107 protein-coding genes, 1 tRNA gene and 2 pseudogenes are annotated in these 115,343 nt (G+C 48.5%); 20 read left to right on the top strand and 90 right to left on the bottom strand.

The annotated features are described in order from the left end of the window. Positions 1 to 27: 27 nt before the first annotated feature. Positions 28 to 441 (bottom strand): MAPEG family protein, encoded by a 414-nt coding sequence (locus V7P87_RS04595; RefSeq protein ID WP_333796375.1) that lies wholly within the window; start codon positions 439 to 441, stop codon positions 28 to 30. A 211-nt stretch (positions 442 to 652) separates the two neighbouring features. On the opposite strand from V7P87_RS04595, the gene V7P87_RS04590 reads away from it, so the two are divergent. Beyond that, the gene (locus V7P87_RS04590; protein ID WP_333796374.1) at positions 653 to 1,231 is read left to right on the top strand and encodes a thymidine kinase; all 579 of its coding nucleotides are present in this window, start codon (positions 653 to 655) and stop codon (positions 1,229 to 1,231) included. A gap of 17 nt (positions 1,232 to 1,248) precedes the next feature. Continuing rightward, complete coding sequence (locus V7P87_RS04585) at positions 1,249 to 2,370, top strand: MJ1255/VC2487 family glycosyltransferase (RefSeq protein ID WP_333796373.1); 1,122 nt, start codon at positions 1,249 to 1,251, stop codon at positions 2,368 to 2,370. Between the two features lie 3 nt (positions 2,371 to 2,373). Here the strand turns inward: V7P87_RS04585 and V7P87_RS04580 are convergent, their stop codons facing one another. The 14 genes from V7P87_RS04580 to gspG all read right to left on the bottom strand — a co-directional run bounded on the left by V7P87_RS04580 (position 2,374) and on the right by gspG (position 17,243). Next, positions 2,374 to 4,434, bottom strand: coding sequence for a polysaccharide biosynthesis protein (locus V7P87_RS04580; RefSeq protein WP_333796372.1), 2,061 nt, complete (start codon positions 4,432 to 4,434; stop codon positions 2,374 to 2,376). A gap of 103 nt (positions 4,435 to 4,537) precedes the next feature. Further along, positions 4,538 to 5,266 carry a thioredoxin domain-containing protein gene (locus tag V7P87_RS04575; RefSeq protein WP_333796371.1) on the bottom strand — a complete coding sequence of 243 codons (729 nt, stop codon included), beginning with the start codon at positions 5,264 to 5,266 and terminating at the stop codon, positions 4,538 to 4,540. Positions 5,267 to 5,369: 103 nt separating this feature from the next. Next, positions 5,370 to 7,124 (bottom strand): hypothetical protein, encoded by a 1,755-nt coding sequence (locus V7P87_RS04570; protein ID WP_333796370.1) that lies wholly within the window; start codon positions 7,122 to 7,124, stop codon positions 5,370 to 5,372. A gap of 278 nt (positions 7,125 to 7,402) precedes the next feature. Further along, complete coding sequence (locus V7P87_RS04565; RefSeq protein WP_333796369.1) at positions 7,403 to 9,292, bottom strand: secretin N-terminal domain-containing protein; 1,890 nt, start codon at positions 9,290 to 9,292, stop codon at positions 7,403 to 7,405. A 198-nt stretch (positions 9,293 to 9,490) separates the two neighbouring features. Continuing rightward, positions 9,491 to 9,982 (bottom strand): hypothetical protein, encoded by a 492-nt coding sequence (locus V7P87_RS04560; protein WP_333796368.1) that lies wholly within the window; start codon positions 9,980 to 9,982, stop codon positions 9,491 to 9,493. Next, entirely contained in the window at positions 9,966 to 10,517 is a 552-nt protein-coding gene (locus V7P87_RS04555) for a GspMb/PilO family protein (RefSeq protein WP_333796367.1), read from the bottom strand. Before V7P87_RS04555 ends, V7P87_RS04560 begins: the two co-directional genes overlap by 17 nt. After that, entirely contained in the window at positions 10,514 to 11,620 is a 1,107-nt protein-coding gene (locus tag V7P87_RS04550; RefSeq protein ID WP_333796366.1) for a PilN domain-containing protein, read from the bottom strand. The genes V7P87_RS04555 and V7P87_RS04550 overlap by 4 nt, the downstream gene beginning before the upstream one ends. Beyond that, complete coding sequence (locus V7P87_RS04545) at positions 11,617 to 12,531, bottom strand: general secretion pathway protein GspK (protein ID WP_333796365.1); 915 nt, start codon at positions 12,529 to 12,531, stop codon at positions 11,617 to 11,619. The genes V7P87_RS04550 and V7P87_RS04545 overlap by 4 nt, the downstream gene beginning before the upstream one ends. Before the next feature lies 1 nt (position 12,532). Continuing rightward, complete coding sequence (locus tag V7P87_RS04540; RefSeq protein WP_333796364.1) at positions 12,533 to 13,222, bottom strand: PulJ/GspJ family protein; 690 nt, start codon at positions 13,220 to 13,222, stop codon at positions 12,533 to 12,535. Beyond that, positions 13,201 to 13,605, bottom strand: a complete 405-nt coding sequence (locus V7P87_RS04535) for a PulJ/GspJ family protein (RefSeq protein ID WP_333796363.1) — start codon at positions 13,603 to 13,605, stop codon at positions 13,201 to 13,203. Before V7P87_RS04535 ends, V7P87_RS04540 begins: the two co-directional genes overlap by 22 nt. Next, on the bottom strand, positions 13,577 to 13,987 hold the full coding sequence (locus V7P87_RS04530; protein ID WP_333796362.1) for a type II secretion system protein: 411 nt from the start codon (positions 13,985 to 13,987) through the stop codon (positions 13,577 to 13,579). Before V7P87_RS04530 ends, V7P87_RS04535 begins: the two co-directional genes overlap by 29 nt. Continuing rightward, positions 13,974 to 15,164, bottom strand: a complete 1,191-nt coding sequence (locus V7P87_RS04525) for a type II secretion system F family protein (protein WP_333796361.1) — start codon at positions 15,162 to 15,164, stop codon at positions 13,974 to 13,976. Before V7P87_RS04525 ends, V7P87_RS04530 begins: the two co-directional genes overlap by 14 nt. Beyond that, on the bottom strand, positions 15,164 to 16,855 hold the full coding sequence (locus V7P87_RS04520) for a GspE/PulE family protein (RefSeq protein WP_333796360.1): 1,692 nt from the start codon (positions 16,853 to 16,855) through the stop codon (positions 15,164 to 15,166). The genes V7P87_RS04525 and V7P87_RS04520 overlap by 1 nt, the downstream gene beginning before the upstream one ends. Beyond that, positions 16,839 to 17,243 (bottom strand): type II secretion system major pseudopilin GspG, encoded by a 405-nt coding sequence (gene gspG / locus V7P87_RS04515; RefSeq protein ID WP_260657736.1) that lies wholly within the window; start codon positions 17,241 to 17,243, stop codon positions 16,839 to 16,841. Before gspG ends, V7P87_RS04520 begins: the two co-directional genes overlap by 17 nt. 143 nt (positions 17,244 to 17,386) lie before the next feature. On the opposite strand from gspG, the gene wcaK reads away from it, so the two are divergent. Genes wcaK through V7P87_RS04495 form a run of 4 tightly spaced genes read left to right on the top strand, consistent with a single transcriptional unit; the run spans position 17,387 to position 22,687 of the window. Further along, a complete protein-coding gene (gene wcaK / locus V7P87_RS04510) occupies positions 17,387 to 18,691 on the top strand; it encodes a colanic acid biosynthesis pyruvyl transferase WcaK (RefSeq protein WP_333796359.1) in 1,305 nt (434 codons plus the stop codon). Then, positions 18,688 to 19,929 carry a glycosyltransferase gene (locus V7P87_RS04505; protein WP_333796358.1) on the top strand — a complete coding sequence of 414 codons (1,242 nt, stop codon included), beginning with the start codon at positions 18,688 to 18,690 and terminating at the stop codon, positions 19,927 to 19,929. The genes wcaK and V7P87_RS04505 overlap by 4 nt, the downstream gene beginning before the upstream one ends. Beyond that, on the top strand, positions 19,916 to 21,223 hold the full coding sequence (locus tag V7P87_RS04500) for an oligosaccharide flippase family protein (protein ID WP_333796357.1): 1,308 nt from the start codon (positions 19,916 to 19,918) through the stop codon (positions 21,221 to 21,223). Before V7P87_RS04505 ends, V7P87_RS04500 begins: the two co-directional genes overlap by 14 nt. Positions 21,224 to 21,238: 15 nt before the next feature. Then, positions 21,239 to 22,687 carry a hypothetical protein gene (locus V7P87_RS04495; protein ID WP_333796356.1) on the top strand — a complete coding sequence of 483 codons (1,449 nt, stop codon included), beginning with the start codon at positions 21,239 to 21,241 and terminating at the stop codon, positions 22,685 to 22,687. A gap of 22 nt (positions 22,688 to 22,709) precedes the next feature. Here V7P87_RS04495 and V7P87_RS04490 read toward each other — a convergent pair whose 3' ends face one another. The 52 genes from V7P87_RS04490 to V7P87_RS04235 form a co-directional block, all read right to left on the bottom strand. Beyond that, the gene (locus tag V7P87_RS04490) at positions 22,710 to 23,570 is read right to left on the bottom strand and encodes a glycosyltransferase (RefSeq protein ID WP_296299351.1); all 861 of its coding nucleotides are present in this window, start codon (positions 23,568 to 23,570) and stop codon (positions 22,710 to 22,712) included. Beyond that, the gene (locus tag V7P87_RS04485; protein WP_333796355.1) at positions 23,560 to 24,495 is read right to left on the bottom strand and encodes a glycosyltransferase family 2 protein; all 936 of its coding nucleotides are present in this window, start codon (positions 24,493 to 24,495) and stop codon (positions 23,560 to 23,562) included. The genes V7P87_RS04490 and V7P87_RS04485 overlap by 11 nt, the downstream gene beginning before the upstream one ends. 40 nt (positions 24,496 to 24,535) lie before the next feature. Next, positions 24,536 to 25,711: a DegT/DnrJ/EryC1/StrS family aminotransferase gene (locus tag V7P87_RS04480; protein ID WP_333796354.1), complete on the bottom strand. Its 1,176-nt coding sequence runs from the start codon at positions 25,709 to 25,711 to the stop codon at positions 24,536 to 24,538. A gap of 9 nt (positions 25,712 to 25,720) precedes the next feature. Then, the gene (locus tag V7P87_RS04475; protein ID WP_333796353.1) at positions 25,721 to 26,344 is read right to left on the bottom strand and encodes an acetyltransferase; all 624 of its coding nucleotides are present in this window, start codon (positions 26,342 to 26,344) and stop codon (positions 25,721 to 25,723) included. After that, entirely contained in the window at positions 26,341 to 26,937 is a 597-nt protein-coding gene (locus tag V7P87_RS04470) for a sugar transferase (RefSeq protein ID WP_296299347.1), read from the bottom strand. Before V7P87_RS04470 ends, V7P87_RS04475 begins: the two co-directional genes overlap by 4 nt. Then, entirely contained in the window at positions 26,934 to 28,118 is a 1,185-nt protein-coding gene (locus V7P87_RS04465) for a glycosyltransferase family 4 protein (protein WP_333796352.1), read from the bottom strand. Before V7P87_RS04465 ends, V7P87_RS04470 begins: the two co-directional genes overlap by 4 nt. After that, positions 28,111 to 29,280 carry a glycosyltransferase gene (locus tag V7P87_RS04460; RefSeq protein ID WP_333796351.1) on the bottom strand — a complete coding sequence of 390 codons (1,170 nt, stop codon included), beginning with the start codon at positions 29,278 to 29,280 and terminating at the stop codon, positions 28,111 to 28,113. The genes V7P87_RS04465 and V7P87_RS04460 overlap by 8 nt, the downstream gene beginning before the upstream one ends. Positions 29,281 to 29,362: 82 nt before the next feature. Further along, entirely contained in the window at positions 29,363 to 31,291 is a 1,929-nt protein-coding gene (gene asnB, locus V7P87_RS04455) for an asparagine synthase (glutamine-hydrolyzing) (protein WP_333796350.1), read from the bottom strand. Positions 31,292 to 31,314: 23 nt separating this feature from the next. Next, complete coding sequence (locus V7P87_RS04450) at positions 31,315 to 32,439, bottom strand: glycosyltransferase family 4 protein (RefSeq protein WP_333796349.1); 1,125 nt, start codon at positions 32,437 to 32,439, stop codon at positions 31,315 to 31,317. Then, a complete protein-coding gene (locus tag V7P87_RS04445; protein ID WP_333796348.1) occupies positions 32,440 to 33,414 on the bottom strand; it encodes a hypothetical protein in 975 nt (324 codons plus the stop codon). A 21-nt stretch (positions 33,415 to 33,435) separates the two neighbouring features. Beyond that, the gene (locus V7P87_RS04440) at positions 33,436 to 34,938 is read right to left on the bottom strand and encodes a lipopolysaccharide biosynthesis protein (protein ID WP_333796347.1); all 1,503 of its coding nucleotides are present in this window, start codon (positions 34,936 to 34,938) and stop codon (positions 33,436 to 33,438) included. Between the two features lie 92 nt (positions 34,939 to 35,030). Beyond that, complete coding sequence (tviB, locus tag V7P87_RS04435; RefSeq protein ID WP_333796346.1) at positions 35,031 to 36,311, bottom strand: Vi polysaccharide biosynthesis UDP-N-acetylglucosamine C-6 dehydrogenase TviB; 1,281 nt, start codon at positions 36,309 to 36,311, stop codon at positions 35,031 to 35,033. A 114-nt stretch (positions 36,312 to 36,425) separates the two neighbouring features. Next, positions 36,426 to 37,676: a hypothetical protein gene (locus V7P87_RS04430; RefSeq protein ID WP_333796345.1), complete on the bottom strand. Its 1,251-nt coding sequence runs from the start codon at positions 37,674 to 37,676 to the stop codon at positions 36,426 to 36,428. Between the two features lie 3 nt (positions 37,677 to 37,679). Next, complete coding sequence (locus tag V7P87_RS04425) at positions 37,680 to 38,639, bottom strand: hypothetical protein (protein WP_333796344.1); 960 nt, start codon at positions 38,637 to 38,639, stop codon at positions 37,680 to 37,682. Positions 38,640 to 38,666: 27 nt separating this feature from the next. Next, complete coding sequence (locus V7P87_RS04420; RefSeq protein ID WP_333796343.1) at positions 38,667 to 41,474, bottom strand: SLBB domain-containing protein; 2,808 nt, start codon at positions 41,472 to 41,474, stop codon at positions 38,667 to 38,669. A 164-nt stretch (positions 41,475 to 41,638) separates the two neighbouring features. After that, positions 41,639 to 42,682: a dTDP-glucose 4,6-dehydratase gene (gene rfbB / locus V7P87_RS04415; RefSeq protein WP_333796342.1), complete on the bottom strand. Its 1,044-nt coding sequence runs from the start codon at positions 42,680 to 42,682 to the stop codon at positions 41,639 to 41,641. A 60-nt stretch (positions 42,683 to 42,742) separates the two neighbouring features. Next, complete coding sequence (locus V7P87_RS04410) at positions 42,743 to 44,083, bottom strand: UDP-glucose dehydrogenase family protein (RefSeq protein WP_333796341.1); 1,341 nt, start codon at positions 44,081 to 44,083, stop codon at positions 42,743 to 42,745. Between the two features lie 43 nt (positions 44,084 to 44,126). Then, a complete protein-coding gene (locus tag V7P87_RS04405; protein ID WP_333796340.1) occupies positions 44,127 to 45,149 on the bottom strand; it encodes an SDR family oxidoreductase in 1,023 nt (340 codons plus the stop codon). Between the two features lie 114 nt (positions 45,150 to 45,263). Next, a complete protein-coding gene (gene wecB / locus V7P87_RS04400) occupies positions 45,264 to 46,394 on the bottom strand; it encodes a non-hydrolyzing UDP-N-acetylglucosamine 2-epimerase (protein ID WP_333796339.1) in 1,131 nt (376 codons plus the stop codon). A gap of 290 nt (positions 46,395 to 46,684) precedes the next feature. After that, entirely contained in the window at positions 46,685 to 47,137 is a 453-nt protein-coding gene (locus tag V7P87_RS04395; RefSeq protein ID WP_333796338.1) for a DUF2802 domain-containing protein, read from the bottom strand. Between the two features lie 13 nt (positions 47,138 to 47,150). Further along, complete coding sequence (locus V7P87_RS04390) at positions 47,151 to 47,645, bottom strand: chemotaxis protein CheW (protein WP_296299332.1); 495 nt, start codon at positions 47,643 to 47,645, stop codon at positions 47,151 to 47,153. A 27-nt stretch (positions 47,646 to 47,672) separates the two neighbouring features. Continuing rightward, the gene (locus tag V7P87_RS04385) at positions 47,673 to 48,467 is read right to left on the bottom strand and encodes a chemotaxis protein CheW (RefSeq protein WP_333796337.1); all 795 of its coding nucleotides are present in this window, start codon (positions 48,465 to 48,467) and stop codon (positions 47,673 to 47,675) included. Beyond that, positions 48,460 to 49,248, bottom strand: coding sequence for a ParA family protein (locus V7P87_RS04380; protein WP_333796336.1), 789 nt, complete (start codon positions 49,246 to 49,248; stop codon positions 48,460 to 48,462). The genes V7P87_RS04385 and V7P87_RS04380 overlap by 8 nt, the downstream gene beginning before the upstream one ends. Beyond that, on the bottom strand, positions 49,249 to 50,241 hold the full coding sequence (locus V7P87_RS04375; RefSeq protein WP_333796335.1) for an OmpA family protein: 993 nt from the start codon (positions 50,239 to 50,241) through the stop codon (positions 49,249 to 49,251). Between the two features lie 4 nt (positions 50,242 to 50,245). Beyond that, a complete protein-coding gene (locus V7P87_RS04370; RefSeq protein WP_333796334.1) occupies positions 50,246 to 50,989 on the bottom strand; it encodes a flagellar motor protein in 744 nt (247 codons plus the stop codon). Continuing rightward, entirely contained in the window at positions 50,982 to 52,127 is a 1,146-nt protein-coding gene (locus tag V7P87_RS04365; RefSeq protein ID WP_333796333.1) for a protein-glutamate methylesterase/protein-glutamine glutaminase, read from the bottom strand. Before V7P87_RS04365 ends, V7P87_RS04370 begins: the two co-directional genes overlap by 8 nt. Before the next feature lie 11 nt (positions 52,128 to 52,138). After that, positions 52,139 to 54,388 carry a chemotaxis protein CheA gene (locus V7P87_RS04360; RefSeq protein ID WP_333796332.1) on the bottom strand — a complete coding sequence of 750 codons (2,250 nt, stop codon included), beginning with the start codon at positions 54,386 to 54,388 and terminating at the stop codon, positions 52,139 to 52,141. A 15-nt stretch (positions 54,389 to 54,403) separates the two neighbouring features. Further along, on the bottom strand, positions 54,404 to 55,162 hold the full coding sequence (locus tag V7P87_RS04355) for a protein phosphatase CheZ (protein WP_333796331.1): 759 nt from the start codon (positions 55,160 to 55,162) through the stop codon (positions 54,404 to 54,406). Positions 55,163 to 55,187: 25 nt separating this feature from the next. After that, the gene (gene cheY / locus V7P87_RS04350) at positions 55,188 to 55,559 is read right to left on the bottom strand and encodes a chemotaxis response regulator CheY (RefSeq protein ID WP_442967929.1); all 372 of its coding nucleotides are present in this window, start codon (positions 55,557 to 55,559) and stop codon (positions 55,188 to 55,190) included. 53 nt (positions 55,560 to 55,612) lie between these two features. Then, positions 55,613 to 56,332, bottom strand: coding sequence for an RNA polymerase sigma factor FliA (locus V7P87_RS04345; protein ID WP_260657703.1), 720 nt, complete (start codon positions 56,330 to 56,332; stop codon positions 55,613 to 55,615). Continuing rightward, positions 56,329 to 57,210: a MinD/ParA family protein gene (locus tag V7P87_RS04340; RefSeq protein ID WP_442967928.1), complete on the bottom strand. Its 882-nt coding sequence runs from the start codon at positions 57,208 to 57,210 to the stop codon at positions 56,329 to 56,331. The genes V7P87_RS04345 and V7P87_RS04340 overlap by 4 nt, the downstream gene beginning before the upstream one ends. Beyond that, positions 57,203 to 58,630, bottom strand: coding sequence for a flagellar biosynthesis protein FlhF (gene flhF, locus V7P87_RS04335; RefSeq protein WP_333796330.1), 1,428 nt, complete (start codon positions 58,628 to 58,630; stop codon positions 57,203 to 57,205). Before flhF ends, V7P87_RS04340 begins: the two co-directional genes overlap by 8 nt. Before the next feature lie 10 nt (positions 58,631 to 58,640). Continuing rightward, a complete protein-coding gene (gene flhA / locus V7P87_RS04330; RefSeq protein ID WP_333796329.1) occupies positions 58,641 to 60,752 on the bottom strand; it encodes a flagellar biosynthesis protein FlhA in 2,112 nt (703 codons plus the stop codon). Between the two features lie 216 nt (positions 60,753 to 60,968). Beyond that, complete coding sequence (gene flhB / locus V7P87_RS04325) at positions 60,969 to 62,099, bottom strand: flagellar biosynthesis protein FlhB (RefSeq protein WP_333796328.1); 1,131 nt, start codon at positions 62,097 to 62,099, stop codon at positions 60,969 to 60,971. Between the two features lie 8 nt (positions 62,100 to 62,107). Then, positions 62,108 to 62,881, bottom strand: a complete 774-nt coding sequence (gene fliR / locus V7P87_RS04320) for a flagellar biosynthetic protein FliR (protein ID WP_333796327.1) — start codon at positions 62,879 to 62,881, stop codon at positions 62,108 to 62,110. A gap of 1 nt (position 62,882) precedes the next feature. Further along, positions 62,883 to 63,152 (bottom strand): flagellar biosynthesis protein FliQ, encoded by a 270-nt coding sequence (gene fliQ / locus V7P87_RS04315; RefSeq protein WP_260657698.1) that lies wholly within the window; start codon positions 63,150 to 63,152, stop codon positions 62,883 to 62,885. Position 63,153: 1 nt separating this feature from the next. Continuing rightward, positions 63,154 to 63,897, bottom strand: a complete 744-nt coding sequence (gene fliP, locus V7P87_RS04310) for a flagellar type III secretion system pore protein FliP (protein WP_333796326.1) — start codon at positions 63,895 to 63,897, stop codon at positions 63,154 to 63,156. A 9-nt stretch (positions 63,898 to 63,906) separates the two neighbouring features. Further along, entirely contained in the window at positions 63,907 to 64,338 is a 432-nt protein-coding gene (gene fliO, locus V7P87_RS04305) for a flagellar biosynthetic protein FliO (RefSeq protein ID WP_333796325.1), read from the bottom strand. Beyond that, positions 64,338 to 64,730, bottom strand: coding sequence for a flagellar motor switch protein FliN (fliN, locus tag V7P87_RS04300; protein WP_333796324.1), 393 nt, complete (start codon positions 64,728 to 64,730; stop codon positions 64,338 to 64,340). Before fliN ends, fliO begins: the two co-directional genes overlap by 1 nt. Next, positions 64,730 to 65,824: a flagellar motor switch protein FliM gene (fliM, locus tag V7P87_RS04295; protein ID WP_260657694.1), complete on the bottom strand. Its 1,095-nt coding sequence runs from the start codon at positions 65,822 to 65,824 to the stop codon at positions 64,730 to 64,732. Before fliM ends, fliN begins: the two co-directional genes overlap by 1 nt. Positions 65,825 to 65,854: 30 nt before the next feature. Continuing rightward, a complete protein-coding gene (gene fliL / locus V7P87_RS04290; RefSeq protein WP_333796323.1) occupies positions 65,855 to 66,388 on the bottom strand; it encodes a flagellar basal body-associated protein FliL in 534 nt (177 codons plus the stop codon). Positions 66,389 to 66,483: 95 nt separating this feature from the next. Beyond that, the gene (locus V7P87_RS04285) at positions 66,484 to 68,502 is read right to left on the bottom strand and encodes a flagellar hook-length control protein FliK (protein WP_333796322.1); all 2,019 of its coding nucleotides are present in this window, start codon (positions 68,500 to 68,502) and stop codon (positions 66,484 to 66,486) included. Positions 68,503 to 68,722: 220 nt separating this feature from the next. Then, positions 68,723 to 69,178, bottom strand: coding sequence for a flagellar export protein FliJ (gene fliJ / locus V7P87_RS04280; protein WP_333796321.1), 456 nt, complete (start codon positions 69,176 to 69,178; stop codon positions 68,723 to 68,725). Between the two features lie 2 nt (positions 69,179 to 69,180). Beyond that, entirely contained in the window at positions 69,181 to 70,518 is a 1,338-nt protein-coding gene (fliI, locus tag V7P87_RS04275) for a flagellar protein export ATPase FliI (RefSeq protein WP_333796320.1), read from the bottom strand. A 27-nt stretch (positions 70,519 to 70,545) separates the two neighbouring features. Next, complete coding sequence (gene fliH, locus V7P87_RS04270) at positions 70,546 to 71,439, bottom strand: flagellar assembly protein FliH (protein WP_333796319.1); 894 nt, start codon at positions 71,437 to 71,439, stop codon at positions 70,546 to 70,548. A 73-nt stretch (positions 71,440 to 71,512) separates the two neighbouring features. Continuing rightward, positions 71,513 to 72,544: a flagellar motor switch protein FliG gene (gene fliG, locus V7P87_RS04265; protein ID WP_260657688.1), complete on the bottom strand. Its 1,032-nt coding sequence runs from the start codon at positions 72,542 to 72,544 to the stop codon at positions 71,513 to 71,515. After that, positions 72,537 to 74,255 (bottom strand): flagellar basal-body MS-ring/collar protein FliF, encoded by a 1,719-nt coding sequence (gene fliF / locus V7P87_RS04260; RefSeq protein WP_333796318.1) that lies wholly within the window; start codon positions 74,253 to 74,255, stop codon positions 72,537 to 72,539. Before fliF ends, fliG begins: the two co-directional genes overlap by 8 nt. 9 nt (positions 74,256 to 74,264) lie before the next feature. Then, a complete protein-coding gene (gene fliE / locus V7P87_RS04255; RefSeq protein ID WP_333796317.1) occupies positions 74,265 to 74,600 on the bottom strand; it encodes a flagellar hook-basal body complex protein FliE in 336 nt (111 codons plus the stop codon). A gap of 340 nt (positions 74,601 to 74,940) precedes the next feature. After that, the gene (locus tag V7P87_RS04250) at positions 74,941 to 76,302 is read right to left on the bottom strand and encodes a sigma-54-dependent transcriptional regulator (protein ID WP_333796316.1); all 1,362 of its coding nucleotides are present in this window, start codon (positions 76,300 to 76,302) and stop codon (positions 74,941 to 74,943) included. Position 76,303: 1 nt separating this feature from the next. Further along, positions 76,304 to 77,644: a sensor histidine kinase gene (locus tag V7P87_RS04245; protein ID WP_333796315.1), complete on the bottom strand. Its 1,341-nt coding sequence runs from the start codon at positions 77,642 to 77,644 to the stop codon at positions 76,304 to 76,306. 118 nt (positions 77,645 to 77,762) lie between these two features. After that, positions 77,763 to 79,217: a sigma-54 dependent transcriptional regulator gene (locus V7P87_RS04240; RefSeq protein ID WP_333796314.1), complete on the bottom strand. Its 1,455-nt coding sequence runs from the start codon at positions 79,215 to 79,217 to the stop codon at positions 77,763 to 77,765. Between the two features lie 132 nt (positions 79,218 to 79,349). After that, entirely contained in the window at positions 79,350 to 80,144 is a 795-nt protein-coding gene (locus tag V7P87_RS04235) for a flagellin (RefSeq protein WP_333796313.1), read from the bottom strand. Between the two features lie 204 nt (positions 80,145 to 80,348). On the opposite strand from V7P87_RS04235, the gene V7P87_RS04230 reads away from it, so the two are divergent. The 9 genes from V7P87_RS04230 to V7P87_RS04190 are packed head-to-tail and all read left to right on the top strand — an operon-like array spanning position 80,349 to position 89,093. Beyond that, positions 80,349 to 81,536, top strand: coding sequence for a UDP-N-acetylglucosamine 4,6-dehydratase (locus tag V7P87_RS04230; RefSeq protein WP_333796312.1), 1,188 nt, complete (start codon positions 80,349 to 80,351; stop codon positions 81,534 to 81,536). Further along, positions 81,536 to 82,696 carry a LegC family aminotransferase gene (locus V7P87_RS04225; RefSeq protein ID WP_333796311.1) on the top strand — a complete coding sequence of 387 codons (1,161 nt, stop codon included), beginning with the start codon at positions 81,536 to 81,538 and terminating at the stop codon, positions 82,694 to 82,696. Before V7P87_RS04230 ends, V7P87_RS04225 begins: the two co-directional genes overlap by 1 nt. After that, on the top strand, positions 82,693 to 83,832 hold the full coding sequence (gene neuC / locus V7P87_RS04220; RefSeq protein ID WP_333796310.1) for a UDP-N-acetylglucosamine 2-epimerase: 1,140 nt from the start codon (positions 82,693 to 82,695) through the stop codon (positions 83,830 to 83,832). Before V7P87_RS04225 ends, neuC begins: the two co-directional genes overlap by 4 nt. Positions 83,833 to 83,840: 8 nt before the next feature. Next, positions 83,841 to 84,926, top strand: a complete 1,086-nt coding sequence (gene neuB, locus V7P87_RS04215) for an N-acetylneuraminate synthase (protein WP_333796309.1) — start codon at positions 83,841 to 83,843, stop codon at positions 84,924 to 84,926. Then, positions 84,904 to 85,554, top strand: coding sequence for an acetyltransferase (locus V7P87_RS04210; protein WP_333796308.1), 651 nt, complete (start codon positions 84,904 to 84,906; stop codon positions 85,552 to 85,554). The genes neuB and V7P87_RS04210 overlap by 23 nt, the downstream gene beginning before the upstream one ends. 10 nt (positions 85,555 to 85,564) lie before the next feature. Further along, positions 85,565 to 86,623 (top strand): nucleotidyltransferase family protein, encoded by a 1,059-nt coding sequence (locus V7P87_RS04205; protein WP_333796307.1) that lies wholly within the window; start codon positions 85,565 to 85,567, stop codon positions 86,621 to 86,623. Then, the gene (locus V7P87_RS04200; protein WP_333796306.1) at positions 86,620 to 87,630 is read left to right on the top strand and encodes a Gfo/Idh/MocA family protein; all 1,011 of its coding nucleotides are present in this window, start codon (positions 86,620 to 86,622) and stop codon (positions 87,628 to 87,630) included. Before V7P87_RS04205 ends, V7P87_RS04200 begins: the two co-directional genes overlap by 4 nt. A 13-nt stretch (positions 87,631 to 87,643) precedes the next feature. Further along, entirely contained in the window at positions 87,644 to 88,345 is a 702-nt protein-coding gene (locus V7P87_RS04195) for an acylneuraminate cytidylyltransferase family protein (RefSeq protein ID WP_333796305.1), read from the top strand. Then, positions 88,338 to 89,093: an oxidoreductase gene (locus V7P87_RS04190; RefSeq protein WP_333796304.1), complete on the top strand. Its 756-nt coding sequence runs from the start codon at positions 88,338 to 88,340 to the stop codon at positions 89,091 to 89,093. Before V7P87_RS04195 ends, V7P87_RS04190 begins: the two co-directional genes overlap by 8 nt. Before the next feature lie 77 nt (positions 89,094 to 89,170). Here the strand turns inward: V7P87_RS04190 and V7P87_RS04185 are convergent, their stop codons facing one another. The 22 genes and pseudogenes from V7P87_RS04185 to V7P87_RS04085 form a co-directional block, all read right to left on the bottom strand. Next, positions 89,171 to 91,252 (bottom strand): motility associated factor glycosyltransferase family protein, encoded by a 2,082-nt coding sequence (locus V7P87_RS04185; RefSeq protein WP_333796303.1) that lies wholly within the window; start codon positions 91,250 to 91,252, stop codon positions 89,171 to 89,173. Beyond that, positions 91,252 to 91,551, bottom strand: a complete 300-nt coding sequence (locus V7P87_RS04180; RefSeq protein WP_333796302.1) for a hypothetical protein — start codon at positions 91,549 to 91,551, stop codon at positions 91,252 to 91,254. Before V7P87_RS04180 ends, V7P87_RS04185 begins: the two co-directional genes overlap by 1 nt. Next, on the bottom strand, positions 91,541 to 91,960 hold the full coding sequence (gene fliS, locus V7P87_RS04175; protein WP_333796301.1) for a flagellar export chaperone FliS: 420 nt from the start codon (positions 91,958 to 91,960) through the stop codon (positions 91,541 to 91,543). The genes V7P87_RS04180 and fliS overlap by 11 nt, the downstream gene beginning before the upstream one ends. Before the next feature lie 19 nt (positions 91,961 to 91,979). Then, a complete protein-coding gene (gene fliD, locus V7P87_RS04170) occupies positions 91,980 to 93,380 on the bottom strand; it encodes a flagellar filament capping protein FliD (protein WP_333796300.1) in 1,401 nt (466 codons plus the stop codon). A 19-nt stretch (positions 93,381 to 93,399) separates the two neighbouring features. Next, entirely contained in the window at positions 93,400 to 93,828 is a 429-nt protein-coding gene (locus V7P87_RS04165; protein ID WP_333796299.1) for a flagellar protein FlaG, read from the bottom strand. A gap of 93 nt (positions 93,829 to 93,921) precedes the next feature. Continuing rightward, positions 93,922 to 94,200, bottom strand: a pseudogene (locus V7P87_RS16705) (flagellin); the annotation flags it as partial. A 300-nt stretch (positions 94,201 to 94,500) separates the two neighbouring features. Further along, positions 94,501 to 94,914: pseudogene (locus tag V7P87_RS16700) on the bottom strand (flagellin N-terminal helical domain-containing protein); the annotation flags it as partial. A gap of 90 nt (positions 94,915 to 95,004) precedes the next feature. Further along, positions 95,005 to 96,216 (bottom strand): hypothetical protein, encoded by a 1,212-nt coding sequence (locus V7P87_RS04155; RefSeq protein WP_333796297.1) that lies wholly within the window; start codon positions 96,214 to 96,216, stop codon positions 95,005 to 95,007. A gap of 149 nt (positions 96,217 to 96,365) precedes the next feature. Next, entirely contained in the window at positions 96,366 to 97,361 is a 996-nt protein-coding gene (locus V7P87_RS04150; protein WP_333796296.1) for a flagellin N-terminal helical domain-containing protein, read from the bottom strand. Positions 97,362 to 97,951: 590 nt separating this feature from the next. Beyond that, complete coding sequence (flgL, locus tag V7P87_RS04145; protein ID WP_333796295.1) at positions 97,952 to 99,181, bottom strand: flagellar hook-associated protein FlgL; 1,230 nt, start codon at positions 99,179 to 99,181, stop codon at positions 97,952 to 97,954. Positions 99,182 to 99,183: 2 nt separating this feature from the next. After that, positions 99,184 to 101,169, bottom strand: coding sequence for a flagellar hook-associated protein FlgK (gene flgK, locus V7P87_RS04140; RefSeq protein ID WP_333796294.1), 1,986 nt, complete (start codon positions 101,167 to 101,169; stop codon positions 99,184 to 99,186). A 79-nt stretch (positions 101,170 to 101,248) separates the two neighbouring features. Then, positions 101,249 to 102,505 (bottom strand): flagellar assembly peptidoglycan hydrolase FlgJ, encoded by a 1,257-nt coding sequence (flgJ, locus tag V7P87_RS04135; RefSeq protein ID WP_333796293.1) that lies wholly within the window; start codon positions 102,503 to 102,505, stop codon positions 101,249 to 101,251. A gap of 1 nt (position 102,506) precedes the next feature. After that, positions 102,507 to 103,598 (bottom strand): flagellar basal body P-ring protein FlgI, encoded by a 1,092-nt coding sequence (locus V7P87_RS04130; protein WP_333796292.1) that lies wholly within the window; start codon positions 103,596 to 103,598, stop codon positions 102,507 to 102,509. Between the two features lie 19 nt (positions 103,599 to 103,617). Continuing rightward, complete coding sequence (gene flgH, locus V7P87_RS04125; RefSeq protein ID WP_333796291.1) at positions 103,618 to 104,295, bottom strand: flagellar basal body L-ring protein FlgH; 678 nt, start codon at positions 104,293 to 104,295, stop codon at positions 103,618 to 103,620. A gap of 13 nt (positions 104,296 to 104,308) precedes the next feature. Next, the gene (gene flgG, locus V7P87_RS04120) at positions 104,309 to 105,097 is read right to left on the bottom strand and encodes a flagellar basal-body rod protein FlgG (RefSeq protein WP_333796290.1); all 789 of its coding nucleotides are present in this window, start codon (positions 105,095 to 105,097) and stop codon (positions 104,309 to 104,311) included. A gap of 23 nt (positions 105,098 to 105,120) precedes the next feature. Continuing rightward, positions 105,121 to 105,867, bottom strand: a complete 747-nt coding sequence (gene flgF, locus V7P87_RS04115) for a flagellar basal-body rod protein FlgF (RefSeq protein ID WP_333796289.1) — start codon at positions 105,865 to 105,867, stop codon at positions 105,121 to 105,123. A gap of 293 nt (positions 105,868 to 106,160) precedes the next feature. After that, on the bottom strand, positions 106,161 to 107,477 hold the full coding sequence (gene flgE / locus V7P87_RS04110) for a flagellar hook protein FlgE (RefSeq protein ID WP_333796288.1): 1,317 nt from the start codon (positions 107,475 to 107,477) through the stop codon (positions 106,161 to 106,163). 20 nt (positions 107,478 to 107,497) lie between these two features. Further along, entirely contained in the window at positions 107,498 to 108,196 is a 699-nt protein-coding gene (locus V7P87_RS04105; RefSeq protein WP_333796287.1) for a flagellar hook assembly protein FlgD, read from the bottom strand. A 10-nt stretch (positions 108,197 to 108,206) separates the two neighbouring features. Further along, entirely contained in the window at positions 108,207 to 108,620 is a 414-nt protein-coding gene (gene flgC / locus V7P87_RS04100) for a flagellar basal body rod protein FlgC (RefSeq protein ID WP_333796286.1), read from the bottom strand. After that, entirely contained in the window at positions 108,620 to 109,021 is a 402-nt protein-coding gene (gene flgB / locus V7P87_RS04095; protein ID WP_260657656.1) for a flagellar basal body rod protein FlgB, read from the bottom strand. Before flgB ends, flgC begins: the two co-directional genes overlap by 1 nt. Positions 109,022 to 109,164: 143 nt before the next feature. Continuing rightward, positions 109,165 to 109,998 (bottom strand): CheR family methyltransferase, encoded by an 834-nt coding sequence (locus V7P87_RS04090; RefSeq protein WP_260657655.1) that lies wholly within the window; start codon positions 109,996 to 109,998, stop codon positions 109,165 to 109,167. Positions 109,999 to 110,012: 14 nt separating this feature from the next. Then, on the bottom strand, positions 110,013 to 110,942 hold the full coding sequence (locus V7P87_RS04085) for a chemotaxis protein CheV (RefSeq protein ID WP_333796285.1): 930 nt from the start codon (positions 110,940 to 110,942) through the stop codon (positions 110,013 to 110,015). Positions 110,943 to 111,072: 130 nt separating this feature from the next. On the opposite strand from V7P87_RS04085, the gene flgA reads away from it, so the two are divergent. The 3 genes from flgA (at position 111,073) to V7P87_RS04070 (ending at position 112,612) form a co-directional block, all read left to right on the top strand. Beyond that, positions 111,073 to 111,783 carry a flagellar basal body P-ring formation chaperone FlgA gene (gene flgA, locus V7P87_RS04080; RefSeq protein WP_333796284.1) on the top strand — a complete coding sequence of 237 codons (711 nt, stop codon included), beginning with the start codon at positions 111,073 to 111,075 and terminating at the stop codon, positions 111,781 to 111,783. Positions 111,784 to 111,860: 77 nt separating this feature from the next. Further along, entirely contained in the window at positions 111,861 to 112,184 is a 324-nt protein-coding gene (flgM, locus tag V7P87_RS04075; protein ID WP_333796283.1) for a flagellar biosynthesis anti-sigma factor FlgM, read from the top strand. Next, the gene (locus V7P87_RS04070; RefSeq protein ID WP_333796282.1) at positions 112,181 to 112,612 is read left to right on the top strand and encodes a flagella synthesis protein FlgN; all 432 of its coding nucleotides are present in this window, start codon (positions 112,181 to 112,183) and stop codon (positions 112,610 to 112,612) included. The genes flgM and V7P87_RS04070 overlap by 4 nt, the downstream gene beginning before the upstream one ends. Positions 112,613 to 112,804: 192 nt before the next feature. Here the strand turns inward: V7P87_RS04070 and V7P87_RS04065 are convergent, their stop codons facing one another. Next, a complete protein-coding gene (locus V7P87_RS04065) occupies positions 112,805 to 113,260 on the bottom strand; it encodes an LPP20 family lipoprotein (RefSeq protein ID WP_260657650.1) in 456 nt (151 codons plus the stop codon). A gap of 172 nt (positions 113,261 to 113,432) precedes the next feature. Between V7P87_RS04065 and V7P87_RS04060 the strand changes: the two genes are divergently transcribed. Beyond that, positions 113,433 to 114,614 (top strand): flagella assembly protein FlgT, encoded by a 1,182-nt coding sequence (locus tag V7P87_RS04060; protein WP_333796281.1) that lies wholly within the window; start codon positions 113,433 to 113,435, stop codon positions 114,612 to 114,614. Positions 114,615 to 114,896: 282 nt separating this feature from the next. After that, positions 114,897 to 114,971: transfer RNA gene (locus V7P87_RS04055), tRNA-Arg, on the top strand. Positions 114,972 to 115,343 lie beyond the last annotated feature (372 nt).

The following is a 115,343-nucleotide window of genomic DNA, read 5'->3' as shown; positions in this document are numbered from 1 at the left end:
CTACATCATCCGCAAATACAGCATCAGTTACCAAAGTTTGAGCACCAAACGGATCCAGAAACACCAGAGCACCACACAACTGAGTAAAAACAGGTTAAACCGCATCCGTACATGGTTTGAGGTGATATGCACCACTGTGTGCAATAACCGAAGCGCCACAAAAAGCGCCGCCAATAACACAAACACCAGATCAGCCAGGCCAAAATGCAGCGTAAATAACACAGCAAAAATAAATAACATCGGCATCTGGAACTGATTATCAAAGTTGCGACTGGCAGTGATCACACTTTCATTGGCACCGGCTAAATCCATAGTGCGAAAGGCAGAATGATGAATTTCTTTATTGCGCGCTGCGGCAAAACGACGCCGGCCCATAATCACCATCACAACACTGATAAGCAGCACTTGCGCTGCTACTGTTAACACCAAAAATTTGTCCATATTCAGCTCCTTGCTGCAATAAAACCAAAGTTGCAGAGTAAAACATTCAAGGACCTGACTCCACCGCCATTTCACGCAAGCGGCAAAATTTATCGGGAACTGTCATGCATTTGTCACGGCACTCACATGCTTTTGCCATCTTTGCCATGCAGCATTTGGTTATCTGCTGCAGCTTGTTATACTGCGCCGTCATTTTGCGCAGGAACTACTGATGGCTCAGCTTTATTTTTATTATTCGGCAATGAACGCCGGCAAATCCACGTCTTTGTTACAAAGTGCCTACAACTATCAGGAAAGAGGCATGACAGCGGCCATTTACACAGCCGCGCTCGACGACAGATATGGCGTTGGCAAAGTCAGCTCGCGTATTGGTTTGTCGATGGACGCGCTGGTGTTTGATAATCAGCTGGACTTTTTCCAAAGTTGCAGCGCATTGCGCCAACAAGGCCCCCTGGACTGTGTGCTGATTGATGAAGCGCAATTTTTAACCAAAAACCAGGTCAAACAGCTGACCGAAGTGGTGGACAAGCTGCATGTGCCGGTGTTGGCTTTTGGCCTTCGCACCGATTTTCTCGGTGAAACCTTTGCCGGCAGTCAGGCGCTACTGGCCTGGGCCGACAAGCTGATTGAGCTCAAAACTGTTTGTCATTGTGGCCGCAAAGCCAATTTTGTGGTGCGCCTGGACGAACAAGGCCGGGCCGCCACAGCGGGTTCACAAGTACAAATAGGCGGCAATGACCGTTATGTCTCGATGTGCAGGGCTCATTTTAAGGAGCTGGTCTGGAAATAACCCCATAAGGAGAAAGGATGAGACTGTTATACGGCGTGCAGGCAACGGGTAACGGTCACATCAGCAGAGCCAGAGCCATGGCCACGCAGCTAAAGCGCCATGGCGTCAAGGTAGATTTTGTATTCAGCGGCCGCGCCCGCGATGCGCTCTTTGATATGGACTGTTTTGGCAATTTTGCCTGGTGCCGTGGTTTAACTTTTGTCTCCCATGCCGGAAAAATCAATTATTGGCAAAGTGCCTTCAGCAATAGCTTGCGTCAGCTGTGGCAAGACCAGCAACAGCTAAAAACCCAACATTATGACTTAGTGTTGACCGACTTTGAGCCCGTCACTGCCTGGGCGGCACGCCGCCAGGGCACACCCTGCATCGCACTTGGCCACCAATACGCTTTTTTACATGCTATTCCAAAACAGCATGACAGCCTGCTGAGCCGTCAGATCTTCCGTTTTTTTGCACCGGCTGAGCAACAACTGGGGTTGCACTGGCATCATTTTGGCGCCCGTGGCGCTATAGCACCACCCATTCTGGACTTACCGGCATCCGCTTATAACACCGAGGTTGTCGCCAACAAAGTGCTGGTTTATTTGCCGTTTGAAGATCCAAAACAGGTCCATCAGCTGTTAAAGCCGCTGACAGGGTATCAGTTTGTGATTTTTGCGCCGGGTTTAAGCCGCGAGGATGATGGACATTTACACTTTTACCCACCTTGTCATCAGGGGTTTAAACAAGCACTGGCCAGCGCCGATGCAGTGCTGAGCAATGCCGGTTTTGAACTTATCAGTGAAGCGCTGCAACTGAAGAAAAAAATTCTGGTAAAACCACTACAAGGCCAAATGGAACAGGCATCCAACGCCTTAGCGCTGGAGCAATTACAGCTGGCGCATCATGGTCAAACTTTAACTACTGAACTGATTGGTGATTGGCTGGCAGGGCCTCGCGCATTACAGCAGGTGTGGTATCCGGATGTGGCTGAGGTGTTATGTCAGCAGCTTGTGGCTATCGCTGGCCGGGCTGATAATCTTGGCCAGACCGGTCCGGTCGGCCAGAATGGCCATCAAGCTGAAAAACACTTTGATTTAACAGCCCTTTGGCAACAAAGCCGGTTTTTACGACCGGACTTGTTGCCAAAAGGACAGTGACTGTTAGCTGGCGCGCACTGCAGCGCTGATATCACTGACTGGCTGCAGCAGAGGTTTGGCGGTTTTATCTGCCGGCGCTTTTGCACCGAGTGGCATTTCTGTTTGGTTTGGTGTCTGGGGTTGCGCACGGGCTGCCAGTTCCACTAAATCGCTAACCGGACTGCTGTGGTTAAAACCTGTGGGGGCAGCTGTCACTAAATCCACAATCTGATGCACCGCAAAGTTGTCACAATGTTGCTCCAGACGGCGTAATAACTCAGACATTTCCTGCCAGCTTAACGACACTTCATCTGCCGCCATAATACGCGGATGGGCAGTTTGCCGCACATTTTCACCAATCAGCAGCTCTTCATAGAGTTTTTCACCCGGACGCAGGCCAGAAAAACAGATTTCAATATCACCATCCGGATGCGCCTGATCTTTAACCTCCAGCCCCATCAGATGCACCATACGACGGGCCAAATCTGCAATACGCACCGGCTCGCCCATATCCAGCACAAAAACGTCACCGCCCTTGCCCATGGCGCCAGCCTGGATCACCAGCTGAGCCGCTTCCGGTATCGTCATAAAATAGCGGATAATTTCCGGGTGAGTCACAGTTAAGGGGCCACCATTACGGATTTGTTCCCGAAACAAAGGCACCACAGAGCCGGATGACCCCAACACATTGCCAAAACGCACCATACAAAAGCGGGTTTTTTGCTGACGGGTTGACAGTGCCTGCAGTACCAGTTCGGCCAAACGTTTGGACGCGCCCATCACGTTGGTTGGCCGCACCGCTTTGTCGGTAGAAATCAGAACAAAAGTTTCCACCCCTGAAGCAATAGCCGCTTCAGCCGCATGCCAGGTGCCAAACACATTGTTGCTCACCCCTTCAACCACATTAAACTCAACCAGCGGCACATGTTTGTAGGCGGCAGCGTGGTAAACCGTCTGTACTTTAAAACTTTGCATCACCGACTGAATGCGGCTTTGCTTTTGCACATTACCCAAAATAGGTTTGATTTGTACATCAACGCCAAGCTCCTGCACATAAGCGCTAAGCTCCTGCTCAATGGCATACAACGCATATTCGGAAGCTTCAAACAGCACCAGCACTGTGGGTTCATACTGCACAATTTGCCGGCACAGCTCAGAGCCGATAGAACCGCCGGCCCCTGTCACCATCACCACTTTATCTTTGATATTGGCGTGCATCAGTTTGAGCTTAGGCGCCACCGGGTCGCGGCCTAATAAATCTTCAATTTTGACATCCTGCAGCTCGTCAATGCGCATCGAGCCGTCGACAATGTCGCTCATGCCAGGCACTGTTTGCACCGGAATAGGCAGATTATCCAACGACTCCAGCACTTCCCTTCTGCGGGCACGGCTAGCCGATGGCATGGCCAGCAAAATACGACTGACATTCTTGGATTTTACAATAGCGGCAATTTGCGCCGGGCTGCCCACATGAATGCCAAGAATGGTAGAGCGCTGCAACGTGGCATCGTCGTCGACAAAAGCCACCGGATGAAACTGTTCACCGTTAAACAAAGCCTGCGCCAACTGGCGGCCGGAAGAGCCAGCCCCATAAATCAGCACCCGCTGTTTGTGACCGTTATGACGCTGGAATAAAAACATCCGCGCCACCAGGCGTAAACCACCACTGGTCACCAGCGCTAAAATGGCATACACAAACACCAGATTGCCTTTGTCAGTAATACCCACCAGCTGGAACAACATCACGAGGATCATGGCATTACTTAAAATGCCGGCCAGCACAGCACCCAGCGCATGCTGACCTATATAACGTACTACAGCACGGTATAAACCAAGCTTAGTGAAGGCCAGAATAGTGATAGGCACAGACAATAAAAAGATTGGGAAAGTTTGTAATAACGCAGTGTAGGCATTTTCCTGAGTAACAAAAATCGCCACCAGCATTGAACAGGTTAAAAATACAATATCTGCCAACACTGAAATTGCCCTTTTTGCATAGCGGGGCAGCGATAAAAGCCATTCAAGCATCCAATTTACTCCAACAATCGACACTAAATCCATCAAAGGCGCCATAGTATAATCCATTACCATGACCTGTAGAACGAAAAAAGCCATGGCTTGCTGATTAACGAAGTATTTCAGCTTGCCATGGCCCGATTAACGGCCAATGAACCGGACTAATGCTGTGTTATTGTTTTGCCAGTAACGCATCCAATACTGCGGCAAACTCAGCATAAGACTTGGCACCAACTAATTCCTGATAATCTGTTACACCATTACCAGCGTTAAAGCCGATAAAAAATGTGGGTGTAGAGCTTAAACCCAGTTTGCCAGCATAGAGTGTAGATTCGCGAACACCTTCCTGTAACGCTTTATTCTTCATACATTCGGTATGTTTAGCAACGTCAGCTTTCAGCCGGGTTAATTCTGCATCTATCTCTGTTTGTTTCAGCGTGCCCTGATTGGCAAACAGATATTCTTTCATTTGTGCGTAGACATTCTGCGTTGCTGCGCAGCGTAAGGTTAATGCAGCAAAAGGTGCTTGTGGATGAGACTGGAACAACGGGAATTCGCGTCCAACAAACAACACTTTACCTGTGTCTACATAATTTTTCTTAAGCTCAGGCCAGATTTCCTGGTTAAACTTGGCGCAAAACGGACACTGTAAGTCGGTGAATTCAAGAATGGCAACTTTTGCTGTTTTTTCACCTACCTGATGACCATCGGCAAAAGCCAGCTGCTCTGGCCGCACCAGCGCGCCCATACCAGCACGTTGGGCAATTTCAGTTTGCAGTGTGCTGAGTTTTTCTACTTTCTCTTCCAGTGCAGCTACTTTGGCAGCTAAATCACTATTATTGCCGTTTTGGCAAGCGGTTAAAAACAAAGCTGCCAATGCAACCAAGGTTATTCTTTTCATCAAAAAATTCCTGTTATCACGCTACAGACCAAACATAAGTAGCTTTCATCCAATAAAAAACCCCGCCGAAGCGGGGTTTTCTTAATTAACCTGAAAAATCAGATTATTGTTGCCAATCGTTCAGATCCAGAACTGGCATTACACGGTCTTGACCGGTAGACAGTTTCTGTACAGATACACCGTGCACTGTGTTCTTCGGAGAAGTAACAGTGAAAGTCATAGTGTGACGCAGGTTAGCACCGTTAGCAGTTACACCATCTGAACCAGCATAGTTTTTCTGGTCAACACCAGCTTGTACTACGTCTGGAACATAATAAACAACTGAAGACTTAGCTGGAACGTTAGCCAGTTTAACAGCTGTTACAGCGCGGTTGCCAGTTGTGCCGTCAGCTGATTCGCTGAACAGGTCAACTGTTACTTCAGCAGCTACAGTGTGCTCGTTAGTGATACGTACGAAGTTGCCAGTACCAGCTACAGTGTAAGGAACTTTCAGAACTGCGCCGTTAACACCAACGTTGTGAGTGTTCTTGGTAACATCACAGTGGTCTAACTGGTTAGCATCACTCAGGTTCAACTTAGCATGCGTGTTGATGTCGTAGTTGAAGTTCATGATCTTAGTCAGATCTGTTTGAGACACAGTGATAAACAGTTCGTTATAGTCTTCGCCAGACACGTAAGACGCAGGAATGGTTTCAGCACCAGTTGCTACAGGGCTGAACACTTGAGTAGCGTCTAAAGTGATTTGAGCAGTAGCTGGTTTAGCACTTACGAAATCCAGAGCAGTACCGGTTGCAGCACCATTCAGGTCGAAAGCGGCAGTTAAAGCACCTACAGCAGAACGGCTGTTGTAAACTTCAGCTTTAACAGAAGCGCCTGCATCAGCAGTTTCAACAAACGACAGTTCAAACTTATCACCAACAGCACGAGTGATTCTGTAATCCAGAGCAGCGAAACGGTCGATAAAACCAGCTTTATGGATCAGGTTTGCTTTTTGCAGAATCAAACCTTGGTTGCTCGCTGTGTCATACACGAACTCTGTACGAGCAGTGATTGCTGCATCATCAAAGTTTTTGCTTTCAGCATTTACTTGACCGTTTACAGTTGAAGAACCAACGAAAGTCACGAACTGAGCTGATGTATCAACAACTTCTTGAGCAGCAGATGCGCCGCCTGCGATTGTGTAGCCCGTACCACCGTCAGTCTTGGCTTCAGTAGCTTGGATCGTTACTTTAGAAGCTGAAGAACTATCAGTACAAGCAGTGTTTTCGATCTTCACACCAATTGGGTCAATACCAGCAGCGTAAGTACCAGAAGACAAGCGAGACAACACTAAACGAGTACCCGCGCCGATTGTGATACCAGCTTTAGTGATGAAAGTGATAGTGCTTTGACCATCGACTGCACCATCAGAAGAAGCAACAGCAGATACGTTAGTAGCGTCACCAGCATCTTTTAATAAGTGGATCTGGTTTGAGTTACCAGCAAAAGTAGCACCAGCTAATTTCATGGTGATTTTAGTACCACCAGGAATGTCAGTAGTAGGGATATAAACGATGTGCAGATCGTCTGTACCTGGAGCAACCTGAGTTGCAGCATCGAAATCCAAAGTTAGAGACTTTGTCAGTTCGTAAGCTACTTTTACAGAATCAGTTGCTTGCAACTGTGCAGCTGCAGCACCAGTACGAGATGCTTCTGCGATACAAGAGGCTGGAGTGTACAGTGTATCAAACGCTGTTGGCGCTAAACCATCAGCAACCGAATACACTTCAAAACATGCTTCAGTACCAGCAAACGCGTTACCTGCTGATAAGCCCGCTAAAATAGCAGTAGAAAGAAGCGCTTTCTTTAAATTTTTCATTCCGTTTTTCTCCGTAATATATTTATAAGCAACTTAAGCTGCTCATTGGAACACGTGTCCCTGGGTTAACATGAGTCTGGGACCCTGGCCGTTAACCGAAGGTGCTAAACACCACTGCGACTTTAGTACAGCAGCCGGCGCTTGCATGCGTTCACCACCTGCAAAAGTCACCGTAGAGCATTTAACGAAGGGAATCATATATACCCTTCCCACCTAACGTCAACTACCTTTTTTATAATATTGCTGAAATTGCTGAATTTTTTACCAAAGATCGACAATTACTTCTGTTCTACCGGAAAACTGTACAATTCGCCTAGTTTTTGGCCAAATTCATCCATTTCCGAGGTGCTGCGCACTATTCTTGGCGTAATAATAATCAGCAATTCGGTACGGGATATGTCATTGCCTTTATATTGAAAAAGCTTACCTAACAAGGGCAAATCACCAAAAAACGGTACTTTAGAGTCACTGTCTTTTAAATCTTCTTTAATCAGGCCCCCCAGCACCACAGTTTGCCCTGACCCCACCATCACACTGGTGGTCAGGCTGCGGTTACGAATGGTTGGCGTAGGCACCGCTGCATCTTTACTAAGCGGAACAGCAGCCGAGGTGTCAGAGGTGACTTCGAGGCTGACTAAACCATCGGCATTAATTGTTGGCGTCACCGAAAATGATATACCCGTTGAACGATATTGCACCTGGTTACGAATAATACCTGGCGTTTCGTCATTGTTGCTTTGTCCGGTAATAATAGGCACCTGGTCGCCGGCATTAATACTGGCGCTTTCTCCATCTCTTACAATAAGGTAAGGACGGGATAATACTTTGGTATCGGATTGTTTATTAATCAGATTAAAAGTGGTATTCCAGTCGCCATTAAAAATACCAAAACTAAATTTACCATTCACCCCATCAAAACTGACATTGGAACTGTTCGCTTTATCATCGGCACTATTGTAAGAAAAACCACTAAAACCGGCCTCTTGTTGATCGGTAATGTCTTTTTCTACAATCATCACCTGCATCGCGACCTGACCCGGCAAGCGATCCATTTGTTGCAATAAAGCATAAACTTCCTGATAGCGGCTTGGCGTGGCGTTTACCAAAATTGCATTTTGTGCTTTGTCTACGGTTAGTCTTAAACCTGCTCCTAAATTGGCAGATGCCGGAGCACCAGAAGCAGAACCGGCAGAACCCGACGTTTGACGCTGTGCTGAGTTGGCGCCACTGTTGTTTTGTGAGTCAGGCGCACGATTTGCTGAGGATGGAGCACCGAGCAACAGGCCCTGCACCGCCTGCACCATCTCATCTGCTTTGGCATACTGCGGGCGATACACATAAAAACGCATCACCTCACCACCTGAGGCCACATCGAGCTTTTGTGCCCACATAGACACCCGTTCTGCCAGCACTGTGCTTGCGGCATATACAACCACCGAATTCAGCCGGTTTAGCGCTACCAGCTGTAAATCTTCACCCAGTTGCAAACCTTCAGCCTGCAATAACTCACCGACTTGTTTGATCATTTCTTCCGGTGATAAATACACCAAAGACAGCAATCGCACATCACGGCCACGGGCATGCGGCACATCCAGCATTTTGACAATTTGCAAAGTACGCTCAACGTCAGCCCTGCTGCCTTCGACCACTAATAAACGGTTGGTGGTGTCCGGGTACACCTGGGCACCGGTTAATTTAGAGGTGATATTGCTGATGCCCCGCACTGAGTTAAAAGTGTATGGCACCAACTGCACTATCTGATCGCCCCCTTCAGGCAAATCACTTAACTTGGCGCCGATACCAACAGAACGATTACCAGCGGTATTGGTACTTTGTGACAAATAAACAATATTGTCTTTGGTGTACACACTGACATTCTGCTGCGCCAACACCTGGCGGGTAATTTCAAACAACTCTTTGGGAGCAATATTTTTTGATAAATTTAACGCCACTTTTTGTGTCATGGACTCAACTTCAGGGGACACCACGTAACTTAAATTCAGTAATTCACCAAAAACATAATGCGCCAGCTGAGGCAACGCCATTTCATTCAGCGACAGGCTGATAGGTTCATCATTTTCAAATTCAGGCAACTGGATCAGTAAAGAAGAGCCTGGCCTGATTGAACCCAGCGTTGAAATCTGAGTTTCGCTATAAGTGGGCTGCACCTTTTTTACTTCAGCTGGCTTTTCAGATTGATTTTTGTTGGTGCTGTCTGTTTGTAAAAAAGAAGATGGCACTGAAAAGTTATCTTCTTTTTTTTCAGGTGTGGAAGTGCAACCAAACAACAGCAACATCGTGGTTGTTGTTACGAGCAATTGTGGGCATTTTAATTTTTGCGTATTCATTAACTCTGTCTCTGTTACTTATTTGGTTTTGGTGCTGTCGTCACGCTTAAACATATGCATGGTAAAAGACGATGCACCCTTGGAAAATTCGGCGTCATTTAAGGTAAGTTTGGTTAACTTATAACCAAGCAACTCATCACCAGGCCGCATCGTTACAATACGATTGCTGTTTTGTTCGCTGATGGCTATTTTCGCAATAAATTGCCCGGCGCTTTCACTAACCGCCAACAGCGTTGGTTTTACCTGCAGCAAATCTTGCTCAGCTTCATTATTGGCATCACCAGCAACTGCAAGACTGGGTTGAATACCGAATAGTTCACTGAGGGCGCTTAATTGCGCCAGAGCAAGCTCTGTGGTGCTGAGGTCAAAAGTTGCAATGTTTTCAGCTGCCTGTTGCTGCTTTTTTTGATAATTACCTGACTGCGCAAAAAAAGTCACTGCCAAATGTATCAGCAGTAACAACAAAAGAGCTGCAACTATGCCTTTTTCCCGGCTATTTTCCAGTTTCATCTGGTACTCCCGGCTCTGCTAATACCATCACTTCGAGGTTCATCACCAATGTGTTGTCTAATTTGTTGTTTTTGTTGAGGGTCAGCCGATGCACTATCATCGCAGGGCTGCCGGTTTCGAGTTTGTGCACAAACTTTAACAGGGCTTCCGGTGCCCCCTGGACAAACATCCGCGCCGGAATTGTGGTTGTCTCTGCAACTACAGCCTCACGGGCGCTACGATTACTTAACTCAACACCTTGTTCTTTGGCGGCAGCTTCAATGTAACGCAACACAGCCACAGAGTTTTGTGCTGCATTACCGCTGGCCCAAATTTTTTGCAACCGGGCAAAACTTTGTTCAATTTGCTGCTGCTTGGTTACTAAAGCGGCATGGCGCTCACTGACATTTTCAAACCGCTGCTTACTGGTGGCAAGCTGGGCAATGACCTCTGTTTTTTCCGATACCCATTCAAACCAGGGCACCACAACAAACTTCAGCAACACCAGCACCAGAATAAAGGCGATTCCCAATTGATTACGCTGCATCACACTCATGGTTTCACCTCTGACGCCACAGTATCTGCTTTTTGCGTGATGTTATTTTGCGGTTGATAAATTGCAGTGATGGTAAACATGTCGCCGTCAGTGCCGCGTTGCACCGGTTGGGTAAAACGGCTTTCCTGCCAAATGCCTGATTCAGCAAGTTTTGCCAGCACGTCTGTTGCCGACTGACTGCTGCCGCGGATGGTGAGCAGATTATCTGTCACAGTTACATTTTCAATCACAGCTACATCTTTAATCTGGGTTGCCAGCTCTGCCAGCATCAGGCTGTAATCCGTTCTGTTGTTCAGCAATTTGTCGTAATGGCTAATCAGCAGCAGCTGTTCATCTAACCTGCTCTGCTGCTCCACCAAAGACGAAGCCGACTTTTTAAGCTCAGCGACATCCTGTTCCAGCCATGACTGCCTAAGTACCAAAGCGGCCGACAATAACAGGCCATAACTGAGTGCGACCACAGCAAGCACCTTTGCCACATTTTTATACTTTTGCGCCTGAAAGGGTTCGGCCGAACGTTCCGGTAAGCAAAAAAGCCCTGCTAATTGCCACCAATGCAGCGTTAATTCGTTTTTTTCAAAAAAATCAGGCAGCTCAAGGCTACGCCGTTCAACCGATGTTTCTGACAGACCCAGGGCTTCGAGGAAATAACTGGCATGTTGCATCAGGCCTTGCTGAGCAGTAACGTGCAAGGTGCCCGAAGCAGACAAAAACGCCCAATAGTTTTGTGCAGAATGCACCTGATACAGCACATTGGCACTGAGATTACGGTAAAACAACCAGGTTTCAGGAACCACCAACTGCAGCTGTGACGGTACACCGGCTAACAAAGTACGTGCAATAACCGCAAATAACACTTCATAGCTGTCGGTGCTTTTTGGTAACACCATCCAAACCACCACATAACCCGGGCGGGACAGCATTTTGCACTCGTTCTGCACCACACGGTACAGATCGGGTAAAGACACTTTATAACTGCGCTTGTGTTCCTGATACTGACTGCGCGATATCACCAAAGTGGCCAGTTGGCGGCGTTTAAATGCCTTCTCGACGGGCTGGCCCAGCCAATTCAGGTTGCGGAACAATTTTTGTATTATTTTCACTCGTGATTTGCCCCTGACTCCACAACAGGCCATTCAAGCCCGGGCTGTTTTTTTGTTATATGGCTGATACGGTCAGCACCAGCTTCTCTGATTAATACAAAACTCTCTGAATACTCAGCTTCCCCGACTCTGGCTCTTAACTGCACTTCGAGTCTTTTACTGGGGAAAAAAGTTTCTTCTTCGGTGCGCAGCGCGCTGGCCAGTTCGTTCGAGAACAACCGCTCAGTACGTTCTTTTATCAGCATTTCTGCCGTTAAAGGCCCAATCATCAATGGCAACATATTGTCAGGCATAAAATACGGATTGGGCAACTCATAGCCCACCATTGTGAGGGAAGGCCTCAGGTTTTGCCAGAGTTCATCTGACATTCCAAGCACAAAACGAAACTCGTCTTCAAACTGTGGCTGCTGATTTCTCGGAAATTCCGGCAATTCATAATCACCAGACTCGGCGCCATACAAGTGGGTTAAATCGTCTTCATCAATCCAGTCTTTGATAGCATCAATCACCGGATCAGCAGATTTCAGGCCATGGCCTTCCAGCAATTTACGCCAGGTTGCTTCGTTAAATGGAATTAACGCAACTTTACCTGCTGTATCTGTCAGCCGGAAATCAACATCATTCCAGACAAAGGCAGTACCTGAGATATTAAACTCAGGCGGCAGTTCGTGCGTTTCAAGCTCCAAAGGCGCAGCACCTGTTAACCAAACCGGCGTGGTGGTCAGCACATAAATCAGCTCTTCACGGGCCGATTCAACTTTTGCTCTGGCCTGGCTAAACTGCTGCGCCTGCAATGCCAGATTAAGCGCTGATCTGCTTTTATATTGCATGACGATGACCACCACAGAAATGACTGCAGTCAGCATCAGCACCAGAATTAACGCAATACCTCGTTGTGAGCGCGAAATCATATCATAGATCCTTAGCACCCATAAAAATCCTGATTTTATCCGGGTCACTCTCAACAACCTGCACCCAATAGCTATTACTGCCACTGTCGGTGGTTACATCCAGCTTGATATAGGTGGGTAATAATTCTTTCACTGCGGCATCGTATTCATCATGCCACTCGGGCTTAAACGGGTTGATCACCTGTGCACCTTCGCCCATACCTGCGTATTTTTCGGCGGTACTTTTCCAGCCAAAGTAGCTAAAACGGAGTTGACTGACCGAAGCAATCTCCTGGCGAAACTTTTCACAAATCTGTGCTGAGGTTGGGATTTGGGTTGTGACAAACAGCTGGCGCAGTGTTGCTTCACAATACAGCCAAACGCCATTTTCTACCCCCATCCAGGCAATAGCGGGTAAATCAGCCTGTTGTACACTACGATGACTCATCCAGGTGACTTCATGCAGTTGTCCGACAAACAGCAGCTGATTCAGCTCCGGCTTTTTGACAAAATACAGGGCAGCGGCCGACAACTGCTGTTGCCAGGCGGTATGCGCTTTGAGCTGGGTTAATTGGGTTTGTAACTGTTTTTGCTGCTGATTAAGACCCAGCACGTAATAGCGGTAAGCAGAGCTTGCCAGCATCATCACGGCAGACATGATACTGAGCGCAACCAGCATTTCCAGTAATGTTAAACCTCGCTGTTTAACCATATTGCCTGTCTGAATTCAAAACCAGTCCCGCCGTTTTGTGAAGTGACTGTGACATTAAACAACACCAGCATGCCAATATTGCCAAGATAGTCCTGCCCGTTTTCATCCACTGAACTGAGCTCTTTTGCCCTTTTTAGTTCAGTGGCCTGCCATTGATAACGTTGGGCATTGAGCTCAATTGAACCTTCGGTTTTCTGCTGTTCCAGTTCAAAGCGGATTTGACTGACCAAAGATGGGAATTGCTCCGCCGCAGCAAGGTGTTTAATCGCCCTTTGCTGCATGCCCAGACTTTGCTGAAATACAGTTGCAACCAGCCCCAGTGTCATAAATAAAATCACTGAAGCGATTAAAACTTCAATCAGGGTTAAACCAGTTTGCTTCATCTTTATCAAGCTCGAGAACCCATATCCGACCGTCGATGGCCACTTCAACACGCTGGGCAGGTATCACACCTGGTACTGTGACTGTGATCTCGGCCTCACGAAAACTGAGCTGTTCAAACCGGATTTCGCGCCGCCTTTCTGCTTCACCATAACTCAGCACTTTACCCAGAAATTTCAGTTTGATGGTCTGGCTGCCAAAAAAAGCCTGTTGCACCGCATTTTTATAAAACAGCACCACCAGTTGCCGCTCGCTGCGTTGTTTCGCTTTATCAACCTGGTCAACAGTTAAAGGCAGCACCAAAGACAAACTGATTGACATGATAAACATGACAATCAGCAGTTCAATTAAAGTAAAACCACGTGCAGGATCAGAGCGGGACATCAGTAGTCGCAACAATACTGAGCAGCATAGTCACCACCACAGAACCAACCAAACCACCCATAATAATAATGAGTAAAGGCTCCAGCATGCTGGTTAACCGCAGCGCCCATTGCTCAAAGCGCCAGCGCGTCCGGGTGGTAATTTCACCAAAAATACTGTCAAGCCGTCCGCTTTCTTCACCCACTTTGATCAGAGACAGCATCACAGGTTCCAGAATATCAGTTAACGCCAGTGATTCAGACAACATCCGGCCCTGAGTGACTTCATCCCTGACCCGGCGGATTTGCCCCTGCAACCTGCTATCGGTCAGCACACCAACGGCAAAGCCAAGGGCCTGCGCCAAAGGTAAACCACTTTGCAACATCAGATGCATCGCAGAGACATAACGGATACGCTCGCTCAGTAACAACCCTGTTTTCATTACCGGCAGCTTACGCAATATAGAAAACACCATGGCTTTAAAAGCCGGTTTGCGCCAGCTGAATACCACCAGCAGCAACAGCAGCACAACAAAGCCGACCAGCAAACTCTGATATTTTTGCATCCAGTTACTGGTGTCGATCAGAAAAGCTGTATAGGCGGGTATGTCTTTCATATTACTGAACAAACCCGACATACTCGGCACGATAAAATTAAAAATGGCAAAAAGCGCCACAATACAAACCACCAGAATAAAAGCCGGGTAAATCATCGCCTGATTTACTTTGCCTTTGAGTTCATTCTGGAATTTTTGACTGGCGGCGACCCGCTCCAGCGTTTCCGCCAGTTTGCCGGTTTCTTCACCAATGCGCACCATTTCACAAAACAGCGAGTCAAAATAACGCGGGAAACGGGCAAAAGCACCATACAAACTACCGCCGCCGCGCACTTCCTCGGTCATATTGGTTAATAATGCCGCCAGCGCCTGATTGGGGTTCACCGCAGACATCATTTCCAGAGCACGGTCCAGCTGTACGCCATTACGCAGCAATAACGCAAGTTCGGTGGTCATCTGTTCTATTTCGCCGGCAGAGATACGGCTGAATAGATCAGACTCCAGTTTGACAACCCGGACTTTTAACGGAGACAGGTTACGTTGCTGGACCTGCAACAACGCCGCTTGTTCAGAATCAGCTCTTACCCTGCCTTTAACTTTGGCACCTGCAGGGTCAACAGCTTCGAACTCCCAGTTGTTCATTAACCTGCAACCCGCATGACTTCATCAAGTGTGGTGACACCTTTCAGCACTTTTAACAGACCATCCTGCTGCAAAGTTCTGAATCCTCTTCTGTTGCGGTAATCCCGGACCTTTGCCAGAAAATCCTGATCTTTGGCAAAAGACTGAATTTCATGATCGTTTGGCAGATATTCCAAAATCGCCACCCGACCGAGAAAACCGGTACCGCCGCAGCGATCACAACCTGTACCCACAGAAAAAGCAGGTGTTACATTCAGACGTTCTGCCAATGCCATCATCTCTTTATGCTGATGTAATAAAGCCGAATTTTCATCACAGGTTTTGCAGTATGGGCAGATGGTTCTGACTAAACGCTGTGCCATCACCGATATCAAGGAAGCATTTAATAAAAACTCTTCCACGCCCAAATCTATAAGACGGGTAAAGGTGGTTGGCGCATCATTGGTGTGCACAGTACTGAACACAAGGTGACCGGTCAGCGAAGATTGCATGGCAATACGGGCGGTTTCATGGTCACGGATTTCACCCACCATGATAATGTCCGGATCCTGACGCACAATACTGCGCAGGCCACGGGCAAAGTCCAGACCGATTTCGGTATGGATCTGCACCTGGTTAACACCGTCTAAACGGTATTCTATCGGGTCTTCCAGCGTAATAATTTTGACCGAAGGTTCATTCAGCCTGGCTAAAAAAGAATACAAACTGGTGGTTTTACCCGAGCCAGTCGGGCCTGTCATCAACACAACCCCTGTTGTTCTTTGCAGGTCCTTTTCAATCAGATCTATCAGGTCCTGCTCATAGCCAATGGTTTCCAGACCAAAATTCACCGACTCTTTGAGCAGGAAACGCATCACCATACTTTCGCCCTCACCCAGCGGCAGGGACGACACCCGGATATCAAGCTCTTTGCCGGCAACTGAGGTTTCTATTTTGCCATCCTGCGGCTTGCGGCGTTCGGCAATGTCCATGCCGGCGAGAATTTTAATGCGCGAAATGACACCCAATTGCAAATCAAGCGGAATGGTTTCGGCCTGATGCAAAATGCCATCCACCCGGTAACGCACGCGGTAACGGCCATTTAATGGTTCAATGTGCATATCCGATGCACGCAGTTTAATACCACGGACGATCAGATTGTTTACCAGGTTAACAGTAGGCGCACCAAAGGCCAGTTCACGCAGGCGCTCAAGCTCTGAGCCACCATCGTGCGATTGATGTTTTTCAGAGGTTTGGGCAACGGTTAACTGCACACGAAGTGCATCAAAGTGGGTTTGTTTGCAAACGTGCAGTACCACCTCGTAGCCTTCGGCTTTCCACAGGTCGTAAAGATCAAGTTTAAAAGGATCCAGCACCGCCAGATGCAGCTGTTGTTGCTCCAGCCTGAAAGGCAAAGCACCGGCAGTGACAGCCTGATTGATATCAAGCTGTTCCAGCACAGACAACGGCAGGGAGTTTTCTTCGGTGATGGCTTCAAACTTGGGTAACTGCAAATAACCGGCGTAAACCTCAACTAAATCATCATGTTGAATAACACCAAGGTTGACCAGTATTTGCTCAATGCGGCCACCCAGCTGGCGTTTGTAGTCGAGAGCACGTTCTAGCTGGCCCTGATTAACCAGACCCAGCTGAAAAATATAACCGGCTATGCCCTGAAAACCGGCACCCACAGTATTATCGGTAAGAGACATCGGCGTTATCTTCTTCACCGCCATCTACACCGTCAGCACCTAAACTTAATAAGTCATAAGCGTGGCTTTGGCCCGGAAACCGGTAAACATATGGATTGCCCCATGGGTCCATCGGCACATCTTTTGGCAGATAAGGACCATCCCAACCTTTGCGGTCAGAATTTAATAACTCATTCAGATTGTCCGGATATTTACCAACATCAAGGCGAAATGCGTCGAGCGAAGTCGCTAACATTTCCATCTGCGCCGTTGCGGTATTTCGTTTTGATGATTCAACTTTGGAAAACATGGTTGGCGCCACCAATGAAGCCAGCAACCCCAGAATAACCATCACAATTAATAATTCAATCAGCGTAAAACCTGAGCGACGTGTCGAATAGCAACGCACAACATCTTCCTTTTCCAAAACGAGGACTTGCATTATCCACTAAAAGATTTGTCAAAAGCAACTAAGCTGCCGCTTGCTCTTGTTCCCTTGCGCCATAAGCTCTACACTCGCAAACTGTTTTAAATCATGGTGGTTTTTTTCGCGTGAAAATACTGTTGATGGGTAACCATGCCTGTGCCAACCGGGGCGACTGTGCCATTTCCAGAGGACTATATCAAAGCCTGCAACAGCTTTTCCCTTCAGCGCACTTTAGCTGGATAAGCCGTTTCCCCGTCAGTTCTGCTTATTTATCAGGACAACCCTACCAGCAGGACAGGTTAACCGGCTTATACCAGCAGCCCAAAGCAGGTCTGAGCGGGCGCCTGAAAGCTTTTCTTAAAGCACGTTACCTGAGCCGCTATCTGGCATTTCATGTTGAACACCCTGCACTGGCGCTCTGGTTAAGATTGCCGTTGCCAGAACTTGTGCATCAGGAAATTGCTTTTGTCCGGCAATTTGATCTGGTTATTCAGGTCGGCGGCTCAAACTTTGTGGACCTGTACGGCGCCAGCCAGTTTGATTATGCACTTTGCACTTTGCTCGCCAAACGGCCTTTATATTTGTTAGGCCACAGTGTCGGCCCCTTTAACAACACCACCTTTCGCCATATTGCCGCTGTTGTTTTTGCAAGAGCAGAAGCTCTGATGCTGCGTGAGCCCATCAGCGCGGATTTATTAGCTCAAGCCACAATACCGGTGAAACAGCTATTGATGGGCGCTGATACCGCCTGGCTGGTTGAGCCATCGGCATGGCTTGTGCCAGCTAACTGGCAATTGCCCGCCGGCGGGCGGCGTATAGCGCTGACTATCCGTACCCTTTATCCTTTTGATAAAAAGCTCAACTGCAGCCAGGCGCAGTTTGAACAAGCCATGCTCAAACTGATGGAGCAGCTGATCGACGCCGGTTATCAGCTGTTGTTATTGTCTACCTGCACCGGTATTGATGGTTATAAAAATGATGATCGGATGCTGGCGTTAAAACTCAAACAGCAACTGAGCCAGCCAGAAGCTGCGCAAGTGGAAATGCGCGAGTTAAATGACATTGAACTGGGTTGGTTATTTTCGCAGTGCCAGCTCACCATAGGCACCCGCTTACATAGCGCTATTATCTCGATGAACTTTGGTACGCCGGCATTTGCCATTAACTATGAACACAAATCAGCGGGTATTTTTACCCAAATGCAGTTACCGCAGCAGGCGCTTAGTTTGCAGCAACTGTGCAACGGTGAAGCAGCACAACAGATTTTTGCCGCCCTTGATGACCTGCCGGCGTTAAAAGTCCGCTCGGATGCCGCAGTGCAACAGGAAAAACAACGTGCCGCCGCGGCGATCCGGCTTGCCTGTGGCACAGCCAGTGCCAATAGTGTGGATAGTGCGGATCTTGTGAACAGCGCGGAGACGGTACAGTGAAACCCTCGCTGATTTATTTTTTAGATAAATTTCCATGTTATTCAGAAACTTTTGTCCTTGATCAGCTCACTGGTCTTATCGACCGTGGTTTTGATGTGAAAATTATTGCGCTCAGCCACGATCCCCGCCCGCTGCCGGCAGAAACAGAAAAACGTTATCAACTCAGTCAAAGATGTAGTTACCTGCTGCCACAAACCCCGGCGACCAAAACCGGCAGATTGCTGCAAAGAGCAAGGCTTATTGCTACCGGACTTGGCAAAAAGTCAGTGTGGCGTGTGTTAGTTACGCCATCCGGCAGCGCAACGCCACGCAGTTATCTGGCCGCCATCATCGCAGCGCACCGGCAAATCTATGCAGCGGACTATCTGATTTGCCATTTTGGCACCACAGCCAGCCTGGCGTTGCAGCTACAGCAGGCGGGTCTGCTGGCGGGCAAGATTGTACCGGTTTTTCATGGTTTTGATCTGTCAGAACAAAAAGTGCTCAGCAAATATCAGTCTTGTTATCAGCAGCTGTTCTTCAGTTGTCCTGCGGTTTTTGCTATCAGCAAGCTATGGTGTCAGCGTTTAGCAGAACTCGGCTGCCCGGCAGACAAAATCAAACTGCTGCGCACCGGCGTTGCCACACAAAAATTTTTGTTTCCATCGCCAGACAGAGCATTACAACAGCCTTTACAGTTGTTGTCGGTTGCCCGCTTTACCGAAAAAAAAGGCCTGGCCTACGCCATCTCTGCTATTGCGTTATTAAAGAGTGCAGGTGTGGCTGTGCAATACCGCATGATCGGTGATGGCCCGCTGCGTCCGGCTCTGACTGCACAAATTCACAACCTTGGGCTTGAGCAGGACATTCAACTCTGTGGTGTTCAGCCGCCTGCAAAGGTTGCCGAGGCCTTAGTGCAAAGCGACGTATTTTTATTACCAAGCGTCACGGCCGGCAATGGTGATATGGAAGGTATTCCGGTGTCCCTGATGGAAGCGATGGCCAGTGGCGTGATTTGTTTATCCACTTATCACAGCGGTATTCCGGAACTGATTTGCCATGGCCAATCCGGTTTATTGGTACCTGAGCGTGATGCAACGGCCATCGCCAGAGAGCTGCAACTGTTGACCCAGGGTCATTACGCGCTGGGCGCGCTTAGAAAAAATGCCAGAGCAACCATAGAACAGGAATTTGACCAGCTGCAGATTTATGATGCTTTGGCCGCTTATTTAACGGATGCTCAACATGGCGTCAATTAAACAGGATGCCCTCTGGAGTTTTGCCGCCAGCCTGGTTGGTACCCTGAGTCAGATTTTGTTGATGGTGCTATTGGCCAGGCACTTGGATCAGGCCAGTCTCGGCATCTTTGCGCTGTTAAGCATCATGTTGTTATTGCTTGGTTATTTGCAGGACCTGGGGCTTTCCACCTTTGCAGTGCAATACCAGAACCTGCAGCCCAATGACCGAACCAACCTGCATTTGCTCAGCATCACGCTGGGGGCAGTTGCCACTGCGCTCTGTTTACTCAGCGCCCCGCTGGCTGGCTGGCTCTATCAAAGTGCTGTACTGACGTCACTGCTGACATTACTGGCACCACAGCTGTTATTGCTCGGCGCATCCACTCAGTACCATGCTGAGATGCTGCGCGAAGGCAAACTGGCAAAACTGGCACAAATAGACATCCTGAGCAAAATTGTGGCCTTTGCGCTGACGCTGTATTTGTTGCTGACCTTTCCACCTGCGCTGGATGCACTGGTTTATGGTCAGTTAACAGGCGCTTTTTTACGGCTGTTATTGTTGTGGCTGGCCACCAAAACCCCTATTCACTGGCGATGCACGCTGGATTTTCCGCTCTGGCGTGCGGCACTTCGTTTTGGCTTGTTTCAGTCAGGCGCTCAGGTTATCGGATTCCTCCGTAACAGAGTGGATCAACTGATTATCGGCAAACTACTTGGCCTTGAAGCTCTTGGCTTATATTCACTGGCCAAAGATATTATTCAGCAGCCTCCAAGACTGCTCAATCCGGTGATCCAGCGTGTGCTGCTGCCAAGATTTTCCCGCAGAACAGACGCCACTGAATTGTTTCAACAGTCGCTGCGCCTGAATCTTCAGCTCAACACTGTGGTCTATGCCGGCCTTGCCCTGATAAGTTCACCGCTGGTGCTGTGGCTGTTTGGCGGATCCTACCAACAAGCTGCTGTATTACTCTGTATTTTTGCCCTGTATGGCATGATCAAACCCAGCGGCATGGTACTGAGTACTTATTGTCAGAGTATGGGCCGCTCAGACGTGGAGTTTTACTGGAATCTGTGGGCGTCGCTGGTGATGGTCAGTCTGGTGAGCCTCAGCGCCGCGCTGTCCAACCTTTATTGGGTGGCGCTGGTGTTGTCTGCGGTGCAGTTTGTGCTGTCTTGTTATGCCCAGCACTATTTTAGTCAGCGTGGTGCAGCGCCGAAAAGCGGTAATCTGTGCCGCCAGGCAGCGCCCTATGTGCTGCTGACTCTGGCGGCATCCAGCACTGGTATCATGCTCAATCCTGCGGTTCTTTTTTAACATGGGTCTTTGGTAATGCAAGTGCTGTCACACCAGTTTATGTTGGCGAAAAATCCTGCTTACCTGCCTGCAGGTTACCAGGTGTCGGTTTTTGCTGAATATTATCTGGCGAGCGCCGATGATCTGCCGGTGATCCCGCTGTTATCGCCTCAGGGCGAATCACTTGGCTTTTTACTGGGCTGGCCTGTGACTTTACAAGGCGAAATGCTCACTCCGTCACAACCACAGCAGCTGAGCCCCGACACCACAGCCGCCTTTGAAGCCTGGTTATACCGGCTGGGTGGCCGTTGGCTGTGCCTGAGTTTGCTCGAAGGTGGCCAGTTTTACACCGATGCCATGGCCTCCCAGCCTTGTATTTATTGCCCGCAAGCACAGCTGATAATGTCATCTGCAGCTTTATTGCCCTCTCCATGGCAAGAGCAGGTTGATACGAGTCTAATGGCCGCCATGGATGTGAGGCACAGTGAACACTTTTATCTATTTGCCCTGTTACCGCAAAAACACTGTTTGCGTCTGTTAGCTAACCATAAACTGCTGTTGTCTGATTTTTCGGTAAAACGCCATTGGCCACAAGCCTTTACTGCAGGCTCGGCAGAGCCGGACGATCTGCAGCAAAAAGCCAAAACAATCTGTGCAGTAATACAAGCACATATCAGCGCCTGCGCCGGCAATGCCCCCACTAAAATTGGTCTGAGTGCCGGCTACGAAACCCGGTTGATGCTGGCCTGTGCCAAACCATGGCTCAGCGAGTTACGATTCTGGACACGCAAAGAACACAAAACCCGCGCCGGCCTGGATCAAAAGGTTGCCAGCCATTTGGCCGGCACTTTGGGCTTACAACATCAGTTTGTGCTGCCACCAGCTGCAGCAGACAGTGGCCAAAGCGAAGATGAGTGGCTTGCCAGAACCGGACATTGTATTGGTGGCAGCGCTCTGCGTTACCGCGCTTTGATAGATATTGAGCAAGGCCGTCATTTTGCCCTGACCGGTATTGGCGGTGAATTATGCAGGGCTTTTTATTGGCCGGAACAAGGTTTGACAGGCCCAATTACTGCCGCTTTGTTACACCGGCTGTCCGGTGTACCCGAGCACCCCGCTTTTGCAAAGGCTGCCCGGGACTATCTTCAGCAGTTACCGGACTTACCGCTGTGGCAACAACTGGGGCTGTTTTATTTGGAAAACCGGGTGGGTGCTTACGCCTCAGTGCATAAATATGGCAATAAAAATGGCATTATTTTTATGTATCCGCTGAATCACCGCCATGCAGTTGACGCCATGCTGACACTGCCACTGTCCGAACAACAAAAAAACAAGCTGCACCGCGCTGTCATTTGCCATGCCTGGCCAGAGCTGGATCAGCTGCCCTACAACGAACCACTTGGTTTTTTCAGCCGCAGTTTGCACAGGCTGCAACAACAGCTGAAAAAACAACTGCGGGCACTGCGCAGCGCTTTACAGGGCTGAGCAATAAGCCGCAGCCGACGCGCTACCGGCTTGAAAAACGTTTTTTCTGATACCACTGCACTAAAGCTACTTTGAGCAGCACCTTCAGGTTGCGCCAAAGCGCCAGCGGCACTAAAGCAAAACTCAGCGGCTGCCCGCTTTGTAACTGACGATAAAACTGCTGGCTGCGAAGCTGCGCTGCTGTCCATAACAAACGATGTTTATCAATCAGTTGCTGATGGCCGGTTAATCTACGCTCCGGGTTGGAAATACGCTCCAGCTCGTGCTCCTGATGCACTATATAACTGAAATTGGCCAGACGCCGGCCTGCGCCAAAACTTTGGGTCAGCCGGATCCAGACATCGTAATCCTGGCAGGCGACCAGTTGTGGATCAAAACCACCGATATGCCGTAAATAGCTGGTTTTAGTAAAGACTTGATTACCAACCAGATTCACCATCAGTAAGTCGTCCGCTGTGATGGTCATGGCTTTTCTGGCACTACGCAGCATCTGAGCTGGCCCGGTATAAAACTGATAACCCGTGCTTAAAAAACTGTCGGCACCGGTCCAGTTCGCAACAAATTCCTGCAGCCGTTCAGCAGTAAACTCATCATCATCATCAAGGCCGGTAATAAACTCGCCTTCTGCAATGGCAATCGCCTGATTACGTGCCGCACCAGCGCCAACAGAAACGGCATTGACCAACAACTTCATTTTTGGCGTTTGCTGTGCAAACTGCTGCAACTGCAACTGCACCTCAGGTGTTGAACCATCATCCACCACGATGATTTCAAAGGACTGATAACTCTGGGCAAGACAACTCTGCACTGCACGTTGTAACAAGGTAAAACGATTTTTTGTCGGAATATAAATGCTGATAAAAGGCGTGGATTTATCGGACATCAATCGATCTTATTGTGATGAAATTACGTATTTTTTTGCCAAGCAAAAACACTGTTGCCGGCAACAGCCGAAGGCAGGTGATCAGCAACGCCAGCCACTTTCGCTTTGGATAAATCAACCGGACAAATTCCTCGGCCACATTTTTGTTATTCACCATTAAGGCACCACAAACGTTGATCAGGCCATTGTGATAAATAAAATTAAGCACCTGATCAACCACAGCTTTATCCTGACCCTTTTGCCAGCTGTCGTGCATCAGAAAATAGCGGGTATGAAATGGGATCATCCGAAGACCGGAACTAATGGTCCGGTTTTCGGCATTGCGGTACACAGTGGACAGGATCTTACCACTGAACATCACAGGCCCCAGTAACGCCAGCCTTAACCATAAATAGATGTCTTCTCCTATCCGCTCGCCATCAGGAAAACCACCCACCTGATTAATAAGCTCACGACGGGCACAGATATTAGAAGAACAGATTAACGAGCGGCTGCGCTGGTAATGCGAAAAAAAGTCGTCCACCTGGCCGCAGAAATCGTCCGGCAGATCACAACGGCCCAAAAATGGCTGACCACATTCATCAACCTCTTTGTAGCGACAGGCAAATAAGGCCGCAGAAGGGTTCAACAAAATCAGCTTGCGGATTTGCAGCAGAAAATCCGCTGCATATTCATCGTCTGCGTCGAGAAAACACACATAATCGCCGGTTGCAGCCTTCACACCTCTGTTACGCGCCGAAGCCACACCTTCGTTCTGTTGGGTCAGCAGCTGCAGCCTTGGATCGGAAAAACCACGAGCCACCTGCAAACTGTCATCAGTCGAACCGTCGTCAACCACAATCAACTCAAAATTCTGATCAGTCTGCATTAACACAGAGCTGATAGCCCGAGCTGCCGAGTTTTGCTTATTGTAAAGTGGTATCACGACGGATATCAAAAAGGCCAATTTAGATTCTCAATCAATGTTACACGGTAGCAAGCAACGCAACTTCACGTAATACTTTGCAGCTTTTTTCAATTTCGGCGCTGGTTAAAGTTGGATGTACCAACATCATCAGGCTGGTTTCACCCAGTTGCCGGGCATTTGGCAAAGGTTCGGCCGGACGCCAGCCGGTATTGTCAAAAGCCTTTTCCAGATACACTTCACTACAACTGCCCTGATAACATGGCACGCCACGCTGGGTAATTTCTTCGATGATACGATCCCTGCTCCAACCCGGCGCTAAAAATTCAGGTCTGACAAAGAAATAATGTTTATATTCAGCATGTTCGCAATCTGCCGGCACCTGAACACGGCGTAACAATTGAATATCGGCCACAGCTTCATCTAATAAAGCGGCATTGGCACGGCGTTTTGCCGTCCAGTCCGCCATTCTTTTTAACTGAATACGGCCAATCACGGCTTGTACTTCCAGCATGCGCCAGTTGGTACCAAAGGAGTCGTGCACCCAACGGAATCCCGGTGGATGTTGTTTTTCATACACAGAGCTGAAACTTTTACCGTGATCTTTAAAAGACCACATTGTTGCCCAGAGTTTTTTGTCATTGGTAGTCACCATGCCACCTTCACCGCCAGTGGTCATGATTTTGTCCTGACAGAAAGACCAGGCACCGATATGACCAATAGAGCCGACAGAGCGGCCTTTATATTTGGCACCGTGGGCCTGGGCACAATCTTCAATGACAAAAAAACCACGCTCGGTGGCAAGCGCCATAATAGGGTCCATATCGGCTGGCATGCCTGCCAGATGCACCACGATCACCGCTTTGGTTTTGGGCGTTAGCACCGCTTTAATACTTTCTGCCGTGATGTTCTGACTGTTTAAATCAACATCGGCAAACACCGGCACTGCACCGGCATTCACCACACAGGACACCGAAGCTAAAAAAGTTCTGGGTGTGACTACAACTTCATCACCCTGACCTACCCCCAGCGCTTTGAGGGCAACATCCAGTGCCACAGTGCCATTATGTAAACTGACGGCATATTCAGTACCACACCAATCGGCAAACTCACGCTCAAATTCACGACATTCCTGGCCTGTCCAGTAATTCACTTTATTAGACAAAATCACTCTGGACACAGCATCTGCTTCTTCCTGAGTAAAAGACGGCCAAGCCGAAAAAGCTGTATTTAACATATCACACCATTATTCGTTCATTTTGAGCAATTGTGCCGGCACACCAGCGACAACCTGACGTGCCAGCACAGGTTTAACAACAGCTGAGCCGGCACCAACAATAGAAAATTCGCCCAGTGTCATTAAATGACGTACTGCTGCCCCAATACCAATCCAGACACCTGTTTCAATTTTACATCCACCACCCAGGCAAGCACCAGGACTTAAATGTACCGCGTCCGCTAACTGGCAGTCGTGTTCCACCACAGCCCTGCTATTTACAATACAGGCTTCACCCAGCACTGCGCCCGGGTTAATTACAGCGCCGGCCAGCACCACGGTGCCGTCGGCAATACTGACATCTGACGCCACCACAGCAGCGGGATGACAAACAGTTGCCAGCAAAACACCCTGTTGTTTCAGCCACAGATGCTTTTCTAACCTGCGTCTGTTGTCACCAATGGCCACAACTGCAGCATGACCCGATGTTAATAGATCAGCGGAATTGCCAACGACCGCAAAACGACCATTTGTTTGTAAACCCGGGTAAGCGTCATCATAAAAACACACTTGCTGCCATTGCCCACTTTGCAGCGCAGCATCCGCGACGACACGGCCATGGCCACTGGCCCCTAAAATTGCCAGCGTCTTCATTGTTTGGCGCTTCCGGTAAATTTCTCAGTGGTGACTACACCTTCACTGCTGATGCCGTCACGTTTAAAAACTTTCAGTACAGTCAGCAGCAGTATTTTGCAGTCGAGCCAAAAACTTTGATGTTCCACATACCAAACATCCAACTCAAATTTTTGCTCCCAACTAATGGCATTACGGCCATTGATTTGCGCCCAACCGGTAATACCGGGCCGCACCAGATGACGTTTAGCCTGCTCTGGCGTATACAGACTCAGATATTCAGGTAACAAAGGCCTTGGCCCAACCAGACTCATATCCCCTTTAAGCACGTTCCATAATTCTGGTAATTCGTCCAGGCTGGTTGAACGTAGCAAAGCACCAAAAGGTGTTAAACGTTCGGCATCACTTAAAGCAACCCCCTGACTATCCACAGCATTGGTCATGGTGCGAAATTTAATCATGTTAAAAATGTTGCCATTTAAGCCGGGTCTTGCCTGGCGAAATAACACCGGCGCACCTAATTTCAGCCGCACTAATACAAACAACAGCAAAAATAATGGCGATAACAGCAGCAAAGCCGTCAGCGCAACAACAATATCAAATAGCCTTTTCAACTGAGAATATCCTGATAAAACGCCAATAACTGACGCTGATAAAAACTCCGCTCAAAACGGGCATGAACCAAAGCGAGGGCCTGACGCCCTACCTCAGCAAGCTCGCTCTGTGTCATACCGCCGATCATCTGCATTTGTGCCGACAGCGCCTGACTGTCGCGCACAGGAACTATCCAGCCATTGAGCCCATGCTGCACAATTTCGTTGGAACCATGCACATCGGTGACCAAAGCCGGTTTCGCCATAGCGCCGGCCTGTAACACCACATTGGGAAAACCTTCGCGGTAGCTTGGCAGCACAAATACATCGGCCGCCAATAACGCTACCCGCACATCCGGCTGAAACCCCAGCAGGCAAATTGCCGGAGACGATTGCAATTTTTGCAGGGTTTGCGCATCCACCGGATTTTCGTCGTCCAGTCCACCGACTATTAACAACGCATTTTTCTGCGGATCTAATGTCAGAAAGGCATCGCAAAGTTCTTTAATACCTTTGTCTTTATTAAGCCGGCCGACAAAACAAAACACGGTTTTTCCGCAAAGCCCAAGCTCTGATTTTAACGCGGCCGCCTTGGCCACAACCTCTGGCTCTGAGGGGTTAAAGTGCATTAAATTAACACCGGCAATATTGCCATAACCAATCACTTTCAACGGCTTATAACACAAAGGTGCCAGGGTTTGTTTTACACCTTCGCCTTCCGGCACTATATGCGTATTCAAACAGCAGATCACCCGGTCAATCTGCTTAAGAATGAACTTTTTCACGCCACTGCAGTATGGAAAAATCAAACCGGTAAAGGTGTGCACACGCACCGGTACACGGGCAAAAAAGCCGGCGATGGCGCTCACCATGCCCGCCTTGGGTGTATAAGAATGCACCAGATCCGGCTGGTGTTTTCTCAGTACCTTGTACATCTGAAAAATGGAATTTATGTCTTCAAGTGGTGAAATGCCGCGGTTCATTGGCACCACTTCAAAATCGACACCTTCTTTTTGCGCAAAGGCCGCAAGCCTTTGCTGCGCCGAACTCACCACAACCACCTGATAACACTCGTTCAGAAATTGTGGTTGCGACTCCAGAATCAGCTCCAGTGTGTCTGGCACTGTGGTGACAATCACTAATTTTTTTCCGGGAGACGTGCCGCTATAAGCTCCCTTTTCGGCACCGGACAATTTATTCAAGCTTTGACTGCTCTGAAAATTGCGGATTTAACTGCCGGTACAATTGCCGGTAACGCTTTGACACACTGTCAATTGAAAACAGCTCAATCACCCGCTGCCGGGCTTTTACACCAAGCTGATGACGCTCTGCTGCAGGCTTGTCTGCCATCTCAAGGATGGCTTGCGCCAGAACAGCCGCATCGCCCTGCGGGATCAGCGGGAATATGTCGCCGGTCAGCCAACGGCAATCACCCACATCAGTGGCAACACAGGGAAGAGCCGCCAGCATGGCTTCCCCCAGGGCTACTGGAAAAGCTTCACTGCGCGATGGCAGACAAAACATATCAAATTCAGTCAGTAACTGCGGTACATCGTCGCGTTCGCCCAGCAGAATGACCTGTTTCTGCAATCCTTTGGCCACAATCTGCTGCTGCAGCGCCGGATTATTGTTGTCACATTGGCGTCCAGCTAAAACAAACACAATATCCGGCCTTTTTTCGACAACCAAAGCTGCCGCATTTAATAAAATGTCCTGACCTTTATCCGGATGAAAGCGCCCCACAGCGCCCACCACCAAAGGTGCAGGTGATTGTGGAAATTGCAGCAGGGCTTGATGGCCCAAAGGGCGCTCAAGCAAAGGGTTAATGGCAAAACCATTGGGGATGACCGACATCAGCGCAGACTTATAACCGTAGTTAATATGCATTTGCCGGGCTGCATCAGCCACACACACGATATGGGATGGGATTTTATACGACAATAATGCACAGGCTTTCATCACAGCCCAGGTCAGTGGCCGGCCTATCGGTAATTTTGTGCAGTGAATGCCCCAGACGATGGTTTTAATACCGGCGAAATATGCCGCAAGGCCGCCGAGTAAATCGGCATGATACATCCAGGTTTGCACCAAAAGCGGCTGTAATTGACGTAACAAACGGGTTAAGCGCAGCAATGCCAGCGGGAAAGCCAGCTTGCCTTTCATATTCAGCGCATACACAGTAAAACCGGCCTGCATCAGTTGCTGTCCGATCTTGCCATGATCCATCAGCGAAATTACAACAACCCGTTCTTTATACTCAGGTTCCTGCTCCAGCAAACGTTTGAGCATAAACTCGGCACCACCGACATCAAGGTCGGTGATAATGTGACAAAGCTCAATTTTCTTCTTCAGATCAATAGCCAATTTATTTTGCAGTCATCTCAGGAACAAATTTCAAAAACCGGGCAATTGTACACAAGTCACCAAGCCCAGTCACCCGCGGCTCTTACGAATAAGTGGTATCTTGTGATGCCAGCCAGTCCTGAAACATCAGGATGTTCCATAACTGAAAGTGCCAGTCAGCGGTGCCGTCCAGATGCTCACGCCACATCCGGCTGACCATGGCCACATTCAGGTAACCCTGCTGTTGGAGCATTTTTGCATCCAGTAATGTATCTGCCCAGTCGCGCAGTTCATGCCGCAGCCAGCGTGCCAGAGGCACCCCAAAACCCTTTTTCGGACGTTCGATCAAGCTGCGTGGCACGTACTGATCCAAAATCTGCCGCAGACAAATTTTACCTGTACCCTGCTGATATTTCTGCGACAGCGGCATCCGAAACGCGTATTCAATCACATCAACATCCAGCATCGGCACCCTGCTTTCCAGCGACGCCGCCATCGAAGCACGGTCAACCTTCACCAGAATATCGTCCGTCATATAACCTGCGGTATCCAGATACATCATCTGAGTGATGGGGTTCTCAGCTGAGTCCCCTGTGTTTGTGCTGTTAACAACATCCTCTGCCGCAAGCACCAGTTGCTGGCTTTGTTGCTGCGTCAGATGAGTCAGAAATAACTGATAATAATCAGCGAAGTTTTCAGCAGCCAAACCCGCCAGGCCTTTGGAGACTTTCATCAGCGTATTGTTACCTGCGCCCTGCAAGCCAAGGCGGGAAGACAGCAGGTTCAGCTGCTGCGGCAACAGTGTTTGCCCCAAAGCCGCCAGACTATGCCGAAGTGCAGCTGGCAATTTTTGCTGTTGCTGCCATTTGGCATCAACATGAGGATACCGGCTGTAGCCGGCAAAGAGTTCGTCACCGCCATCGCCGGACAGCGTCACTGTTACATGTTGACGGGCCAGTGCCGACACCAGATAGGTCGGGATTTGTGATGAATCGGCAAAGGGTTCGTCGTACATCTGACTGAGCCTTGGCACCACCGCCAGACTGTCAGCACCGCTTACCATCATTTCATGATGTTCAGTGCCTAAATGACGCGCAACATCAGCTGCGTATCCGGCTTCATTAAATTCCTGCACGTCAAAACCAATGGTAAAGGTTTTCACCGGCTGGCTGCTCATAGATTGCATCAGTCCGACAATCAGGGAGGAATCAACCCCACCGGACAAAAATGCCCCCAGCGGCACATCTGAAATCATTTGTGATTGCACCGCTTCGCGTAATTTTTGGTGTAAACCCTCAACACTGGTTTCTTGTTGTGGCTCAGCCGCAACAGCAGCCGGCAATGACCAATATTGGGTTTTATCAATAGAACCGGGGCGGTTTAATGACACCGACGCAATATAACCTGGCGGTAATTTTTCAATAGCTGCGTAAATGGAGCGTGGTGTTGGCACGTAGCTGTAGCGCATGTACTGCGCAAGGGCATGGCGGTCAATGCGGCTGTCAAAAGCCGGATGCGCGCGTAACGCTTTGAGTTCTGAGCCAAATAACAGATAGTCACCGCACCAGCCCAGATACAAGGGTTTTTCGCCCAATCGGTCGCGGGCAAACAATAATTGCTGCTCCTGCTCGTCCCAGACAGCTATTGCAAACATGCCTTTGAGTTTGGCAATAGTGGCCGCAAAACCGTATCTGTCCATACAGGCCAGCAGAGTTTCAGTGTCTGAATGGCCGGCCCACAATCTGGCGCCCTGTGTTTCTACCTCTTGCCTTAAACTCAGGTGGTTATAAATCTCGCCATTAAAAATAATGGTATAACGACCCGTCGCCGAGAGCATGGGTTGATGACCTGCCGCCGATAGATCCAGAATTGACAGCCGTCTATGGCTGAACCCCAGATGCAAATGCGGATGCTGCCATATCCCGGCATCATCAGGGCCGCGATGCCGGATGGCATTGCCCATCGCAGTGAGCACCTCAGAACAATTAAAATCACCTTGAACCCGGGCGAAAAATCCGGCAAAACCACACATAACAATCAATCCTTTTTTTAAAACTACAGCCCGGCCTGAGGTAATTTATTTCTATGCTGCTGTGCTTGTGCAATCAGCTCAAACCAGAGTTCTGTGACAACAGGCAAGGCATAACGCGCCATCACAGAGGCACGGGCTTGCCTGCCAAGTTGAAGCCGCATTTCTTCATCGAGCGCAAGCGCTCTGAGCGCCGCAGTGAACTGCGCTTTCTGATTCAGCGGTACCAGCTTTGCAACAGCACCCTGCTCTGTCATATCAGCAGGTCCACTCGGACAATCGTAAACCACAGTCGGACGGCCAAGCGCCAGCGCTTCGAGCAAGGCATTTGGAAACCCCTCAAAAGCCGACGCCATGGCAAAAACATCACATCGGGCAATTTGCGGATAAGGGTTTTCCACACTGCCAAAGAATCTCACTTTCTGACTCAGCTCCAAACGACTCACCAACTGACGCAGTACCGCCATGTGCGGACCATCACCCACTATATGCAGCTCCCAGTCAGGCAGCTCTGGCTGCAATGAAGCAAAAGCCTCAATAATGTGTTCAAACTGTTTACCCGGCATCAGCCGGCCCACACATAAAATGTGTTTAGGTTCAGAAGATACGCCAAGGGGCTGCGCTGCCAAAGAAGCAGGAATTGGGTTTGGCACTACACGGACCAAATCAGGCAGGTGGAATAAAAGGCCCACTTTATCGGCAACGGATTGGGTTTGCACCGTCAGCATATCGGCATAACGATACGTGTATTTACACATCATTTTCCAAAAACCTGACATTGGAAAATGCTCAGGATCACTTCGCTCACAGATGATCAACGGCAGCCCGATGCCGGCATTGGCAATCACCGCCATCACATTCACATTGGGTAAAAAGCTTATCACAACATTGGGTTTTTCTGTTTTAAACAGGTGATGCAACTTCAGCAGCCTGGCAAAAGAGCCAGAACTTTTTCCTTTAAAACAAGGATATTCGCGGGCCAGGTAATGTAATTTAATAGATGAAGCCAGTTCAAAAACACAGGGTTCCAGGCCACCATAAGTGGCAACCAGCGACACCTGATGCTGTTTTGAAAACTCATTACATAATACGGTGGCAACTCTCTCAGCCCCACCAAACTGTAGTGAGCTTACTAAAAACATAATATTCATCTATCGGATCCAATAAACCCACTGCACTATTGTGTAGGCAGCGAAGATTAAAACAACAAAAGCACGTTCAAAAGAACCAAAACGGCACAATGCTACTACAAAAAATGGTAATGAAGCTGCTAAAAATCGTAATCCATACACTGAAAACAATGTACAAAATGTGTACACCGACAAAAATACCAATGCGATAGCATTCACATGGTTACGGAAAAAAGCACTCAACTGCAAAGCTGCTGCGGCCAGAATAGCCACCCACACCGAAGCGTAAGTCCAGGTTGTAGCGGGCGCATCATATACGATTCTTCTGTCACCCAACTGTTCGAGTATGAAGGTACGTAATGGACCTACCACCAGCGCAATACAAAAACCTGTGAACACCAACAAAAAATAACAATTAAACCGGTTTAACCGGTATTTTTCTGCCAATGAGACTGAGACAAATACACAAAGTGCCATGATGACAAATAAAAAAGATGCGGTATGAATAAAGCAACCAATCAGTAGAAAAGGTAATCTGTATAACCAGCGATTACAATTAAATGCAATTAACAGAAATACCATCGCCAGCGACATTCTTAATTGCGAAAAAGCTAAATCAACTAACAGAGGGTTGATGAGCAATAATATGGCTAATGGTCCAACCCGCGACGATACAAAATAGGCATAACTAAACACTAATAAAAAACTAATCACACCAAAAACTGTTGTCAGCGACAAACCAATATTTTCATGTAAACCACGAATCAACTGGCTCCATAGTTGCTCATTGACGATAAATGCGACAAGTTGGAAAAAACTAAATGAAATCTCAACATCAGGCGCATTTCTGAAAATAGAAAAATACACTTCCCTATCAACAAAAAAGCTGCCATGAACCCATTCCCAGTCCACCATAGAAAAAAACACAGCAAACAAAAATGATGCAATGACGGCAATGGCGCGATGTGGTTTTGATGCGGTATCAATGTTAAACATGATGTGGTCTGACAAAAAACGTCATTTTCTAAGCAACTGTCGCAGCTGCGGCAACAATAACGATCTTGCTCTGGACAGCAGCACAGCCACAACCAGGGACAGTAAGCCAATCAGCGTTAAAACTGCGAATATTTCCAGTCGGTTAAAGGGGCGGAGATCAACAATAAAGACCAGCAACAGCACCGACATCGCCGCCATCACAGGTACGCAGACATCTTGCACCATCGAGGTTTTATACAAGCTGTGATCCAGCTGGCGGTAAAGGAAGAGCTGTGGGACGACAAAAAATAACAAGTTGACAATCAACCAGCCGTACACCAAACCTTGTTCACCAAACAGCCATAACAAGACTGCAAGGGCTGGCAGGTAGAGCAACAGACTGATGATTGAATACTTTAATCTGAGTTGAAAATTGCCTATTGCGTAATTAATAGCGTAAGACAAATTCCCTAAAGCAAAAAATAACGTTGCCAGCATGTATAAAGGTAAAAATTCGGCAGCCTTTTGCGATAACGGCACATTACCCGTCCAGGCAATTAACAAAGACTCACTCCAGCCAATCACCACAACAGATGCAGAACCGAGCATCAGGGACACCGCCAGCGAAATATTCCGGAAAACAGCCACAGCTTCTGACTTTTCATCCTGAGCCAGCAACCGCGCCATGGCAGGCCCTATTGCATAAATACAAGTACCGGAAAGTAACAACAAAATCGAAGAGATGCTAATCACCAGACTATAGGCCGTGTAGTCGGCAATGGGCAGTATGCCCGATGCGAGAAATTTATCGGCCTGTGTAATAACCGCCCACAATAATGAGGTGAGGCCAACAACCAACGAACTGGCTATTGCATCAGACAAGGCACTTTTATTGATTTTTCCAAAACGTTCACCTTGCCGGAATCCCGCTATTTTGTTTGTGCGGAAAAACAGCAACATCAGTTCGATGAAATTGACGACGATTTGATAAAGAAAAAAGTCCAGCACATCACCCGAGACCAAATACAAATAAGGTAATACACCAAAGATCCGTACTGAAGATACCAGAATATTAAACCAGCCGAGCCACACCAGCTGCTCAGCACCAAGCACTATGGCCCGGTAATAGGTTTGCATCCAGCGCAGTGCAATAACCACAAAAATGAGCTGTATCGTCTCCCTTGCAACAACAACGGAAAAATCCCCGAGATTCAGCCATGACTGTGCCAGTAAAGGCGAAGAAAAAACACCGGCAAGGATACAGAGCGCAACAACCACAAAAGAAAATTCAATACTGCGCAGCATGGCAAAATAGTCGTTTCGGGCTAATTTACCTGCACCAAATAATGCGGTGTTGCGTGAAACTGTGGCTGAGATCCCAATGTCAAGTAAGCCAATCATCGTTTGTAGCTGCATAAAAAACGCAACCAAACCATAGGCCTGACTGCCCAACATATCGATATAAAACGGCAAAGTGGCGACTGATAACAGCGCCATATAAATTTGACTGACCGTATTTAAAATAATGTTGGATCTGACAGACAAGTTAGTTACCGATCATGAGCGCTACAAATAAAAGAGCAGCCCTGATTTCAAGGCTGCACAAGATTGTGTGGTAAAGGCCAAACGGGATAAAACTATAACCTTAAATCACTACCTTCTTTGGGCAGCAAATACTTCAGGTCATAAACAAGATGCTCAGCCTTGCCGAAACTTCTGATGCCTTCTGCTCCCAATTGCTTAAACTGTCCATGCGCCACAGCAACAATCACGGCATCATAACTATGGTGTGCCGGTTGTTTTACCAGCTCTAATCCGTATTCAGCTTTTGCTTCTTGTGCATCTACCCATGGGTCAAACACGTCGGGCACCATGCCGTACTCTTTCAGTTCAGCAATAATGTCGACAACTTTGGTATTGCGGATATCCGGACAATTCTCTTTAAAGGTCAGACCCAACACCAGCACGCGGGACGCCGACACCTGAATGTTACGGCGGATCATCGCTTTTACCAGCTGAGACACCACATATTTAGCCATGCCATCGTTAATGCGTCTGCCAGCCAGAATCACTTCCGGATGGTAACCAACAGCCTGAGCTTTATGCGTCAGATAGTAGGGATCAACACCGATACAGTGCCCGCCCACTAAACCCGGACGAAATGGCAGGAAGTTCCATTTTGTGCCGGCAGCCAGCAACACTTCTTCGGTATCAATACCAAGGCGGTTAAAAATAACCGCCAGTTCGTTAATTAACGCAATATTTAAGTCACGTTGGGTATTTTCGATAACCTTGGCAGCTTCTGCCACTTTGATACTGCTGGCCAGATAAGTACCTGCAGTAATAATTCGGCCATACACCTGATTCACAAACTGAGCAACTTCGGGCGTTGAGCCAGAAGTTACTTTTTTAATAGTGGTAACTCTGTGCTCTTTATCACCCGGGTTAATGCGCTCAGGGCTATATCCGGCAAAAAAGTCCTGATTAAATTTCAGACCTGAAATACGCTCAATCACAGGAACACAAACTTCTTCAGTCGCGCCCGGGTACACAGTGGATTCAAAAACGACGATGTCATTCTTTTTAACCACCCGCCCCAATGTTTCAGAGGCTTTGATCAATGGTGTCAGATCAGGTTGCCGGTGTTCATCAATTGGCGTGGGCACTGTCACAATATAAAAATTTGCACTTTTGATCTGTTCAATATCAGACTCAAAAGTAAGCAGTGAAGCCTGAGATAACTCTTCTGGCGAGACTTCCAGCGTATGATCGTTACCTGAACGCAATTCGGCAATACGATGGGCATTAATATCAAAGCCAACCGTTGGTAAAACTTTGCCAAACTCTACAGCAAGAGGTAAACCAACATACCCAAGGCCAATAACGGCAATTTTATCAACTGAAAAACTCGTATTCATATCATCCCTTATGCATTGTCATGTAATCACGCTAACCTATCGAGCTCTTATGCCAGAACGCTAACCATAAAGAAAGAAGGTTAGCGAGGATAATTCTCGCACCCTGCAAGCCACTTATTTAAAAATAAAATTGAATCTTCTCAAAACGAAAGCTAACAGTATGACCAGGAGGAAACTGATAACAATCCTTTTTTCTATGTTTAAAATATACGCCATATCGTTACGATAAATATAAAAGGCCCAATATACGCCACATAACAACAGAAGAGGTTTGTAACCTGCTTTCACTGACTGAATAGCCAGATTAAGTACCATTAACACCAGGCTGTACACGGCACTTACCGCAAAAACACCAAAAATCCCCGAAACTGCATAAAACTCAGCTAAGAAATTTGATGCCATACCGTAGTTGATTTTTGGAAACAACGCGGGTTGAAAATAGTCATTGAAGCTACGGATCTGTCCAAACACAACATCACCGAGCAACACAAACTGCAACGGAATTAGCTTTAAATGCTCTGCATCGGTACGAAAATCCAAAGAAACTACGGTGTTAAGAATAGACTGAGTTACAAAAGGTTCGCTTGTACTGAGCAACTTTTCATAGGTTTGGGAGTTTGACAATATTGCCAGTAAAATATCTATATCGCCTTTTTTTAACCCAAACATCATTAATTTTAACATTAAAATAGAAAATACAGCAAAAACGCCGAGCAGTAAATATGGCCATAGGCCTATCAATCTTTTGTCTTTCTTATTAAAAGAGACAAAAAACAACATTAAAATTGCGATAACAAAGGATGTTCGAAAGCCGAGGTATACGTCAAAACAAAGAAAGAACAACAAACATATATATGCAGTTCTAAACTTCGCCACTGTTAACACATAAGCTATCGCTAACAGCAGGATTGACTCGTACAACAAGTACCAACGACCTATGTTGGCCATAACCTGATTTTTATCAAGTTGATGAAGTGCCCCACCGCCAAATATATTCAGTAAAAAGAAGGAAATTAACAACAAGATAAATGCGGAGTACATCTCATATTTATACTTGTCATCCGCTTTAATTTGACTGTAATTGAAGTTGCCTGAGGTTTTAATAAACAGGTCATGGCTAAGGGTTGTTAGAAATAGTATTGATAAAAATATAAAATAAACGGCATAGGTTTTATCTGCCAATGGAGAATACACCCAATCCGTCAGATCAACCAAAAAACCGGCGTAACCAAAAAAAGTTGGCGAAAAATAAATAAAAGACGAAAAGTAAGAAATGCCGAATAAATCAAACCCGTTTCTTCTTAAAAGATAGAAAAGAAGAAGACTCAGATTAAATAAAATAAACGGCAGTTGTACCTCACTCATTTTCTATGCACTTTTCATTTGCATACGAACGAGTTTAATCATGCAAATCGCCATATAGCCTATAAAAGCGATGACCAAAGAGAATAAAACAATCAGCGCGCGGAAAGGTCCGGACTTACGCTCTGGTAATGTAGGAGAATCAATCGTTGTCAGCGAGTAATTCGGCGTAATGCTTGCAACAATAATCTCTTTGCGCTTTTCTCCGGCTAAATCGAACAAAAGCGCGCGCACATCTGCATTCTGATTTTCAGCCAGAGATTTCTCTATAGATTGCAAAGCCTGGTTGTGATCATTTAATGCTCTTGCTCGCATTACGTCATTAATTTCAGCAATCAAAAGGCTTAACCAGGCTTTGGATAGTTCTGGCGCAAGTGTCTCTATGCTGACTTTAATAAAGTCTGTTGTTTTGTCTTTGTTGACCACAAGAATAGCCCTGAACTCTCTGACTAACTCTTCATCAGAGGGTTCAACACCCCGATCTGCGGTCGGGGACCGAAGCCATTTTTCGGTTTTGGCATCGTATAGTTCAGGATCATAGACCAGAGTCTGCCTGGCACTGTCCCATGACTTGGCGGCAATAATGGCGGCTTCAATTTTGTGTTTGCGGATAAAGCGACTGATGAACTCAGTCGACTTTAACACTTCTACCACTAAATCAGCTTTATCAACCCCCATGCCACCGATATTAAAACCGGCGGCTGAGGCTAAGCCACTTAATGAGCCCAGAGATCCCAAACTTTTTTTGTCCTGAACCGGTGCCAATACCGCTTCCGAGCGATACAGATTCGGTAACCCCAACGAATAATACACACTGGAAACGCATGCAATGATCACCAGAATGATCAGAACCAGATACGAATCAAATACAATTTGCAGCAACGTCTTTTGACTGGTGGTTTTGTGTCCAACCTTTTCTGATTCGTCTTGAGGCTCTGCAACTAACAGTACGTCATTGTTATTCATATTTACCTAACCCAACACTATCAACTTTTAAAAGGAATTAATTGCGGCTAAAGCAACTGCACTTTGATAGAAAATTTGGGTGAGCTGAGCCCATAAACTAATATTGTCTTTAAATTCAGTATCAAGTGGCACCACAATGGTATCGCCTGGCTGAATTTCCTCGCTGCTTAAGGCAAACCAGCTTTGTTTCTGCGGCACCAGTACTGAACCATCGGCACGGATAATATAAACACGGTCTTCATCAGCCCGTTTTCTCGAACCGCCCGCCAAACGCATATAATCGTCCAGTGTCAGGCCGGCTCTGTATCTATGGCTGGAAGGATGTTGTACTTCACCCACAATGGACACTGTGGTTTTGCGGGTTGGGATCATCAGGTAATCGCCGTTTTCCAGAACAAAATCATCATCCTGACTGCCTTCAGCTACAGCTTTCACGTCAACAACCAGTCGACCCACCGGCTTTACCTTTTCAATTTCACTGAGCATAGACAATGCATCCTGAGTACTCAGGGTTGCCGACTCGGCGGACAAAGTGCGGGCTGCGATGTCGCGGCGCAATTGTTGCGTCAGTTTGGTAATTTGCTCAACTTCCTGAGCTTTTACCTGTTCCCTGATCATCACAGCGCCCTGTGGAAAGGCGTTTTGCGTCAGGCCGCCGGCGCGTTTTAACACATCAGCCAGGGTTTCACCGCTGCGCACTGAATATTCGCCCGGGAACCGGACCTGGCCAGCAATAGTGACCCTCTGTTCCTGATCCCAGTCAGTCAGGCGGAACACATTTAACCTGTCGCGGCTTTGTAACAGCGTTTGCGTCTTTTGCGACAATTCATCAAATAGCTTGATATCCATATGTTCAACCTGAACAGCACCACTTTCGTTAATAGTGGCTCTGGTTAACTCTGCCCGTTCAAGGAAGGCACCAGGCAACAAACCGCCCGCTGCAGCAATTAAGTCTTCGACTGAGCCCTGCTCTGGTTTCGGATATTGACCCGGATATTTCACTTCGCCAGACACATACACAACGGCATGATTTGATACGCCAGAACTGCGGGTTTTTAATTCATTAAGCAGGTTAAATAACAACTCTTCGCGTGTCAGACCTGCAGAGAGCTGCCGTATCTCAGGCTTTTTATGCACCTCATCAAGAAACTCGCGCATCAGCCTGGCCACAAGCTTGTGGTGACTTTCGGGCAAACGCTGCATTAATTCACGCTGACGCTTAGTGTCTTCGGTTTCAACCAGCTGACGCTTTTCAGAGAGTGCAGTCTCTTCTTCATTCAGTACCAGGCTAAAAGCCAAGCTGGCAAAACCGGCTTTGGAAATCAGGGAACGGACTTGTTCCTCAGACTTCTCACTGGTTTCAGGCCTTAATTCTTTATTTAACACCGTCATCTCGCCGGATAAAGTTAACGCTTCCTGATAACGTTCAAACAATAATGCATCTACTTCATCGCGAAGTTTTGGCGCGTTATAACTGAAAACATAAATAGAGTCCTGGCCCTGTAACAACAGATCATCACTACTTTTCGGGAACTCGATTGCCTTGCCCAGATTAAATTGTTGAATCGATATCTTATTGTTGCTACCGGAACGACTGACAACCAACGCATAATCTAAATCGGTGTCAATGGTTAAATCAGCCCAGATGGATGACAAGATATCGCTGACACGCATAGATTCGCGGTGGGCGTAAATACCAGGCCGCGCCACAGCACCGATAATTTCGATTTTGTTCTGGATATTTGAAGACACCTTGCCAAAACGAACCACATCACCATTATGGATTGGTTGTTGTAAATCTCTGGCCGATGAAAGGTCGAGATTGATCATGGTGCGCACCGCATTTTTTTCAATGCGCTCAAGAGTGACACCATTTAAAAAAGCCTGCGCCTTGCCACCGCCTGCCATGCGTACCAGATCTGCCACAGTTTCATTGGAGCCAATCTCATACAGGGCAGGACGTAATACTTCGCCTGCAGCTTCTGCTAGAGCGGTATAAGGGGCAATAAAGACCACGTCGCCATTTTGCAAGGCCTGATCAACATTAGAATCGCCACCAAGCAATAAACGATATAAATCTATGGCTATTTTTGTGCCATCTTTACGCTGCAGCTGAATGCCACGCAGTGCACCAATATCACTGATACCGCCGGCCTGCACTAATACATCAACCACTGAAGATAAAGCAGGAACAGTGTAAGAACCTGGTCGTTTTGCTTCGCCGGCAACAATAACGCTGATGGTGCGTAGCTGTCCCATACTGACGTTCACTTCAGCCCCTACGTTAGCAGCGAGGATACGCTGAGTAATTAATTGTTTTGCTTCGGCAAAAGTGAATCCTGCTACCGAAACTACACCTATCTCACTGATAGATACAGTGCCGTCTCTGGCCACCTGAAGTTCTTCATCCATTGGTTTAGCACCAAAAACCTGAACTCTGAGCTCGTCATCCGGACCAATACGGTAGTTACTCGGTACCGGAGTACCGGTCTTTGTATCAAGTTCTGTATTAATATTTTCGAAAAAACTTAGTCCAAAGCGCTCGGGCTCCTTGCTTTTACTTTCTGCAAGATTTTCTTCTTTTACTGAGCTTTTATTTTTCTCGGTAAAGGCGTCAGCTTCGTTCTTTTCTTCGGTATCTGATGAGCTTTCGGTTTTTGATTTTTTCAGATCACTTACTTTAAGACCGTATTGTTTTGCAATCCTGGCCTGCTCCGATTTTGGCAATTTATTAAACTGAGCCATCATCGCAGGAGACGGGGTAGCCGCTTGCAGGGCAAATGAAAGACATCCAGCAGCTAAAAAGGCGGTAAGCTTTCTAAAAAAATTTGTCACTATGTTACTCCATCTTTCTTATAAAATTCGCGCAAAACCAATACAAAACATAAAGTTACATATCAAGGCTCATAAAGGCACTAAAACGCAAGCCGGATATTCTACTATGTCTGATTGCTCAACAGCGAGGTTTTTCCATGTAATCGACTGTTACTAAACACAATTCAAACGTCACATTTCCCGTTTTTACCCATCCTCCCCCCTGATAGGCTGGCAAGATGCCACAAAACGGTTTCACGCAGACGTTGTTTAAAATCCGCAGCTGGGGACCAGCTCAGTTCATGCCGAATCTTTGACGCATCCAGTGCGTAACGAATGTCGTGGCCAGGTCTGTCCTGAACAAACTGAATCAAATCACGGTAACTTTGCAGTGTACCTTTTTTATCAAAAGCCAACTCATCCAGCAGCTCTGCTAGCATCAGCACTAAGTCTATATTTTTTAATTGGTTATCTCCGGCTATATTGTACCTGCTGCCAACCTGCCCCTGCTGGATCACCAATAGCAGTGCATGGACGTGGTCGTACACATAAAGCCAGTCCCTGATTTGCTGACCATCGCCGTACAAAGGTAACGGCTCCAGCCTGAGTGCATTTGAGATCATCCTTGGGATCAGTTTTTCAGGATATTGACCTGGTCCAAAATTATTGGAGCTGTGGGTAATAATGACCGGCAAGCCATAAGTCCGATGCCAGGCCATCACCAGGTGATCTGCAGCAGCTTTTGACGCAGAATAGGGGCTGCTTGGAGCGTATGGATTCAACTCAGTGGCAGCAGGTTCATTTGCAGCAATGTCGCCATACACTTCATCGGTCGACACGTGCAACAATCTGAAAGCGTGTTTTTTGACATCAGATAAACCCAGCCAATACTGTTTTGCTGCTTCAAGCAGTTGATAAGTACCGAAAATATTGGACCGAATAAAATCGGCAGGCCCTGAAATAGACCTGTCAACATGAGTTTCGGCCGCAAGATGAAATATAGCGTCAGGTGCAAAAGTGTTGATAAACGCCGACAAAGGTTCAGCACAACATATATCCAACTGAGCAAAGCTGCATCGTCCATCAGGACTAAGCTCAGACAAGTCCGGCGCTATGGCGGCATAGGTCAATTTATCCAGGATCAGCACTTGCCAGTCAGTCTGATGCAAAATGGTTTTAACCAATGCCGAGCCGATAAAACCCGCGCCTCCCGTCACAATAACCTTCATTAACCCTCGCTTGATATGAACATTTTTACATTGATAACCTGTTTATTCATGCAGCCTGCATTAGTACTTACGCACACTGTCGCCCCGCCCTATTGCGTAATAAGTAAAACCAAGCTGCTGCATTTTGGCCGGGTCAAACAGATTGCGGCCATCAACAATCACTGGCTGGCGCAAGCTTTGTTTTAGCAGGTCAAAATCCGGTGATCTGAAGGTTTTCCACTCAGTACAAATCACCAACACGTCAGCCTGATGCAAAGCAGCTTCTTTCGTGCCCACCAGCTGTAAATCTGCTCTAATGCCATAAATTCGTTGAGTCTCTTCCATGGCTTCAGGGTCAAAAGCCTGCACCTTTGCACCCGCGGCCCATAAAGCTTCCATCAGCGCCCGGCTTGGTGCTTCCCGCATATCGTCAGTATTTGGTTTAAAACTCAACCCCCAGATGGCAATAGTTTTACCAGTCAGGTTGCCATCAAAATGCTGCGCCAACTTGGCAAATAACTTGTGTTTTTGCGCGTGATTGACTGCTTCCACCGACTTGAGCAAACTGGTGTTGTAACCGGTTTGTTCCGCAGTGCGGATCAGTGCCTGCACGTCTTTGGGAAAACAAGAACCGCCATAACCACAACCCGGGTAAATGAAGTGGTAACCGATCCGCGGATCAGAGCCGATACCATGACGCACCTGCTCAATATCTGCGCCCAAAAGCTCAGCTAGATTGGCCATTTCATTCATAAAACTGATTTTAGTAGCCAGCATGCAGTTCGCTGCGTATTTGGTGAGCTCTGCACTTCTGACATCCATCACAATAATTTTGTCGTGATTGCGGTTAAAAGGTGCATATAACTCTCTTAACTGCTGTTCTGCCCAAAGATTGTCGGTGCCCAGAATAATCCGATCCGGCCGCTGGCAGTCCGCAACAGCAGCCCCTTCTTTTAAAAACTCAGGGTTAGACACTACGGCAAAATCAATATCGGCCTGACGCTGCTCCAGAGTTTGGGCTATTACAGCTTTGACTTTATCGCCGGTACCAACTGGCACTGTGGACTTATTAATCACAACTTTAGGGCTAGTCATGTGCTGCGCAACACTGGTGGCCACTTTTAACACATACTGCAAATCAGCCGAACCATCTTCATCAGGCGGGGTGCCCACCGCAATAAATTGCAATTCACCAAAATGCACGCCGGTGGCAGCGTCTGTGGTGAATTCCAGTTGTCCCTGTGCCACGCCCTGCTGCACCAGGGCTGACAAGCCAGGTTCAAAAATAGGAATAATACCGGCTTGTAAATCTGCCACCCGTTTAGGGTTCACATCCACACAACAAACTTTATGTCCGGCTTCAGCCAATACAGCAGCCTGCACTAACCCGACATAACCAATGCCAAAAACTGTGACTTTCATTCGATATCCCTTTTTGTATGCTGTACAGAACCGAAGCGGCGCATCATTGACTGTTATGGCGGATATACCAGGGCATGGCGACTGCCAGGCCTTCGCTCAGCGTATGGCTGGGTACATAACCGAGTAAACGTTCGGCTTTGCTGACATCGGCTTGCGAATGGCGTACATCACCGGCGCGAAAATCGCGGTATAGCGGTTCTTTTTGATAGTGGGCACCATTGGCGCTGAGCCTTTGCTGAATGGCGTGAAATAAATCATTTAACGTGGTTCTGTCACCTACCGCCACATTAAAGACTTCACTTTTGCCAAGCGCGGTGGTGGCCGCCAGAATATTTGCCTGCACTGCATTGGCGACAAAACAAAAATCACGGCTGGTTTCACCGTCGCCATTAATCACAACATCATCGCCCGCCAGCATTGCAGCTGTCCATTTTGGGATCACAGCGGCATAAGCCCCATTGGGGTCTTGTCTTGGGCCAAACACATTAAAATAGCGAAGACCTGTGCTATGAAAACCATAACAGCGGGAAAACACGTCGGCATAGAGTTCATTCACATATTTGGTGACTGCATAAGGCGACAATGGATTACCAATATTGGCTTCCACTTTAGGTAAAGCCGGATGGTCACCATAAGTCGAGCTTGACGCCGCATAGACAAAACCCTGCACACCGGCCTCTTTGGCGGCTTGCAGCATATTTAAAAAGCCGCTGATATTGGTGTTATTAGTGGCGATAGGGTCATTAATGGACCGCGGCACAGAGCCCAAAGCAGCTTGGTGCAATACATAATCCACCCCGGTAACCGCAGTCTGGCAGTCACTGAGCTCACGGATATCCCCTTCAATAAAACGAAACGCCTGCCACTGCTCATCCGTCACGAGCTGCTGCACCTGCTGCAGGTTATGCCTGTGGCCGGTGGCAAAATTATCAAGCCCCACCACTTTCTGGTTCAGTTTTAATAAGGTTTCTAATAAGTTAGAGCCAATAAAACCGGCGCAGCCTGTCACCAGCCAGGTTTTTGGTGCTGCCAGCAATTCCTGCTGACGTTGTTCGAATCTATTCATCATTTTCTCTGCTGTCCTTGTTGTTGTGCGCCTGGCTTGTTGTTCTTACCGGCTCCACAACGTCAAAAGCCACAAAGTGCTGCAGCTATTGTGGCCCATTCCGCTTTTTATCTGTTATTTACCAAAATAAGCTTTAATGGCATCCACAATACGGCTACATGCCTGGCCATCACCATAAGGGTTATGGGCAAAACTCATGGTCTGATAATAATGGCTATCGGTCATCAATTTACTGACTTCACTGACAATTTTATCTTTGTCTGTACCTACCAGCTTGACAGTACCGGCAGCCACAGCTTCAGGCCGCTCTGTGGTATCACGCATCACCAGCACAGGTTTACCCAAAGACGGCGCTTCTTCCTGAATACCGCCCGAGTCGGTCAGTACCAGATAACTGCGGCTCATCAGGTACACAAAAGGCAAATAATCCTGTGGCTCAATTAAATGCACGTTAGAGGCATTGCTGAGTAAACGGAACACTGGTTCACGTACATTGGGGTTTAAATGCACCGGATACACAATGTCGGCATCAGGGAACTGTTCAGCAATGGCTTTGAGTGCCGCACAAATGTTTTCAAAACCGGCACCAAAACTTTCGCGGCGATGACCTGTGACCAAAATCAGCTTGCGACCGTCCTGACCATAAGGGAATTTGCTGGCAAAATCAGCGGATAATTGCTGGTCGGCGTCAATCTTGGCAACCACCTGATGCAGCGCGTCTATGACTGTGTTGCCGGTGACAAACACTTTGACCGGATCAACATTTTCGGATAACAAATTCTGCTGAGAGGTCGCAGTAGGCGCAAAGTGTAAAGTGGTGATAGCGCCGGTTAAACGGCGGTTGGCTTCTTCCGGCCATGGGCTGTAAATATTACCGGTTCTAAGCCCAGCTTCAACATGACCAACGGCAGTTTTTTCATAATAACAGGCCAGCGCTGCAGCAAAAGTAGTGCTGGTATCCCCATGCACCAGAACTATATCAGGCTGGAAATCACGAAGTACGGGTTTGATATTTAACAGAATACTGGTCGAAACGTCATATAAATCCTGCCCTGCTTTCATTATGGCCAGGTCATACTCAGGTACGATATGAAACAATTTCAGCACCTGATCCAACATTTCGCGGTGTTGGCCCGTAACACATACACGGCTGTCGATGGCCGGATCCTGTTTTAATAAATTGACCAGCGGCGCCATTTTAATAGCTTCCGGCCGGGTTCCAAACACACTGAGTACCTTTAACATAAGCAGATCCCGTAGCTTAGCCGTAAATAGCACGCAGCTTATCAAACCTCAGTTGAAAGTAACAGCATTGCAGGGTGCAATAAAGGCGCACAACCACACTGTTTTCAGGCGGTTGCGACCGATTAAGGAACAAAAACAAAGAAGGGTTTTACAGTGGCGGCAATACAGGAGGAGAAAACAGCCAAAGCCAGTAAATAAGCGAGGGCAGATTAGGCTCACAGCAAAAACTTTAGATTAATCTTTAAAACAGAGTTTAACAGCAGGTTATTGCCCGCTGCAGTACCGTCCAGTTAACCTTTTTGCTGGCGATGCAGATTTAGCAATAACTCAGCTTCGGCGCGGGGTAATTCACATTCCTGCATAATTTCATCAAGGCCGGCACCAAGCTGAACCATTTTCATCGCCCTGCTGTATAGTTTTGATTCGGGATCGGCAAGCTGAATTTTTTGCTGGTGTTCTGACAACTGCTCCAGCTCAGCGGCCTGGCTTTGCTGCGATAACTGCAGTTGTTGTAACAAACGTTCTGCCGACAAAATACGCTGGCCAACACCAATCACACCGTTTCGTAACTCTTCTACTTCAGCACGGCTAATATTAAAGGCTTGCTGCAACTCTTCCATCCGCTCAGTTTGCAGCAACAATTGCCGCTGCGTTATTTTGTGTTGCCACACCACAACAAAAACCAGCAGTATTGCTACTGCCGGTACTATGGCGAGGGTTAACCATTCAATTGGAAAAGGCACAGGCAGGAACCGCTTAAATACTAGTAATTTCGTCCCACTCTTCATCAGTGAGCAGTTTGTTCAGGTCAACCAGGATCAACAACTCACCATCACGGTTTGATACACCCTGAATAAACTTAGCGCTTTCATCAGTGCCGACGTTTGGCGCTGTGTCAATTTCTGAACCGCGTAAATAAACTACTTCAGCCACGCTGTCGACCAGAATACCAATCACCTGTTTATCCGCTTCAATAATTACAATACGGCTGTTTTCGGTGACATCAGAAGGCGGCAACCCAAAACGTGAACGGGTATCTATCACAGTAACCACATTACCCCGCAGGTTGATAATACCAAGCACATAAGAAGGCGCACCAGGCACAGGCGCAATGTCGGTATAACGCAACACTTCCTGCACCTGCATCACGTTAATGCCGTAGGTTTCTTCCTGCAGCTTAAAGGTCACCCATTGCAGTACTACATCATTTTGTTCTTTGCTATTACCTGCTTGCGCCAATAAATTGCTCATGAATCGCTCCTCTACCTTGGTCCGTGCTTAGTCTGAACTGCCTGCGCCCTGCGCGAGCAACGCAATCAAGGCATCCACATCTAACAAAGCACACATATGTTGTTTAATCAATCCGGCTAACCATGGGCGTTTGCCCTGGGCCTCACGCCATTTTACGTCTTCTTGTTCTAAGGCTACTGTGTTGATCAAGGATTCACAGGCAATACCCCATGAACTTTTGCCCAGCATAATAACATATTGATAGTTTAGACTTTCTGCCAGTTGTTGATCGTACTTTTCTGGCATCACCCAGCGGGCTGTATCCACCACATTAATTTTTTGCTCGCGGTATAACATCACCCCTTTATACCAGAGCGGCTTGCCGGGTAAAGTGTTGATCGCAGTGATTTTGTGAATGCCGCCTAAATCTTTAAGCGGTAATGCCACTTTTAAACCTGCCACCTCAAAAAACAGCGCCTGGAAACGGCCCTGGCGGTAGGTTTTCTCAACAACTGGCACAGCAGGCGCTGCCGGCGGCGCTGTATTGGTCAGAGCCTCTTGCACCACAACTTTGTTGGCTGTCACTACCGGGGCTGGTTTGACTATTTCCGGCTGAACTTTTGCTTCAATCTTAGGCTGTGGTGCAGCGACAACAGGCGCAGCTTTCGCCACTGTGACTGCTGCAGCCTTAGGCTTGTCAGGCTGAACTGTCGCCAATAACTGATTCAGCTGCTGTTTTTTCACTTCAGCAACTTTCGTCTGAACCTCCGGCTCCTGCTCTTCGGTCAGCAGTGCAGCCAAATAGTTGCGCATTACCTTATGACTGGCAACCAGATCACTCATGCACAGGCTCCGGGCTTAACTGCAGCAAATAAGTTAACAGGGTATTGTAAGCAAAAACACCACGGGATTTAGGCGCATACACAGGCGGCGGCGTTTGTGCCAGACTGGCATCACGCATTTTTGTGTCGATTGGGATCACCGCAGACCAAACCAAATCGCCATATTTTGCTTTGAGCTCTTTATAAGCTTCCAGTGAAGCTTTAGTGCGTTTGTCGTACATGGTTGGCACTATGGTGAACTGATAGCCTGGCTGATTACTGCTTTGCATCAGCTGCATAGTGGCCAGCATCCGATCCAGGCCTTTAAGCGCCAAAAACTCGGTCTGCACCGGGATCAGGATACGGTCGCAGGCGGCCATAGCATTCACCATCAACACCCCAATTACAGGCGGGCAATCGATCAGCACATAATCATATTCGTCGGCAATTTTGGCCAGGGCTTTTTTCAGAATTAAGCCCATACCACCTTTATCGCCCAAAGATCTGTCCAGTGTCGCAAGTGCCATAGACGAGGGCAGAATATCCAGATTATTCATGCCACTTGGGCATAACGACTGCATGATCTCTTCTTTGCTGATGGATTTACCGCGGATAAAAATGTCGTAAACGCTGTTTTCCAGCTCCTCTGCATCAATACCAAAATAATAGGTTAATGAAGCATGAGGATCGGTATCAATCAATAAAACTCTGTGGCCACGCTCTGCCAACAGCGCACCTAATGTCACAGTAGAGGTGGTTTTGCCTACACCACCCTTTTGATTTGCAATAGTCCAAACGACCAATTAATTATTCCCGTTTTTTTGTTCTTGGTTATCTGCCGGTGTCGGCGGTGCAGAAGTAATTCTGATCCCCCCGTGCGGTAAGCGGATAACATGAATGGTGCCATCTTCAGCTGGCAAAGTTGCGGCCTGTCGTAACACCTGCTTCAACTCTGCTGGTGTTGCTTCAGATGGCAACTGTGATTGTGTGTTGAGCGGCCGCGCTGCAAATTTAGAAATGGCAATAACCACCTTGCGGTTTTCAGCCCGGCCCCGCTCTGTACTGTTATCGGCAAAAGGCGCAAACTCACCATAACCCTCAGCAGCCAACCGCTCGGGCTTGACACCCAGACTTTGTAATTCACGTAAAATTGCGGTGGCTCTTGCCATCGACAGTTCCCAGTTGGATGGAAAAATTTCATTGCTCATCGGCTGATTATCAGTGTAACCACGCACCCGCACTATATTGCTGGTCTGGTTCAAAATATCGACAATTTCTTTAAGCAGTACCCGTGCTGACGAGGTTTGTACCGCACTACCGCTTGGAAACAACAAACCACTGTTGAGCTGAATTGTCAGCCAGTCTTCGTCATTTTCTACCTTGGCTACACCTTGTTCAATCAGGTTGGCCAGCGACTGAGTCAGTTGCTCCTGTAAAGATACCAGCGGGTTGCCAAACTGTGGATCTTTTTGCACGTTTTGTTCTTTCGCGTCCGCCACCAGTTCCGGCCCGGTAGCGGTTTCCAAAGAAGACCCAAACTTCTGATAATCACTGCGGGGTTTGTTATCGGTTAATACGTCCGGCCCTTTTACCCCAGTCTGTGGCACCGGCGCTTTTTCAAAAACCTGCGCCAAAGTGGTTGAAATGGTTTTGAATTTTTCTTCTTTGGCGATCGCCAACGAATACAAAACCACAAAAAGCGCAAACATCAGCGTGACATAATCCGCATAAGACACCAGCCAGCGGTCGAGTGGCTCCTGGTCCATCTGCTGATGACGTTCACGATACCGATACATAAAATTATCCGACCCGGTAAGCTGCAAGTTTACGCTCTATAACCCTTGGATTTTCACCGTTGGCAATAGACACCACACCTTCCACTATCAACTCGTGATACAAAGTACGCTGCACCACCACACTTTTCAGTTTGTTGGCAATAGGAATAAACACCAGGTTGGCAAAACCAACCCCATACACTGTTGCAACAAAAGCTGTTGCAATGCCACTGCCCAATAATTCAGGTTTATCAATGTTTTGCATCGCCTGAATCAGGCCAAGCACAGCACCGATAATGCCAATTGTCGGGCTGTAACCACCCATGGCTTCATAAATACGGGCCGAGCGCATTAAACGTTCACGCTCCAGTGTTAGTTCAGCATCCAGCGCGTCCTGCAAAATGGCAGGTTCTACCCCATCCACCAGCAAATTCAGCGCGTTATGCAAAAAAGGATCACTCTCCTGCAGCGCTTCTGCTTCCAGTGATAAAAAACCATTGGCTCTGGCAGCTGTTCCCCAGTTAATCAAACGCTCGACTGTGGCGTTCAGCGGCACATACTGGGCGCGGAACACCCAGGCCAACATTTTGATGCCCACGGTAAACTGTGGTAAAGGAGTCTGGAACAGCACTGCCCCCAGAGTTCCACCCAGTACTATCACCAGCGCTGGTATATCAAATAAGGTTGCTAAATCACCACCATGCAGGGTGTAACCGCTGGCTATGGCCGCAAGCCCTAGAATCAAACCAGCGACTGACAGTTTATCCATGACCGACTTCCGCAATTATTTTGCCAGCGACTTCCGGCAAACTGACTTCAACGTCGGTTAAGCCGGCACTGGTGACGGCCTGTGGCATACCATATACCACACAGCTGGCTTCATCCTGCGCCCAGATGCGGGAACCAAATTGTTTCAGCAAACGACAACCATCACGCCCATCCGACCCCATGCCGGTCAGCACTATGGCCAGCACTTTGTCGCTGAACACTTTAGCGGCAGTACCAAAGGTAATATCCACACTGGGTTTAAAAGTAATACGGGGTGAATCGTCTTCTTTAATACGAAGCTTGGCCTGATTCTCTGAACCTTCTACCAGCATTTGTTTACCACCTGGCGCCAGATAGGCCACGCCAGGTTTTAACAGGTCTCCGTCAACAGCTTCACGTACTTCAATTTTCGCCAGTGAATTTAACCTGGCCGCAAAAGCACCGGTAAAAGCAGCAGGCATATGCTGTACCAGTACTATCGGCAATGGGAAATTGGCAGGAAGTGCAGTGATAATAGTTTGCAGCGCAACAGGGCCACCTGTTGAAGTGCCAATGGCCAACAATTTGTAACTTTTACCCGACGCCTTAAAAGAACGTTCCGGCTGAGTTTCAGTGTTTTCAGCACGCTCCGGGCTTTTTAATAATTCAGCTCTAGCCAGGGGTGTACGTGCAAGCGGTGCAGTCGCAGGCCTCGCTGCAGGAGCAGGCGCTGCGGCTGTTGCTGATGGTCGCACAAACAAACGCCGGCGGGCGACCGCTTTGACCCGCTGGCGCAGCACTTCGATAGCTTCACCTTTATCACGGGCAATATCTTCAAATTTTTTCGGCAGGAAATCGACGGCTCCGGCATCCAGAGCGTCCAGTGTGGCTTTGGCGCCGGCATGGGTCAACGAAGAAAACATCAGGATTGGCACCCTCTGTTGCTTCAGGATTTCCCGCACCGCGGCAATACCGTCCATCACCGGCATTTCCACATCCATAGTGATCACATCCGGCTTTAACTCCAGCGCTTTCTCAACTGCTTCCCTGCCGTTGTTGGCAGTGCCTATCACAGTTAATTCCATATCGCCTGCCAGAATTTCGGTCAGGCGACGACGGAAAAAGCTCGAATCATCTACCACTAATACCTTGATCGACATAGATGACTCGCTTATGAAGTTAAATTGTTAAACCGGTCAAACTTGATCTTGGACTTTTTCGCGTAATGTTTGAGCAGGTTTGGTACATCCAGAATTAACGCTATACCACCGTCTGACGTGATAGTGGCACCAGCCATACCAGGCGTGCCCTGCAACAAGGCATCCAGCGGCTTAATCACCACTTCTTCCTGACCCACCAGCGAGTCCACCACAAAACCAACCTGCTGGGTGCCTAACTGCACAATCACCACATGACCCTGTTCACGGCGCAGTTTCTGATTTGAACCACGCACCAGCCAATGCTCCAGATAAAACAGCGGAATTGCTTTGTTACGCACCACTATGGTCAACTGGCCATCAACAATATTGGTTTTTGATAAATCCAGATGGAAAATTTCATTCACTGTGGCAAGTGGCAATGCAAATGGCTGTTTGCCAACCACCACCATCAGCGTTGGTAATATGGCTAAAGTCAGCGGAACCTTAATTTCCAGTAAGGTGCCTTGCCCTAACTTCGAATGAATATGCACAGTACCGTTGAGCTGGTTGATTTTGGTTTTCACCACATCCATACCCACACCACGGCCGGAGATATCCGAAATCTGCTCTTTAGTCGAGAAACCAGGGGCAAAAATCAGGTTAAAAGCTTCGGTATCCGACATCCGCGCTGCAGCATCCGGATCGAGCACACCGCGCTTGATAGCGATGGATTTCAGCTTCTCGGGATCCATACCGGCACCATCATCCTGAATAGTTAACAGAATATGGTCGCCGGCCTGCTGGGCGGCAAGTTTAACCAGACCTGTCCGTGGTTTGCCATTTTTGGCCCGAACATCCGGCATTTCAATACCATGGTCGACCGAGTTGCGGACCAAGTGCACCAGCGGATCGGCCAGCGCTTCCACCAGGTTTTTATCTAAATCCGTGTCTTCACCCTCAAGCTCGAGGTTAATTTCTTTTTGTAACGATCTTGCTAAATCTCGTACCACGCGCGGGAAACGGCCAAATACTTTTTTGATCGGCTGCATCCGGGTTTTCATCACAGCACCCTGCAAGTCAGCCGTCACTACATCCAGATTCGAAATCGCTTTGCTCATTTCTTCATTCTGGGCTGCAGCAGACAGACTCACCAGGCGGTTACGCACTAACACCAGTTCACCCACCATATTCATGATCTGGTCGAGGCGTTTGGTGTCAACCCGCACAGTAGTATCAGCGGCTGCACCTTTGCTGTCATCCGCATCTTTATCTTTTGCTGCTGCAACAGGGGCTGGCGCTTTGACTACTTCCGGTGTTTTGGCCGGTTCTGCTTTAGCTACAGGCGCCGCTGCTTTTGCCACCGGAGCCGCAGCTGCTGGTTTTGCGGCAGGCGCTGCTGCTTTTGCAGGTTCAGCCGCCCCCACAGGTGCTTTACCTTTGCCGTGTAACTCGTCTAATAAGGATTCAAACTCTTCGTCGCTGATGTCATCCGGAGATTTTTCAGCTGAAGCAGGGGCTGCGGGCGCTGCGGCTTTTACCACAGGCGCAGATTCATGGCTGGCAGGAACAAAAGAGCCCTTGCCATGCAATTGATCCAAAATGGCTTCAAATTCATCATCAGTGATATCGTCGGAACCTGAGTCCAACACAGCCGCCGCTGTTGTTTTGGCAACTACCGGCTCTGACCGGCCTGGCGCTGCGCTGCCATGTAGTTCATCCAGCAAACGCTCAAATTCATCTTCAGTGATATCATCCACTGAACCTGAGCTGGCTTCAGCACCACCTTCAACTTCCAGCGACACCGCCGCATCAAAGGTATCCAGACTCATTTCAGGTTCATCAACGGCAACCGGAGCCTCAACAGCAGGTGCGGCATGCACTTCGTCTTCTGACTCGGGCTCGCTCAGACGATGTAATGCATCTAATAATTCTGGAGAGGCAGGTTCAAGCGGTTGCCGGTTCTGTACATTGGCAAACATTTCATTGATGGCGTCCAATGCCTGCAGGATCACGTCCATCAACTCAGACGTTACCCTTCTTTTGCCGGTGCGTAGAATATCAAAAACGTTTTCTGCACCATGGCAGGCGTCCACCAGTTCTGTCAGCGACAGAAAACCGGCGCCACCTTTTACCGTATGAAAACCACGAAATATTGCATTTAATAAGCTGGCATCGTCGGGATTATTTTCTAGTTCGACCAACTGCTCCTGCAACAGCTCGAGGATCTCGCCGGCTTCGACTAGGAAATCCTGTAAAATGTCCTCATCTAAATCAAAGCCCATGCTACCGCACCTCTCTTAAAAACCTAAACTCGATAATAAATCATCAACGTCGTCCTGGCCGTGCACCACATCATCACGCAACTGCGCATCAATAATCGGGCCTTCAGCTTCATGGCCTGCTTTAGGTTTTTTCGCAACCACGGGCGCAGGTTTGTCCAGTACAGGTAAGTTTTGATGACCAAATGCTGTTAATAGCCCAATCAGACTGTCTTCCACTTCACGTACCAGCTCGATCACACGACGCAAAATTTGTCCGGTCAGATCCTGATAATCCTGCGCCATCAACACTTCGGTCAACGATGATTGCAAAGCAGTGGCATCGTTCGAAGCATGGCTTAGGAAACCGTTCAGACTATGGCATAACTCTTTGAATTCACCAACTTTCATATTCCGACTCATCAACTTTTGCCATGCAGGCAAGATATGAGAAATGTCGGAATTTAATTTATCAGCGATAGGAAGACAGGATTCAACGGCGTCCATCGTTTTGTTGGCCGCCTGCTCTGTCATGTCAATAACATGATTCAACCGACGTTTGGCGTCCGGAATATCTTCGGTGAGCAAACTATCGATGGCTGGGTCAACCTGAAAGTTTTTCAGGGAATCGTGTAACTGACGGGTAAGTTTGCCTACTTCGGCGAACAACTCGGAGGAGCCGGGCACTGCAAGCCCCTGCACAAGTTCATTTGCAGCTTCCTGCTGCTCCATTTCCAACAACTGCACAAGCTCACGAGCCTGTTCCAAGGTGATCATAGGTGCCGTAATTGCAGACATGGCGCCACTCCTTTGTCAGATACGGTTAACCTAAGCGTTCAAAAACTTTAGACAACTTCTCTTGTAAGGTGGCTGCAGTAAAAGGTTTAACGATATAACCGTTCACACCGGCCTGTGCTGCGGCAATAATTTGTTCTTTTTTGGCTTCCGCAGTCACCATCAATACCGGAATGTGTTTCAGTCGGGCATCAGCACGAATAGCGCGAAGTAAATCAATACCTTGCATACCCGGCATATTCCAATCTGTTACGACAAAATCAAAATCGCCGTTTTGCAGCATTGGAAGTGCAGTACTGCCGTCATCTGCTTCCGACACGTTGGTAAAGCCAAGATCGCGCAACAGGTTTTTGATGATGCGTCTCATAGTAGAAAAGTCGTCTACCACAAGAATTTTCATATTCTTATCCAAAATCCCCTCCGACGAGATACCTCAATGGTTATTCTCAAGTATTACAACCAGTCCTGCATCCGGGCTCTTAACCGCACCAGTGCCTGACTATGGATTTGACTGACACGAGATTCGCTGACGCTTAAGACTTCGCCAATCTCTTTCAGATTTAGTTCGTCATTATAATATAGCGACAATACTATTGCTTCCCGCTCAGGTAAGCTACTGATATTTTTTATTAAAGCCTGTTGAAACGAATCGTTAGCCTGCTCTTCATATAAATGATCATTTTCACGATCATCTGCAGTAACCAAGGCATCGTCGGTGACACCTAAATCTTCGATGCCTATGATGCGTCCACTACTGACATCACTCAGCATATGGTGGTATTCATCTAAAGTTATATCAAGTTTTTCAGCAACTTCAACATCTTTTACGTCTCGTCCGAGTTCTGCTTCGAGTTCGGCTATTGTTTCAGCAATCAGGCGGGCATTACGGTGTACTGAGCGGGGGGTCCAGTCACCGCGGCGGATTTCATCGAGCATGGAACCACGAATACGAATACCGGCGAAGGTTTCGAAGCTGGCACCTTTGGTGCCATCAAAATTTTTTGCCGCCTCAATCAAACCTATCATACCGGCCTGAATTAAATCATCAACCTGCACACTGGCTGGCAATCGGGCCAGCAGGTGGTAGGCAATACGTTTCACCAGCGGCGCATGTTTCTCCACCAGTAATTGCATCTGATTAGCAGCACCGTAGGCTGCGAGGCGATTATTCACGCCATACCCCGTGGTTCATGCTGTGGTTGCACAAGTTGCTCCAGAAAAAACTCGAGATGACCGGATGCACTGGGCGGCACCGGCCATTGTACGGCACGGGTCGCCAGAGTTTTAACCGCCAGCGAAGCCGGCGTTTTAGGGAAGGCTTCGATAAAGGCTTTTTGTTTGCGGGCTGCTTTTCGCACATTTTCGTCAAAAGGAATAGTGGCAACCAGCTCCAGAGTCACATCCAAAAATCTGTCAGTTACCCTGCTTAATTTGGCAAAAAGCTCCTGGCCTTCTTTTAAACTGCGCACCATATTGGCGACAATTTTAAATTTTTGCACTGCATGTTCACGGCTTAGAATTTTCATTAAGGCATAAGCGTCAGTGATCGATGAAGGTTCATCACAAACCACTACCAACACATCCTGTGAGGCACGCGAGAAACTTAGTACCATATCTGAGATACCGGCGGCAGTGTCGACCAATAGCACATCAAAAGAGGTTTTTAATTCACTAAAAGCACGGATAAGACCAGCGTGTTCTGCCGGACTCAGCTCAGTCATTGATTGGGTGCCCGATGTGGCTGGCACAATTTTGATACCAAAAGGGCCGGTAACCAGAATGTCGTCAAGTTCAGCTTCGCCGGATAACACATGAGACAGGTTACGTTCGACCCTCAGGCCCAACATCACGTCACAATTGGCCAAGCCAAGGTCGGCATCCAGTACCAGCACCTTTTTGCCCATTTGTGCCATGGCCATGGCCAGGTTCAGTGTGACGTTGGTTTTACCCACCCCACCTTTACCACCTGTGACCGCTATTACTTTGACCATACGCTGTTTCATTCTTCTCAGGCCACTGGCTTGATCGTAAGTTAATTCATGATTATGCATAGGTTGCTTCCGTCCGGGTCAAACCATCCTGATACCACTGATGCCCCGAACTGGTGTGGGCCATGCGTAATTGTTCTGCCTGCGTCACCATCGCCGTTGCTTCAGCAATTTCGATATCTTCCGGAACCCGTTGACCGTTGGTCAAATAACTGACAGGTAACGCATTTTGAACAGCGACATTGATAATTTCACCCAGACTTAAGCATTCATCAAGTTTGGTGAAAATACAACCTGCCAGTGAAATTCGTTTAAAGTGGTCCACAGTTTCCTGCATGACCCTTGCTTGGGATGTTGCTGACAATACCAGATAACTCTTTATTTTGACACGCGAATTATGCATCAAAGCCGACAGATTTTCAGCCAGGCGCACGTCTCTTTGACTCATGCCGGCGGTGTCGATCAAAATTAACTTACGTTGTTGTAACTGGGTTAACAATAATGTCAGTTCTTCGTGATCTTTGGCCTGTTTCACCGGACAACCAATAATACGGCCAAAAGTGGCTAGTTGTTCAAAAGCACCAATACGGAAAGTGTCAGTGGTAATCAATGCGACCTGATCTGCACCATGGCGTTTGGCAAACTGCGCTGCCAATTTAGCAACAGTGGTTGTTTTGCCAACACCGGTCGGCCCCACCAGCGCAATCACGCCGCCACGGCGCATAATGTCGTCGTTGGTCGTGGTCAGCTGGCCGGCTAATAATTCCAGTGCACAACTCCAGGCATCACGGTCGCTGATATCTTCCGGCATAAAGCAGGCAAGCTGATCGGCCATGGCTTCGGACAGGCCAAGCTGGATCAGCTGCTCAATCACCAGGGCACGCACCGGCTCGCGTCTGGCGAGGTCTTGCCACATTAACCCCGATACCTGATGCTGCAGTAGTTGTTTCATCGACTGCATTTCCTGGCGCATCACGTCAAACTGTTGCTGCATCAGACTGGCTTGTTGTTTCTGCAGTGCCGACAGCTCCTGCAGATTTGGCCCTGAAGTGACAGAATTCTGACGCTCCTGTGGCTCTGTTCTGGCTTTTAATGGACTTTGACGTGGACTCTGTATCGCACTTTGCAGATTTTGCGTCAGCGGATTGACGGCAGCAGCGGCCTGAAGATCAGGTGCCGCTTTTTGCTGTTTAATCATCTGACGCGCCAATAAAGCGCGCAGCGAATCTGCAGGTTCGGCTTCTTCTTCGTCATCGCCCACCCGGATATCCAGACGGGGTTTGCTGGTTGGCTTGGTTGCCGCTGTTGCTTCTGCTGCTGCCTGAGCCTTAGCCGGCGCGGCTTCCGGGTCAACGGCTGCGACGATTTCCACACCACCGGCCACTTTTTTGTTTGATAAAATAATGGCATCCGGGCCGAGAAACTCTTTAACTTCGGTTAAAGCTGTCCGCATGTCTTTGGCTACAAAACGTTTAATTTTCATCTTTTAACTCCTAACCCGCCTGTCCTACCACACTGACGATCCGGACCTGTTTGTCATCCGGAATTTCCTGATAGGACAATACCCGCAGTCCTGGAATAGTGTATTTCACGAATCGTGCCATCACTGAGCGCAGTATGCCGGAAGTTAACAACACTGCAGGTTCCCCACTGAGTTCCTGCTGCTGGCTGGCTTCTCTGAGCGAGTTCTGGATACGTTCAGCCAGGCCAGGTTCTATGCCGGAACCGTCATTGCCGGCGGCCTGCATCGATTGATGCAACATCTGCTCAAGCTCAGGGGCAAACGTCATCACAGCAATTTCATCGGCTGAACCCGCCACTTCCTGCACTATTAACCGGCGCAGTGCGATGCGGCAGGCAGCAGTTAACACGTCAATATCCTGACTACGCGCGCCATAATCCACCAGCGTTTGTACTATGGTGCGCATATCACGGATAGGCACCCCTTCGTGCAGCAGGTTTTGCAGCACTTTTACCACAGCCGTCAGCGCCATGGTGTCAGGCACCAAAGCTTCCACCAGTTTGGGCGAGGTTTTGGCCAGCATATCCAGAAGGTTCTGCACTTCCTCGTGGCCAAGCAGGCTGGCTGCATTGTTACTTAAGATCTGGCTTAAATGAGTCGCCACCACTGTTGCGGCATCCACCACTGTATAACCCAGAGTTTGCGCATGTTCCCGCTGATTTTTCGGGATCCACACAGCTTCCAGACCAAAGGCCGGATCACGGGTGGCAATCCCCTTCACTGTGCCAAACACCTGGCCTGGGTTAATGGCCAGCTCATTGTCATGGCGAAGCTCTGAGCTGCCGCTGGTTACCCCCATCAGGGTGACTCGGTAAGTGTTGGGTTCCAGATCCAGGTTGTCGCGGATATGTACTGCCGGCACCAGAAAACCCAGCTCCTGTGACAGTTTTTTCCGTACCCCTTTGATCCGGGTCAGCAATTCGCCGCCCTGAGATTTATCCACCAGCGGAATTAACCGATAACCCACTTCCAGACCGATAATGTCGACTGGCTGTACATCGTCCCAGCTGATTTCTTTTTGTGGCTGGATATTGTCGGAGGTACCAGGCACCAGCTCAGCTTTACCACGGCCGACCAGCTCACTGGCAGGGTTTTTCTTCTGATGTTGCAGGAAATAAGCAGCACCACCAACAGCAGCTGCCAGTGATAAAAAGGCAAAATGTGGCATGCCAGGCACTATGCCCATAATAAACAATAACGTGGCGGCGACGGTCAGCACCTTGATATTGCCAAGCTGGCCAGACATCTGCTCGCCCATATTGGTGTCTTTGTTTTGCCGCGTCACAATTATGGCGGTACCAATAGACAACAATAAACCCGGGATTTGCGCCACCAGACCATCACCTATGGTCAGCAGGGTATAAATTTCTAAAGATTCACTAAATGTCAAATTGTGTTGGATCATGCCGATAAACAAACCGCCAATCAGGTTGATACCCACAATGACTAAACCGGCGATGGCATCCCCTTTGACAAACTTGGTGGCACCGTCCATCGAACCATAAAAGTCAGCTTCGGCTGTGACTTCATCGCGGCGTTTACGTGCCTGATCCTGATCGATAAAACCTGAGTTTAAATCGGCATCAATGGCCATTTGTTTACCCGGCATCGCATCCAGCGTAAAACGGGCTGTGACTTCCGCAATACGGCCGGCACCTTTGGTCACCACCACAAAGTTAATGATGATCAGGATCAAAAACACCACAATACCAACAGCAAAGTTGCCACCTATCACCACGTGACCAAAAGATTCGATCACAGCACCGGCCGCACCAGGACCGTTATGACCTTCCAGCAGCACCACCCTGGTACTGGCCACGTTTAATGCCAGCCGCAAAATAGTGGCCACCAGCAACACAGAAGGGAAAATGGCAAATTCCAGCGGTTTTCTGACATAAATGGTGACCAGTAACACCACCAGCGCCAGCGCAATGTTAAAGGAGAACAACACGTCAAGCAGAATAGGTGGCATAGGTAAGACCACCATGGCGAGTGCCGCCATGATTAACAGGGGTGTAGCCACCCCTTTGGCATGTTGCAGCTGACTGCGGTCAAATTTGCCCAATACTGAAGGAAGTTGCATAAAAAGCCTGATAAAAAATTGACGCTTTAAAGGCTTAGGCAAAAACTGTTCCAGTTAGTAGCATCTTGGGATATAGATAAACATCAGACGCAATAGAATGCGACAAATCAGGTATTGCTTTATGCTTAATCAGCACCTTCGCTCGCAAGTCACAGATGACGTCAGCGCTGATCTGACTGAGAAATTTACCGCTGTTTTTTCACAGGCTTTGACCTTTTAATGTCGGTAACCCTCTGGAATAGGTAGATCTTTGGCCAAAGGTCTTGGTTTCTGACCTTTCCCGCGTTTGTATACCTTCAGCTGGAATACATAAGCCAGTACCTGGGCCACAGCGGCAAACAGCTGATCCGGAATTGGATGATCAATTTCAGTAGTGAAATAAATAGACCGTGCCAGCGCCGGTGATTGTACTATCGGCACCTTGTTGGCGTCGGCAATCTGGCGGATATAAAGCGCTACTTCGTCCACGCCTTTGGCCACCACCACAGGGGCGCGGTGTTTACCCTGCTCATATTTTAAGGCCACTGAATAGTGGGTCGGGTTGGTGACCACCACATCGGCAGTCGGCACCGCCTGCATCATACGACGGCGCGACATCTGAATTTGCATCCGGCGAATACGACCTTTAATTTCCGGATTACCTTCAGAGTTTTTGTATTCGTCTTTCACTTCCTGTTTGGTCATCATCATCTGTTTGTGATGATTCCAGCTTTGATAAGGCGCGTCGACCACAGCAATGATAATCATGCTGGCGCACAAACCAAAAAACATCCAGCCCAGCAGATAAAGTGCATCTGACATGTCGTCAAAGTCGTTCATTAACGACAGCGCCATAATATCGTCGAAAAAGATACTCAGCATCATGTAGGCAAAACCTGCGACCACTGCCACTTTCAGGATGCTCTTTAACAGCTCCACCAGCGACTGCAGGCCAAACATCCGTTTTAAACCAGACAAGGGGTTCATTTTGGCCGGCCTGAAACTAGCGCCATACCAGGTAAAGTTATAACCGCCAAGCAAGGTGTTACCGACAAAAGCCGCGATCACAATCAGCGCAAAAAGTTTCAAAAGCGGCGGCATCACAGTGGATAAGGCCGCGCCCATGGCGGTAAACATAGAATTGGTTTCGAACATGTCTTTGGCGTCCAGCGACAATAAACGCCGGCACACCTGCAAAGTGGTGCTAGCCAGCTCGCTGCCAAAAATTAACAATCCGAGACTCGACCCCATCAACACAAAAGCAGTTCCGAGCTCTTTGGAGCGGGCGATATTGCCTTTTTTCGCGGCGTCCTCGAGCTTTTTACTCGTGGGGTCTTCGGTTTTTTCCATATCGGTATCAGCTGCCATTGGACCTCCTAGCAGCCAATCAGCTTGCAGGTATATTCAATACCGTGCTGCCATTGCAAATTAAAGTGATACGCAAAAGTGTCCATCGTCAGCCACATGATCAATAAACCGGAAATCATCGTCACCGGGAAACCTATGGCAAAAATGTTCAGCTGAGGAGCGGCGCGCGTCATAATGCCAAAGGCCATATTCACCAGCAGCATGGCGGTGACGGGCGCTAATACAATGGCAAGCGAAGCGGAAAAAATCCACAAGCCAAATTCGGCGACAGTCCAATAATGCGAAACATCCCACCAACCGCCATCAATAGGTAAAGAAGTAAAACTAAACACCACCATCTGAAACATAATGAGATGTCCGTCGTACACCCAGAACAACAAAGTGGCCAAAATCAGATAAAACTGACCTATCGAAGGCACACTGACCCCACTGGACGGGTCAATCATCGATGCAAAAGCTAAACCTGTCTGAGTGGCCAGAATTTGACCTGCCTGAATAAAAGTATTGATAAACATCAAAGAGATAAAGCCAATCGCCATGCCAATAATCATCTGCTGCAATACCTGAATCACGGTATTAAACGACATTAAATTGACGTCTGTGGCAGGTGGAATAACCGGCATAATAATCAGGGTAAACGTCACTGCCAGACCCATTTTGATGCGGGTAGGAACAGTTTTGGCGCCCAAACCAGCCATCAGTGAAAACATTGCTGCAATCCGGGTCAGCGGCAGCAGAAAATCTGCAATGGCCTGCATCAGCGTTTGCAGCGGAAATTCCATCTTAGCTCACCACGGTCGGAATACTGAGAAACAAACCTGTGGTGTAATCCATCAGGGTTTGTGTCATCCAGTGACCGCCGTACATCAGCGCCAGCAAAGTCACAATTAAACGGGGCAAAAAGCTTAAGGTTTGTTCGTTAATCGAGGTTGCGGCCTGAAACACAGCCACCACCAGACCTATCGCCAGCGACGGCAGAATAATAACGCTGACCAGCAAAATCACCATATAAAGTGCGTCGTTCAGCACATCGACAAAAATTTCCGGTGTCATATTAAGTCCCAACCCCATAGCTGGTGGCTAAAGTGCCCATCACCAATAACCAGCCGTCCACCAGTACAAACATCATCAGTTTGAATGGCAGCGCTACTATCATCGGTGACAACATCATCATACCCATGGCCATCAGCACGCTGGCGACCACCAGGTCGATGATCAAAAACGGGATAAAAATCATAAAGCCAATCTGGAAGGCAGTTTTAAGCTCACTGGTCACAAAAGCCGGGATCACAATAGTGATCGGATAGTCTTTATTACTGGCCACGGGTGGATGGCCGGCAATATCGGCAAAGGTTTCTAAATCTTTGACCCGGGTTTGTTGCAGCATAAAAGCCTTCACCGGAATAATTGCGGCGTCCAGCGCCTGCAAGGAGGTGATGTCTTCCGCCAGATAAGGCTGTAGCGCTGTGTCGTTTACCTGTTTAAACACCGGCGCCATAATAAAAAAGGTCATAAACAAAGTGATGCCAATCAGCACCTGGTTGGATGGGCTTTGCATCAGACCCATAGCCTGACGCAAAATGGCCAGCACAATAATGATGCGGGTAAAACAGGTCATCATAATGATCATCGACGGCAGGAAACTGAGCGCTGTCATCATGGCCAGGACTTGCAGTGTCACACTGTATTCCTGGGACCCATCGGGGTTGGTGGTAATTTGCAGCGCCGACATAGCGCCGTTGTCGGCAAAAGCTGCCGGGCTTAGCAGCACCAGCAGCAGGAGAACCAATCTGAACATGACATCAATCTATTTTTTCAGGAACGACTGTAACTGCGTATGAAAATCTGATGCCAACTTTTCTTCAGGAAGCGGAGTTTCTAAATCAAACAGGAAATTTACGTTATTGGGCGTGACGCCAATTACCCGTTGTTTTCCTTGTATTTCAATAACTAAGATACGTTCTCTTGGGCCAACACTTAAGGTAGAAACTATCCGAAAATGTTTTGCGCCCGGCAGTCTGAATTGCATTTTTTTATAGGCAAAAGCCAGCATCAGCACCAGACCAATCACCAGCGCCAAAGAAATGACGATCTGCCCGACACCAGGCAAATTGGCCGAAGCTTTACTGACTTCTTTGGTGGCAGCAGCGGCAGCGGGTGCCTGCTCTGCCACCTGCGCCAGCAACTGCAAAGGCAATAACCAGGCGCCAACAACAAGGGTGATCAAACAACAGCGCATCAGCGTAACTTCTTAATCCGTTCAATCTGACTGATGACGTCAGTTAAACGAATACCAAATTTATCGTTCACCACCACCACTTCGCCGTGCGCGATCAGGGTGCCGTTGACCAGTACGTCCAAAGGCTCACCGGCAACCCGCTCCAGCTCCACCACAGACCCCTGGTTTAGTTGCAGCAGGTTACGGATACTGATTTTGGCCCGTCCTACTTCCATCGAAATAGTGACCGGAATATCTAAAATGGTATCAAGTTTGCGTTTTTCATCCGCCGAAATCGGCGCCCTTTCTTCCTGTAACTCTTCCAGTTCAACCGGCTCGGCACCTGCTGTCGAGCCTTCGGCTTCGGCTAAAGCCGCAGCCCATTCGTCCATGGTGTCTTTATCGTCAGCCATTACCATCTGTCCTCTGGTTGTTCAGATAAGATCAAATCTGCTTCTAATTCACTGATATCGGCGTCACTGTCTAAACGACGGCCGCCTTTGGTAAATACATGCATTTCAGATTTAACCGACTCTGGTCGTTTAATCTTTTCAATAATCTTCAGCGCCACGTTGTCGCGGGAGCGACCCATTTTGGCGCGATAGGTTGGTAAATCTTCAATCAGCACCGTGATATGCTCCGGAATCTCCACCGGAATAATGTCACCAGGCTGCATATTCATCACTTGCTCCAGCGTCAGCTCCACGTCCATCATCTTGGTACTGAGGTTCACCTTCACATCCATAATTTCGTCGCGCAGCGCCTTACTCCAACGCAAATCGGTGTCTTCTTTGTCACTTTGGACACCGGCATCCAGCAGTTCGCGGATAGGCTCCAGCATTGAATAAGGCAAGGCCACGTGGAAGTCCCCACCACCACCATCCAGTTCAATATGGAAGGAGCTGATCACCACCACTTCGGTTGGACTGACAATATTGGCCATCGCCGGGTTGACTTCTGAATCCAGATATTCAAAAGACACGTCCATCACCGGCGCCCAGGCTTCTTTGTAGTCTTCAAAAATCAGTTTGAGCAGCATCTGGATAATACGGCGTTCGGTCGGCGTAAATTCCCGGCCTTCGATTTTGGCGTGATAACGACCGTCACCACCAAAAAAGTTGTCCACCAGAATAAAAACCAGACGGGCTTCCATGGTAATGAGGCCAGTGCCTTTGAGCGGACGGAAGCGCACCATATTTAAACTGGTTGGCACAAAGAGCGTGTGCACGTATTCACCAAACTTGATCATCTGCACACCGTTGATCGATACCTCGGCGGTGCGGCGCATCATGTTAAACAAGCTGATCCGCATATGGCGGGCAAAACGCTCGTTTACCATTTCCAGCGTTGGCATCCGGCCACGGACGATACGGTCCTGAGAAGAAAAATCGTATTCAAGGGCTGAACGACCGCCAGGGCCGGAACCGTCCTCTATTTCTTCTTCTTCGACGTCATCAACACCATGCAGTAGCGCGTCTATTTCGTCTTGTGACAGTAAATCAGTCAAGTTGGTTACCCTCTGTCTGCATGCTCAGACTTATTGCATTACAAAACCGGTAAAGAGGATCTCTTCCACTATCGGGCTGCCAGCTACTCCAATCAGCGCTTCCTGCACATCTTTCAGTGCCGCCGCTTTTAAAGTGTCTTTGCCGGCAGCAGTGACCAGATCATCTGCATTGGCTTTACTAAAAGTTCTGAGCATAGTGCTTTCCATTAACGGAATATGCTGTTTGGCAATTTCTTCGTTATTGGTGCCACGCACCAGTATTTGCACTTTAATTTGCACCAGCCGATCACGCGATGCACCCGGCACATTAAACACAAAGGGCCTTGGCATCGACACATACAAGGCAGTGCCTAATTCACCACTCGCAGCTTTGGCCGGCGCCGCCTCACCTTCTGCTGCGGCGGCATCCGCTGTAGCCGGTGCCGCTTCAGGGGCATCACCGCCACTGAATGCAAAATAACCACCAACACCAGCCCCTAACACCACCACTGCCGCGGCAATGATGATCATTTTTTTCTTTTTTGCTCCGCCATCAGCGATTTGCAGATCTTTTTCAGCAGCCATGTGAACTCCGGTTCAGTTGCGGTTTTTTGCTATTATTTACCGCTTGTCCTGGCAAACGCAATCAAGATTGTGCCAGAGCGCTGTTTGATAACCTGTTATGCGTAATAATCCACCATCCGGTCAGACACTGCGACCTGCACCTGTTGCACCACAGCCTCATCGTCGCCAACCGCCGCATCCCTGGTATTCGCACGGCCAGCCGTGCGTCTTTCATCCTGTTGCTGATGCTGCTCACTCTGCTGCTGATGCACCTGACCATCGGTCAGCGCCATGCCTTGCTCCTGCAGCAATTCTTTTAATCTGGGCATTTGTTGTTCCAGCGCTTCTTTGGCGGCACTTTGTTGCACCACAAATTGCACCGACAACTGCTCCTGCTGCAGATTTATTTTAATTTGCACCGTGCCCAGATCTTCCGGCGTTAACCTGATGTCGGCGCTCTGAATTTTTTGATTCACCTGGTACATCACCCGCTCTTTGAGCTGAGTGGCGGCATTGGGTTCGAGCAAAGACAACGCCGGTTGACTCTGGATCTGCGGATCGGCCTGTTTGGTCGCTAAAATCTGGCTAAAACTGCTGTGCTGCTGCGAACCGGATTGTGAGCCGGACTGAGAACCCGCCTGATTAAAAGCCGAAGTTGTCGCCAAAGATTTATCAGTTGCAGCCAACACCGGCACAGCTGCACCTTCCTGCTGCGGCACTTGAATCGCTGCAGTCATCGTTTCCGCTATAGCTGCATCAGCACCGGCCTTGCCAGCGGCTGTGCTGTATTGTGCTTCGTTTTGTTGTTGCTGTTTTTGCTGCTGTACCAAAGCAGCATTTGCAGATTTTTGGAATTCAGCAAAAGTTGCTGTCTGCGTTTTATTTTTGTCTTTCCCGGCCACTGCAGCAGGTGTTTGCCCGAGCAGAGCCGCCGTTAATTGTGTCTGCTCTGTTAACTGCGGACTGTCAGTGCCGGTGTTTTCTGTTGCCAAGGACTGCCCGGCCATTGCGTTTTGGCTATTGCTCACAGCACCGGCGGCATTTTGTTCAGCTGTTTTTGCCTGCTGCGGTTGAACCTGGCCTGTTGTGGTCTCTGACTCTAACCTGCTAAGCTCAATCACTTTTTGTTCGTTTTGCTCTGGCATACCCTGCTCTGCATAGAATTTCTCTGCTCGGCTTATGGCATTCTGGCTACCATCCTGAGTAGTTTTACCTGCATCTGCAGCGGCACTTTCAGCAGCTTTTGCAGCAGTGCCCGCCTGAAGTTCAGATTGCAGCTTCAGAGTGTCAGCCTCAGTTGACTGTTTGGGTTGCACAGATAAATCGTCAGTTGCTGTCAACGCAAACTGGCCTACTTGCGCTCTGGTGTTTTGCAGTGTTGTGCCCTGCTCAACTACCTTTTGCTCAGATGCAGTTTGCTGTGCTGCACCTTGCTCTGCCAATGATGAACCACCAGTTGTCTGGTCGGCTGCGGCAACCTTTTGCTGCAATAACGCCTGCTGTGTGGCGCTGATAGTCTGGTCCTGGCTATCTTCGTCAATCAGGGCTTCTGCTGCTGTTTTTGTCTGCTCTGTACTTTGTTCAGCGCCCGGCTTTTTGGCCTGTTGCAACTGTGCAAGCAACAACGCAGCTTCATCAGCGGAACCAGCCTTAGCAAGGTCGGCCGCTGTCTGCGCATTATTTTGCGCCGTTGTGCCCTTAGCCCCAGCCCCCAGTTCAGCGGCATAATCGCGCGACCTGGTAATTAACTGAAATAATGAAGCGGCCCGTTCAGCCTCGAGGCCAGCCTCCATATTGCCGGACTTGCCTGTGCCTTCTTCTGTGTTTGACAGCAGGTTAATAGGCTGCAGTTCTGATGCTTGTTCTGTCGACAATACATCGGTCGAAGCTTTATCAACAGTTGCAGTAGCGGCAACTTCAGACTGTGCCTTTTGTGAAGTGGCAACTTCCTGCCCCGCTGGGCGCTGGTTGTTCGCGGAAGCTTTCGTTGATTCGGCGTCATTTGCCTGTTGCAGCTGCTCGTCAAATGCCTCAGCAAAATCCTTGTCAGCATCGCTGCCACGGGCTCGAGCTGAACTGGAAGGTGCTGCATCTAAGTCACTGCTTAACAAAGAAAACTGCATATCGATACTCATCTGAACTCCCATAAACCTGAGCGCATCAGGTATTGTGGCAACCTGGGTTCCAGAGCAAAAAGATGACAGCCCGTGGGCTTATTACTATTGCTCTATGAAAAAGCCGAACCTATCTGTTTTAAATGCTATTCAAAAATCGCGCCAGAGCTGAGAGAAAGGCGATGGATACTGTGCAGAACTCCGATTTTATCCTGAGCAGCTGCGCTCTGCTATTGCCTGACTATGAACCAGCCTCTGCATGTAAATTGCGGAAAAACTGTTGGGTGGCAATTTCATCCAGCATTTTTTGTTCTTGTTTTTGTGCTTTGATGGCCATTTTTTCCAGCTCTTTGTCAATCAACAAATCAATGGCTTTGCGTTTCCGTTGCAGCAAAATCCAGTTGACGCGTCTGGTTTCCGCCACTTTTTTGGCTTGTTGCACCTGCATATTTTGTTGTTCCAGCGCCTGATCCAGCTTGGTAATAAAAGCCAGGTACTGGTTAAACTGCCGGCTTTGTACCCCTTGCATCCCGCGTTGCTGGCTTTGGCGGATATAGTCGGTCCGGTAATTGGCCAGACCGTCGTACTTATCCTGCTGATTTTTGGCAAATTGTTGCGCCTGAATATAAAGCGCTTGCAGTTTGTCTTCTTTTTCGCGCTGTACTTTGGCCAGCAGTTGTAACTGGGCTAACGCCATGATCAGACTCCTCTACCCTGGGGCACTAAGGTCGACAGCAGACTCAGACTTTCATCATAAGGCACCACATCTGTCATGCCCTGTTGCAGGAATTTATTAATTTTTGGCATCAGGCTGATGGCCAGATCCAACATGGGATCCGAGCCTTTGACATAAGCACCTATGGCAATCAGATCTTTGCTTTGGCTAAAACTGGCGTACAGCTGTTTGATACTGCGTGCCAGCAACTGGTGTTCCTGACTGGTCACCGCCGGCATGACCCGGCTGATGGATTTTTCAATGTCGATAGCAGGGAAATGACCACTGTCGGCCAACTGGCGTGACAGCACTATGTGGCCATCCAAAATAGCGCGAGCGGCATCGGCAATAGGGTCCTGTAAATCGTCACCTTCGGACAGTACCGTATAAAAAGCCGTAATAGAGCCCTGACCTTCAGCGCCGTTACCTGCGCGCTCCACCAGCGCGGGTAATTTGGCAAAGACCGATGGCGGATACCCTTTAGTGGCAGGTGGCTCACCCACAGCCAGGGCAATTTCCCGCTGCGCCTGGGCATAACGGGTCACAGAATCGAGCAGCAGTAATACATCCAGCCCTTGATCACGAAAATACTCCGCCACCTGCACTGCGGTTTCACAACCTTTGAGGCGCATCAGTGGAGACACGTCGGCAGGCGCAGCCACCACCACGGCCCTTCTGCGCCCTTCATCCCCAAGAATTTCATCGATAAATTCTTTGACTTCACGGCCCCTTTCACCAACCAGCCCCACCACTATCACGTCAGCAGCGGTACCGCGGGTCATCATGCCTAAAAGCACAGATTTACCGACACCTGAGCCGGCAAACAGACCCATCCGCTGGCCTTTGCCCACAGTAATAATGCTGTTGATGGCGCGCACGCCGACATCCAGCGGCTGTTTAATTGGACGGCGTTGCAAGGGGTTAATCGGCGCTTTTTTACCTGTGCTGTATTCATTGGCAAGCACAGGACCACGGCCATCCAGTGGTTTACCGGCGCCGTCTATGACACGACCAAGCAGCGCCATACTGAGCGGTACGCCTTTGTAACCAAGCAAAGGCGTCACCCGTGCACCAGGCACTACACCTGTCACATCATCTTTGGGCATCAGGAAAATACGGTCTTTGGCAAAACCCACTACTTCGGCCTGCAGCTGGCCAGCGGCGGTTTCAACTTCACAGGTTTGGCCTATAGCGGCACTGAGGCCTGTGGCCTCCAGCGTCAGGCCAACCACCCGCACCAGACGGCCGGCCACCACGGCTTTATTCGGTTTGATATGTTGTTGTTGCTGTAGCAGACGCTCTGCCAGACTTGAACTGCTCATGCCTATCCTTGCAGTGGGATCACTGCGTCAATCTTCCGTCGGCGCTGACGGGCTTTGCACAGGCTCCTGCAAAAAGTGCTCCAAGCTGCTTTGTAATCTTAATTTCAGACTGCGATCAACAGTTGACTCTGCCGATTCCACAGTACAATCACCACGCTCAAAGGTAGGCTCTGCACGCAGTTGCCACTGCCGCTCGGCTAAATCCTGCTCAGTGTAATGGCTGCGTACCACGGCTAAATCATCGGGATGCAATTTGATGGTGAGTTTTTCCGCCTGATAAGGCAAAGCCTCCACCGCCTGACGCAAAGTTTGCAAAATCAGCTGTGGATTGGTTTTGACTTCAACACCAATCACAGCTTCCGCCATAGCAAGGCTCAGTGTTAACAGCGCCTGCTCCACTTGTGCATCGACTTTTTGCAAAGGTTTTTGTAACTGTTCAATCAAAGCCTGCAACTGGGCTAATTGCTCGCGAATAAGGCTTTCACCTTCCTGCACCCCCTGTTTTTTACCTTCGGCCTGACCTTGCTGCATGCCGTCCTGATAACCCTGCTCGCGGCCTTGTGCATAACCCTGGCTAAAACCGTCTTCTTTGCCCTGGGCTAAACCATCGTCGTAAGCGGCCTGACGGATCTGCTCGATATCTTCTGCCGTTAGAGGTTTAACGGTCAGTTCTTCCTGCACTTTAGGTTTAGGCCGGCCTGGCTCTGCTTTAATTTTGTAAAAAGCATTGGTTTTATACTGGCTGGCCGGAGACTGCACCTCAGACGCCTGAGGATGCTGTGCAAAATGGTCGTCAGCCTGATGGTCTGAATTGTGGTTGGCTGAGTGTTCATCTTCCGGCATAGGCCAGTCTTTTAAAATATCCATCACACCTTCTTCAGGTTTAAATGGCCTTTTTTGTTGGAATGCATTGGTGCTCATGGCTAACAACTCAATAAATAGAACCTGATCAGTATGGGATCAGGCAGCGGCACCCGCCACTGCCTGCGTTGGCTTACAGGAAGTCTTCGCCACCACCGCCACCGAGCATAATTTCGCCGGCATCGGCCAGACGGCGTGCTGTCGACAAAATTTCTTTTTGTGCGGTTTCCACTTCGCTGACCCGAACCGGTCCCATGGCCTCCAAGTCGTCTGCCAGCAGTTCTGCCGCGCGTTTGGACATATTTTTCAGGATCTTCTCTTTTAAATTGTCGTCTGTGCCTTTGAGTGCTTTCATCAATACATCCTGCTGTACTTCGCGCAGAATGGCCTGAATAGCCCTGTCGTCCACTTCCAACAGGTTTTCGAACACAAACATTAAGTCCTGGATTTGTTGTGCCATTTCTTCGTCGTGCTCGCGGATAGAATCCATCAGCTGACCTTCGATATTGGTATCGAGGTAGTTCATTATGTCGGCCGCTGCTTTTAAGCCGCCCATTTTTGCTGCCTGAGCACCAGCCTGACCGGCAAACTGTTTCTCCATAATTTCGTTTAATTCTTGTAATGCCGCAGGTTGTACTTCTTCCAGGTTGGCAATACGCATGGTTAAATCCAGCCGCACTTTTTCCGGGAACTGCGACAAAATCTCCGCCGACTGCTCAGGCTCCAGGTAAGACAATACAATGGTCTGAATTTGCGGGTGTTCGTTGCGGATAATGTTGGCCACCTGTTTGGAATCCATCCATTTCAGCGAATCCAGACCTTTAGCACCACCCCCTAAGATGATCTGATCAATCAGGTTCGAAGCTTTTTCTTCACCCAGCGCCGCTGTTAAAGCGCGGCGGATAAAGTCTTCACTCTGGAAGCCGATGGTACTGAAGTTCTGAATTTGCTCGATAAACAAACGGTGCACCGCAGAAATTTTGGCCTGGTTCAGATCTTCGATCTGCGCCATCGCCATACCCACTTTTTGCACTTGTTTGGGTTCGAGATGTTTTAAGATCTGCGCTGCGTCTTCTTCCGATAAACTCAGCAGCAGGATGGCGGCTTTCTCCACACCATCTAATTTGCCGACATCAAAGGCCGGTTTGTTCTCTACATTACTCATCTTCAGCCAACCAATTTTTCACGACCAGTGAGGACAGTTCAGGTTCGTTCGCCACCAGCGCACGCACCGCCTTTAATAAGTCTTCGTCACCATGCAGGTCCGGCAACATTAGGGTACCGTCCGGCGCAAACCCAACCGACTTCACGTCAAACTCTTTGCTCAGCATGTCGATGGTATCATCACCTAAATCAACACCGCGCGACAATGAATGTTCATCATAAGATTCAGTGGTGTCTTCAGGGTAAATCAGTTTCTTCAGCATTGGCCGCACTATGGCCATAATCAGCACGATAATCACCAGGGCGCCAAGGGCCAGACGGACCACCCTTAAGAACCATTCCTGCTCATAAATCGGCACTTCAGCGGCCTCAACCACGGTTTCACGGGTAAAGGGCACTGACACCACCTCAATAGTGTCACCACGCTGCACATCAAAACCAATACCACCTTGCAATAAACGGCGGATATTCTGAATTTCAGCCTGAGTTCTGGGTTCAGCTTTAGCCGGTTCATCACCACTGGCAGGCGTCATTTTGTAATCCACAGCCACAGACACACTTAAGCGCTTGATCACACCCGACTGCTGGGTGGAATGGCTGATGGTGGTGTCCAGCTCATAGTTACGGGTTTGTTCTTTGCTGTTGCGGCCAGGCACCACTGGGGTACTGCCGTCGTTCGCTTTTTCCGGAATATTGGAATCCAGCGGCGGCTGATTGGACAAAGCACCAGGAATACCCATAGAACCACCGCCTACGCTATTTTCTTCAATGGTCATTTCACTGCGCACGGCCGGCAAATCCGGATTAAAGCGTTTTTGTGTTTGTTCTGTGGTGGTGAAATCCATCTGTAAATCCACCTGAGCGGTGTAATTATCAATGCCCAGTACCGGGATCAGGATAGAGTCAATTTTCTGGCGGTATTCTTCTTCCCGCTTTTGCTCTATTTCATATTCACGGCGCGAACGGGCAGAACTGGCATCTTGTGAGCCGCTATTGAGCAAACGGCCGTTTTGATCTGTCACTGTGACTTTGGACGGTTCCAGCCCCTGCACTGCAGAAGCCACTAAATCCACAATAGCATCGACTTCACTGTCTTTAATGGTTTTGCCGCCGCGGGCTGAGATCATGACAGTGGCTGAAGGTTGTTTTTCGGTGCGGGCAAAAATGTTTTCTTTTGGAATAGCCAGCAAGACTCTGGCACGGGCCACGCTCTGAAACTCTTCGATGGTTCTGGCCAACTGTTGTTCACGGCTGTGTTTTAGCCTTTCCATTTCCAGACGCTGACTGACACCAAAACCACTGTCTTTCATCAGGATTTCTTCACCTGAACTGGCTTCTTTTTGCAAACCGGCGCGGCTTAACCCCAGGCGAATGTCCTGATATTTATCACCACGCACCGAAATCACATTGCCTTCCAGTTTGTATTCAATTTTTTGCGCATCCAGATAATCCAGATGCTGAATAAGCTCAGAGGTTTCAAAGGTGCCGAGCGGGCGCATTTCCGGTTCACGCGCCCACAGGATGATCAGAATGGCGATAGCGATACAAATGGTCAGTGCAATGATCAGTGTCATCTGACGCACTATATCCATGCCGCCCATAGAGCCTAAAAAGCCTGACTTTTGTTCCTGCTGTGCATTGTCTTCGGCGCTATGTCCAAAGTCATTGCTACTTAAGGTTAATTCAGTTGAAGTTGATTCAGCCACAGTCATGCCCCCCTATTACACCGGCATCGCCATAATTTCTTTATAAGCTTCCACCAGCTTATTGCGCACCTGCACTGTGGCTTCAAAGGCCACAGAAGCTTTTTGTCCGGCAATCATCGCCTCAGCCAAAGATACTTTGGGATCGCCCATTTCAACGGCTGTGGCCAGCGTATTGGATGTTTTTTGTAACGCATTGACGTTATCCAGTGCCTGCTTAAACAGGTCACCAAACTCAGACTGACTGGTATTGTTCAGTTGTACATCACGGGGTTGAATGTCGTTGGATAAATTGCGGGCCTGCTGCGCATAAGCCTGCATTTCCTGAAATAAAGCGGCACCTTTGATATCCATGATTAATTACCTGTAAACAACAGCCTGAAGCCGGAATACCAGTATTAAGCACAAGATGTGCCACAATTTAATCTTTTTAATTCAATAAGTTAAACTATAAACTGTGATGTCAAAATGCTGACACCATAGAAAAGCAGAGGCAAAAGACTAAAGCTGCTATGGGCAATTCAAGAGGCAGCAGACGAACACAGGACCATTAACGCACATGTCCCTGGTTGCAAATGCCCAATGCCGGACTAAAACCAGCGCAGCAGAAAACACCAGGCGCGCATCTTTGCAGATAAAAGGCATAACACAAAACAGCAGAGCCTGATGGCCCTGCCATTATGCTGCTGTTATATCAGGCTGGTAACTGAATACCTGACTCGCGCATCCGCGCCAGTTTGTACCTTAAAGTACGGGCGCTGATACCAAGTTTCTCTGCAACTTCCTTGCGTCTGTTGGCACAGGCTTTCATCGTTTCCAGAATAATACGATGTTCCTGCTCATACACCCCTGATTTAAATAAACTTAAATCAGGATCGTTGCCAGCAGCTACAGCAACCGGCGCCGGTTCCTGGAACTGACTGCTAAATTCAGTGGATTCAAGCAAAATATCATCTGCGGTAATTTCCGCTGCATTGTGCACTATCAGCGCCCTTTGCATCACGTTATCCAGCTCCCGCACATTGCCAGGCCAGTTGTGCTGCAACAACTTACGTTGTGCTGTTGGTGTCAGCTCTGGTGTGGCCGTGCCTGCCTGCTGGCAATGGCGCTCCAGTAAATGCCGGCACAAAGGCAGAATATCCTCCGGCCTGTCGGCCAGCGCCGGCCAGGTCAGCGGGAACACATTGAGCCGGTAAAATAAATCTTCACGGAACAGCCCCTGCGCCACAGTCTGGCGTAAGTCGCGGTTACTGGTGGCAATGACCCGCACATCCAGTTTGATGGTTTTGCGCGAGCCTAACCGCTCCACTTCACGTTCCTGCAATACCCTGAGTAACTTGGCCTGCAGGTTTAAATCCATTTCGCTGATTTCATCGAGCAATATCGTGCCTTGTTGTGCCTGCTCAAACTTGCCCGGGCAAGCGGCAATAGCGCCGGTAAAAGCACCTTTTTCGTAACCAAATAAAGTGGATTCGAGCATATTTTCCGGAATGGCGGCGCAGTTAATAGCGATAAAAGGGCCGTCGTGGCGTGGTGATTGCTGGTGGATATAACGCGCCAGCACTTCTTTGCCTGAGCCGCTTGGGCCTAGCACCATCACACTGGCATCAGAACGCGCCACTTTGGCGGCCAGTTTCACCAGTTGCTGACTGACAGGCGCTGCCACAATAGGCTCAAAAGCCGGCGCTTCGTCACTTTGTACATATCGGCCGACAGTATTGACCAGTACTTCCGGTGAAAAGGGTTTGGCCAGATAATCCACGGCACCCAACCGGATGGCCTGCACCGCATCATTGACTGTGGCATAAGCTGTCATCATCAGCACCGGCAGATGCGGATAATTCAGTTTGACCGATTTGAGTAAATCCAGCCCCGACATGCCCTGCATCTGCACGTCGCTGACCACCAGGCGGATTTTATGCTGTTTAAGCAGCTGAATGGCCTGCTCGGCGCTGTCCGCCGCAACCACCTGATATTGAGCCAGCAGCAAGGTGTCACAGAGTGCTTCGCGTAAACCGGCGTCGTCTTCAACCACCAGAATTTTAGTCTGTTGCATTTTATTGCTCCTCCTGTTGGCCTGATTGCAGCACAGCTGTGGCTGGCAATACCGGCAAAATCATTTCAAATCTGGCACCACCGGCTTTGCCGTCCACACAGCGCACTGAGCCGTGATGGGAATGAGCAACAGCCTGCACTACCGCAAGACCAAGGCCTGTGCCGCTTGGGCGGGTGGTAAAAAAGGGTTCAAAAATTTGTTGTTGCAGCGCCTTGGGCACACCAGGGCCTGAATCTTCCACCGCCAGCTGCACCTGTTTGCCATCGGGGCTTGCAAGCGCCGACAACTGAATGCATGCACCAGGGCCAGCATGTTGCAGCGCGTTCTGAATGAGATTGGCCATAGCACCACAAAGTGCAGTGTGATTCCCAAGGAGCAGCAGATCCGGCTCTGGCAGCTGCAGCTTTATATTGCCCTGCTGTTGTTGCACCAGGGTTTCGACTGAATTGTGCACTTCGTTTAACAGCTGCTGCAGCGACAAAGGCGCCACCTGCTGCTCACGGCCGGAGCGGGCAAACAGCAGCAGATCGTTGACCTGCTGTTCTAAATCCTGCAGCCGGTTTAACAGTTTTTGCTGAAATTGCACCCGGGCTGCTGGGGCAATTTTCTGGCTGCAAAGATTCTGCGCATACAACATGGCACTGGATAACGGCGTGCGGATTTGATGTGCCAGCGACGCCATCATTTTGCCAAGTGAAGACAAGCGTTGCAGATGGGCAATACGGCTTTGTAACTGACGGGTTTCGGTCAGATCGGTCAGCACTATAAGCTGACCGGCACCTTCTTCCAGCGCACTGATAGCCAGCTGCACACGCCTGCCATCATGTAATGACACTTCCAGACCATCGTCACTGCGCGGCCGGAAACTACGGGTGATCACATCCAGCCAGCGTTGCCAGATCAAAGGTTCACCCAACATCTGAATCGCCACCGGATTGGCATGCTGCACATAACCTTTGCTATCAAGTACCACCACACCTGTCGGCAAGGCCTGCAGAATATGTTGTAGCCGCTTAAGTTCCTGCTGCTGAGCCGCCTGACTGGCCGGTGTTTGGGATAGATCGGCAAATAAAGATGCCGCAGCCGGTGTTTTGGCCGCAAGCTGGGACATAGTGTGAGGAAATAAGGCGGTGACTATGCTGGCCGGTCTGCCGGGTGTTTGGCCGCTGCCCGACAGGGTTGCAGCACCAGTGGCAAAAAGCGCGCTGGCGGACAACAACTCAGCACTGTCGGATGCCACCAGCTCAAACAAAGGCTGTGCCGCGCCACCAAGATCTGGCGTGCGCTCCGGCGCAAGGTCCGGCATTGTGCAGGTGTTGGCAACAAAGGCGATGCTGTGCATACAAGTCCCCGTCAGATGAAAATACTAACGGGTTTAAGCACAAAGTGTGCCATCAAAAATATTATTTTAAATCAAAGTATTAAGCTAACTATTTTCAGCCAAAATTTTGACAAAGGGGTTAATCTTCAGTATTGAGCTCGTCACGCACCAGATTATATTTGCGCATTTTTTCCACCAAAGTGGTCCGGCGCAAACATAAAATATCAGCGGCTCTGGCCACCACATAATCGTGCCTTTCCAGTGCCTGGCTTATCAAAGAAATTTCCAGATCGGCCAGGAACTGTTTTAAATCCAGGCCTTCATCCGGTAACTGTTCAATCGACGCTGATGCAACACCAAATTCGGCAGCACTGTCGTCATCATCCTGTTCAAACTGGAATAACTCGTTAATGGCGTCTCTTTCCTGCAGCGCTTCAGGGTAATGCGGCACATAGGTTTCCACATCGAGGTGACGGTATTTTTGCGGCAATTCAGCCACATCAATGACCTGCTGTGGATACATAATGCTTAAACGTTCCACCAGATTGGCCAGCTCCCGCACATTGCCAGGCCAGGGGTGTAACTTTAGGCTGGCAATAGCCCTTTCGGTAAATTTAATGGCGGCCTGGCCCTGCTGTTCCAGCCTTTGTTGTAATTCCTGCAATAACAAAGGCAGATCTTCAGCACGCTCTTTGAGCGCCGGCGTTTCAATAGGAAACACATTGAGCCGGTAAAACAAATCTTCGCGAAAGCGGCCGTCGCTGATCATGTCTTCGAGCTGACGATGGGTAGCGGCAATAATACGCACGTCGGCTTTAATCGGCTGACTGCCGCCGACCCGCTCATAGGTGCGTTCCTGCAGCACCCGCAGTAACTTCACCTGCATGGGCAGTGGCATATCGCCAATTTCATCTAAAAACAGTGTGCCACCCTGCGCCAGTTCAAAACGGCCTTTACGGGTAGAAATAGCACCGGTAAAAGCGCCTTTTTCATGGCCAAACAACTCACTTTCCAACAGTTCTGCCGGAATAGCACCACAGTTAATAGGCACAAAAGGCCCTTCACTGCGATGCGACAACACATGAATATTGCGTGCCACCACCTCTTTGCCGGTGCCGGATTCGCCTAAGATCAGCACATTGGCATCTGTTCTTGCCACCTGCTGAATTAAAAAACGCACCTGCTGCATTTGTGGTGACAAGCCAACCATACCGACAAAACGGGCCTGCACTTCGTGCTGGCGCTGGCCTGGTAACAATCTGTGATATTCCTGACAATCGCGCAGGTGCTGGGTCAGGGATGCATAAGCAAAAGGTTCGGTGAGCAAACCAACCACATTGGCGTGTTTAAGCAAAGATTTTAAGGTTTCGCCCAGCAGTAAAAACGCCGCTTGCGGATATTGTTCTATCAGCTGTTCATGCTGCTGACTGGTCAAAGCCCCAAGCAGCACCACGGCTTTTGCGTCTGCCGCCAGCGCCTGTTGTAACTCAGTTTCAGTAACCAGCTGATGCGGCTCTGCTACAAAAGTCAGAATAATACTCAGACGCTGGGCACGTTGTTCCTGCTGATCAAGAATATAAAGCTTCGGGGTCATGGCGCGGCACTGCTCTTTGCTTTTTTTTCATTCTTACAAAGGCAATGCAGGCTTGCAAGGTAAAACGCTAATTTTTTGACGCTAGTGTCAAAAAATTAGCGTTGCGCTTGGTCAGTACTTCAGCAAAAACAATTATGCTAATAATTTCAATGACTGTTCGGCAGAAATCCGCCCTTGTACTCTGACAGCAACAGCGGCTTGTTCCTTGACGCCATTGGCAACCTGCTGTGACACTGCACTGGCATAATCCAAATCTTCAATCCGGCTGCGGGCTGCCGCTACATTTTCGTTCTGATTGGCCAAACCCCGGGCCGCAGCAGCAAAAGTATTGATGCCAGCACCTAAGTCTGCCCGGGCAGCATTTACAGTTTTTGTCAGGCTTTGAATATTGTTTTGCGCAGCACTACGGCCAGCTTCCGTATTAAAATCAATAGCATCCAAACCATTGCCACTGACCGCATTGGCCAGCCCAGGCGTTTTGAGGTTCAAAAGCGTATCGCCACTGCTAAAGGCAATTTGTTTATCTTTGGCGAACAACTTCACACCGGCAAAACTGCTGTTGTCGATTTGTTGTTGCATCGACTTGCTGATTTGCGCAGCTTGCTCTGAAATGGCGGCACGATCGGCATCGGTCAGAGCACCGTTGCCGGCCTGCACTGTCAGACTATCAAGCTCCGCTAAACCGTCACTGACGCCGGCAAGCGTCTGCTCAGCCACATTCGCCAGCGATATACCGTCATACAAATTGCGCATACCCTGATTGGCGCCGTTGACCTGGGCATTCAGCCGGTCAATGATTTGTAAACCTGCGGCGTCATCGGCGGCACTGTTGACTCTTCTGGCACTGGCCAGTTGTTTTAGCAGATTGTCTGAATCGATCCGGGTTTGCCTGAGCGGCTCGGCAGCAATATTGGTGTTAATTTTCACGGCAACTTACCTTTTGTCAGCAGCAGGACTTTGAGTATAAGTGGCATTGGCATGATGTTCCAAGGCGAAGCTGCTGTGCACGGCAACTCTTTGGTTAACACAGCAGCGGGCTTTGCTCAGCAGCGATTTCAGCGCTTGGGTTTGTCGCCTGATAAGTTTTCTAATAGACTGATTTAAAATCAAATAACCAAAAGTCAGTGCTTTATGGAAAATGTCTTACAGTATTTAGGCCGCCCATCTGAAATGTTGGACGACGATTTACAGGCCCATCATCACAAACTGTGCAGCCTGCTTGGCAATTCATCTTGTCTGGTGCTGGGGGCGGCTGGCTCTATTGGCCAGGCGGTGACGAGACTGTTAATGAGTTATAGCCCTGCCAAACTGCATCTGGTTGATATCAGTGAAAATAATCTGGTTGAGTTGGTACGAGACCTGCGCAGCAGCTTTGACCTTTTCCCAGCTGATTTTCAGGCGCTGGCGCTGGATATCGGCTCTTTGGCTTATGACAGATTTATCAGCAGCGACGGCAAATACGACTATGTGCTGAACCTGTCGGCACTGAAACATGTGCGTAGCGAAAAAGACGTTTTTACGCTGATGCGGATGATTGACGTGAATATCCTGAACACCGAAAAAACCTTGCGTCAGTCGGTGCAGGCCGGTGTTAAAAAATACTTTTGTGTCTCCACCGACAAAGCGTCCAATCCGGTAAATATGATGGGCGCTTCTAAACGTATTATGGAGCTGGTGCTGGCCAGCTACAGCAACCAAATCAACATCTCCACCGCCCGTTTTGCCAATGTGGCCTTTTCCGACGGCTCTTTGTTACATGGTTTTGAAAAACGGCTGCAAAAACAACAGCCTTTAGCAGCACCAAGCGATATCAGACGTTATTTTATTACCGACCACGAAGCCGCAGTGCTTTGTATTATGTCCTGCTGTTTTGGCCAGAACGGCGATGTGTATTTCCCCAAACTGGATGAAAGCCAGCTGATCAGCATGACAAGCATTGCGGAGAAGTTTCTGAAAAACCATGGCTTTACGCCAAAGCTCTGCAGCACAGAACAAGAAGCACGCTCTTTAATGGCCACACTGCCGGCCCAGGGGCAATGGCCTTGTGTCTTTAGCCCGTCTGATACTACGGGCGAAAAAGAAGCCGAAGAGTTTTACGAGCAACAGGACAGTCCGGATTTTCACAGTTATCAGCAGATTGGTGTGCTGCACCAGAGCGCACCAGAAGATCAGCAGCAGCTTACTCACTTTTATCAGCAAATAAATCAGATCAAGGCTCAACCTGTCTGGCACAAGGCCGATATAGTCAAAGTATTTATCGCCACTTTGCCCGGTTTTATGCATCAGGACACCGGCAAATATCTGGATGGAAAAATGTAATGACAGGCACCAAGGCGCTGCTGAGCTTTATCCGCGACATTTATCAAAGTACCGGCCCTATCCCACTGCATGCCCCGCAGTTCAGTGAGCTAGATAAAACCAACCTGCTGTCTTGTATCGACAGCACTTTTGTTTCCAGTGTAGGCCCTTTTGTTGACCAGTTTGAACAACAGATGGCCACCTTTTGCCAAAGCAGCCGCGCTGTTGCCACCGTCAATGGCACCGCCGCCTTACAAGCCGCCTTACACCTGGCCGGTGTTGGTCAGGGTGATATTGTGATCACCCAGGCACTGACTTTTGTTGCCACCTGTAATGCCGTGCATTTTCTTGGTGCCACCCCTGCTTTTGTTGATGTGTCGCCTATTAGCCTCGGCTTATGCCCGGATGCACTGCAGCAGTTTTTAACTGAACAGTGTGGCAAAAACGCCGCAGGCCAGACAGTACTTCGCAGTACAGGTCAAAAAATTGGCGCTGTTGTACCTATGCACACCTTTGGTCATCCGGTGCAACTTGATGAAATTGTTGCTATTTGCAGTGAATGGCAACTAACGCTGGTGGAAGACGCCGCCGAGAGTCTCGGCTCTTTTTACCGTGACCAACACACCGGCACCTTTGGCCGTTTTGGCGCTTTAAGTTTTAACGGCAATAAAATAATCACCACAGGTGGTGGCGGAATGGTGCTGTGTCAGCAGATGGACGATGGGGAGCATTGTAAACATGTCACCACCACCGCTAAGGTTGCCCATCCTTATCAGTTTTTCCATGACGAAGTGGCCTTTAACTTTCGCATGCCCAATTTAAATGCCGCTTTAGGCTGTGCCCAGCTGGCAAAATTACCATCTTATCTGGCCAATAAAAGAGCTCTGGCCAAGCTGTACCAGACCTTTTTGCAAAACAGTGATTATCAGTTTGTCGCTGAGCCTGCTTACGCCAAATCCAACTATTGGTTAAATGCGGTGATTTGTGCCGATGAACAACAACAACAGCAGCTCCTCAAACAAAGCAATGACCATGGCATTATGACCAGGCCAGTGTGGGAGCTGATGCATCATTTACCCATGTATAAAGATTGCCCGCGTGGGAGCCTCAGTCACAGCGAATGGCTGGCCAAACGTCTGGTAAATCTGCCAAGTTCAGTGACGCCAGAGGACAGGGCATGAGAAAAATTGCAGTTTTTACCGGTGCCCGCTCTGAATATGGTTTGTTGTATCCGCTACTCAAACAAATTCAGTTAGATGCAGAACTTGAGCTGCAGCTGATCGTTTCAGCCATGCACCTGTCGCCTGATTATGGTTATACGGTGCAAAGTATTGAGCAGGATGGTTTTGCTATCGCCGCCAAAATTGAAACTTTATTATCGTCCGACAGCCCGGTCGGCACCCTGAAAAGCCTGGGCCTTGGCATTATTGGTTATGCCGATGCGCTGGAGCGGCTGCAACCCGATCTGCTGGTGCTGCTTGGTGACAGGTACGAAGCCCTTGGCATGGCGCAGGCCGCATTGATTATGCAAATCCCGATTATGCATCTGCACGGCGGTGAAATTACCGAAGGTGCTTATGATGATGCTATTCGCCACGCCATCACCAAAATGAGTACCTACCATGCAACGTCCTGTTTGCAGCACCGCCAGAGAGTGATCCAGCTGGGTGAGGCGCCGGAACGGGTGTTTCATGTGGGCGCTATTGGCCTGGATAATATCAGGGGCCAACAACGCGCCAGCCGCTCTGATACCCTGGCGTTTTTGGAGCTGGCACCTGATAGCAAATTTATCTTTTTAACTTATCATCCGGTGACAGCCGCAGATGAAGCCCCGGCCGCCGGCATTGCAGCGCTGATCCAGGCGCTTGATAACCAACAACACTATGCGGTGGTGGCAAGTTACCCCAATGCCGACAACGGCGGCAAAGTGATTATTCAGGCGCTGCAGCAATGGCAAGCCAGCAACAGCAAGGTTAAAACTGTGGCATCTTTTGGCCATCGTTATCTGGATGTGGTCAGCCATGCCGCGCTGGTGATTGGTAACTCCTCCAGCGGCATTATTGAAATTCCGTCACTGGCGGTGCCTGTAGTAAATGTTGGGGTGCGCCAGCAAGGGCGCGAGTGTTCAAAACATATAGTGCATTGCCCGCCTGAGCCTTTGGCCATCAGCCATGCCATCCAACAGGCACTACAGACTAAAGATCTGCTGAGCGCCGCCGATAACCCTTATGACGCAGGACAGACCAGCCAGACGGTCGCCCGGTTATTGGCGGAATTACCTCTGACTGCGCATAAAAAGTTTTTTGATATTTATTAAGAGCGCAGATGCTGATGAGCAAAACCCTGATCATTGCCGAAGCCGGCGTAAACCATAATGGCAGTTTAGAACTGGCCTTGCAGCTGGTGGAAGCGGCCAGTGCCGCCGGTGCTGATGTGGTGAAGTTTCAAACCTTCAACGCTGAGCAACTGGTAACGAACAGAGCCAAAAAAGCAGAATACCAGGCTGAAAATACGCAAAATAACGGAAATCAGCTGGATATGCTGAAAAAACTGCAGCTCAGTCATGCTGACCATCTGCTGCTGATCAAAAAATGCGACGAGCTCGGCATCCGTTTTATGTCGACCGCTTTTGACAGCGAAAGCCTGCAGTTTTTAGCTCAGCTGCAATTGCCGGTGATGAAAATTCCGTCCGGTGAAATCACCAATGCCCCGCTGTTATTACAATATGCCCGCACCGGCGCCGATATTATTTTATCGACCGGTGTCAGCACCTTAAGCGAGATCCGGGATGCACTGGGTGTACTGGCTTATGGCATGACGACGCCAGCAACTCAGTTGCCAACCAGCAGTGCCGACTTTGTCAGCGCCTTTCACTCAGCTGCAGGCCAGGCGCAACTGAAACAAAAAGTCACCTTATTACATTGCACCACCGAATATCCGGCGCCTTTTGCCGACATTAATTTAAAAGCCATGGATAGCTTACGGCAGGAATTTGGTCTGGCGGTTGGTTATTCCGACCACAGTCAGGGCATTGTGGTGCCGATGGCCGCGGTGGCCCGTGATGCCACTGTCATTGAAAAACATTTTACCCTGGATAAAAACCTGCCAGGGCCTGATCATCAGGCATCGCTTGAGCCTGCAGAACTCAAGGCCATGGTGGACGGCATCCGTCAGGTGGAGCTGGTGCTGGGCCATGGCCGCAAAGAGCCTGCCCCTTCTGAGCTGAAAAACCGCATTCTGATCCGAAAATCGCTGGTGGCGGCACGACCGCTTAAAGCAGGCGACACTTTTAAAGCCGAAGATTTAGTCTGCAAAAGACCGGGTGATGGCAAAAGTCCATTTGATTATTGGCAGCTGCTTGGCAGCACCATCAACAGGGATTATCAGCATGACGAACTTATCGACAACTAAAAAGCTGGTGATGATTGGTGCCGGTGGCCACGCCCGGGTGCTGCTGGATATTCTCTCGCGGCAAAATCAGCTCCCTACCGCGATTTTTTGCGCCGAAAAAGCGCAGTTAGCCGCCCCTTTTGCCGGCATCAAACAATATCACCAGGACGAGCAAATGCGTGAGTTTTCACCAAATGACGTGCTGCTGGTGAATGCCGTCGGCCGCTTACCCGGTGAACACAGGCGGATGCAGATTTTTGATAAGTTCAAAGCCCTGGGGTACCAGTTTGCCAGTGTCATTTCCGAAAAAGCATTGGTATCTGCCTACTGCAGTCTGGGCGAAGGGGTGCAAATTCTGGACGGCAGTATTGTCAATGCCGGTGTGCAGATTGCACAGAACTGTATTGTTAACACTGCCGCAGTGATTGAGCACGACTGCAAACTGGATGCCCATGTGATGGTGGCACCCGGTGCTGTGCTCTGCGGCAATGTGCACTGCGCCGAACAGGTGTTTATCGGCGCCGGCGCGACCGTGATTCAGAATATTGCTATCGGCAAGGCAGCTTTGGTGGCAGCAGGCGCTACTTTGGTATGTGATTTGCTAGAGCAGCAAAAAGTTTATCCGGCACGGCACTTTATCGTTATGTGAGGTCATCATGATGGAACAAAAGTGGAAACAAGTCCTTATCGCCCCTGACAGCTCTATCCGTGATGCCCTAAAGATCATCGATCAGGCGTCCTTGCGTATTGCCCTGGTGGTCTCAGAAGCCCAACAACTGCTGGGGGTGGTCACAGATGGTGATATCCGCCGTGGTTTATTAAAAAACTTCTCGCTGGACAGCCCGGTCAGTGCCGTGATGAACAATCACCCTGTGACGGCTCAAAACGGCACATCCAGACGCGAGCTGATTAAGCTGATGAATGAAAAAGGTTTATTGTCTATTCCACTGCTTGAAAACGGCAAAGTGGTTGACCTTGAAATTCTACAGCGCAATTCACCTGAATTCAGGCATGACAATCCGGTGTTTTTAATGGCTGGTGGTTTTGGCACCCGGTTAAAACCCCTGACCAATGATTGTCCAAAACCGATGCTTAAAGTGGGCGACAAACCTATTCTGGAACTGGTGCTTTTGAGTTTTATCCGTTCTGGTTTTCATAATTTTTATATTTCGCTGCACTATATGCCGGAACAAATTCAGCAATATTTTGGCGATGGCTCTAAGTGGAACGTCAGTATTAAATATATTTATGAAGATCTGCCGCTTGGCACTGCCGGCGCCCTTGGCCTGCTGCCGCCTGATGCGCCCAAATTGCCGGTGTTATTAATGAACGGTGATTTATTAACCACAGTAGATTTTGAACAACTGCTGGAATTTCATAATAAAAGCCGTTCGGACGCCACTATGTGTGTACGCGATTATGAGTATCAAATTCCTTTTGGCGTTATTAACGGCGACGGCGAGCGGGTGCTCAGCATGGTGGAAAAACCCATTCAGCGTCTTTTTGTTAATGCCGGTATTTATGTGATCAATCCGGAAGTGCGTGCTCAGGTGAAACCCAATCAACGCATTGATATGCCAACTTTGCTGGAACAGAATATTGAGCTCACCAAAAAAGTCTCTATGTTCCCTATCCACGAATATTGGCTGGACATAGGCCGTATTGATGACTACCAAAGAGCCCAAATTGACGTGCACAACTTAAGGTTACCGGCATGAAACATATTGCGGTGATTGGTGCCGGCAGTATTGGCCGGCGCCACATCAGCAATCTGCATTTGTTGCATCCCGATGCACAACTTTACTGGCTGGGTGCCACAGGCGCTATCGCTGAAGCTGAGCGTGACGCTGATATTTTATATCCGGCTCACCCAGATGAACTGCTTAGTATCCAGCTCGATTATTGTATTGTGGCCTCTCCCGCCTCCAGCCATCTGCACTTTATGCGCGCCTTATTGGCGAAACACATTCCGGTACTGGTGGAAAAACCACTGGCAGCCAACCTGGCCGATGGCCAACAAATGCAGCAACTTTGCCTGGCAAAGCCACAAACACCAGTAGCTGTGGCTTATTGCCTGAGATTTTTACCGGCCCTGCAACTGCTAAAAACTACCCTGCAAAACAGCGACCTTGGTAAGGTGCTGCATATCAACTGCCAGGTTGCTCAGTATCTGCCCGACTGGCGACCTGGCAAAGACTACCGGCAAAGTGTATCTGCAAGAGCTGAGCTCGGTGGTGGTGTGCTGCTGGAGCTGAGCCACGAGCTGGATTATCTGCATTATTTATTTGGCCCGCTGCATCTTCACTATAGTCAGCTTAAGCACAGTGACCTGCTGGAGATTGATGTGGAAGATCAGGCCGATTTATTAATGAGCACCCAAAGTGGTGCCACAGTGAGCCTGCATCAGGATTTCCTGCAAAAAACAGTGCAGCGCCGCTGTATCATCAGCACCACAGTTGCAAGGCTGGAGTGGGACTTGGTACAAAACAGCATCTGGCTCTTTACCGGCTCTGAGCAACAACTGTTATTCAGTGAACCCGCCTATCAGCGCAACCAGATGTATCTGCAGATGTTGACTGCTTTTGAACAACAGATCCAACAGCCTGGCACAACCAGCGCTACGCTTGCCACAGTGGACGATGCCCTTTGCACCCTGGCTTTGATTGAACAGGCCAAACAGCAGGCCAGTATTGGCCCGATAACCCCACAGCAACAGGGCAGCTAAAGCCGGAGTTTTTATGAGTGTGATTGCTTTTGTGTTTGCCCGCGGTGGCTCTAAAGGTTTGCCCGGCAAAAATATCAAGCCACTTTGTGGCAAACCTTTATTGCATTATTCCATTGAAGTGGCACAGAAAATTCCTGAAATTTCAAAAGTTTACGTGTCAACCGACTGTAATGAGATAGCAGCTGCCGCCAAAGTTGCCGGCGCTCAGATCATTCGCCGGCCGGCTGAACTTGCCACTGATACCGCTGCTGAATGGCTGGCCTGGCAACATGCCATTACTTATGTTCAGCAACAAGGTGTGCAGTTTGATACTTTTGTCAGCTTACCGGCTACCAGCCCGCTGCGCGCCGCCAAAGATGTGACTGCTGCCCTGCAACAACTGCAGCTCAGTAAAGCCGATATCTGTATTGGCGTGACCCCGGCCGCCCGCAACCCCTATTTTAATATGGTTAAACCCAAAGGCGCGGATGAGGTTTGTCTTTTTATCAACGACCAGCCAGCCATTAAAAGACGGCAGGACGCTCCAGTTGCTTTTGATATTACCACTGTGGTTTATGCAGCAAAGGTCAATTATATTCTGGAAAACAATGCACTTTTTGCCGGTAAAGTCACAAGTGTAGAAGTGCCAAAACAACGGGCTGTGGATATCGACGATATCTATGATTTTTTATTTGCCGAGTCGCTGTTAACAAACGGAGCTGCATTGGATGACTAAAACAATAGTGGTGGCGGGCGCCGCCGGCCTGCTGGGCAAACATATAGTCAAAACTTTATTGGCCGCCCAGTATCAGGTGCTGGCCTGCGATTTAAGCCTGGAGTTGTTACAACAACGGCTGAGCAGCGCTGGTGTTGAGCTGTCACACCCGGCGCTGCGCATGCTGCAACTTGATTTAACCAACACAAACGAAGTTACCGCCTTTTTTGCGCAGCATCAGCACATCGATGGTGTGGTGAATTGTATTTATCCGCGCAATAAAAAATATGGCACCGACTTTTTAGCCGTCACGCTGGACGACTTTAACGACAATGTAGCGCTGAATCTGGGCTCATCATTTTTCCTGCTACAAAGCTGCGCCAAATATTTCCTTGAGCATCAGCGGCCGTTAGCTGTGGTGAATTTTGCCTCTATTTATGGCGTTGTTGCACCGGAATTTGATATTTATCAGGATGTTGCTTTTACCATGCCGGTGGAATACGCCGCTATCAAGTCGGCGCTTATTCACCTGAGTAAGTATGTCTGCAAATATGTGAGCCACAGCGACTTTAGAGTCAATGTAATAAGCCCTGGTGGCATTCTGGATCAGCAACCTGTTGAGTTTACGGAGAAATACCGGAATAAATGCCTGGGAACCGGCATGCTGCCACCTGAAAGTATGACAGGCACTGTGTTGTTCCTGCTGTCAGATGATGCAAGATACATCAACGGTCAGAATGTTATTGTTGATGATGGTTTTACGTTATAAAACAATTTTAGGTTACAACACAGCGCTGGATCAGGCGCTGGCTAAGCACTGCCAGAGCCATCACAGGCTCTGCAGTGCTACAGATCGCGCTGCTCTAACCCCCAGTCACACTTGGTATTCCAGTGCAGTGGGAAATCATTTTTGATATCGGTTAAATAATCAATCCATAACTGTCTGGATTTTTCAAACTGCGCCATTGTTTCTTCTTCCTCTTCAAAGCTGTACAACATGGTCAGCATAGGACAATGAAAATACAATAACGAGCCTTTGATCATATGGAAGATATAAGTAAATTTAGTACCGTTAAAGGCATATAGATAACGGGCCTGACGCATCAATAAATCTGACGCTTCCACCCGGTTTGCCACAGGCTCTTTGGCAATCGAAATCATATGCTCACAAACTTCATCCAGCAGTTTAAAGTTGATGTCGCCTTCCTGAATGTTTAGTTTAAAGTCGATAAAAAAGCGTTTTTTGATATCTGCCACTACGGCGGCTTTATCAATTGTTTTTTTCGGCACCAGCACATCTTCAACGGTCAGCGGATGGGCACCTTCAAGTTTGGCACCAAAACCCACATTATAAAAAAAGATGTTTTTGGCGGACTTGATCAGGTTTTCAATCTGAATTTTGGCAACTTTTAATAAGTCAGTCGCCATCACAGTGCCCCCAAAATTGCCTTCTAATTTATTGTGGGCGTTCTTATTGACGGTCCGTTTAAAATCTAAACTTTCATCGCTGTAAATACTGAACTTGGAGTGAGTGGCTTTATTGATGTAACCGTTGTCGACACCCACCAGATAAATTTCTTTAAAGCCCATCGACACCGCAAAAGACAAAGCTGTATTTACCACTAACGGGCCACAATTAGGCATGGCTTTCAATAACTTCTGCCGTGTTAAGGCAATGTACTGATAAATAAAAAAAGTTGCAGCTTCCGGGCCTTTAAGCCCCACCCCTGCCCATTTGTATAAATCCAGCACGTCGGGGTACATCACATCAACAGTCAACAGATTGAGTTTTTCGTACACTTCTTTGGGCTGAGTATCGAGAAGAATGTCATAAGTAATTTTTGGCCTTTCCACCAACACATGGAAATCCGGATCTATGCCCATTTTTAACAAAGAACCAAGCGCTGTGCCCGAGGCAAAAATCAAAGCCCGGTCTTTAACCTGTTGTAATAATTCAAAAGCGTCGTCGAGCGAAGGACCGTTACCAATGACAAAAACCGGCACATCGGCATAAGGGAATTTTTCAGCTTTGGGATCGGCATAAAACAGTTCATAACCCTGATTCAGGTTTTCAATACCATGGGCCAGGCCGGTAATAGCGTCGTTATAAAAACCAAAACCTAATTGTAAATCGCGATAGCGGTCAAAAAACTCTTTGATCAGTTTGTTCACTTCAGGTGATGGGTAATGCTGGTAACAATAACTGCGCACCAGTGAAAAAGCGCCTATATCGGCTGCAACCGAAGTGAGGGTCGCAAAAAAGTGTTTATAACTGACACCGACCTGCAAAAATAATGTTTTACCCTTTTCATCAATGTCCTGAATGATAGCCGCCCAATCAATACAATATAAGCTGGCATAAAACAGCTCTAAATCAGGCTCACAAATAAACAAATAATCAAAAGAGTGCTGCTCCAGTAACAATGGAATATGATAACCAAGGCCAATACCAAAAATAATGGCACTTGGGAAATGCTGCGGCAGCTGAGTAATAGGTGTCAGTTCCTGCGCATAAAAATCCGCAAGTTGTTGATCTAAAGCATGCATATAACGGATATGGATGCGTGCATCTTCACTTTTGACACCAAAACCATATTTGGTCATGCTGAAAAAAGCTTTATCACGGTATCTGTCTACCTGACTGGCGACAGTTTTTTTGATGTCCACACCATACAAAGGAATAGTCTGACCGGATGGAATAAAATCAGCGAGACCACCTTCCCTGACAATAAACTTAAAATCATCACGCTTTTCATATTCGTTGATAGTTTTATAAACGTCAGGATAATATTTCTGGAAAGCTTGTAGATTGGCGTTAAAACGTTGTTGCGATTCTTGTTCAAATAAAAGGTCACGTTCTTTTTGTGCAACAACTTCAGCGAGTTTAGATTCAATGTCAGCTAATTGTTTCTCGAATTCGTTTGACATCAATAATTGTTCTTCTGATAAGCTTCACTCACTTTATTAGACCGAAACTGGTCAAGGGAAGCAACAGTTATCTGGACCTGGTGCAGTTTTTTTTTCAGCTCTTCAATTTTGACATCAAACAAGGATTTTAACGCCCTGATGTCGTCAGCAACATCGGCCGTATTACCCTGATGCTGAAAAAGCATCAGGTGCTGCTGAATTTCAATACAAGCCTTACAGGCCTCGTCATATTGTTCAGCAGCAAGCAAAGTTTCAAACTGACAAATTTGTTGTTGTAACAGCTGCTGGTCAGCCGACATTGGCCATGCCCCTAGCTTGTTCAGCCTGGATCTGTGCTTCCATTGGAATTTCATCCCAGGCTGATTTAATGGTTTTAAACAGCTCACTTACTTCATCAATGGCAGCAGTATTTTCTTTTTCAACGGCCGCATCAATCAAACGTTCAATCATATAACTGTACAACGCATATAAATTGTTGGTCAGCTCAGGGGCAAGACTGTCATCAAGACAAGAACGTAAGGCTTCCAGAATGGCGGACGCTTTGGATAAGGCACGTCCTTTGGCTTCAAAATCCTGGCGGCTTAATGCGCCTTTGGCCAAAGCCAGATTATCCAGCACACCTGACATTAATAACTGAATCACCTGATATGGGCTGGCATCGGCTAACCGGGTTTTGGTTGCTTCTTTTTGATAAAACTTAATGCTCATGGTTATCCTCTGTCAGCTGTTATTTCGTTTTGACAAAACCGGGTAAACTACCCAATTGTGATTGCAAATATGTGCCAGTACTACGCATCTGGGCTATTAATGAATCCAAACTTGAATATTGGGCTCTTAACCGCACTTCCATTTGCGACATGCGGTAATCATGTTTTTCACGGTCAGCCTGCAAATCTTTCAGTGACATATTGATGCTGTCGGTGCGGAACTTAAATGAGCCTTTTGCATCCAGACTTTTATCCAAAAGTGACGATACATTCTTGGCAAATCCGGTTTCAGATGAAAACAGCTTACCGAAATCGGCATAATTGTCAGATAGGGCTGTGCTCATACTACGCACTAGACTAGATTTTTCCAGAGTGCCGTCTTTTTTAAGACCCAAACCCACGTCAAAAATCGTTTCAAAAGGACCAGCACCTTTAATCACTTGTTGCAGACTATTGGTTAACTGAGTTTTTAAACCGCGAATAGTTGAATCACCATACAAACCGGCCCCGGCCTTGGTGTGATAATCGATGGTACCAATAGCATTGTTATAGGCTTTGATAAATTCATCCATCAGTTTTTCAACACCTGCAGTGTCATAAGACACGTCAATACGGGCTTTTTCGCCGGCGGCGCCCACTTTTAACGCTGTAAAAGTTAAATCCTGAATGGTATTGCTGAATTTGTTTGACGAACTGGTGACTTCAACACCATCCACTTTGGCGATTGCATCTTTTGCCATATCAGCCGCAGCAATGGTCATACCGCCAGCGCCACCACCAAAAGCAACTGTCGACACTGCGTCTAAATCGGCATTGTCGTTTTCGATAATGACGTCATTGCCAGCGCCTGTCACATTGGACGTGATCACCAGTTTTGAGGTTGGTGTGGCGCCACCTGTATTGATAATGTTAGCGGTAATACCAAAATTGCTTTGTGAGCCATTAATGGCATTGCGAATGTCTTCTAAAGTCGCGCCCGCAGCAATATCAACCGCAAAATCTTTGGTTCCGGCTTTGAGCGTTAGGGTGCCCGCAGTGGCATTTACCACATCAGTAGGTGCGGTAAAAGCGGCATTGGACAGAGCCCGGCTGCCTTGCGCCAGCTGAGTTACTTCAATATTAAAATTGCCTGTGGTCGATTTTGCAGTGGTCGCCACCGAAATCAAGTCACCGCCTGTCGGCTGCCTGACTGTGCCAATACGTTTGTTAAAATTATCGGCAGATGCAAGTTTCTTAATAACATCCTGTAAAGTTGATAATGTCGATTTCACGGCCCCCAAAGCAGATAACTCGACGTTCAACCGGGTTTTGGTTGCTTCAAAGCGTTTCAGCTTGGGTTGATCTTCCGCATTGAGGGTTGCATTAATGATATCTTCCAACGGAAGACCAGAACCTACACCTGCTGAAGTAATACCTGCCATGTTATCTTCCCCTTGCGGCCTAAATTTCAGTATTAAATAAAGCGCCGGACTTATTCAGTGTATCGACCATATCACCAAAAGCTTTAGCAACTTTATCCAAATCCCGTGACGGAATTTCACGAATCAGTTCTTTGCTTTCTTTGTCGATGACTTTAATTATAGGAGGCTCGTTTAAGTCATCAAATTCGAACACCAGGTTGGTATTGACCAATGGAATAAACTGATTCAGTGACTCTAACGATTCTCTGATCCGGTCGTTGTCGACCATCTCTTCTGATTTTTCTGTTTTTTCAGCTTCTACTTCAGTCTCATTCTGACTGGACGGCAGTTTAGCTTCAGCTTTACCAACAGCCAGCAAGGCTTCGGTGTCATTGACGATTTTTGTTCTGTTGCCAGAGAATAAATCAGGTAATTCTCTGTCCAGAGACAAGGTTGTATCGTAACCCATAATTGCCTCCTCAGTTAATCGCAATACAACTGTTCACCCGAAGGTGACACAAAATCAAAATGGCCAGCTCACTGAGCTGGCCATTTTTCACGATTAGCCCAGTAATGACAAGGCGACTTGTGGCCGCTGGTTTGCCTGAGACAAAATCGAGGTACTGGCCTGTTGCAGGATTTGTGAACGGGTCAGAGAAGCAGTTTCCACTGCGAAGTCTGCATCCTGGATCCGGCTACGGGCACCTGACAGGTTTTCAGAAATGTTAGACTGGTTACGGATGGTCGACTGGAACCGGTTTTGAACAGCACCCAATTCAGCACGTTTTTTGTCCACCACAGCAATTAACGAGTCCATACCCGCCAGAACCAGTTGTGCGTTCAGCTGAGTAGATACACTGATACCGGTTTTGGTGAAAATTGCGGTAAAAGCAGCATCAGTCAGTGCAAAGTCACTGTCGATACCACTTAATGCCGAAATTTGTTTGGTAGTCAGCGTGTCCGTTAGGGCTTTGCTTGTCGCATTACTGGCAATGCCAGCAATACCTGACAGCGTAAAACCACCGTTACCTGACAGACTGTAAGTGGTGTCACCTGCAGTACCGCCTACTTGTTTCATAGAGAAACCGATAACCTGTGCTGCGTCGGCACCGACCTGGAAGCTGGCTTTGTACGAACCATCCAGCAGTTTTTGACCACCGAAAGTTGTATCCTGAGCAATACGGTTCACTTCGCTCACTAATGAACGGATTTCTTCTTGAATAGCGACCCGGTCTTCGTCGGTGTTAGAACCGTTTGCGGCCTGAGATGCCAGAGTACGGACACGCTGGAACATGGACGTTACTTCGTCCATTGCACCTTCAGCGGTTTGTGCCAGAGAAATACCGTCATTGGCGTTACGAATGCCCTGATTCAGACCATTGATCTGGCCTGTTAAACGGTTAGAAATTTGCAAACCTGCAGAGTCATCAGCAGCGCTGTTGATCCGTAAGCCTGAAGACAAACGCTTGAACGATGTATCCAGATTGTTGCCGCTGTTCATTAATTGACGCTGGGCGTTTAACGAACTGACGTTGGTATTGACTGCTAAAGCCATAATAGCCTCCGATTATTGATAATAATGCTTGTTTTAACAGGTTACCCCTAACCGCTAAAACAGCATGTAAACGAACTTCTTGGACCTAACTCATTGTAATAATGAGACTTTCAACACAAGGTCGCTGCAATTACAGTTCCCCTTGTTTAAGCTATCGGCGGCGTTCTGAATTACTTTAGGAATTTTTTTTAAAAATTTTAAAATAATTTCAGAACGGCCAAATAACCTAAATTTTTTCAAGTCAAAACAGTGACTTGCCTCTAAAAAATATTTCTGTGTCACAGGTATTTTCTGCTGTTGCAACCCTGTGTTTAGTATCTGAAGCCGGTGCAAAGCGCGCAGTGCGGCAACTTGATGCCTTATGGCTGCAAATATCGGCCGACGCCAGGCGGCCGCAACTGCTGTAACTTGCCGCTGTAGAAGCTGTTCCGAGAACTGACTCAAACGCAAATGTGTTGTCATTGCCCAGCTTTGCGCCCTCGCAGCGTAGCTGTTGCACTCAGCAGAAAAACCAGATCCGCCGTGTAGATAGGTCAGTGCTCGGTGAAGGTATTGCCACAAATATGGTCTGAAAGACAGAGTTAAGCCTCCAAAGCTGGCATAAAACAGCCTCTTTGATTGCGCCCGGCAAGATGCCCCCTGGCTTTCAGCCAGCCAATCATCGGGGATCAATAGATTTATGTTATCCACCTGATATAGCTGCAGTTTTTGGCATCCCCGTGCTGCGGCATTCCGCTTGGTTATGTTGAATTCCCCTTTAACCCTGAATTTGTCGGGCTTAATGAATCTGCCCTTTGCTGCATTACAGTTGCCAGCCACTGCAGTTGCAGCCCCCTGCTTTGGTGCCGATATGGTCAGTTGCCACTTGTGCAGTACAGGAACTGCGGCAAAATTTTGGTAAGTCAAATGCGGCCACGATCTAAACAATAAAGTTCTCATTGGTTGCAAACAGCTTCCCGATTGGAAAACCGCAGTGGCAACACCAAAAGCAAAGATGGTGTTGCCATTGAAGTTTTGAAATTGTGTGTTTGTGTCAGCATGAATAATAAATTGCGCCCGCTCAGATACTGGTTGCTCAGGTTCTGAAACCGCAAAATAGGGAGTGCCGGCAACAGCAGTGCAATGAGCAGGCGCTGAGGTTTTATCAGACCAGAGTTGCCACAGACGGGTTTGACCTGAGATTGGGCCAAACTGTTTTGATGCAAAAAAACATGGATACAAGAGGGCAACAGCCGGGTAAAAAATGGCTGAAAACACAGGGAGCGGATTGCACAGTGATTGCGGGATTTGATCGAACTGCATGATCTGCCTCCTCAATATCCTGCCCTAACAGCTGGTTACAGCTACAAAAAGCCGGATGAAAAGTACTGATATCCAACAAAAAAGCGCTCTTAACATTACCCCATGTCAAGAGCGCCAACCTCCGCTTAAGCTTCAGGACTTGTTAGCTATTAACCTTGTAACAGACTTAAAGCTGCCTGAGGTCTTTGGTTCGCCTGAGCCAGGATGGTAGACGAAGCCTGTTGTAAAATTTGTGAGCGGGTTAAAGATGCAGTTTCAACTGCAAAGTCCGCGTCTTTGATCCGTGATTTCGCACCAGCCAGGTTTTCACTGATGTTGGCCTGGTTACGAATGGTTGACTGGAACCGGTTTTGCACCGCACCCAGCTCAGCGCGTTTTTTGTCGACGACAGCTATTAATGAGTCCATGCCCGCCAGCACCAGCTGCGCATTCAACTGAGTAGACACACTGATACCGGTTTTAGAGAAAATCGCGGTAAAAGCGGCGTCAGACAGAGCAAAGGTACTATCAATACTACTTAACGCTGAAATTTGTTTGCTGTTCAGTACATCAGTTAAAGCTTTCCCTGTCGCATTACTGGCAATACCTGCAATACCTGACAGTGTAAAACCGCCGTTACCTGACAAACTGAAAGTGGTATCACCCGAAGTACCGCCCACTTGTTTCATCGAGAAACCAATCACCTGCCCAGCATCGGCACCCACCTGGAAGGCTGCTTTGTAAGTACCATCCAGCAGTTTCTGACCACCGAAAGTGGTGTCTGTTGCCACCCGGTTAACTTCCGCCATTAAGGAACGGATTTCTTCCTGGATGGCCAGACGGTCTTCCTCAGTGTTTGAGCCGTTTGAGGCTTGAGATGCCAGAGTACGAACCCGTTGGAACATTGAGGTTAACTCATCCATTGCACCTTCAGCAGTCTGTGCCAGAGAGATACCATCGTTGGCGTTACGGTTACCCTGATTCAGACCCTGGATTTGTGATTCCAGACGGTCAGAGATTTGTAAACCTGCGGCGTCATCAGCAGCGCTGTTAATACGCAGACCAGATGACAAACGTTTGAATGAAGTATCCAGAGCATTGCCAGAATTCATCATCTGACGTTGAGCATTTAATGAGCTGATGTTGCTATTTACATATAAGGCCATGGTGGTATCTCCTGGTAGCTTAAAGCGTTTAACAAACTGTTTTGTTTGTATTTTTGCCTGATACTTATTTATCGGACGCCAGGGAGGAAACTTTAGAAACTTTTGCAGATTTTTTGAAAAAGGTTGTTGGTCTTTTACTTTCTTTATTCTGGCACAAACTGTGCATATAATTTAGCTGTGATGGGTTTTTGACTTGTCACAGATAAAAGCTATATAGCCTCCGCTTATTGCATTTATCAAATACCGGCGCTCTTAACGTTACCCCCAATGGTTAAGAGCGCCACTCCTTTTCAGGCGCTTGCACCAATCCCTTTCCCCATCATGACTGCGAATACATCGCTCAGTGCTGCTTCCTGTTGCAGCTTTTCTGGCGTCTGCTGCTGTTATATCGGCAGCAAAGCAGCATCACTGCATCTGATTTTTAAGCTCAGATGCAAAATAACTTCGGTATCCTTCTGCATCCGCAAAAAACACCACAGCTTTGTTGCATTGTTAAGGCTGGGGCAGATAACAAAACGCAGAACAGGAAAACAAAAAACCAGTCGGCTAAGGACTGGTTTTTACATTGGCATCACACAGCTGCAAGTCAGCTAGCGGATATAATCAAATAAACTCAACTTAGTCACTTTGGTAAAAGTGCTTTGCACCACCTGTAACTGGGTTTCCTGTTTGGTCAGCTCAGTAATACCCTGCACTAAATCCAGTTCGTAAATATCAGCACGGTATTCCACATTGGCAATTTTTAAGTCTTCCAGACTGCCGGAAATACTGCTGATCAGATTCTGCCGCCCACCCAGGGCTGACACAGTTTCCCCCACTTTTAATGCAGCTCTGTCAACCTGTACTGAAGTATCCACCAGTACTTCCCTAAGTTGGTCCGGGTTCAGCTGGTCACGCAGCACCGCATTAATCACATCAGTCAGGGTATTGAGGATATTTTTTTTGGCTGGTGGGCTCAGACTAAAATCAATCTGGCCCGGGAAGGTACCAATATGATCAATTTTTAAACCATTAAAATTCACTGCCTGACCGGGCAACACAGTCCCACCAACGGGCGGCACTAAAGGTGCGCCACTTTGCAAGGTAATGGCGTATTGATCCGGTGCTGTGTAACTCACGCGATAGTCATTATTGGCCGGCGTGACGCCGTCATATTTTTGACTGTAAAAACCGTCAAAAATCGACTGGCTGGCAACCTCAATGACCGCTGTGGTAATACCGCCGGCTGGTGTAACATTAATGGCTTTATTACGGGCATCCACAGTTTCAAAAATGTTTTTACCACTGTCGTTGGCTGGCACTGTTACAGAAGTGGACACCTGCAGAAACTTCTGACCTTCATCCCCTTTAAAATCATAATAACCTGTTGATTCGTTGTATTCATAAGACTGGGTTTTTTCATTAAAACCGGAAAACAAATAACCACCGTTGGAATCACGCTGGTTCATTAAATCAAAAATTTCTGCCCTGACGTTGGCAAGCTGACCGGCTATAGCTGCCCGTTCCGTTTGTGAATTTGCGCCATTGCCCAACGAAATCACCAGAGTTTTGGCTTGCTGAATTGAGCTCTGAATACTGCGCAGCACAGTTTCTTCCACATCCAGGCTGTTGGACAGCATATTACTGTTCACCTGATACTGGCCAGTGCTGTCAATTTGCTGATCCAGTGCCGCCACCCGGGCGGCACCTGATGGGTCATCAGCCGGCGTCAGAATTTTGGTTTGTTTTTCCAGCTTAGCGCTGGCCATTTGCAGTCGTTCCTGCGCTTTACCAATGGCCGCCACGTTAACGGCATAGGTCTGATTAAATGAAAGACGCATAATTACCTCGCAGCTTGCAGCAGCGTATCAAAGATAGTTTGTGAAGTTGCAATAATCTTGGCCGCTGCGGCATAACTTTGCTGAAAGCGGATTAAATTTGCCGCTTCTTCATCCAGATTCACTCCGGACACCGACTCGTACCAGGCTTCCGACTGCGCCAGTACCGACTTTGCCGACTCTGATGCAATGCGGATTTGCGCTGTTTTCTGGCCGACAAAACTGACTACATCACCATAAGCTTCGGTCAGCGATGAACTGTTATCGGCCGCAGCAGTGGAAACTGCATTTTTTCTAATCAAATCTGCCGTTTGTAACGACGACAACGCCAGACCATTGCGGTTGTCTTTAAAACCCGAGGTGTTGTAATCAATGGTAAATGTATCACCGGGCTTGGGCACGCCGGTAATATTAAAATCAAAACCGTAGGTGCCAAGACCTGCTGCAGCCATGACATTGTTATATAAACCGCTTGGCATGGCCCCCGTGGTACCCAGTGAGGTATTAGTGCCATCAAAAATTTCAAAATCATTACCGCCGAGGTAACGCACTGTGAATGGCCCACCGGTTAACACCCCTGAAGTGGCAAAAGGTGGTGCCGTGGTGTCTGTTACCTTGATGTCGCCAAAACGGGCATTCCCCAGGTTATTCAGCGTAAAGTCGCCCCGGATAGGTGATGCCAGCGCCAAATCTTCCGGTCTGGTGGTGGCTAGCGCAATTTCGTTGGCGGCGACACTCAGAGGTTTAAATAAAAATTTGTCACCGGCGGCAAAAGCACCTGTGCTGGTGTCCATATTAATTTCAAAACCATAAGCCACAGTACCTGTAACCTGGGTCACGGCCGAGCCAGCAATCACAGCGCCACGCTCATCCAGAGCCGACATGGTGAACTGGTTCGGCGCCACAAATTCAATTAAAAAATCATTGGGCGGAATATTTTTGCCTTCGCCGGGCTCGACTGTGGCCAGCACCTGGCCTGAACCTGTATTTTGCCGGTATGGCATACCGCTATAAACGCCCAGGGTAAACAGGTCTTTGCCCAGCAGGCCGTTACCATCCATCCCCAATTTATTCTGCACATTAAAACTGTCACCCAGACCCAGCGCCAGCTGACCAATTTTATTGAGCGTCGGCTCCAGAATTTGTGAACGGAACTCCAGCAAACCACCAATTTTGCCACCCAGCTTGTTGCTGTCGATTTCAGCAGTGACCTTGGTATTAAAATCAAGCTGCATTCTGACAATTTTGCGGCTGATTTCCGGGTCGCCATCGGCACTTAATAAATTAAATTTGCCCTGCTCCAGTACTACAGACTGGCCGGTGGATAAAAACACCAGCTTTTCACCATTGTCGGCATCCAGCACCTGAATATCGGCAAGTTCGGCCAGTTTGCGGATGGCTTCATCCCTTTTATCTAATAAATCCAGTGGTGGCGGTGTGTTGATTGACAACCCATAACCGGCAATTGCTTTATTCAGCTGCGCTATTGAAGTCACCATTGAATTGGCATCAGACACATAAACTGACAACTGATCATTGATATAAGCTTGCTGGTCACGCAATAAATTGGCCTGGGTATTAAATTTGTTGATCAGCGTCTGGGCACTTCCCAGCACCAAAGAGCGCGACGAGTTATTGGCCGGATCGTTATTGGCCGTTTGCAGCTGCTTAAATAAATCGGTCATGCCGGTACCAACGCTATTGGCATTGTTGGCAAATAAGGTGTCCACACGACGGGCTTCGGCTAAGTACTGTTCGTAAAATGCCACATTGCTGGTATCACGGCGCAGCTGCTTGAGCGCAAATTCGTTGACCATGCGGCTGGTGGTGCCCCGGCCAACGCCCAGCCCCAGAATTGAAGACTCGTATTCGGTCGACTGGCGGACATAACCTTTGGTATTAAGATTACTGATGTTATTGGAGGTAGTGTTCAGCAGACCATTGCTGGCGAGCACGCCGGAGGTGCCTATAGTGAGCAAATTATCTGACATCTGAAACTCCTGACTCTGTCACTGCGGGAAAGCGGCTGCTTGATCCCGGCTTCGATTCCTGGCACTCGATTGGCCGATGTTATGAAGATTTGTCCAGCAAGTTTCGTACCTCTTTAAACGCACGACCTTGTAAAACTGACAATATTTTCTCGGCATAGTTCGGATCTGTGGCGTAACCTGCCGCCTGCAACTGGCGGAAATAAGCTTTGGTATCCCCAGCCACGTCCAGCGCCGCCTGATAACGCGGATTGGACTGAATTAATTCCACATAATCCGACAAACTTTGTTCTGCACTGTCATAAGCACGGAATTTTGCTTTTTCTTTTTGTGCCACGCCCTGGCGGTATTCCAGGGTATCAACCACAGCCACATCGCCCTGCCAGTTACCCATCGCCTTGATGCCAAACAAATTATTACTGCTCTGGCCTTCTGCTGTTTTAAACATCCGTTGGCCCCAGCCGGTTTCAAGTGCCGCCTGGGCAATGAGCGCCAGTGGCTCTAAACCCAGTTTAGCGGCGGCCTGCTCTGCTGCCGGCAATAACTTCTGAATAAAAGCTGTGGCTGCGTCAGGGTTTTGTGTGGCGACCACTTCAGCCACTGCCGGCTTTGCTGTGACTGCAGCAACCCCACTTTGTTGTGACGCCGGTTTTATGATTATCGGCTTCACGGCAGAGAACTGTAATTCAGCAGCAAAGTGCTGAGCGCCGGCCGGGCGTTTTGGCGCTGCCGCATACTGCTGCTCTGGTGGCAGCTGCTGCACAAATGATGTGGTATTTGTCTGAATATGCTGCTCTGGCGCCAATGATGTCAGCTCAGGCTGCAATCCCTGCGGCTTATTTTGTGGCTCTGCACCTGCTTTTACCGGCATCGCATGAAGCACAATACGTTCAGGGTCGAGTTTGACAAAACGCGGTTCTCTGCTGTCCAGCCGGTGCATATTGCTGTCGGATGGCAGGGAATAATTTTTCTGCTCCGGCACATCAAAACGTGATGGCGGGCTGATATGACTGGCCGCTTTGGTTTTACTTTTTTCCGGACTGAGTTGCTGCACCATTAAATCAGCCAGCCCCAAAGCGCCTTTTTTTGACAACTCGGTTGCCAGCTGGCTGTCGTGCATATCCCGATAAAATTCGGTGGCCTGGCTATTGAGTGGGTTATCTTCGCCAAAACTTTCGTTGGCTTTGCGCATACTGGACAACAGCATGCCCATAAACACCGACTCAAACTGCTGCGCAGCCTGCTTGATGGAGGCGGTTTCATCTTTTTTTGCCGTAGCGCGCAGTTGATTCAGGCTCGACAAATCATGATAAGACACACTGACATCAGGCTTGTTCATGTTAGATCACCACCAGCTCACCATGAATGGCACCGGCTTCTTTTAAGGCTTCCAGAATGGCCATCAGATCGCCAGGTGCTGCCCCTACCGCATTGACAGTACTGACCAGCTCATCAAGGGTTACACCAGGGTCAAATTTAAACATCCGTGACCGGTCCGGCCGCACATCAATAATAGTGTTAGGCACCACCACCGTTTCACCGTCGGCCAGGGCGTTGGGCTGACTCACTGTTGGGTTTTCAGCAATGGTCACTGTCATGCCACCATGGGTCACAGCAGCCGGAAATAACCGCACATCTTTGCCTATCACAATAGTGCCGGTACGCGAGTTAATAATAATTTTGGCCGAGTCTGACGCGGGTTCAAAGGTCAAGTTTTCCAGTGTTGCCAGATAAGACACGCGCTGATCGATATCACGGGGGGCGCGCACCTGCACTGAACGTGCATCCAAAGTTCTGGCCGTTTCATCACCGATAAAACCATTGATGGCCGCCGCCAGATTTTTGGCTGTGGTGAAGTCACCACGGTTCAGGTTAAAGGTAATGTAATCGCCCTGGGCAAAAGGGCTTGCCACTTCGCGTTCCACCATAGCGCCATTGGGAATACGGCCTACTGTTGGTGTGTTGACCACAACGCGGGAACCGTCGGCACCTTCAGCGCCCAAACCACTGACCACCAGACTGCCCTGCGCCACGGCGTAAATCTGCCCGTCCAGGCCCTTTAAAAAAGTTTGTAATAAAGTGCCGCCACGCAGTCCTTTTGAGCTACCGACCGACGACACTGTCACATCTATCGCCTGACCTGGTTTGGCAAAAGCCGGTAACTCGGCATGCACAGCTACAGCAGCGACGTTTTTGATCTGCGATTTCATGCCAGCCGGCAAATTAATGCCAAAGTTGCTCAACATGGTTTTAAAGCTTTGTTCGGTAAAAGGGCTTTGTTCCCCTGTGCCCGGCAAACCCACCACTAAACCATAACCGACCAGCTGGTTAGAACGCACCCCTTCGACAGTCGCCACATCTTTAATACGGGCCGCTTGTGCGTTCATGCTCCAGAGCACCAGACTTAACAACATACAGGCTGAAATTTTCATCGCCTTATCCTCAATCAGATCAGAACGGCCACAAGGCTGATGCAAAAAACTTGGTTAACCAGCCAGGGCCCTGGCCACCATGTGCCGCACCTGTGCCGCTGTACTCAATACGGGCGTTGGCAATTTTGCTCGACTCCACTGTATTGCGTGAATCAATATCTTCAGGGCGAATCACCCCTGTTAAACGGATATATTCTTTACCTGTGTTCAGCGTCAGCCATTTTTCACCACGGATCACCAGGTTGCCGTTGGCCATCACCCGAAGCACATTCACCGAAATATCGCCGGTTAAGCTGTTGCTCTGATCTGCTTTGGAATCACCTTTAAAATCTGTGCTTGAGTTCATACCAAGCTGCAGCACGTTGCCGGCGGCACTGATATTACGCCCGCCAAGACCCACCATAGGTTCAATATTGTTGCTGCTATCTTTGCCAAATTCAGTTTTGGCTTTTTTCGATGCCTGGGTATTCTCGCGTAATACCACGGTAATAATGTCGCCTTCGCGTCTGGCTTTATTGTCTGAATACAAACCATGAGACAAACCGGATGCAAACAAAGAGCCGGTTTGCACCACTGGCACAGCAGCGGGCTCAGGCGGTAACGGAGCAAAAGCCGGGTCGTCAGGCATAGCTTCTGGTTCATAACTGGCACAGCCAGAAATTAAACACAGTGCCAGCAAATAAATTCCAATTCGCATCATAACCTCCCGCTTACAGCTGCTGGATAGCAAAGCTCAGCATCTGATCCACTGCTGAAATCACTTTGGAGTTCATTTCATACACCCGCTGACTTTCAATCAGGCCCACCAGCTCTTCGGTCACATTGACGTTGGACGACTCCAGTGCGCCCTGTACCACATAACCAATACCTTCAAGGCCTGGTACACCCTGTACCGGGTCGCCACTGGCACCGGTCTGGCGGAATAAGTTCTGCCCTATCGGCTCTAAACCGGCCGGGTTAATAAAGTTGGTGACAATAAGCTGTCCCAATACTGCGTTTTCTGGCTGACCCGGAATTTTTACCGACACTTCACCGTCTTGCGAAATGTTGATATCAGTTGCTTCCGGCGGAATGGTGATAGTGGGTTGAATTTGGTAACCGGCACCTGAGGTCACTAAGTTGCCTTCACTGTCGGTGGTGAACTGGCCATTGCGGGTGTATGAAATAGTACCGTCAGGCATCAACACTTCAAAAAAACCTGAGCCCTGGATCATCACATCCAGCGCATTGTCGGTGGTCATGTGATTGCCCTGAGTAAAGTTTTTCTGGGTGGCGACCACTTTGGTACCGGCACCCAGCATTAAACCATTGGGCAGTTCCGAGTTTTGTGATGAGCGGCCACCTGGTTGATTGACGTTCTGATATAACAGGTCTTCAAACACAGCCCGGCTTTTTTTGTAGCCGACTGTACTGGCGTTGGCCAGGTTGTTTGAAATCACCGAAATATCACGCTGCTTGGCATCTAAACCTGTTTTGCTGATCCAAAGTGCTGGATGCATGGTGTCCTCCTGAGCCTAAGGCTCTAGATTATGCGTAAAATCTGATTATGCTGGCGATCCATATCTTCAGCGGTTTTCATCATCTTGACTTGTAACTCGTACTGGCGCTGCAGGCTGATCATATAAGTCATCTCACCCACAGCATTCACATTGCTGCCCTCAAGGGCACCGGACAATAAACTCACAGTCGCATCTGCCTCGGCAACTTCACCGTCTTTGCGGCGGAATAAACCATCGTTGCCTTTCACCACATCGGCGTTTTCTGGTTTCACCAGCTTGATACGCCCCACTTCGGCCATCGCTGTCGCAGGTGCACCTTGTGCCAGCGCCTGAATACCGCCATCAGCGGCAATATCAATTTTTGCCAGCGGCACCGGCAGCTGAATGGGGTCACCACCATCACTGAGCACGGCCAAGCCTGAAGCGGTTTGCAGCATGCCATCAGCACTGATTTTTAGGTTGCCGGCTCTGGTGTAGGCTTCATTGCCATCGGCATCCTGCACCGCAAACCAGCCATCCCCCTGAATAGCCACGTCCAACTCGTTTTCGGTGATCTTCAGCTCGCCGGCGTCAAAATTCTGACTTGGCATTTCGGTCATGGCAAAAACCCGGCTTGGCAAACCGTCGCCAAAGGCCTGCATCGAACGCGCCTGCTCTAAATCTGCTTTAAAACCCGTGGTATTGGCGTTGGCCAGATTGTTTGCCCGCACGCCAAGAGCATTCATATTCTCTTTGGCACCGCTCATCGCGATATACAGCAAATGGTCCATAACCTTGCTCCGTGATTCAAAAGTACCGGCTAGTTCAGCCCGTGATATAGGACTAAAGCAAAGATGATGCCATGATGTGTAAAGCAGCAAAGAACTAGCGAATGCTGGCTTTTTGGCGGCTGTTTTTTGCCACTTATAGCGCTGATTGTCGTTTCAGAAAAAAGAGCAACCGAAGCTGAAATACCTTAAGTAACAACCAGGCTTGTAATGCACTAACGCCGGCATCGTTGAATCCCCGGCATAAAAAAACCACCCGCAGGTGGTTTTTTATCAGTGCAATATCAGCGCATCTATTAACGGATCTGCAATACGGTCTGCTGCAAGGTACTGTTGACTTCAAGTGCTCTTGAGTTGGCCTGAAAGTTACGTTGTGCTGAAATCAAATCCACCAGTTCGTTGGTTAGGTTCACGTTGGAGTTTTCCAGTGCCGACGAGTTAATGGCGCCTAAAGTACCGCTGTTCGCTTCACCTGCCAGTGGTTCACCTGAACGCAGACTGGTTTTCCAGGCCGTGTTGCCGGTCTGGGTTAAACCTTGTGGGTTGGCAAATTTCACCATGGCAATTTGTGACAGATAAGTCTGGTCACCGTTGCTGTAGCTTGCCATCACTTTACCAGCCGCATCAATGTCGATACTGGTTAAGCGACCCACAGTAGTACCATCCTGGCTTAATGAGCCCACTTCAAACTTAGAGGCGTACTGCGTTGGAAACCGGGTTGCTGCTTGATCGTTAAAATTCACGGTTAGCGGGCCGGTAAACTGGGCACCGTTTTGCAAGTAAGTAGGTGTATTTAATGTCGCCTGTGGGATCACCAGATCCGGCAAAGACGCGGTCAGTGGTAAAGTCGGCACACCGTTGGCGTCAAAATCCAGCACTACAGGGCCAAAAGGCTGACCTGCTGCTGTTTTGTCATCAAACACCGCATACACTTCCCAGTTATTATCTGTTGCAGGATCTGTTCTTCTGAAATAAAACGACAGAATATGAGGTTCACCCAAGCTGTCATACACAGTAGTTGACGTACCTGCTGTTGAGTTATAAGTGGTTTTATCCAACGGGTTAAAGGCAGGGAAACCACCGGCTGGCGCCACGTCTTTTGAATTCAGATTCATCGTCAGATACACGTTCGAGGTTGAACGTGGTGCACCGGCTGTACTTGGGATCTGAATCGGTCTGGTGGTACTTAAACTGATTGAGCTGACCGACCCCGTGCTTGGGTCTACCGGATACCCCTGCAAATAGTTGCCGTTGTTATCGACAATAAAATTCTCTTTAGACAGTTTAAAAGCTCCGGCGCGGGTATAAGACATATCGCGGTCAGCCAGGCCTGGGGTCATGGCAAAAAAACCATCACCGGTAATAGCTAAATCCAGCGAGTTGTTGGTGAATTTCAGGGCACCCTGACTGAATTGTTGTGCCACCATCGACGTTGACACACCGTCACCGACTTTAGTGCGGTTCGAGGAAAAAATAGAACCTGCATACACATCAGCAAATTCAGCACGGGATTCTTTAAAACCTGTGGTATTGACGTTAGCAATATTATTTGCCGTGGTATCCAAGTCTTTCTGAGCGGCTGCCAGACCACTTAATGCAATATTAAAACTCATAGTTCACCTCGTTGACGGAGTTAACCCGCTGCAATTTCTAAAATATCTGCCAGTTTTTTTGCACCTAAACCAAACAGATTTAATGTCATGTCCCCTGTACCTTTGCCCAACGTTACGCTGGTCACAGGCACATAAGAAGAAGTCGGTAATGCTTCGGTTTTGCCATTGACACTGGCCTCTACCTTAACGGTATACATACCTTTAGGAAGCGCTTCACCTGCATCATTATTGCCATCCCAGGCAAAATCGAACTTGCCGCTCGGCGGACTTTCAGCCGGCTCTGAACGCACCAGAGCGCCGGCTGCGTTATAAATTTTCACCGTCAATAAACTGGTGTTGGCAGGTACTTCAGTAGAACCCACTGTCATATTGGTGCCGTCAAAAGGCATTTTGTCTGAACTGACCCGCACTGTGCGGCCAACCAGGCTCGATGCCTGTAGCGCCTGATTTGAGTCCATGCTACTGGCAAAACTTTTGAAGTTGCTGTTCAGCGAGCTGATACCATCGGCCATGGTGAAGTTGGTCATCTGGGCAATCATCTGATCGTTTTCAACCGGCTTGGTCGGATCCTGAAACGCCAACTGCTGGGTTAACAGCGCAAAAAAGTCGGCCTGGGTTAAAGCACCGGCTTTTTCAGCATCGGTTTTTTCCTTGGCGCCGTTGGCTCCTTTCAGGCTGTCCAGATAACTGTTGCTGGTATTATTACTGACGGTCGTCATGGCTTACTCCTTAGCGCTGACCCAGTGTCAGAGTACGGCTCAGCATCTGTTTAGCTGCGTCGGCTATCTGCACATTGGCGTCGTACGAGCGACTGGCTGAAATCATATTGGCCATCTCTTCAATCACATTCACGTTTGGTTTGTAGATAAAACCATTTTCGTCCGCCATTGGATGGCTTGGATTGTATTCGGTGGTCAGCGGCGCATCGCTTTCAACAATGCCCATTACTTTTACCCCTGCGCCCTGCGCTTCCTTCGCGCGGTCAAGTTCAGCGGCAAACACCGGATGACGGCCACGATAGGTTTGGTCAATGCTGCTACTGACTGTATTGGCATTGGCAATGTTACTGGCTGTGGTGTTCAGCCGAAGCGCCTGCGCCGTTAAACCGGAACCGGCAATATCAAACACCCGATATAAACTCATTAGGCCTGACCTCCACCTAAAGCTTTTTTCAAGCCACTAATTTTTCCGTTCAGAAAATTCAGTGACGCCTGATATTCCATACTGTTCTGGCTAAACGCATTGCGTTCACGATGAATATCAACACTGTTACCGTCACCGGTATCAGTTTGCTCCACGTTGCGGAATTTCACTTCCTGGCGCAGATCGGTTGAAATTACAAAATGTTTGTCATGAGTACGGCTCAGTGAGGAACTTTGCTGAGTCCGGGCGTTGGCAAGCGCGGTCTGAAAATCCAGATCTTTGGCTTTAAAACCCGGTGTGTCCGCATTGGCGATATTGTCAGCCAATATTTCGGAACGTTTTTCTCTGAGTAACATCCCCTGGGGATGCAGGCCAAAGGCCCGGTCGAAGCTGATTGCCATGATGCAGCACTCTATTCTGTGAATGACAGAATTTCTTTAGCAAAACTCAGGCCACAAATTTTTGGCACTGTGCTCTTCTGGCAAAATAATGCAGGATTTTCACAAAAGACACAGAGCCGGCAGGAGCCTGCTCTGTGGAAGGGTTAGTTTTTACGGCGGTAAATAATGCCGGGATTACAGCGCAACATTTCAAAATCGGTATTCACACTGCTTAAAGATTCAGAAGCCCCTAAAAACAGGTAACCACGCGGATTTAAAGACTGGGCAAATTGGCGAATGATCTTGGCTTTTACTTCAGGAGAGAAATAAATCAATACGTTACGGCAGAATATAATGTCAAACTTGCCAAGCAAAGTGTAACTGTCGAGCAGGTTTAAATGGCGGAAGGACACATTCTTACGCACCTGATCCCGCACCCGCATCATGCCATTGCCGCTCTCTTCAAAAAACTTGCTGCGCCGTTCGGGCGATAAACCTCTGGATAACGCCAGGCCGTCGTATTCACCACGCTGACAATGTTCAAGCATCGCATTGGAAATATCAGTACCGAGGATTTGCACCCCCAGACTAAAAGCCGAAGGCCTTTGTGCCTGGTACTCCAGCGCCGTCATCGCAATAGAATAAGGCTCCTGACCGGATGAGCTGGCCGCTGACCAAATTTTGACATTGCGGTGATCTTTTTCCAGCTCCGGAAAAATCTGTTTTTTCAGCAGCTCATAAGGATAGGTATCGCGAAACCACAAGGTCTCGTTGGTGGTCATAGCGTCTATCACAGCGGAACGAAGTTGCCGCTCAAACGGACTCAACGTTTTGCTGACCAGCTCGGATAAAGTGGCCAGATTAAAACGTTGCATTAAAGGACCAAGCCGGCTTTTCACCAGATACTGTTTATTGTCACCCAGTACTATGCCGCACTGCTGCTCAAGGAAATCCCTGAACAGCTTGTACTCACTGTCATGCAGCTCTTTGTTCGCCACTGCGATGCCACCTATCAATCAGTATGTAACCACTTGCGTACCGACTCACCAAGTTCATCAGGATTAAACTTGGCGATAAAGTCGTCTGCACCAACTTTTTGTACCATTTGCTGATTAAACACTCCACTTAATGAAGTGTGCAGGATCACATGCAATTTTTTCAGTTTCTGGTCGAGGCGAATTTCTGCCGTCAGGGTATAACCATCCATTTCCGGCATTTCAATATCCGAAATCAGCAAACCGATTTTTTCGGTCACCGACTCTTCACAACTGGCGGCAACTTCCTGCAGGTAGGTTAAAGCTTCCCGGCCATTTTTCACCAGATGCATGGTCACGCCCAAACCCTCCAGCGCCCTTTTGACCTGATTGCGGGCAACAGCTGAGTCATCGGCGATCAGAATGGTTCTGTCACCAAGGTCGGCCATAATAGATTCAGTTTCAACTGCAGCGGTAATAGTGGTAGGTGAAGGTGAGATTTCCTCGAGGATTTTCTCCACGTCGATAATTTCCACCAGCTCTTTGTCAATTTCAGTCACTGCCGTTAAATAACTCTGACGACCGCCCGTGCCTTTTGGCGGCGGCATAATAGATTCCCAGTTAATGTTGATAATACGTTCAACGGAATTAACCAAAAAACCCTGCACTGAGCGGTTGTATTCGGCAATGATAATAAAGCTGTCTTTTACGTTTTCAATCGGACGTCCACCTGTTGCCAGGCTTAAATCGATGACAGAAATGGTTTGACCGCGGATATGGGCAATACCTCTGACAAACTTATTCCGTTTTGGAATGGCTGTCAGCGGCGGGCACTGCAGCACTTCTCTGACTTTGAAAACGTTAATGCCAAAACGCTGCCGACCAGCCAACCGGAACAACAACAGCTCTAACCGGTTTTGCCCAACCAACTGGGTGCGCTGGTTTACAGAATCAAGAATACCCGCCATGTGAGACTCCCCAGAACTTTCAGGATCGATTCTTGCAGCAGAAGGAAAATAGCGGCAAGTTACTGAAAAATTGACATACTTGGTATGTTATAGCCCTTTGCCGATAAAGCATAGCTGAAACAATATGAAAATGTACGATAAATTTCTTAAGGCTTCTTCTGGCAAATTACTGTTGTGTTTGTTGTTTTTGCACTGCAGTTTTCCCCTGAGCGCTACCAACTACAGCATGGCCGAATTGTCAGCTCAAGCCTCTGAATGGCTGCAGCAACAACTGCAACAAATGGAGCATGGTCAAATGCAGGCCGAGCTCTATCCGCTGGATAACCGGCTGGCCGACAAAAGCTGTGACAGCGCCCCACAATTTAGTCTGGTGACCCCTAAACTGCAGCGTCAAAATACTGTCAGGATCAGCTGCGCCGATGAAGGCAACAGCTGGCAATTATTTGTACCGCTTCGGCTACGTCAGCAAATCAGCACAGTGGTCAGCACACAAAAAATTGCAGCCGGCAGTTATTTGACTGCAGAAATGCTGACCATGGCCGATATTGATGTATTACAAAGCCGTGGCATGCCGGTGACCAATCTGCAACTGGTGATAGGTGCCCGCAGCAAAAAAGCGCTGAACGCCGGACAAATGTTGAGTCAGGCTGATCTTTGTCTTGTATGTAAGGGCGATGTTGTTACAATTGAAGGTATTTCCAGCACACTCTCGGTCAGTACTCAGGCGACAGCCTTGCAGGATGGCAGTTTTGGCGATACTGTGCGGTTACAAAACAACCAATCGCAAAAGGTGATCAGTGCTGTGGTCACTGCAGTAAAAAAAGCCGAAATAAAGTTGTAAAAAGTTCTAAAGTTTTTCTGCCTGCGGCCGTTAAAGAGTTTAAGGAATAGGCCAAAGGGTCTGATGAGGGGTGAATTATGGCGATTAATGTCAATCAAGGTGTGCAGAATGCCACCACAGTGAAAACTGACAAAGTTGATCAAAGCATTCAGAAACAACAAGTTGCGCAGCAACAAGTGAATATGAGCGCGCCAGCACAAAAGCAGGACTCCGTGTCTCTGACCACTCAGGCGCAGCAGTTTACCAAAGCTCAGGAAAAAGCCAGCAACAGTTCTGGTATCGATCAGGAAAAGGTCGACAAAATTAAACAAGCTATTGCTGAAGGCAAATACAAAATTAATGTAGAAGCGCTGGCCAGACGCATTATGCAGTTTGAAGGCGAGCTGTTCGACAAAAAATGACAGACCAGGCCCTCATCCTTCCTTTGTTTGAACAACAACAAGAGCATCTGACGATGCTTTTGTCGTTATTAAAAGCTGAACTTGACGCCATTTCCAGTCGCAACGTCGAGGCACTGGAACAGGGTGGTGCAGCCAAACTGGCTTGTCTTGAACAAATTCAGCAATTAGATCAGGACATTGCTGCCCTGCCCATGTTAAGCGCGGTAAAAAACGAACCCTGGTTTGTGCAAAAAGTGCAGGACATCGACCATATACTGCAGCAGTGCAAAGAACAAAATGAAATTAATGCCCTGACGCTGCAACAAAGCCAGCTGATTGTTGAACGTTTTAAACACGAATTATTGCAAAACCGTGGGAAATCCGGCCTGACTTATACTGCCAAAGGTAAACCGGCCATTGACCACAAAGGTGGTGGCATTAAAGCCTGAGGCTGTGCTGAGCAACTTGCTGGCATAGCTTTTTAAAAAACAACAGCGGGCCATGCCCGCTGTTGTTGTTTTAGTCTTCTGCGATGATAAAGCCACACCAATACAGAACCAAGGGCTACAAACCAATGGCTGCAGGCTCTGCGCCCCCTGGCACCGAAGTTCTGGCACCTGTTTGAGCCTTGTGAATACCGCTTAATAATATTTGACTGATTTTACCCGCCGCACCGGCTGGGCATTTTGGTACAGGTCATACACTTGCCTGAAATCAAGCTCCATCTCAGTGACATAAAACTGTCCGACCGGGTAAGTCTTCACAACGCGCGCGCCACGGATCACCCCTTGTAACGAAGCACGTAACTGCTCATTGCCCAACAGCGCCTGCCCCATAGTGACTTTATAATCCACTTTCTGGCCATACACCTGTTCGGCTAACTCTTTATAGGCTTCCAGCTTAGAGGCTTTCATCGCCATCAGCATACGTTCTTCTTCAGTCGCGGCTTTTTGCTCGGTTAAAGGCGCATAACCTACAGCTTTGATCAGCGGGAAATTATCCGGCGGCACCGACTCCCACTGCACTTCTTTATCCATAAACAAACTACAACCTGAAAGGGCCAGGCTGGCTAACAAGGGCAGCAAAAATTTGTTCATTATTCACCTTCTGTCGTTCGGTGGTCGCTACAGCAGAACTCACACTGCAAACAGCAACACTTTGTGGCACATATCTTGGCTAAACCTTGCAGAATTCACGCCAGAATTATGGTTAGCCAAGAGAAGGCACGTAAATTGCTTTGTGCTGTTATCAGTTAGTGGAGAATTTTATATGCGTAAGTTAGCAGGCGTCACAATGCTGCTTCTGGCGAGCCAGGCTCAGGCCGAATGGTACGAAACCACAGGCCAGGCCGCGATCCGTAATGGTGATCAGGCTGCAGCCAGAGCCCAGGCCACTGAAGATGCGGTAAAACGGGCATTGTTGTTTGCCGGTGTGTCAGTGCGCAGTGTACAGCAGGTCACCGACGGTCTTTTGACACAAGACAGTATGCAGTTAAAAAGCCATGGTGAAGTGCAGCAGGTGCATCTGGTGTCTGAGCGCGCCAGCAATGGCACTTTTGAAGTGACGATCCGCGCCGACATAGTGCCGGGTGAAGCCGCCTGCCCTAACGTGGCTTACAAAAAGAAATTACTGATCGCACCTTTTAAATTAAAGGTGCCGGAACAGGCCGTCATTGGTGGTTTATTTGAACTTGGCAAAGTCAGCAGCGAGCTTTTTAACGACAAACTGACGGAGCTCAGTCAAAGCAGCTGGACTCAGGCGCTGCCGGCGCCCATCGATGCCGACAAATTAAGTTACAACGAACGTCAAGCCATTAGCCGGCAATATGGTGCCCGTTATCTGTTAAGCGCCACTCTAAACGATGTGTCACTGGGCGAAACCCAGGGTACCAACTGGCAGTTCTGGAGTGATGCCGACCGCGAACGTTTTTACCATCTGCAGTTGTCGCTGTTTGATTTAGCCGAAGCAAAACTGTTGATGCAACAAAAGTATCAGACTTCAGCTATTTGGCGCGTGCGTAAAACCACAGCTTTAGATCCACAATATCACAGATTCTGGCAAACCAGTTATGGTCAGGCGGCGGAGCGGGTACTGGATGCCGCAGTACTGGATGTGGAAGAAGCCATCCGCTGTGAACCTGTGGTGGCCGAGTTATTACAAGTCAGAGACAATCAGGTGCTGCTGAACCTTGGCAGCGCCCATGGGGTGCAGGTTGGCGATACCTTTACCCTGGTACACAGGCGTGAACTCAACGACAATTTTGGTCAAACCCAGGCCTTATTGGCCGTCACGGATATGACAGTCAAAGTCACCCAGTTAAGCCATGAAGCAGCCTGGGCACAAAGTGTCGATGCGCGTTTACTGGCCAATGTGCAGGTGGGCGATCTGGCACAAGCGGCGCAGAAGGTGGTGCAGGATGAATGGGTGGAGCAGGAGTCTGACGGGCAATAATCAAGGATCTGACCTTCGCAAAGCCCACAATCGCAGATCCGGGCCGACAAATGCAGAACCACAATGATAAAAAGTAGCTCTGGGTACAGCCCACTCAGCTTGTGACGCTGCAGTAATAAAGCCATGTATTGCTGCAGCTGTTTGATTATTCAGCAACTATCGGCAAATAAACACGGCATCAATTGACAAAAGGCCACATTTTTAGCAGCATGTGGCGCCGTTGAGTCAGAAGCACACTCAGGCAGCTCAGGCGGCAACTCAACAGACTACACAATAAAATATGGCCCCATAGTTAAATGGATATAACGGCCCCCTCCTAAGGGGCAGTTACAGGTTCGATTCCTGTTGGGGCCGCCATTTGCGTTGTTATATTCTTTGTTGCGCCGCCAGCAAAATAACATCCTCAGCTCAAAACAGTCTTTACCCTGCCAAAAGGCGCAAGCAAAAAACTCAACTTTGCCAATACCAAGCTGGCTGGCATTTTGCCGGTAATAAAAGAAACCTTGTGATAACCCCTCACTGCAGCAGGCCGGCCTCAGCAGCTGGATATTGTGTGTATCAGGGAAGGTTTTGAAATCAGAACTTTGGCTTGTACGTAAAAAACCACCTCCATAGGAGGTGGCTTTGCAAAAGGCCCCCCTAGAAGGGGGCTAGTTTAGCGTGACTCCATATCTAACATCATTTGCCGCTCTTCGTCTTCACGAGCTACTTTGTCTTGATGCCGGACAT

Origin of the sequence: Rheinheimera sp. (assembly GCF_036782235.1) — a bacterium.
Taxonomy (GTDB): domain Bacteria; phylum Pseudomonadota; class Gammaproteobacteria; order Enterobacterales; family Alteromonadaceae; genus Pararheinheimera.
The sequence above is the reverse complement of the archived record's forward strand: the minus strand, read 5'-3'. Positions and strand labels throughout refer to the sequence as shown.

What these genes read in the sequence shown, in the direction of transcription:
- V7P87_RS04595 (WP_333796375.1), bottom strand. Translation starts at nt 441, where the DNA reads ATGGACAAATTTTTGGTGTTAACAGTAGCAGCGCAAGTGCTGCTTATC.
- V7P87_RS04590 (WP_333796374.1), top strand. Translation starts at nt 653, where the DNA reads ATGGCTCAGCTTTATTTTTATTATTCGGCAATGAACGCCGGCAAATCC.
- V7P87_RS04585 (WP_333796373.1), top strand. Translation starts at nt 1,249, where the DNA reads ATGAGACTGTTATACGGCGTGCAGGCAACGGGTAACGGTCACATCAGC.
- V7P87_RS04580 (WP_333796372.1), bottom strand. Translation starts at nt 4,434, where the DNA reads ATGGATTATACTATGGCGCCTTTGATGGATTTAGTGTCGATTGTTGGA.
- V7P87_RS04575 (WP_333796371.1), bottom strand. Translation starts at nt 5,266, where the DNA reads ATGAAAAGAATAACCTTGGTTGCATTGGCAGCTTTGTTTTTAACCGCT.
- V7P87_RS04570 (WP_333796370.1), bottom strand. Translation starts at nt 7,124, where the DNA reads ATGAAAAATTTAAAGAAAGCGCTTCTTTCTACTGCTATTTTAGCGGGC.
- V7P87_RS04560 (WP_333796368.1), bottom strand. Translation starts at nt 9,982, where the DNA reads ATGAAACTGGAAAATAGCCGGGAAAAAGGCATAGTTGCAGCTCTTTTG.
- V7P87_RS04555 (WP_333796367.1), bottom strand. Translation starts at nt 10,517, where the DNA reads ATGAGTGTGATGCAGCGTAATCAATTGGGAATCGCCTTTATTCTGGTG.
- V7P87_RS04545 (WP_333796365.1), bottom strand. Translation starts at nt 12,531, where the DNA reads ATGATTTCGCGCTCACAACGAGGTATTGCGTTAATTCTGGTGCTGATG.
- V7P87_RS04540 (WP_333796364.1), bottom strand. Translation starts at nt 13,222, where the DNA reads ATGGTTAAACAGCGAGGTTTAACATTACTGGAAATGCTGGTTGCGCTC.
- V7P87_RS04535 (WP_333796363.1), bottom strand. Translation starts at nt 13,605, where the DNA reads ATGAAGCAAACTGGTTTAACCCTGATTGAAGTTTTAATCGCTTCAGTG.
- V7P87_RS04530 (WP_333796362.1), bottom strand. Translation starts at nt 13,987, where the DNA reads ATGTCCCGCTCTGATCCTGCACGTGGTTTTACTTTAATTGAACTGCTG.
- V7P87_RS04525 (WP_333796361.1), bottom strand. Translation starts at nt 15,164, where the DNA reads ATGAACAACTGGGAGTTCGAAGCTGTTGACCCTGCAGGTGCCAAAGTT.
- V7P87_RS04520 (WP_333796360.1), bottom strand. Translation starts at nt 16,855, where the DNA reads ATGTCTCTTACCGATAATACTGTGGGTGCCGGTTTTCAGGGCATAGCC.
- V7P87_RS04500 (WP_333796357.1), top strand. Translation starts at nt 19,916, where the DNA reads ATGGCGTCAATTAAACAGGATGCCCTCTGGAGTTTTGCCGCCAGCCTG.
- V7P87_RS04495 (WP_333796356.1), top strand. Translation starts at nt 21,239, where the DNA reads ATGCAAGTGCTGTCACACCAGTTTATGTTGGCGAAAAATCCTGCTTAC.
- V7P87_RS04490 (WP_296299351.1), bottom strand. Translation starts at nt 23,570, where the DNA reads ATGTCCGATAAATCCACGCCTTTTATCAGCATTTATATTCCGACAAAA.
- V7P87_RS04480 (WP_333796354.1), bottom strand. Translation starts at nt 25,711, where the DNA reads ATGTTAAATACAGCTTTTTCGGCTTGGCCGTCTTTTACTCAGGAAGAA.
- V7P87_RS04475 (WP_333796353.1), bottom strand. Translation starts at nt 26,344, where the DNA reads ATGAAGACGCTGGCAATTTTAGGGGCCAGTGGCCATGGCCGTGTCGTC.
- asnB (WP_333796350.1), bottom strand. Translation starts at nt 31,291, where the DNA reads ATGTGTGGTTTTGCCGGATTTTTCGCCCGGGTTCAAGGTGATTTTAAT.
- V7P87_RS04450 (WP_333796349.1), bottom strand. Translation starts at nt 32,439, where the DNA reads ATGAATATTATGTTTTTAGTAAGCTCACTACAGTTTGGTGGGGCTGAG.
- V7P87_RS04445 (WP_333796348.1), bottom strand. Translation starts at nt 33,414, where the DNA reads ATGTTTAACATTGATACCGCATCAAAACCACATCGCGCCATTGCCGTC.
- tviB (WP_333796346.1), bottom strand. Translation starts at nt 36,311, where the DNA reads ATGAATACGAGTTTTTCAGTTGATAAAATTGCCGTTATTGGCCTTGGG.
- V7P87_RS04430 (WP_333796345.1), bottom strand. Translation starts at nt 37,676, where the DNA reads ATGAGTGAGGTACAACTGCCGTTTATTTTATTTAATCTGAGTCTTCTT.
- V7P87_RS04425 (WP_333796344.1), bottom strand. Translation starts at nt 38,639, where the DNA reads ATGAATAACAATGACGTACTGTTAGTTGCAGAGCCTCAAGACGAATCA.
- rfbB (WP_333796342.1), bottom strand. Translation starts at nt 42,682, where the DNA reads ATGAAGGTTATTGTGACGGGAGGCGCGGGTTTTATCGGCTCGGCATTG.
- V7P87_RS04410 (WP_333796341.1), bottom strand. Translation starts at nt 44,083, where the DNA reads ATGAAAGTCACAGTTTTTGGCATTGGTTATGTCGGGTTAGTGCAGGCT.
- V7P87_RS04405 (WP_333796340.1), bottom strand. Translation starts at nt 45,149, where the DNA reads ATGAATAGATTCGAACAACGTCAGCAGGAATTGCTGGCAGCACCAAAA.
- wecB (WP_333796339.1), bottom strand. Translation starts at nt 46,394, where the DNA reads ATGTTAAAGGTACTCAGTGTGTTTGGAACCCGGCCGGAAGCTATTAAA.
- V7P87_RS04390 (WP_296299332.1), bottom strand. Translation starts at nt 47,645, where the DNA reads ATGAGCAATTTATTGGCGCAAGCAGGTAATAGCAAAGAACAAAATGAT.
- V7P87_RS04385 (WP_333796337.1), bottom strand. Translation starts at nt 48,467, where the DNA reads ATGAGTGATCTGGTTGCCAGTCATAAGGTAATGCGCAACTATTTGGCT.
- V7P87_RS04375 (WP_333796335.1), bottom strand. Translation starts at nt 50,241, where the DNA reads ATGTATCGGTATCGTGAACGTCATCAGCAGATGGACCAGGAGCCACTC.
- V7P87_RS04370 (WP_333796334.1), bottom strand. Translation starts at nt 50,989, where the DNA reads ATGGATAAACTGTCAGTCGCTGGTTTGATTCTAGGGCTTGCGGCCATA.
- V7P87_RS04365 (WP_333796333.1), bottom strand. Translation starts at nt 52,127, where the DNA reads ATGTCGATCAAGGTATTAGTGGTAGATGATTCGAGCTTTTTCCGTCGT.
- V7P87_RS04360 (WP_333796332.1), bottom strand. Translation starts at nt 54,388, where the DNA reads ATGGGCTTTGATTTAGATGAGGACATTTTACAGGATTTCCTAGTCGAA.
- V7P87_RS04355 (WP_333796331.1), bottom strand. Translation starts at nt 55,162, where the DNA reads ATGTCTGCAATTACGGCACCTATGATCACCTTGGAACAGGCTCGTGAG.
- cheY (WP_442967929.1), bottom strand. Translation starts at nt 55,559, where the DNA reads ATGAAAATTCTTGTGGTAGACGACTTTTCTACTATGAGACGCATCATC.
- V7P87_RS04340 (WP_442967928.1), bottom strand. Translation starts at nt 57,210, where the DNA reads ATGCATAATCATGAATTAACTTACGATCAAGCCAGTGGCCTGAGAAGA.
- flhF (WP_333796330.1), bottom strand. Translation starts at nt 58,630, where the DNA reads ATGAAAATTAAACGTTTTGTAGCCAAAGACATGCGGACAGCTTTAACC.
- flhA (WP_333796329.1), bottom strand. Translation starts at nt 60,752, where the DNA reads ATGCAACTTCCTTCAGTATTGGGCAAATTTGACCGCAGTCAGCTGCAA.
- flhB (WP_333796328.1), bottom strand. Translation starts at nt 62,099, where the DNA reads ATGGCAGCTGATACCGATATGGAAAAAACCGAAGACCCCACGAGTAAA.
- fliR (WP_333796327.1), bottom strand. Translation starts at nt 62,881, where the DNA reads ATGGAATTTCCGCTGCAAACGCTGATGCAGGCCATTGCAGATTTTCTG.
- fliQ (WP_260657698.1), bottom strand. Translation starts at nt 63,152, where the DNA reads ATGACACCGGAAATTTTTGTCGATGTGCTGAACGACGCACTTTATATG.
- fliP (WP_333796326.1), bottom strand. Translation starts at nt 63,897, where the DNA reads ATGTTCAGATTGGTTCTCCTGCTGCTGGTGCTGCTAAGCCCGGCAGCT.
- fliO (WP_333796325.1), bottom strand. Translation starts at nt 64,338, where the DNA reads ATGCGCTGTTGTTTGATCACCCTTGTTGTTGGCGCCTGGTTATTGCCT.
- fliN (WP_333796324.1), bottom strand. Translation starts at nt 64,730, where the DNA reads ATGGCTGACGATAAAGACACCATGGACGAATGGGCTGCGGCTTTAGCC.
- fliL (WP_333796323.1), bottom strand. Translation starts at nt 66,388, where the DNA reads ATGGCTGCTGAAAAAGATCTGCAAATCGCTGATGGCGGAGCAAAAAAG.
- V7P87_RS04285 (WP_333796322.1), bottom strand. Translation starts at nt 68,502, where the DNA reads ATGAGTATCGATATGCAGTTTTCTTTGTTAAGCAGTGACTTAGATGCA.
- fliJ (WP_333796321.1), bottom strand. Translation starts at nt 69,178, where the DNA reads ATGGCGTTAGCCCAGTTACAACTGCTGGCCAAAGTACAGCGCGAAAAA.
- fliI (WP_333796320.1), bottom strand. Translation starts at nt 70,518, where the DNA reads ATGAGCAGTTCAAGTCTGGCAGAGCGTCTGCTACAGCAACAACAACAT.
- fliH (WP_333796319.1), bottom strand. Translation starts at nt 71,439, where the DNA reads ATGAGCACCAATGCATTCCAACAAAAAAGGCCATTTAAACCTGAAGAA.
- fliG (WP_260657688.1), bottom strand. Translation starts at nt 72,544, where the DNA reads ATGAGTAATGTAGAGAACAAACCGGCCTTTGATGTCGGCAAATTAGAT.
- fliF (WP_333796318.1), bottom strand. Translation starts at nt 74,255, where the DNA reads ATGACTGTGGCTGAATCAACTTCAACTGAATTAACCTTAAGTAGCAAT.
- fliE (WP_333796317.1), bottom strand. Translation starts at nt 74,600, where the DNA reads ATGGATATCAAAGGTGCCGCTTTATTTCAGGAAATGCAGGCTTATGCG.
- V7P87_RS04250 (WP_333796316.1), bottom strand. Translation starts at nt 76,302, where the DNA reads ATGCAACAGACTAAAATTCTGGTGGTTGAAGACGACGCCGGTTTACGC.
- V7P87_RS04245 (WP_333796315.1), bottom strand. Translation starts at nt 77,644, where the DNA reads ATGCACAGCATCGCCTTTGTTGCCAACACCTGCACAATGCCGGACCTT.
- V7P87_RS04240 (WP_333796314.1), bottom strand. Translation starts at nt 79,217, where the DNA reads ATGACCCCGAAGCTTTATATTCTTGATCAGCAGGAACAACGTGCCCAG.
- V7P87_RS04230 (WP_333796312.1), top strand. Translation starts at nt 80,349, where the DNA reads ATGGAAAATGTCTTACAGTATTTAGGCCGCCCATCTGAAATGTTGGAC.
- V7P87_RS04225 (WP_333796311.1), top strand. Translation starts at nt 81,536, where the DNA reads ATGACAGGCACCAAGGCGCTGCTGAGCTTTATCCGCGACATTTATCAA.
- neuC (WP_333796310.1), top strand. Translation starts at nt 82,693, where the DNA reads ATGAGAAAAATTGCAGTTTTTACCGGTGCCCGCTCTGAATATGGTTTG.
- neuB (WP_333796309.1), top strand. Translation starts at nt 83,841, where the DNA reads ATGCTGATGAGCAAAACCCTGATCATTGCCGAAGCCGGCGTAAACCAT.
- V7P87_RS04210 (WP_333796308.1), top strand. Translation starts at nt 84,904, where the DNA reads ATGACGAACTTATCGACAACTAAAAAGCTGGTGATGATTGGTGCCGGT.
- V7P87_RS04205 (WP_333796307.1), top strand. Translation starts at nt 85,565, where the DNA reads ATGGAACAAAAGTGGAAACAAGTCCTTATCGCCCCTGACAGCTCTATC.
- V7P87_RS04200 (WP_333796306.1), top strand. Translation starts at nt 86,620, where the DNA reads ATGAAACATATTGCGGTGATTGGTGCCGGCAGTATTGGCCGGCGCCAC.
- V7P87_RS04195 (WP_333796305.1), top strand. Translation starts at nt 87,644, where the DNA reads ATGAGTGTGATTGCTTTTGTGTTTGCCCGCGGTGGCTCTAAAGGTTTG.
- V7P87_RS04190 (WP_333796304.1), top strand. Translation starts at nt 88,338, where the DNA reads ATGACTAAAACAATAGTGGTGGCGGGCGCCGCCGGCCTGCTGGGCAAA.
- V7P87_RS04185 (WP_333796303.1), bottom strand. Translation starts at nt 91,252, where the DNA reads ATGTCAAACGAATTCGAGAAACAATTAGCTGACATTGAATCTAAACTC.
- V7P87_RS04180 (WP_333796302.1), bottom strand. Translation starts at nt 91,551, where the DNA reads ATGTCGGCTGACCAGCAGCTGTTACAACAACAAATTTGTCAGTTTGAA.
- fliS (WP_333796301.1), bottom strand. Translation starts at nt 91,960, where the DNA reads ATGAGCATTAAGTTTTATCAAAAAGAAGCAACCAAAACCCGGTTAGCC.
- fliD (WP_333796300.1), bottom strand. Translation starts at nt 93,380, where the DNA reads ATGGCAGGTATTACTTCAGCAGGTGTAGGTTCTGGTCTTCCGTTGGAA.
- V7P87_RS04165 (WP_333796299.1), bottom strand. Translation starts at nt 93,828, where the DNA reads ATGGGTTACGATACAACCTTGTCTCTGGACAGAGAATTACCTGATTTA.
- V7P87_RS04155 (WP_333796297.1), bottom strand. Translation starts at nt 96,216, where the DNA reads ATGCAGTTCGATCAAATCCCGCAATCACTGTGCAATCCGCTCCCTGTG.
- V7P87_RS04150 (WP_333796296.1), bottom strand. Translation starts at nt 97,361, where the DNA reads ATGGCCTTATATGTAAATAGCAACATCAGCTCATTAAATGCTCAACGT.
- flgL (WP_333796295.1), bottom strand. Translation starts at nt 99,181, where the DNA reads ATGCGTCTTTCATTTAATCAGACCTATGCCGTTAACGTGGCGGCCATT.
- flgK (WP_333796294.1), bottom strand. Translation starts at nt 101,169, where the DNA reads ATGTCAGATAATTTGCTCACTATAGGCACCTCCGGCGTGCTCGCCAGC.
- flgJ (WP_333796293.1), bottom strand. Translation starts at nt 102,505, where the DNA reads ATGAACAAGCCTGATGTCAGTGTGTCTTATCATGATTTGTCGAGCCTG.
- V7P87_RS04130 (WP_333796292.1), bottom strand. Translation starts at nt 103,598, where the DNA reads ATGAAAATTTCAGCCTGTATGTTGTTAAGTCTGGTGCTCTGGAGCATG.
- flgH (WP_333796291.1), bottom strand. Translation starts at nt 104,295, where the DNA reads ATGCGAATTGGAATTTATTTGCTGGCACTGTGTTTAATTTCTGGCTGT.
- flgG (WP_333796290.1), bottom strand. Translation starts at nt 105,097, where the DNA reads ATGCATCCAGCACTTTGGATCAGCAAAACAGGTTTAGATGCCAAGCAG.
- flgF (WP_333796289.1), bottom strand. Translation starts at nt 105,867, where the DNA reads ATGGACCATTTGCTGTATATCGCGATGAGCGGTGCCAAAGAGAATATG.
- flgE (WP_333796288.1), bottom strand. Translation starts at nt 107,477, where the DNA reads ATGAGTTTTAATATTGCATTAAGTGGTCTGGCAGCCGCTCAGAAAGAC.
- V7P87_RS04105 (WP_333796287.1), bottom strand. Translation starts at nt 108,196, where the DNA reads ATGACGACCGTCAGTAATAATACCAGCAACAGTTATCTGGACAGCCTG.
- flgC (WP_333796286.1), bottom strand. Translation starts at nt 108,620, where the DNA reads ATGAGTTTATATCGGGTGTTTGATATTGCCGGTTCCGGTTTAACGGCG.
- flgB (WP_260657656.1), bottom strand. Translation starts at nt 109,021, where the DNA reads ATGGCAATCAGCTTCGACCGGGCCTTTGGCCTGCATCCCCAGGGGATG.
- V7P87_RS04085 (WP_333796285.1), bottom strand. Translation starts at nt 110,942, where the DNA reads ATGGCGGGTATTCTTGATTCTGTAAACCAGCGCACCCAGTTGGTTGGG.
- flgA (WP_333796284.1), top strand. Translation starts at nt 111,073, where the DNA reads ATGTACGATAAATTTCTTAAGGCTTCTTCTGGCAAATTACTGTTGTGT.
- flgM (WP_333796283.1), top strand. Translation starts at nt 111,861, where the DNA reads ATGGCGATTAATGTCAATCAAGGTGTGCAGAATGCCACCACAGTGAAA.
- V7P87_RS04070 (WP_333796282.1), top strand. Translation starts at nt 112,181, where the DNA reads ATGACAGACCAGGCCCTCATCCTTCCTTTGTTTGAACAACAACAAGAG.
- V7P87_RS04065 (WP_260657650.1), bottom strand. Translation starts at nt 113,260, where the DNA reads ATGAACAAATTTTTGCTGCCCTTGTTAGCCAGCCTGGCCCTTTCAGGT.
- V7P87_RS04060 (WP_333796281.1), top strand. Translation starts at nt 113,433, where the DNA reads ATGCGTAAGTTAGCAGGCGTCACAATGCTGCTTCTGGCGAGCCAGGCT.